Raw genomic sequence first — 115,343 nt, forward strand, 5'->3', positions numbered from 1 at the left:
CGGCCTCGCCCACGACGCGTTCAACGACGTGTGCACCCCCGGCAACCCCCGCCCCGCCACCGAAGAGGACATCCTCGCCATCTACACCAGCCTCATGTAACCCCGCACCGCCATCCCGAACGGAGCGAACGCGGAGTCGAGGGATCCCTCGACTCCGCGCCACACGCTCCGCTCGGGATGACGGTTATTCGTCATGCTGAGCGGAGCGCAGCGGAGTCGAAGCATCCCAGACAGGCAGATCCCTCGACTCCGCTCGTGATGACGAGAAAGAGTCCCTCGGCATGGCGAGAGAATCCCTCAGGATGAACAGCGGGTGGTCTTCAGGCGCGGCGACGGCGGATGATGAGGACCGCGGCGAGGAGAGTAAAGATGCTCATGGCCGCGAACGGGACGACCACGCCGCTACCGCCCTTGGACAGGAGCTTGGACTGGCCGTCATCACCGGACTGTTCGTCGCCAGACTCTTCGGGCTCAGGCGCAGGATCCGGTTCCGGCTCAGGCGCAGGCTCAGGCGCAGGTTCCGGTTCCGGTTCAGGCTCCGGTTCAGGTGCAGGATCTGGTTCCGGCTCGGGATCCGGATCAGGCTCAGGCTCGGACTCAACCGTGACCGATACCGTACCAAGCATCTCGCTCTCATAGTTCGAGGACTGCGGAGTGAAAGCCCACCACAGCGACACCGGCGAGTTATCTTCCGCGGCTTGCAGAACGTAGGAGGCATCCAGTGGCATCGTGCGTTCGGCGTCCGCATACCAGACCAACGTGCCAGGCACCGCTTCGACGGTGCCATCCGACAGCGTCACGCCCGAAGCTGATTGCGGCACCACAAGGTCGGCGAGCGTAGAGCCTTCCGCCACCGTCTGGTCCGCAATCACATACGAAGCTTTCGCCGATACGATGGAGAACTCGTAGGTCAGGTTGGACGCACCTTGCAAGGTGTAGTTGTCGTTGCCCACGGCGGTCACGGTGGCGGTATGCAATCCAGCGGACGATTGGGCTCCGGAAACCGTCAGAGTGCATTCGTCGCTCTCCACAAGATTCGCCACGGAAGCGACGGGCACCTGCTCGGCTCCGTTGTAGACGAACACCGCATCGGCCCATTCCACAGCAACAGGGCGCGGCTCCACCTTTAACTCGATTTCGACGCTCTTCGCATTAAAGTCATCGCTGGCTTGGGACTGCACGGTCAGAGTCGTGGAGCCAACACCGACGATATGCACTCGACCGCTGCCATCAATGGTGGCCACGTCCTCGTCGGAACTGGAATAGCTGATTGCTCCGGCTCCGCTGGACACGGACGGCGTCAACATGAAGTCCGAGTCACCATACATTGCGGTGAGGTCTCCCTCATCCAGATGGAAGGCGTCATCGCTTTTGGAAACCGTGAGCGTGCCGGGTTCAAACTGCACATCGTAGTTTGAGAGCTCTTTGGGGGCGACGCCGGAAGACCACTGTGGAGTGATTGCATAGCCAACCGCCGTGACAGGCGCTCCCTTTACGTAATCGCAATCGTAACTGAGCGCTTTAAGCAACGCATCGGATAGATTCTCATCTTCGCTGCCGACCCAGCCAGACACCGTAACCGAATACTTGGGTATATCCGCCTGATACGTAACCGCACCATCATTCGCTTTTACGGTCAATTTCTTTGGAGTGATGGCAAAACTCCCGGTTGTCCTTGCAGCGGCCCACTGCACTTTGTCGGTGCTTTCACCGGAGAAGAATGTGCTGGTCGAGACTTCGACCTCATACGAACCCACATCTGACGGCGGCACATCCGTCCATACGTTCTCGTCTGCGCCGGAGCTGTGATACCTCAACGACACCGACATAGCCGGCTCTACGGCAACCACATCATCGGGAGACAGCGGCGAACCGTCATACTCCGCCGAACCGCTCAACTTCAGAAGCGGATCACGACCGACCGCCAACGGATAAGCCTCGCTTAAATTCTCATCATCATTGGCATACAGATGTCCTTCAACGGGCGTCACCCCATACACCAGATTCTTCTCCACAGCATCAGCCGTCTTATCCGCGAAGAAACCGCCTGAAATGGAAACCTGAGTGGGGTCGTCAGACTTCCTGTCTTCACCGTCGCCTATGGCAGCCGCGTCGCCTTGCCCCTCAGCAGCAATCCAGCCACCAGAAATCACAATACCGTTCGTCTTATACGTAAAATCTCCGAAGCCAATACCGGCAGCACGTCTACCACCTGTCGCAGTGACCGTACCACCTGAAATCTCAACGCTAACCGAAACGGCGGTATATGAGCCGCCACCAACACCAGCACCTCGCTCACCGCCCGTCGCACTGATCATGCCACCTGAAATCTCAACACTAACCGAATCGCGACAGCCAAAGCCGCCACCAATACCGGCACCGCCCACGCCGCCCGTCGCAACAACCGTGCCGCCCGAGATCTCCACACTAACCGAACCGCCAGCAAAGAGTCCACCGCCAATGCCAGCACCCGCACCACCGCTCGACGCGATAACCGTACCGCCTGAAATCTCGACACTAACCGAATCTCTACCGTTTTCAGAGTATCCGCTGCCAATGCCGGCACCCTGAAAACCGCCCGTCGCGACGATCGTACCACCCGAAATAGTGATATTGGAACCCGCAGCATAGCGTCCGCCACCAATACCGGCACCGTCCTCGCCGCCCGTTGCGCTGAGGAAACCATCACCGGAAATGAATAACGACTGTGCGTCGTTCTGCAGACCAGCGATAAAAAGTCCGCTTTTAAGGACACTCGATCCTTTGAGTGTAAGCTCCAATGAGCCTGAAGACACCCGCACGGCGGCCGAATTATAGATGATGCTTCGATCGATGACCACGCTGTCAAAGGTCACGTGGGCGGTCTTGCCATCGCCTGCGGACACGACAAGCATGTCCGACTTGGTACCTCGATCGGTTTTCTGAGAATCGCCGTTGGCGTCCGTGTAGTCGATTGTTTCCGTCGCGCTCTCGGACATGCCCACCGTCACGGGCTTCTCCGACAGGATGGTCAGCGTAGTGCCCTCGTACTTGTAGTCGTCATTCTCAACCAGACCACTCCCGTCAGTGGCGGTCAACGTGAATGCACCCCTCGTCACACTCACATCCTGCGCCTGAGCCTGGGCCGGGAACAACCACAGCCCGAACGCCACAGCGAACGAAGCGAGCACCATCGACAACACGAACCACACGTCCTTCGCAGCGGGCTTCCTTAGCTCTCCCAACATCATCACACCTTTGTCTTTCCGTCACGCACAAATGCGCACACCATCATGCGACACAATCCGTCTCCCACGGTAACAACCCCCCCCCCCCCCCCCCCGGCAGGGATATGCGGCGCGTCGAAAGGCACGAAATGCCACGAAGTCAAAAACTCCGGCAAACGGACGATACCCCCTTTTGTATCCTAGATAGGGATTGGAGATCCGAGCTACCGGGTTATGCGATGGTCAGAGGCAGCCGCCGGGGACTTAGGTCGGAATAGCGGAGGGCAGCGGGAGATTAGCAGATTGGCGGGCGACGCGCCTTTGGCGTCATTGGTTGTGAGATCCTTGCGCCTCGGCCTTCGGCCTCCGCTCAGGATGACGGGGAAAAGAGAAACCGAGCCTCCGATTGGGGGGGGCTCGGTTGGGTTCTATGGAGTTACGCTTGGACAGCCCACAGGGCTGTCCAAGGCTCCACCGCCTCCGCGCTGGTTTTGTAATTGCGCTTTGCGCAATTACGCCAGCGCGCCCATTGGATCCCAGGCGGGGAGCATGGTGGCGGGCTCTTCTAGGGCGGCCTGGTATTCGGCCGGAAGCATGGACTTGGGGACGGCCACCTCGTAGACGTATTCGGTGAACCAGTCGTCGCTCATGGTGAAGTAGCCCTTGTCGGCGATCTTCGCGCCCCAGGAGTTCTCCACGCGCCAGCGGCGGGTGGTGGTGCCGTCCTCGTCCACATCCACACCGGCGAAAGCCATCGCGTGGTTCATGGCGGAGTCGGCGAAGCGCACGCGCTGCTCCTTGTCCAGATCGAAGTCCACATCGTAGACCTTGCCATACTCGAACAGGTCGGTGGCCCACGCGCCGTTCTCACGATCCATGAACGGGTGGCAGTCGGCGCCGAACCACACCGGGATGCCCTGTTCCACGAGGATCTTGCGCACGCAATCCTTCATGAACTGGTTGGGCACGTTGAGGTATTCGGTCGCGTCGCCGCCGGCCACGTTGCCCAGATGCTCGATGCCGATCTTCTTGCCCTTGGCGTGCTCGGCGCGCGGATCGTCCACCAGGCACACGTAGTCCTCGAGACCGGCGGAACCCACGTACTTGTTCCAGAACTCGACCGGCGTGATCTCGCCATCGCGGTGGAACTCGCCGTCCTTGTCGGTCCACTCCCAGTCGAAGGAGACCGGCGGCTCGCCCAAGTGGATGGTGAGGATGCGGTGGCCGGCGGCGCGGGCGTCGGCGATCGTCTCGTCGATCGCATTCTGATCGGCATACATGTGGGCCACGGCGGTGTGCAGCAGGCGACGCAGCTGCGTGTTCATATCGCCGGTGTTGATCGAGGAGGCGGTCTCCGGGTAGAGGTCCTTCGGCACGGCGCCGTACTTCTTGTAGATGTTCATGGCCATGGTCCACTGGCCGCCGTCGCCCATCACGTCGGCGAGCAGATGCTGGATCAGGCGGGAGTCGGAGGGCTCGCCGGCGCGCACGAGGGCGGCCACATCCTGCAGGAAGTAGTTGACGCGCTCGAGCTTGTCGTAGTACATCGCGTAATTCTGCGAGAACTCGAACTCCTTGAGGCCCATGTTCTTCTTGGCCACGAAACGGGCCACATTCAGGGAGCTGAACAGCCAGCAACGGCCGGAACGATCCTGATGGGTGGCCTCGCCATTGTCCACCGTGGTCGAGAAGCGGCGCTGCAGCAGGCGGGCGCGGTCATAGTTGCGGGCCACCTTGTCGATGCCGGCGGCGGTGACGGCGTTCATCGCCAGACGGTTCGTGCCGTCGGCCTGGAACTCGTCGCGCAGGACGCCCAGCGCCTCGCCGGTCAGTGGCGTCAATTCGCTCATATCTGCTCCTTTGTTGTTTTCGTGCGCTTGTGGCGCAAACATACGGACGGCATCTGGATGGCTTCATCCAGATGCCGCGCGTTCACCGTTGTGCAAGTCTAGTACACTTCCGCTCACCGGTCGACCGGGCGGAAGCAGACCGACTACTGCTGGGAGGATTCGTTGCCTTCGGATTCACCCTCCGGTACGAAATCCCACTCTTCGGAGTCGCCGGATTCACCGGACTCGCCGCCCGGTTCGCCAGACTCGCTCGATTCACCCGGCTCGCCCGACTCGTCTTCGGTGGATTCGGGAGTCTCATCCACCGCGTTCATCACCGGCAGGTCGGCGGCGGGCGACCCCGCGCCCTCACCTTCACCACCGAACGCGAAGCCGCTGAACGCGTTGGCGAACATGGCGCGCAGTTCGGACACGCGCTGGGTGATGGCGGCCTCACGCTGCTGCAGGTCGGCGATATGGCTGGTCAGCCCGTCCAACTCGCCCTGCGCGGCCTGGCGACGCTCCTCGATCTGCAAGTCGGCGTCCTCACCGGCCTTCTTGACGATGCTCGCGGCCTGCTCATCCGCGGACTGACGGCGCTCAGCCGCATAGGAGTCGGCCTCCTCACGCACGGTTTTGGCCTGCGAAATCAGCTCGTCGGCCTCGCGCTTGGCGGCCTCGCGACGCTCCTCAAGATTCGCCAGCAACTCGTTGACCTTCTGCGTGGCGTCATCCTGCTGGGCGGCGATGTCGGCGCGAATCTGCTCGACCTCGGCGTTCACCTGGCTCATCGTGGACGTGCGGCTCACCTCGGCATCATCGAGGATCTCCTGGGCCTTGGCCTTGGCGGAATCCACGATTTCGGAGGCCTTGCGCTGGGCGTCGGTGGTCATCTTCGCGACCTGCTCGCGCACGTCGGCGAGACGCTTGTTCGCCTCCGCGAGCGCGGCCTCGATCTGATCGTTCGCCTCGCTTTTCAGGTCGGAGATCTCCTGATTGGCGGTTTTGCGCATCTCCGCCACCTGCTGCGTGGCTTCGGCGCGCATATCGGACAGTTCGCGCTCGTGCGAGGCGCGTTCGGAGGCAAGACGCTTGTCATGCTCTTCGCGCAGGTTGTTCAGTTCCAGCTCGATGGTCTGGCGCTGCTCGGTGACGTTCCTATTGGTTTCCGACCGCAGCTGCTCCATCTCCTCACGCACGCTGGAGCTGAGCGTTTCGGCCTCGCTCTGCGCGGAGTCGAGCACGGTCGCGGCTTTGGCGTTCGCGTCCTCGATGATGTGCTGCGCGTCGAGACGGGCGTTGTTGATCAGCGTCTCAGCCTGGGCCTGGGCTGCGGTGCGTGTGGCGGAGGCGTCCTGCTTGGCGCGTTCGAGCAGTTCCGAACTGGTCTGCTCCGCGGACGCGAGCATCTTCTGGGCGTTGGCGCCGAGGGAGGCGAAGGATCCGCTTTGCGACTTGCGGTTCCTCTCCTCCTGCAGCTGCGCCTGCAACTGCAGCATGCGGTCGTCTCCGGCCTTGATCTGCTCGCGCATACGAGCCAACGTCTGCTGGGCCTGCTTGACGGATTCCTGCATCGAAGCAAACGCCTCGTCGACCCTGTCCTTGTCATATCCCCTCAACACGACCGGAAAACGATCCACCATTATTCGTCCTTTCGCACACGCACCCTCGTCTATCGGTGCCACCGCAATGCACTGTAGCGCATGGAAATCAACACACGCCCAATGAGTTGCGAATCCTCACCATGCATGCAAAAGGCATTGTCCCCAAAGGGGTCAGAGGACCGACGCCCTACGCGGCTAGTCGATGAGGATGTCGGACGAGGAGGGTTTGAGGTAGTAGGCGATCGTCTCGCGCACCACATCACGGCAGGCGTCGATCTGGCGTTCCAACGGCAGTCCATGCCGCCCCACGCCGGCCTCTCCGTTTTCGGTGACCAAAGGGAAGCTCACGAAGCCGGAGAGCACATGCTCCTGCGCGCTGGTCCAGTTGAGCAGGTTGTAGAACAGCGAGTTGCATACGAAGGTGCCCGCGTCCGAGCTCAAGGTGGAGGGGATGCCGTCGCGGGTGAAGTCGCGCATGATCGAGCGCAGCGGCAGACGAGTCCAGTACGCGGCCGGACCGTTCGGGTCGATGGGCTCGCGGGTGGGAGTCATGTTGTCGATGTCGGGTTTGGCGGCGTCCATCAGATTGGTGGCGCAGCGCTCGAGCATCACCCCGCGGGCGGCGTGCTTCAGGCCGGTGGCGATGATGATGTCCGCGTGCACGGCCTCGATGGATTCCAACAGCAGGGGCCAGGCGTTGGCGAAACTCACCGGCAGGCTCACCGTGTGGATCGCCACGCTGACGCCACCCAGCGCGTCGATGTCGCCCAGGCCTTGGTCGGCCAGCGCTTTGGGCACCTCATAGGAGGGGTTGACGCGCACGTCGTCGTAGTGGTCGAATCCGCAAATCACGACATTCAGCTGCTTCATAATCCTCCAGTCTAACCGTCGCTCAGGCGGCCGCTCACTGCTGGCCCGTCAGCAGCGCGTCGGCGAGCATCTCGCGCATACGGGCGTGCGCCCGCTCCTTGGAATCGGCGGCCGCGGCCTGTTCGGCGATGCGTTCCGCCGTGGGCATATCGGCCAGAGTGGTGATTTTGAGATTAGTTTCGGCGCCCGCGACGATGGCCACCGGCTCGTCGGGCAGATAGTCGACCACCACGCGCGTGTCGTCGGTGGGATGGAAGTCCGGGTCGGCGGCCGCCAGCTCGTAGGCGCGGCGGATGGTCGCATAGCGGAAGGATTGCGGGGTTTGCGCGCGGAACGTGTGGGGGCGGTCGGGCACGTTGCGCACCACCTTATGCCCGTTATGGTCGGCGGTGAGCAGCACGGTGTCGGTGGAGGGGATGGCCACGGTGGCGGCCGTGAAGCGGTCGAGCGCGTCAATCGAACCGTCGATGGCGGACTGTTCCACGAACGGACGCACCGCGTCGTGGATGAGGATTTTCGCCTCGCCGGGGATGCCGGCCTGTTCCAGCGTGTTCAGGGCGGCGGCGGTGCTGTCCGCGCGTTCTGCGCCGCCGTCGATCACCATACGCACTTTGCCGTAGCCGGAGCGGCCGATCAGCTGCTCCACCGTGGCGCGCACCTGCGGATTGACCACCACGATGATGTCGCTGACCCTGCGGTTGCGGTCGAAGGCCTCGATGCTCCAACAGATGATCGGCTTGCCGCCGACCGACACCAGCTGTTTGGGATTGGCCGGGTCGAAACGCGTGCCGAAGCCTGCCGCCAGCACCACCGCCACCACCGGCACGTTACGAATCTCATCATTCTCGCTCATAGCTACCCACCGTAGGTCGTGGCGCGCGCCGCACGGTCGCCGACGCGCGCATTCTGCACGGAATCGCCGCTCACTCCTGCACGATCAGCGCGAGCATGCGCCCCTCGTGGCGCTTGTTCGCCAACGCGGCGCGGCGGTGCGAGTACCACAGCGGATTCTCCAGCGTGCACATGCTGTGGCGGATCTCCTGCAGCCGGGTGGGCAGATCGCCGCCCTCGCCGTCGCCCTCGCACAATTCGACCAGTTCCGCGTCCTGCGAGAGGTATTGGGTCGCGGCGGCGACGCGCGGGCGCGAGATGATCACGCTGTCGCGCGGCACGCCGGCTTTCTCGAGCTCGGCGAGCGCGGCGGCGTTGATGTCGATACCGGGCTTGCCGAAGCGGCTGAGCGTGAAGGTGCCGGGGAACTGCGCGTCGAATTCGTCGGCCGTCTCATCGCCCACCTCATAGCAGTCGCCGCAGATGGCGGGGCCGAGCGTGGCGACGATGCGGCTCGGGTCGGCACCCTTGGCGCACATCATCTCGACGGTGGCAGCGACGACCCCCTGCTGCAGTCCGCGGCGGCCGCAATGGGCGGCGCCGATCACGCCGGCCACCGGGTCGGCGAGCAGCACGGGCAGGCAGTCGGCGGCGAACACGCCCAAGGCGATGCCGGTGCGGCTGGTCACTTGGGCGTCGGCCTCGATCACCGTGGGATGCAGGTCGGTGCCACGCGTGCCCGAAGCGTCGAAACCAAACGGCGCGTTGTCTGCGAAGGCCTCGTCGATGTCGACCACGCGACCGGAATGCACTTGGCTGACCAGCGAGAGGCGGGAACCCAACGATTCGGCGAGCGCGACGCGGTTGGCGAGCACATGGGCAGGGGAATCCTCGGATTTGCCGCCGAGATTGCAGTTGCCGAACCCGCCCGCGCTCACACCGCCAAGACGGGTGGTGTACACGGCCGTGATGCCGGGCGCGAGGGCGACCGGGATGGTCACGGGGATGGGTTGGCCCTGCTTGTCCACGGGACTGAGGGCAGTGCTGTTGAGAATCGCGTCGTCGTATTTCACCATGGCACCCAGTGTAGTGGGTGCCTTGTGCGGCGGGCGGGCATCCGCGGGGCGGCGCGGCGGAATCACCTATCAGGAGCGGCTGCGCACGCCTCAGGCGGCTTTGAGCGTGGGCTTTTTGGTGCGCGAGCGGATGGCCGCGTTCACCGGCACCTCGTGCGGGCAGGGCAGCGAGAACACGTGGGCCGGATTGTTGACGGCCGGCACGGGATCGCCGTTCTCGTCACGCAGACCGCTTTCGGGCACGGTGTAGACCAGCGGCGGCGCGCCGGGCAGCACGAATTCCACCAGCTGGCCGGGTTCGATTTTGTTGCGGCTCATGATGGTCACGCGCCCGCCTTCGCTCGCGCTCCACGACAGCACTTCGCCGACGACCAGCCATGCGCGGAAATACGCGGAACGGTCGGTGTTCTGGGTGACTTTCTGCTCGGGGTAATAGAAGCCGGTCGAGTAGTCGCGGTGGGCCACCTTGTCCGGTTCTTCGAGCAACCAGTCGGGCAGGTTGACGGGCGGGGAGGGCACGGCCGGAGCATGCTGCCAGCCGTCGGCCTCCGGGGACAAGCCTGCGATCTCACGCGCGTCGGCCGACGCGGCGTTGGCCTTGCGGCGGGTGCTGCGTGCGGCGGAATCAGCAGTGCCGACGGACCCGGCGGAACCAGCGGAATCAACTGCGCCAGCGGAATCAACAGGCCCAGCAGTACCGGCAGAGTCGGCAGAGTCGGCGGAATCGACGGAATCGACGGAACAGGAGCAGGAGCCATCGCCAACACCATCGCCATCGCCATCGCAACGGGCGGCGGCATCGGGCACGCCGGCGAACGCGGCGTCCGCCTGAGCCATAATCCCATCCGGCGAGGCGAGCATCGCGGCGAACCTGCGCTCATCCACGCCCTCGTCGGCCAGCCAGGACGGCATGGGGCGGTCGGGGCGGATCACGCGGTCATGGAAGGGCGTGAGCACGGTGCCATCCGCATCCTCGAACCCCCGCTGGACCATGTACTCGTTGACGGCGGTTTTGTAGGCGTTGGTCATCGCGGCGATGTAATACGCGCTTTTGGAACGGCCCTCGATTTTCAGGCTGGTCGCGCCCGAATCGATAAGCGCGTCGATATGCGCGAGCATGTTCATATCCTGCGAATTGAACAGGTACGCGCCTTCTTCGGTCTGCTCGATCGGATAGTACTTGCCGGGGCGCTTCTCCTCGACGATCGAGTATTTCCAGCGGCAGGGCTGGGCGCATTCGCCGTGGTTGCCGTCGCGGCCGGTCAGATAGTTGGAGAACAGGCAGCGGCCGGAGAAGGCCATGCACATCGCGCCATGCACGAAGCATTCCACATCCATGTCGTCGGGGATGCGCGCGCGGATGTCGCGCACGGCCTGCAGGTCCATCTCGCGGGCGAGCACCACGCGGCGCGCGCCCAGCTCATACAAGGCGTTGGCGGCCTGGTAATTCGTCACGCCGGCCTGTGTGGAGACGTGGAGTTCCAGATTCGGCGCGACCTGACGGGCCATCATCAGCACGCCGATGTCGGAGACGATCAGCGCGTCCACGCCGGTGTCCTTGAGCTGGCCCAGATAGGCGCGCAGGGCCTCGACCTCGTCGTTGCGCGGCAGCACATTGCAGGTCACATACACGCGCGAGCCGCGCTCATGGGCGTAGCGCGCGCCCTCCTCGAAGTCCTCCAAACTCAGGTTCTTCGGGGCGGAACGCATGCCGAAAGCCTTGCCGCCGCAGTAGACGGCGTCCGCACCGTAATCCACCGCGGTTTTCAATCCCCTGAGGTTGCCCGCAGGGGCGAGCACCTCGGGCTTGCGTCGCATATGCATATTGACCATCGAATTCATCACGCCCAACAGTGTATCGGTGGCAGTGGTCCCGCTACTGTAGTGCCTTATGAAGATCGATATCGTGAGCGTGTTCCCCGAATATTTCGAGGTGCTGAACCTGAGCCTGCTGGGTAAGGCGCAAGCCAAAGGACTGGTGGAGGTCACGGCGCACAACCTGCGCGACTGGACCCATGACGTGCATCATTCCGTGGACGACACCCCGGTCGGAGGCGGCGCGGGCATGGTGATGAAGCCCGAGGTGTGGGCCGAATGCCTGGACGAACTGCTGGGGCTCGACCCGCAATCGCAGGGCGAGGCGGTGGTTTCGGCCGATGGGACCAGTCCTGTTGAGCGGACCGATCAGGCTGACCAGACCGAACAGACCGACTTTGAGCAAAACGAGCAAGCCGACGCGAGTCGTCCGGTGCTGATTCTGCCGAATCCCTCCGCTCCCCTGTTCACCCAACGCGACGCGACCGAGCTGAGCCATGCCAAGCATCTGCTGTTCGGCTGCGGGCGCTATGAGGGGTATGACGCGCGTATTCCCGCCTACTATCGCGCGCAGGGCGTGGACGTGCGCGAATATTCGATCGGCGACTACGTGCTCAACGGCGGTGAGGTGGCGGTGTCGGTGATGCTGGAGGCGATCACCCGCCTGCTGCCCGGCTTCATGGGCAATCCGCAGTCCATCGTGACGGAGTCGTACACCGGCGAGGACGCTCTATTGGAGCACCGGCAGTACACCAAGCCGGCGGTGTGGCGCGGTGTGGCGGTTCCTGATGTGCTGCTGTCGGGCGACCATGCCAAAGTCGATCGATTCCGCCGTGACGAGGCGCTGACGCGCACCAACGAAATCCGCCCGGATCTGATCGAGGCGTTGGATTGCTCGGCGTTGAACAAGGCCGATCGCAAAACGTTGATGGCGCTTGGCTGGGAGGTTTCCGGCGAGCATCCGCGTCGCCTGGCGTAGGGTTTTACAACGATTTAGCCATCCGAAGTCCATACCCGGCCAAGAAATGGCGCAATTCCAACAAGACGGATTGAGGCGTGGCTAAATCGTTGTCAGCCCCTCACTCGTCGACCCGCTCGATATAGAACACGGCGGTCTCGCCATAATCACGACGCTCGCTAATCTCCCAGCCTTCGGGTGCCGTAGGTTCCTCGGAGCGGGTGGAGCGTTCAAGCATAATCAGCGCCCCGTCGGCAGCAAAACCATTCGCCGCGAGATCGGTCAACAGCCGGTCGCAGTCCTCGGTGGCGAAGGCGTACGGCGGGTCGATCATAATCACATCAAACGGCGCGGCGGCCGGCACGGCGACGTATTTTTCCGCTTTGGCCTTGACCACTTTGGCAGCCATATCGGATTCCCACGAACGATTGCGCTTTAACTCGCCCAAGGTTTTGGCGATCAGCGCGGCCGCGGGCGCGGCGGCTTCGACGGCCACCAATTCCCGTGCGCCACGACTTAACGCTTCGATGCCCAACGCGCCGGTGCCGGCGAACAGGTCGAGCACGCGGGCGTCGTCGAGCACGCCCCACGCATCAAGGCGGGAGAATATCGCCTCTTTGGTGCGGTCGGTGGTCGGTCTGGTGCCCGGCTTCGGCGTGGCCAGCGCCACGCCCTTGAATCGTCCTGAAATCACGCGCATATCGACCCACTGTAGGCCATGCGCCGCCTAACGTCCGGCAACCAGTTGGCACGTGGTCGCTCCAGTTGGCACCCGGGACGGGCCGTCCACCGATGCCGCCATTTCAAAATATTGGAAAATCAACGATTTGCGGGCGCTCGTTGGAGCAGGTGCCAAAAGCGGGGTGCCAACTGGAGCGCCCAAGTGCCAACGCGTTTACGAGCTGGTCAGGAAGGTCTCGTTGCCGCGGGTGAAATCGAGCACCGCTCCGGCCAGCTGCACTTCGTCGGCCAGTTCCGGATCCTCGGCAAGCAGACGTTCGGCACGGGCGCGCGCGTCGGTGATCAGATCCACATCCTTGACCACGCGCAACAGCTTCAATCCGGACTTGCCGCCGGATTGCGCATCACCCAACACGTCACCGGCACCACGGAATTCCAGATCGGCTTGCGCGATCTCGGCACCATCCAGAGTTCCGTGAATCACTTCGAGTCGTTGCTCGGCGGGAGAGGCGGCTTCGGCGCGTGAGATCAGGAAGGCCCAGCTCGGCGTGCCGCCGCGCCCCACCCGGCCTCGCAGCTGGTGCAGCTGGGACAGGCCGTATCGGTCGGCGTCGAAGATCACGATGCAGCTGGCCTGCTTCACATCCACACCGACCTCGATCACCGTGGTGGCCACCAGCACCGGCGTCGTGCCGTCCGCGAACTGGCTCATCACCTGGGTTTTGGTCTCATCCTTGTCTCGCCCGGTGAGCGTGGCGAAGGTGACGCCTTGGAATTGCGGCAGTTTCGACAAACGGTCGGCGATTTCGGCCACGGTATGCAACGGAGGGCGTGCGGGCGCGTCTTCGTTTTGCGCATCGGGAGCGTCATAGGGATCAATTTCGGCGAACGCCTGCCGTTCCGCACGACCGCCGTCGGCGTCGGCATGAGCCCGGGCTCGAGCGCCGCCCACTGTGGACTCCGTTCCGGCCGCGCCCATGTCACCGTCATCTTCCGCATTGTCGTCGATGCGCGCGCAGACGATATATGCCCGCTCCCCCGCGTCAATCCGCGACCGGATATGCGCGAACATGCGCCCCATGGTGGCGGCGTCCGCTTCGTTGACCACGACGGTGCGGATCGGCTTGCGCCCGCCGGGCAGTTCGGTGAGCCACGAGATGTCGAGGTCGCCGAACCAGGTCATCGCGGCGGTGCGCGGAATCGGCGTGGCCGTCATCACCAGCAGATGCGGCGCCAAATCGGCTTTGGCGTTCAGGCTTTCGCGCTGCTCCACTCCGAAGCGATGCTGCTCGTCGATCACCACCAGAGCCAGATTCGGCGCTTGGAAGGTTTTGGAGAACGCGGCATGCGTGGCCACCACGATGCACGGCTCGCCACTGGCCGCCTGGGCGAGCACCTTGCGTCGCGCGGCGAGTTTCATTCCGCCGGTGAGCAGCGTCACCGGCACATCCAGCCCGTCCACCATGCGTGTGATGGAATCGGCGTGCTGTTCGGCCAACACTTGCGTGGGCGCGACCAGCACCGCTTGGTACCCGGCCCCGACGGCCTGCAGCATGGCGGCGAGCGCCACCACGGTTTTGCCGGAGCCCACCTCGCCTTGCAGGAGGCGTTGCATGGGCCAGTCGCGCGCCATATCCACGGCGATATCGTCGATCACCTGACGTTGGCCGCCGGTAAGCGCGAACGGCAGCGAATCGATGAACCGGTCGCGTAGTGAGGTACCGGCATCCTCGGTGTTCTGCGTATCTTGCGACTCCAATGGCGACGTACCGTTGATGCATTCGCCCGCGCGGTCGCCCACGGCACCGTTTGCGGCACCGTCTGCGGCGATGGCTTTCGACGAGGGTTGCGCGCCTTGCGGGGCCTTTATGTCCTGCGCAACCAGCGGGCATGGGTGCGCCGCGGATTTGCGGGCATGGGCGCGCGCTTGCAGCAGCGAGGTCTGCGCGACGAAGGCCTCCTCGTAGCGCAGCGTATCGATGCCGGCGCGGAAGGCTTTGGTGGAGGCGGGATTATGGATGGCAAGGAACGCTTCGGCCCGATGCAGAAGTCTTCGTTCGGCGCGGATCGCTTCAGGCAAGACGTCAGGGATGGCTCCGGCGAGACGGTCGGCGGGAATATCCGACTCCATCTCGGGTGAATCCGCGGTTCCATGCGTCCCAGCCGAATCAATGGCCCCACCCATTTCGATGGATTCGATTGCCTCATCTCCCTCGATGCCACCCGTCAAGCCCGCAGAATCGGCGGCGCGCACGTGCACTTCGTCGGCGTTCATGACACCGGCGTCATTCGCATCGGCCAGCATCCGCAGCAGGTTCAGAATCGTCTCGTGGATATGTTCGGAGGAGATGCGCGAACTGGCATGGTAGACGGGCCTGGGGCGGGTCAGGCGACGCATCGCCTCGGCGGTCGTGTCCGCATCGTATTTCAGAGCAGAGGGTAGCGCCGGGGGAAGCGACGCGGGGAGGGTCTCTCCCGTAGCCGACGCTGCCTCGAAATCGGCAGCCCGGTTCGTTTGGGGCGCGACGGTGAGGATTTCAGGATGGGTGAACTGCGCCTGCCCCATGTATTCGGTTGGGGTTCCCGCGATGACGATCGATTCGCCCGCGCGCAGCCGCATGCTCAGCCAATCCACATAGGATTTCTTATAGGAGAAGAAGGTGAGCCGGGCCACCGAGCCGCCGACGTTGCGTGCGCGGGCGAAGTCGGAATCGTCGACCAGCGCCTCCAAACGGTAGCCTCGGCGTGTGTTCATCGGCACCACGCGCAACGATCGCACCACGACGGCGCAGGCCATCGGCCGGCCGGGCGAGGCTTCGCGGATGGCGCATTGGGGCACGGGTTCGGTGACGCGGAACGGATAATAGGTCAGCGCGTCGCCCACGGTGGTCACACCCAACGATTTGAGCGCGGACACGCGACGCTTGTTCGTCAGTAGCGACGAGAGTGCGGTGTCCAAGGTGATGCTCATAACGCACCATTGTATGGCGCGCGACGCCCGAACCGTCATCGCCGCCCCAGCGGCACGCCCTCGTCATCCTGAGCAAGACACAGCCACACCCCTCGTCATCCTGAGCGAAGCGCAGCGAAGTCGAAGGATCTCAACTTGATGGCAGGGGTGTGAGATCCTTCGACTCCGCCCATCGGGCTCCGCTCAGGATGACGGGGAGGAGGGTGGAGGACGCTCCGCTCAGGATGACGAGAGGAAAATGCAAGAAGCCCCACCGAGCGAACTCGATGGGGCTTCTTTAAGCGTTATTCGCGACTCAGGCGACCACGCGCTGAACCTTGCCGGCCTTGAGGCACTTGCCGCACACGCGAACGCGGGTGTTCTCGCCGTCGATCGTGGTGCGCACAGGCTGCAAGTTCGGGCGGAAGGTACGCTTGGTACGACGGTGCGAATGGGAAACGGTGAAACCGGTCTGCGGTCCCTTGCCGCACACTGCGCAACGAGCTGCCATGATGAACTCCCTTAAACCTTTGTGTTTTCAAGTCTTCCTGTATCCAGGGCACTGTCCTGAACACACAACTTCCCGAATATACCGCGAAATGCCGACATATGCAACATCAGCGTGTATCATAGCCGCCCATCTTGAGCGTTTTCGGCGGCAAATCACCAAAAACCGGCCCAATCACGCAGGTACGGAAAGCATGCCAACCATGCCACCCACACCCGACCACGCAACCCTGTGCCATGTTCGCCGCCAGCGTACCGGGCTAAGCACGACACAATCATCCCCGATGACTATTGCGGCTCCCAGCTGACGTTCATAAACTCGCGGTAAGACTACAACGAAGGGATGTAAGTCAAGGAGGACACAGCATGCTTGGATTGGATATCCCAGAAAACACCTGGCTCGGCAATCTGCTGGCAAAGCGCCGCAAGAAGGCCGACGGCACCGCGCAGGAGGCGAAGGCGACGGGCGTCGCGGCAACGAATACGACCGGCGCTGGCGGCATAATCACGGACGCCGCAAGCACGAACGCATCAGGCACCAGCACGGCAGTCACCGACGCACGGGCGGCGACCAACACAACTGCCAACACAACCCCCAAGCCAAACGCGGGCGCATCAGCCGCCGACTACACGTCTTCCAAACCTTCCGTGATCTCACTCGGGCAGGTCTGGGTCGACATCATGATGGACGTCGACACGCTGCCGACCTCTGGCGGATTCACCGTCGCCGGCGACACCACGCCAACGGTCGGCGGCAGCTACCGCGTGCTGCAAGCGGTCGGCGCGATGGGAGTCCCCGCCGCGCACGCCGGCATCATCGGCAGCGGAATCTGGGCCACCACTGTGCGCCGCGCCTTCGATGAGGCCGGCATCCGCCACATCGGACCGGACCGGCTCGACGCCGATTCGGGATTCCGTCTCGTATTCCACGACGGCACGGACCGTAAAACCTTCGTCGCCCGCTATGGCGCGGAGGCGCAGGGCAATGAGGCGACCTTCGCCGCACTCGATCCGGCCGCGGGCGATGTGGTGCACATCAGCGGCAACACGCTGCTCGACCACACCGCCGCCGGCATCGACGAATTCGTCCACCGCGCCGGCACCGACCCCAAACAGCGCGGATACCGGCTGGTGATCAACCCGACCAAAACGCTCAGCCTGGTCAACGACCACCTACTGGAGGATCTCGTGCTTGCCCGCCCTATCTGGTCATGCAACCGACAGGAGGCGCAGACTCTGGCCGATCGGCTCGGCGTGATGGTGGACGATTCCGCCACGCTCACCGTCGGCGGCGGATTCGACAAGTCGATGGAGGCGCTATGCGAGGCGCTCGGCGAAACGCTGCGCGCGCCATTGGTGGTTCGTGCCGGATCGCGCGGTGCATGGGTGCGCGAACCGGGCGGCGAGACCCGTCATATCGAGGGATTCCCCACCAAGGCCGTGCACACGCGTTCCGCGGGCGGCTGCCACACCGGCGCGATGTGCGCCATGCTGGCCAAAGGATGGGGTCTTGAAGACGCGACCCGCATCGCGAACGCCGCGGCGGCCCTCGCCATCCAGCGCAACGTCAACGGCGTGCCTGTGGCGCCCAGCTACGAGGAGGCGCTCGCCTTGGCCAACGGCGAGGAATCCGAAGAAGCAAGCGCGGACTAAGTATTTGTTCATCGTCTGTTCACCTAGTTGCGCCCGCCACGCTCCGGAGCATCTTCTACGATGGACGTATCGCATCAGGCAGGAGTATCGATGGCCGAACAGACGAACACCACAACCGCAGACCAAAACGAACCGGCCGGCACCGGCTTGAAGCTGACCGCCCGCGAGAAGAAGTGGATCGTCTACGATGTGGGCAATTCCGCGTTCGTGCTGCTCTCCACCGCCGTGGTGCCGATCTACGCGAACTCGCTGCTCGAGGCCGCCGGTCAAGACAATATCGTGTCCACGTGGGGCTATGCGCAAACGATCGCCTCGCTGGTGATCGCCGTGCTCATGCCGCTGCTCGGTTCGATCGCCGACGTACAGGGCATGAAGGTCCGCTTCTTCTGCGGCTTCTTCGGCACGGGCGTGGTGATGTGCTGCGCGATGGCGCTGCCGTTGACCTGGCTGCCGTTCCTTGTGTTCTACGTATTGGCGACCATCGGATTGAACGGATCGCTCACCTTCTACGACTCCATGCTGATCGACACGACCACGAACGAGCGTATGGACCGCGTCTCCTCGCACGGCTACGGCTGGGGCTATATCGGCTCGACCGTGCCATTCCTCGTGTGCATCGCGCTGATTTTCGGCGGGCCCGCGCTGCTCGGATTGGACACCGCGTTCTGCACGCGCATGTCGTTCCTCATCACGGCCGTCTGGTGGGTGGCCTTCACGATTCCGCTGCTCACCAGCTATCGGCAGAAGCACTACCGCGCCACACGCGACCAGTTGGGCACGGCGGTGCGCGGCACCTTCCGCGAGCTGGGCTCCACCTTCGGCAAGATTATGCATAACAAACCGTTGTGGATGTTCATGATCGCGTTCTTCTTCTATATCGACGCAGTGAACACTGTGATCACGATGAGCACCTCGTATGGCACGCAACTCGGACTGGATTCCACACAGCTGGTGATCGCGCTGTTGGTCACGCAGTTCGTCGCGTTCCCGTGCGCGATCGCATACGGCCGCCTGGCCGGACGTTTCGGCGCGAAAACGATGATTCTGATCGCCGTGGTGGCGTATATGTGCATCGTGTTCTTCGCCGCGTTCTTCCTACGTTCCGAAGTGCAGTTCTGGATTCTGGCGATTCTGGTCGGCATGTTCCAAGGCGGCATCCAGGCGCTGTCACGCTCCTACTACGGCAAGCTGATTCCGAAGAGCCATGCGAACGAGTACTACGGCTTCTACGATATCTTCGGCAAAACGGCCTCGATCATCGGCACGTTCCTGGTGGCCACCACCACGACGATCACCGGCAACGCCTCGATCGGCGTGCTTTCCATCGCCATTCTGTTGGTGCTCGCGCTCGTCTTCCTCCTGCTGCAGAAGGATCCGACGCGAGGCTGATATCATCCAGCGCCATTCACCCATTCCGGGCTTAAAGCGAGTTTGGTGTGCGTAATCGGAGAGTAGAGGCGAAAAAACCACACCAAACTCTCTGATCAAACGCTTTACTTGAGCTTCTTCTCGAATCCAAACACACCAAACTCGCAAACCCCTGTCGAATCAACGGGACACGCCGACTTACGAAGACTTGAAAAAATGTGTACGGTGAGTCCTGTTTCGAAAACCGCATGGCTGATGCCGTATCCCTTTGGGAAAGCAGCCATGCGGTTTTTCTTTGCCCCGCACAGCGGTCGCGCATCGCGCCGAATCGGCCATCCGCCGGTCGCATGCCATGCCGACCAACCGGCCTTACGGCCACGGCGCGCAACCATAGCGCGATCCGTTCATCTCGCGGGCACAAGTTGAGGTTGCAATCGGGAGAAGGTCTCCCGCACCATATTGAGAGAGGTACCATACGTGACTTCGTCTGAAACCACGTCAATCGACCATGCCGCCAGCGGCCCCGACACTGCGAACACCGCAAGCGCCGCAAACGCCGCAAACGCCGCAAACGCCGCCTACCCGAAGCATCCGCACCGCGTGATGCTCGGCCTGTACATCGGCGCGTTCCTCGGCATGCTGTCCGAAACGTCCATGAACATCGCCCTGCCCGACCTGATGGATTCCTTCGGCGTCTCCGCCGGCACCGTGCAGTGGATGGTCGTGGGCTATATGCTCGCCATCGGCATCGTGCTGCCGTTCGTTGGCCTGATGCTCAAGTGGGTCAACACCCGCACACTGGCTCTGTTCGCGCTCACCTGCTTCTTCGTGGGCGCGCTGATCTCCACCTTCGCCGTGAACTTCCCGATGCTGCTCACCGGCCGTATCATCCAAGGCGTGTGCACCGGCATCGCCCTTCCGACCATGTACGCCGTGATCATGCGTGTGTTCCCGATGAGCCAGATCGGCGCCGCGAACGGCGTGGCCGGCCTGGTCATCATGTTCGCGCCGGTAATCGGTCCGACCATCGCCGGCATGCTGATCGGCGCGTTCTCGTGGCGCGCGATCTTCGCCATGTTCGCCATCGTCGCCGTGGTCGCGCTCGTCTGCGCCGCCACCACGCTGACCAACCCGATCGAAGTGACCCGCCCGAAGATCGATCTGCCGTCCGTGATCGCCTCTGTGATCGGTTTCGGCGGTCTGGTCGCCGGCGTTTCCATGATCAGCGACATGGGCTTCTCCCCCACGGTGATCGTGCTGCTGGTCGTCGGCATCGTCGTGCTCGCGTTCTACGTCTGGCGCCAGCTGCACATGGAATCCCCGATTCTCGACCTGCGCGCGCTGGGCATCGCCGCATTCCGCACCCCGGCCATCATGGTCACGCTGTCGTTCACCTGCACGCTGGCGCTGATGTATCTGGTGCCGCAGGAGCTGCAGCGTGGTCTTGGCCTGAGCTCCACTCTCGCGGGTCTGCTCATGCTGCCCGGCGGCATCGTCAACGCCGCCTGCTCGCTGATGGCCGGCCGCCTGTACGACCGTAAGGGCGCGTCCATGCTGGTGCGCATCGGTGCGGTGATCGCGATTATCGGCGACGCGCTGCTGCTGGCGATGGGTGTGAGCACTTCGACCGCGTTCTTCGTGCTGGCCCACGTGGTGCTGATGATCGGCATTCCGCTGATGCAGCAGCCCGCCCAGTCCGCCGCGCTCAAGGGTCTGCCGCGTGAACTGGCCACCGACGGCAGCACGATCCTCAACACCATGCAGCAGGTCGTGGCCGCCATCGGCACCGCCATCGCCACCTGCCTGCTTGGCCTGGGCGAATCCAACTACACTGCCGCCGGCGGCACCAACGCCGCCCAGGGCTTTGTGGACGGCTCCCGCTACGGCTACGTGTTCGGCCTCGTGCTGGTCGTGATCGTGCTGGTTATGTCGTTCTTCCTGCGCGAACGCAAGAACTAGTTTCATCCCTCGCGTAATTACCGTAAACAAGCGGCGTTGGCGTCCTGTCAGCGCCGCTTTTTACATGAACGTTTCCACCACGGACTCCTATCGAGACTAGGATGGTGGCGAAGCCATTCGAGACAACCGACGGGAGGCGCGTGATGGGCAATATCTGCGACTATGTGCGCGGAGAGACGCGCCCGTTCAGCGAGGCGCCGTTCAACGCGGTTGATGCGCTTGTGCTGGCGCAGCTTTCCTATGAGAACATCCCCTCCTTGGTGCCGCGCCTCACCGATGAGATCGAATGCTATGGCACCGTCGCGAGGCGTTTGCGCCGCTTCTCATGGCGCGAGCCGCTGCGATCCGTGAAAGCCATTGTGCGGGCCCCGTTCTCGCCGGTCACGCTCGACCAGGTGAACACGGTGCTGCATGGCGATCTCGACGATGTGTGCACGCATCCCGTGCATCTGGTCGGATTGGCCGACACCAAGCAGATGCACAACTTCGTGCGAGACACGGCCTCCAATCCGCGTTTTGCCAACATGAACATGGGCGCGTTCGCCGAACAATTCGACCGCCGCGAGCAGACGCAGTTCGCCGCGGTGACGTTCCGCCTGCCCGACGGCACTCTGGTGCTGTCGTTCCGCGGCACCGACGATTCGCTGGTCGGATGGAAGGAAGACTTCAACATGGCCTTCCAATACCCCGTGCCCGCGCAGGAGGCCGCCGCCGAATATCTGCTTATGGTCGCGGGGATGTGGAAGGGTCCAATCGTGCTGACCGGCCATTCCAAAGGCGGCAATCTCGCGGTGTACGCCGCGATGAACGCGCCCGCGAAAATTCAGGACCGCATCACCACGGTGTATTCCCTCGACGGCCCCGGTTTCCCCCGCGATGTGGTCAAGGGCGACGCCTATGCCGCCGCTATGCCCAAAATCCGCAAAATCGTGCCCGATTCCTCGATTATCGGCATGGTGTTGGAGACGCCGGAACCCTGCACGGTGGTCAAGTCAGATGTGGAAGGCATGATGCAGCATTTTGCCTTCTCCTGGCAGGTGGAGGGCGGCCGTTTCGTTGAGGTCGACGATATGGCCGCCAGTTCGCACACGTTCAATGAATCGTTCAACCAATGGATGACCGAGCTGACTCCCGACGAGCGCGAGCACGCGGTGGACGCGCTGTTCCAAGTGCTGCATGCGAGCGGCGCCACCACATTCTCGGGGATGCTGTCCGCGATGCCACTGGCGCTGCCGGGCATGATCGGCACGATTGTGGGGCTCACGCCGGATGAACGCAAGCACATCCACGAGGCCATGCGCATGCTGGTCACGGCGGCCATAGCGCGCAATACCGCCGTTAAGCGGTAGACGAAAACGCCTCCTTATTGGTCAGATTGCCCAATATTTTATTGTACACTGGGCACAATTCGTTCCAGCGGGAACCGCCCCAAGGAGGCCACCATGCCACGTCCACGCCGAGACTCCGAGATCCTGCCCGCCACGGCCCGCATGGAGAACGCGTTCTGGGAGTTATTGCGATCCCAGGAATACCGCCGAATCACTGTCACCGACATCGTGCGTGAGGCCGGCGTGAACCGCAACTCCTTCTACTACCACTATTCGGGACTGCCGGAGCTGGCCGACGCCGCGATCCTGCATGAGGTGGAGCACACACCGCTCGTCGAGATCCCCGCACCCCACGAGGAGAACCTCAAGCACCAGTGGGGCACCCGCGCCAAAGAGCTGCTCGACACACCGGAGCAACGCCAACGCCTCGACCGTCTGGCCCTGTTGGCCGGCCCGCACAGCTCACCGGAGCTGTTGGATTCGCTCTGTGATTTCGGCCGGCTCACCCTGACCTCCATGCTGCAGCTCGACCCCGAACATCTCGACCTCAAAACCGACCTGATGCTCGACTTCGCCGTCGGCGGCCTGCTCGCCGTGCTGCGCCGCTGGCCGGAGCTGAGCGAAACCATCGCCGTGGAGGATCTGCTGAACGAAGACATCGCCGTGCTGTCCATGGGCATGTACTTAAGCATGTCGAAAGCGGATATGCTCGCCTACTGGAATCAGGTCTTCTCCGACACCATACTCACTCAGCGTTCAGAGCGCGAGAAGATGCCGTCCCTGTAGAAGCGCAGCATCTCGGGCCAATCGGTCTGGATAATATCGGCTCCGAACTCCATCAGGCGGCCCCATCCCGCATCGGGACCCTCCAATACGGCGGTGGCGTCGGAGATGCCTTGGAAGCCGTGGTTGTCGTTGCCGAGCCCCAGCGCGTTGACGAACGCATACATGCCACGCCGATGCAGCGATTCGCAGTCATCGCCGGTGAATCGCTCCACACCCACATGAGGTTCGATCAGTTCGGCGCCGACCACGTTGATATCGGGATCGTCGGCCACGGATTCCAGCTCCTGCATGGACCATATCATCGGCATATACATGTATTTCACTCCGTGGCCGCGCAAAGCGGACACGTATTCGTCATTCACCGGGCTTTTGAGAATCAGCCACCGCTCCAAGCCGAATCCGTCGAGCCAATCGAGGAATCCGCTGCTCCAATATCGCCAGGAGCGGTCCACATTGACGAGGATTTGCGGCAGATTGCCAAGGATGAAGCCGGCGCGCTCCACAAAGCCGTAATAGGTGTTCTGAAAATCGCTGTACCGGATCGCGGCCAATTCCTCAGCCGTCATCTCCAGCACACTGCGTTCGCAACGCAGATGCGAGTATTCAAATCCGTCATGAAAAGCGAAATACTCGCCGTCCGTTGTGCGGATGATGTCGATTTCCGCGATATCCGCTCCCACGAAGCGCGTGGCTTTCACACTATTCAGCGTGTTTTCGAGAATATCGCCTCTGGGGGCGCCTCGATGCGCCGCGATCAACGTTCCATGCGCGGAAAAGGCCTTGTTGAGTTCCGTGTTGATATCGGCAAAGCACGGCCGTCCGAAGGTCCCGTCTGCCGGAACGCTCCGCACAGGGCCTGTCTGCGGAGAGGAAAGCTTCATGATCCGTCCTTTCTTATGGTTGTAGGTCCGCCGTCATTGGCGGATTTCGTTTGGCACACCCTGTGGGCTCACTCCGCCCGCATCCCGCATCACCCGAGGCACCAAGGATTTGGACACCCCGCCAGCTCGGCGACGTCAAAGATGGCGGGCCGCTTCTTTGCGGGATTCTTTGCCATAGCCTTCATGGTAGCGTCCTCCCTTTCGGCGCACCAGTATGCACGAGATTTCTGTGCCGCTATTCGCAAGGTTTCCCCAATCACCAAGCGAACGAACAGCGAGGCGGACTACCATATTGCGAAGCGCATGTCTCCTACGACAATGCACGCGCGCCCGGCACAGGGCACGCGCGGTTCGCACCCGCCAGACGAACACGGTGGATAGACGTTAAGGAACACACAGATGAACGATGTGATGACCGCGGTGGGACTGTGGTTCGCCACCAACGCCGGCAAGCTGATCTGGCTGGCGATTGTGGTCGCGGCCGCAGCGGTGGCCACCAGAATCCTCAGCCGCCTGATGCGCCACGCGCTCGCCAAAACCGACATTCCCAGCGCATCGATTTTCATCAACCTTATGCGCGTGCTCATCTGGGTTCTCGCCGCGGCCATGGTGCTGCAGCCGGTGTTCGGCATCAACCCGACCACCATCATCACCGCGCTTGGCGTCGGCGGCGTGGCGCTTTCGCTCGGCCTGAAAGACACCATCGCGAACATCATCGGCGGATTCGGCATGATGTTCGGCAAGGTGATCCAGCCGGGCGACCTGGTCACCATCTCCGGCACCACGGGCACAGTCAAAGACATCACCTGGCGTCAGACGGTGATCGCGGAGCGGAACGGCAACGAAATGGTGATTCCGAATTCCGTACTCAACACCGCGCAGCTCGAGCGGCTGACCGCGTCCAACGAAAGCATCGCGCGCGTGCCGTTCACCGCCAAAGCCGACGCGGACATCGCCGAGGTGGAGCGCGACATCCTCACCCGCCTGCAGGGCGCGGTCGACGACTGCACCAACCCCGATAATCCTCCGCTGGTCAAGCTCACGGGATTCTCCCCCTACGGCATCACCGGTGAAGTACTGCTTTTCGCCGACGCGACCACATTGACTTCCACCGTGGCGGACCGCGCCTCACGAGCGCTGGTCGGTGCCGACTGGATGGCGACGGCCTTCTGACCCACCGGCTCCGCCCGCCCATCAGCGAGCGGACGAAAAGCTAGACAAGCAGCATCTGCCAAGCGGTGAGCGCCAAGGCGAAGATGATGTAGACCACCATGCCGGGGTTGCCGAACGCCGTGCGCGCGCCCAATCCGTTGGGAAGCTGCTCGGGAGTCGCGTAGAACTCGAGCTTCCTGCGGTTGGCGATCAACAGCGCCACACCGACGACCAGCAGCGCGATCAGCGCCAGACCATACACGCCGACGACAAACAGTCCGGACGACGGATCGGCGGCCAAGCGCATCATATCGGCTTCGCTCAGCTCGCCGGTCAGCAGGCGCGAATCCACCTGAGAAAGCACCCACGGGGCCAGAACTGAACCATTGAAATTGATGACCGCGTGCATGATCATCGAGTAGCGCACGCGGCTGGTGCGCATGTAGACGTACGCGAACACCAGTCCCAGGCCGAAGGCGTAGAAGAATTGGTAGAGGTTCAGGTGGAACAGCGCGAAGGTCAGCGCGGACAGCACGATGGCGGTTTTCTCGCCATAGCGGCGTGTGCGGTCGATGACCTGCTTGCGGAACAGCCATTCCTCGAAAATCGGCGCCAGTACCACGAAGAACACGAACACGGACACGGGGTCGCTGCTCAGCACCACCTCGGCCACCTGGTTGGTGGCTTGCCCGCCGGAGACCAGACCGGACAGCATGATGCCGATGATATTGCCCAGATACATCACGGGCAGGCAGATGACCAGCAACGTGAAGAAGCGCTTCGCGCCGAGGTTGAACCGCTTGGTCTCCAAGGGCGGCACATTGCCCATGGCCAGCACGCTCAGCGGCATCGCGACCGCGTATAGCGGGCCGGACGAGGCCAGCATTCCCACCCACGCCGGGTAGCCGTCGGGGAACAACGAGAGCAGGACGCCCGCGCATACGATGTTGAGGCCGATCCAGAAGGCGAGCATCACGCATAACGCGACGCCCACCGTCGAAAAGCGCCTGTGCGCTACGAACCACGGGTTGATCGACGATTGCTGCTGCGGCTGATATTCGCTCATGTGGGCCATTGTAATGTGTGGGTCGCACGGATGGCTTTTCACCATCCACCCGTGCGCACCCTATCACCACCCCAAATCACAACATAGACCCGTCCAGAATGGCGTGATTTCGCCCTTCCAAGGCTATGTGGGATTATGGGATTGCGTGTGACGCCCGTCTTCAGACCGCCAACGCCGCCACAGGACGCGGCGCGACCACCACATCACTGCCGACCTCCAGCCCCAAGGGCAGTTCGTTGGCCGGCAGCTGCACCGTGGCGCGCAGCTGGTCACCGTCGTTCCACCGCTGGTACTCACCCGAGGTGATCACCACATCGACGCGGGCCAACGCACCGAGGAAATGCACCGTCTCCACACGGCCGCGCTCCCCCACATGCAACGGGCCATCTTCAGCCATCTGAAGCGTCAACGACTCAGGGCGCACGAGCACGGTGACGTTGCCGCCCACGCGCGAGCCGTCGATCAGCGGCACGCGCTGGCCGAACACCACCGCCTCATCGCCGTTCGACGCGCCGGGCAGGCGGTTGGTCAGACCGATGAATGTGGCCACATATTCGGTTTCCGGGCGCTGGTAGAGCGTTTTGGGCGCGGCGATCTGTTCGATGCGCCCGTGGTTCATCACGCCGACGCGGTCGGCCACGGCCAGCGCCTCCTCCTGGTCGTGGGTCACGAACACGGTGGTGGTGCCGGTTTCGAGCTGGATGCGGCGGATTTCGTCGCGCAGCTGCACGCGCACCTTCGCATCCAACGCGCTCAGCGGCTCGTCGAGCAGCAGCACGCGCGGATGGACGGCGAGCGCGCGGGCCAACGCCACACGCTGCTGCTGCCCGCCCGACATCTGCTGCGTGTATTTGTTCGCTTGATCGGACAGGCCCACGAGTTCCAGCTTCTCGCCGGCGATGCGTCGGCGTTCCGCTTTGGACATGCCGCGCACCTCGAGCCCGAATTCCACGTTCTGCAGGGCGGTCATATGCGGGAACAGCGAGTAGGACTGGAACACCATGGCCATCTCGCGCTTGTTCACCGGCGTGGCGGTCACATCCTGCCCGCCGACCAGGATGCGCCCGGCCTGAATATCCTCAAGTCCGGCCAGCGAGCGCAGGGCGGTGGATTTGCCGCAGCCCGACCCGCCGAGCAGCACGACCATTTCGCCGGGTTTGATGTCGAGGTTGAATCCGTCGAGCGCTTTGACCGAGGATCCGGGGTAGATTTTGTCGACGTTCATCATCTGGATGCCGCCGCCGCGTTCGCTGGATTCCTTGAGCACGGCCTTGGCTGCTTTGGTCACGATGTCGCCGTCTGCCACGGCTGGTTCGAATACGTCGGCAGTGTGCGCGACGACGGCTTTTTGTTCTGCGAGAGACATGGGATTACCCTTCATTGTTCACTGTTCTTTGGAGCGGCGCATCGCTGCGGAGATGAGGTCGAGCGCCACAAGCAGGATCACGCCGAACACCAGGGCGAGCAGCGACATGGCGGTGGAGATCTGCGAGTTGGATTGGCCGAGCTGGTACAGCGCGACCTGCAGGTTCATGCGGCCGAGCAGCGAGGCGACGGTGTATTCGCCCAGCACGACGGCGATGGAGATGAACGAGGCGGAGAGGATGGACTGCCACAGGTTCGGGATGAGCACGCGCAGGAAGACGCGCGGCCATGAGGCACCGAGCGAGCGGGAGGCTTCGACCAGCGTTTTCACGTCGATGGAGTTGAGTCCCACGGCGAGCGCGCGGAAGGCGAACGGCATGACCAGAACCACGTAGGCGAAGCACAGCCAGATCGGTTTGGTGCTCAGCACATCCGCGGACAGCCAGCGGTAGATGGGGCCGAGTCCGACGACCAGCACGATGGCGGGGATGGTCAGCGGCAGGGTGGCGACCCATTCGATGGCGCGTTCCAGCCGGCGTGAGCGGATATGCACGATCACCATCGTCGGCACCATCAGCACCAGCATCAGCGCCACGGTTACGGCGCACAGTCCCAGCGAGGAGCCGAGTCCCTGCCACAGCACAGTCAGGTCGGCGCCGAGTGATTCGCCGTCGCCGGTGAAAATCGCCCGCCATGCGTCAAGACTCCACCGCCCGGAGAGCGGATGGTGCACGGTGAACAGGAACATGGCCGCCAGCGGGATGAACAGAAACAGCATGGTCAGAGAGAGCACAACCGTTTTGATGATGTTCTGCCGGCGGATGCGCGCGGCGCGCAGCTGCGGCGGTTTCGGCGCGTCTTGCGTCGCCGTCGCGGATCCCGTCGCGGATGGTGCGAATGATGAGGATGATGCGGGTGTCACTGCCATCGTCCGGCCCTCTTTTCCACGGCGTGGCTGAGCAGCATCGCGAGAGCCACGACCACGACCATCGCGAACGCCAGCACTTGGGCGAAGCCCTGCTGGTTCACGTCCATTTCGTTGCGCATCGCGCCTTGGATCATCAGCGGCACGAGGATCGAACGCTGCGAGAACAGCGCGGCCGCGGTGGCGTAGGCGGAGAAGGCGTTGGCGAACAGCAGCAGGAGGGCGGAGATGAAGCGGGGCGCCAGAATCGGCCCGGCCACACGCGTCCAATACTGCCAGGTGTTGCCGCCCAACGATTCGGCCGCCTCACGCCACTGGGGCAGCATCGAATCGACGGCGGGCAGGAAGATGATGATCATCAGCGGAATCTGGAAGTAGCTGTAGATCATCACCAGCCCGGGCATCGAGCTCAACCAGTTGGGGTTCACGGTCAGGCCGAACAGTTGTTGCAGCAGCATGGTGCCCACGCCGTTGATGCCGAGGGTGGCGATGAACGCGAAGGCGAGCATCACGCCGCCGAACTGCGCGAGCACTGACGAGATTGCGCCGATCAGCCGGCGGACCAGACCGTTCGGTCGCGAGCCGATCACCAGCGCGTAGGAGGCGAGCGCGCCCACCACCGAGCCGATCAGGGCGGAGATCACGGAGACGAGCACCGACGTGCCGAAGGCGGCGATGGTGTTGGGTTCGGCCAGTCGGCGGAAGTTGTCGAGCGTGAAGCTGCCGTCCGTGGACGAGAACGCGCCGACCACGACGATCAGCGTGGGCGCGAGCAGGAAGCAGGCCGTGTAGGCGAAGAACGGGATGGTCACCCCGAGGGTGCCGAGTTCCTTGCGGTGGCGCGCGATCACGGAGGTCAGGGAGCCGGAGGCGGGCCCTACGCGGTTCGCGCCGCGCAGTCCACTCGCCGCTCCCCCGCCGCGCGCGGAGAATGTCGTACTACTCATATCAGTCCTATCGTTGCGATTCCGTCAAGTCGCGGGCGAGGCCGGGACGTTCCGTCACTCGGAGCGTCCCGGCTCGCCTGATGCGGCGGGTTGCGGTGGATGCGAAGCCTTTTGGGAACCCTGGCTCAGTTGCCGATGGTGGAATCCCAGTTGTTCTGCAGCCACTCGGTGATGGTGGAGGCCTGATCGTTGGTGTAGGAGATCGGCTCGCCTTCGACGGTGGTGGAGGAGGCGAGCGCGTCGGAATCGACAGTGCCGTCCTGCTGCATCTGGTCGATCAGGACCGGGCTGGCGCCGCCGGCGAGCCATTCGTTCTGGGCTTCGGCGGTGTACAGGTATTCCATCCACAGGCGGGCGGCGGCCGGGTGCGGCGCGTCTTTGTTGATGGCCTGGTTGTAGTAGCTCACGACCTGGGCTTCGGGGAAGGTCTTGTACTCCCAGTTCACGCCCTTCTCCTTGAGGTCGGACTGGTAGGAGGCCTGGTTGTACGTCCAGTCGAACACGACGCCGGTCTGGCCGGAGTCGATGGTGCCGTTGGTCACGTCCACCTGGGTGAGGTTGCCGGCGTCCTTGAGCTTCTTGAAGAAGTCGAGGCCGGGCTGGGTGTTGTCAAGGTCGCCGCCGGAGAGGGCGTTGACCATCAGGAAGCCGTTGAACGCGGCGCCGGCCTCGGCGGGCTTGCCGTTCAGGGCCACGGTGCCGGCGAACTTCGGGTCGAGCAGGTCGTCGATGCTGTCGATCTCGCCGTACTTGTCTTTGTTCCAGCCGATCGACATGATGCCGGTGTAGTCGGCGTAATACAGGCCGTCGGCGTCCTTGGCGGAGTCGGGGATCGAATCCCAGGACTGCACCTTGTAGGCGGCGAAGTTGTCGGTGCTGGTGGAGGCGACGGACTGGCCGAGGTCGAACACGTCGGGGGCGGCGTCCGTGCCCTTGTTGGTGGTGGCGGCGTCGACCTCCTCCTTGGAGGAGGCGTTCGGGTTGAGTTCGGTGACGGTGATGTTCGGGTACTTCTTCTTGAAGTTCTCGATGATGTTGCCGTAGTTGGCCCAGTCGTGCGGCAGGGCGATGACGTTGAGCGCGCCTTCCTCTTCGGCGGCCTTCTCAAGGTCTTCCATAGTGCCGAAATCAGCGAGGGAGGTGGCGGAGGCGTACTGTTCGTTCACAGTAACGGCGTTGGCCTCGCCGCCGGCGGCGGTCGATCCGCAGGCGCCCATGGTGACGGCGAGCATGGCGGCGAGGGAGCCGGTGGCGATCTTACGCAGGGAATTCATTGCTATTCCTATCTCTATCTGTTCCGGACCGGCGGCGGGTTGCCGCCTTGGTCCGAGATAGAGACTAGGAGCGTAGGTTAACGCCACGGTGGCGTCATAGTGAATGGAAGACGGACTTTGAAGGAACTCCGTGCGTTACCGCAGCACGCCTTCGATCAACGTGGTGATGAGGTCGGCGTACTTCAAACCGTTCGCTTCCCAGGCCTTGGGATACAGCGAGATCGGCGTGAATCCGGGCAAGGTGTTGATTTCGTTGACCATCACCTCGCCGTCGGGGGTCACAAAGGTGTCCACGCGGCTCAGACCCGCGGCATCGACGGCGAGGAAGGCCTTGGCGGCCACCTCGCGCACCCGGAGCAGCATATCCTCGGGCAGATTGGCAGGCACTTCCACATGGCTTGCGGTGTCGTCCATATATTTGGAATCGAAGTCGTAGAACTGGTCGCTTCCTTCACGGTCGAGCACGATCTCGCCGGGCCAGGAGGTCATCGGCTCATCGCCGGGCTTGGGGCACAGCACCGCGCATTCGATCTCGCGCGCGTTGATTCCCTGCTCCACCAGCACCTTCCAGTCGTGACGGCCCGCCTCGATAACGGCGGCCGCCATCGCCTCGGCCTGGGGAGAGTCCACCTTGGTCACGCCGAAACTGGAGCCGGCGCGGGAGGGCTTGACGAACACCGGATAGCGCAGTCCGGCCTCCTCAACGCGGGCGAGCAGCTCGTCGGCGTTGGATTCGTCATAGGCGCGGGCGTCCACGGTGATGCCGGGGGCGACGGGAATGCCGGCCGCGGCGAGCAGAATCTTGGTGTAATGCTTGTCCATGCAGGCGGCCGACGCGAACACGCCGCAGCCCACGTACGGCACGTCCATCATCTCCAGCAGACCCTGCAGAGTGCCGTCCTCGCCGTACGGACCATGCAGCACGGGGAACACGGCATCGATGTGGCCGATCGGCATGAAACCATCCTGCCCACGCGTCACGTCGAGCGTCACCGGCTGGCAATCATCCGTCACCTCGACGGTCGGCAGGGCACCATCGCTCAAATCCCAACCGCGGGGATCCTCGCCGCCGACGATCCACTGCCCGGACTTGGTGATACCCACCGCAATCGGCTCGAAACGCTCGGTGTCGATCGCCTTCAGCACTCCGGCCGCGGAGATGCAGGAAATCGAGTGTTCGTCGGACCTGCCGCCGTACAACACCATCACGCGCTTCTTGGCCATATCGTTTTCCTCATTTCTACCGTGCGTTTACCAGTCTTTATTATGCACACCGCCATGTCCGCGGGGTTTCGCACGCGGACATGCACACAGAAAAACCGCCAGCGCCTTTCTCATGCGGCGATTCGATGCGGCGGTTCGGCCCATATGCGACCGCCCCGACCTAGGCTGGTCCGTAGGCCGGGGCGGTTGGCGACGCACGCGCGGATGATTATTCCTCGGTGATGTCGCGGCCGAACAGCAGGGTGAGCATCTCGGAGCACGAGATGCCCTCGCCCAGCACGCGGCTCATCGCGTAGGCGAGCGGGGTGGGCACGCCGAGCTCCTCGCCCAGGGCGACGACCGCGTCCGTGGTGGGCACGCCCTCGGCCACGCCGTTGCTGGCTTCGGTCGCCTCCTGAACGCTCATCCCCTTGCCGAGATTCGCACCGAAGGTGTAGTTGCGGCTGAGCGGGGAGCCGCAGGTGGCGATGAGATCGCCCACGCCGGCGAGTCCCGCGAAGGTTTTCGGATCGGCGCCGGCCGCCTGGCCCAAAGCGGTCAGTTCGGCGAGACCTCGCGTCTCAATCATCGCGGCGGTGTTCTCGCCGTAACTCGCGCCGCGCGCCATGCCGACGGCGAGCGCGATCACGTTCTTCAGAGAGCCGCACATCTCCAAACCGATCACGTCGGTGGTGACGAAGGCCTTGAAATAGTCGGTGGTGCAGGCTTCGGCGACCTTGCGCGCGTTGTCGATGTTCTCGCAGGCCACAACGGTGGCGGCGGGATGCCGCTGCGCGATCTCCTTGCTCAGATTCGGGCCGGAGACGGCGGCGAAACGGTCGGCCGGCAGGTCGAGCGTCTCGCGCACGACCTCATCCATACGCTTGTGGGTGCCGCGTTCGATGCCCTTCATCAGGCTGACGACGATGGCGTCGGCCGGGATGAGCCCCTTGAATTCGGTGAGCGCCACACGCGCGAACTGGGCGGCGATGGCGACGATGATGATCTGCGCGTCTTTCACGGCTTCGGCGCGATCGCCGGTGGCGGTCATATTGGCGGGCAGCTGCTCGACGACTGGCAGACGCGCCTCGTTACGGCGGCGGTCGCGGATGTCCTCCACAATGTCGGGCTCGATGGCCCACATGGTCACGTCATTGCCGGCGTCGGCCAGCACCTGGCCGAAAGAGGTACCCCATGCTCCGGCACCCAATACCGTAATCTTGCTCATCGCGTCACCTCCGCATGGGGTACTGCCATATTGCTTCGCGGCTGTCGCCGCTCAGCGTCGCCTACGAACAGCCCACCGGGCTGTTCGCTTAACGGCGCCGCCCATGCGCCCGCCCCTAATACCGTAATCTTGCTCATGCTTCTTACTCCTTGATTCGGGTCATCGTGCGGTAGTCCCAGACGCCGTCGGGGGCTTGCTCGCCGCGGATCTCGGCCATGATCTCGGTCATGCGCACGCGGATGCGGCGCGTGAGTTCGTCGGCGAGCTCGACCGGCGGCTCCTCGCCCCAGCCGTCCATGCCTTCCAGCAGGTCGGCGTAGTCAAGCGCCGCGTCATAGCACATCACCACGTTCTTGCGCGGCCACGGCCACCAATGGTTGATGCTGGCCGCGCCCCACGTCACCGCGCAGAACAACGGCACCTGATATCCCAGCCGACGCGACGATTCGAGCGCGATCACGCCCACGCCGTTCTTCATGCTCATCGGCCACTTCTGCGGATCCCTCGTCACCGTGCCTTCGGGCCATACGGTCAGCGGGCGGCCGGAGGTGACGATGTCGATCGACGTGTCCGTGATGTCTTTGGCTTTGCCGCTGCGCCGCTGCACCGGCTGCATACCCACCAGCTGGAACCATTTGCCAATCAGCGGCCACGTCGCCATCTCGGCCTTGGCCATATAACGAGGGCGGCGGCCCTGGTGGAACAGGCTCATCATCGGCACGAACACATCGAACATGGTCACATGCGTGGCCGCGGTGATGAACGTGCCGGTTTCGGGCACATGCTCCAATCCCCAGGCCTTGGTTTTGCAGCTCGCGCGGAACACCAGGGAGACTCCCGCCAGCAGACGTTTGGTGGCTTTGGGATTCTGCGCGTTGATCTCCGCCTCATTGGGCGTGCGCGGTCCGGTCGGATAGTACGCGGTGGGATCCACCAGACGATGCTTGGCGGCGAGCTTCGCGACCTGAGCGTCGGCAAGCGGCTTCACGGCCGAACGCGGCGACGGTTTTCCTTTCGATACCATGCCCTCCATTGTGCCTTATCCCACCGCCAATCGGCGGATTCGCGCCATAATATGGTTGCGCCGCGGCCAAACGGTATGTCGTTTGGCCGCGGCGCGAAACCTCTGTGGGCTCAGGCGATCACAGCACGGCGATGGCGTCGATCTCCACCAGCGCGCCCTTGGGGATGTCGTTGCCGCCGAAGGCGCAACGGGCCGGCTTCACGGAGCCGATGAACACCTCGGCGTAGCGGGCGTCCACCTCCTTGAAGTCCTCCACGTTCTTCAGGTAGATGGTGGCGCGGCACACATGCTCGATGCCGGTGCCGGCCGCGTCGAGAATATGCTTGATGTTCTTCAGAGCCTGCGCGGCCTGCTCGCCCGCGGTTTCGCCCGCCAGTTCGCCGGTGGCCGGGTCGATGCCCAGCTGGCCGGACACGAACACGAAGCCGTTCGCCTTAACCGCCTGGCTGTACGCGCCCAGCGCCGCCGGCGCCTCGGAGGTCGCCACCGCTTCCATCTTCTCGCTCATTGATCGCTCCTTAAGTCTTTTTCGCCGATTGCGTCAGTGTGCTCGCGTGCGAACGCGCCGACTACTGGCGATGATAATGAGCGCATGTCACGCCCGCCCAATCACTGCCCGCATTGCGGTCAGTCGTGCATGCCACGGACCGCGCGGCCGGAGGCGAAACGGTCGAGCGCGCCGGTGCGGGCGATGGCGAGGTACAGGAACCAGCTCATCGCGCCGGCGACCACCACACCACCGATCATCTCGCAGATGAGATGGGTGATGCCGCGCGGGCTGACGATCGCCACGCCCTGATAGCGGAAGAACAGCAGATAGAAACCGTATTCGACCGCCACCAACAGGCCGGAAAGCAGCGAGATGGGCAGGTTGAACACGCGGTAGCGGGTCGCCGCGAACGGAATCTCCGCGAACAGTCCCTGCAGAAGGGCCGAAGCGAACACGAAGCCCATGGAGAACTGGTTGCCGATCAGCATCTCGGCCGCGCAACCGACCACATTGACGAACATCGCCGCGCCGGGTTTGCGGATGATCAGCAGTCCCAGCGGGCCGGAGAAATACCAGAAGGCGTGCAGCAGGCTCGCCACGCCGGGCAGAATCGCGCCCAGGAACGGGGATATGGCGGCATAGGCGAAGTTGAAGCCCCAGAACACGATGCCGCAGGCGACGCCAAGCGCGGCGGCGACGGCGATGTCGGCCGGAGTCCAGCGCAGAACGCGCGTGGGGTGCGAAAGATTGTTGGATTGATTGGCTTGGTTGGCCTGATCGGCCTGATTTGAGGCATGGTTGCCCATGGGAAGCTCCTTATCCCACTCGGACTGCGCACAGTTTCGGACATGCCGATGCCGGCACGGGCGTTCCTTGACCTGCGCAGCTCGGGCGGAAACGCCGCTATGCACTTTAGCAGCTCCGCGCGGGCTCCATCTGCTTTGCCCATAAATAAATCAAAGGCCCGCATTCATACGAAAAAAGTCCGCCGACATCGTGGGATGCCGGCGGACTGAAAAATCACGCGATACGGGTCTTGGTCTTATCTCACTTCAGCGAAGCGTTCACCGCGTCGACGGCCTCCTGCAGGCTCGCAAGATGGGACTCGTACCATTCGGTCGCCTCGTTCAGCGTCTGAGTCACAGCCTCATAGCCGGCTGCGTCGTCGGCGGCGCAGCTCACATACGTGGGCGTCTCGGCGGCGAGCGCCTCATTGAGGGCATCCAGCGTGGAGGCGTCGGTCACATCGTCTTCGGTGTATTCGGCCGCGGTGGAGGCGTCGCCGTTCACCAGGCCGTTGTACTTATTCGTCGCCACGCGGGTCGCGTCGGAGGCTTCCACGCAGGCGGCCTTGGCGCTTTCGACCGAACCGCCGGACATCGAACGCCACACGAACACGCCGGCCACCACCAGCACCACCACGACGACAACCGCGATCACCGGGACCAGCCACTTATTGGTCTTCTTCTCTTCAGCCATAACACACACTCCTGTTTCTTCTTATGCCGCGCCTTCCTCGGGCGGCATCGCATAGGCCGCAGGTCATCCTATCGGAAAGCGCAATAAACGCAAATCGTCTCAAAATCACGTCCAAATTCGTGAGCTCCCATAACAAAAAGCTGCCCGTCGATACCGACGTGCGGCGCGCTGGTCCCACGACTCCGGGAAAACAAAAAGGCCGGAATCGTTATGATTCCAGCCATTGGTGGGCTTGATGGGATTCGAACCCACGGCCTTTTGCTCCGGAGGCAAACGCTCTATCCACTGAGCTACAAGCCCAAGACTTCATCACTGTACACCACGCGACGGTCAAAACGTGCCCAGCGGCGGCGCACGGCGCGAAATCCCGATTGGCCCGTGCGACCCCGCTCGGGCAGTAGACTAGGGTTATGTCTGAGCCAGTCAACGATTTCGAATACGAGCGCCGCTTCTTCTGCCGCGAGTTCCCCGACGAGATGGATGATGGGGACGCGCCCACGCTGATTGTGCAAAGCTATTACGTGCACGACGGCAACTATGCGCTTCGCGTGCGGCTTCAGGCGCACGGGCTGCGCTTCGATATGACGCCCGATTTCGACCCGCTGGCCGTCGTCGACCAATACCGCAACCGTTTCTCCGAGGCCTTCGTCACCGTTAAAGGCCCGTCCGTGGGCGGCACCCGCTATGAGGCCGAACGCGAGATCGACACCCGCATCGCCGCGGAGCTTATCAAACGTGGCGGCGAGGTGATCGTCAAAAACCGTTTCTCCGTGTGGATTGCGGAGGACGGCTGGAGCGTGGATGTGTTCGGCGGGGCCAACGCGCCGCTGATCATCGCGGAGGCGGAGCGTTCCGGCCCGGTCACCAATCTGACCATTCCGAAGTTCTGCACCACCGAAATCACCGATCAGGCGCGCTTCAGCAACGACGGCCTGGCCGCACGTCCATTCTCCCTGTGGGAAAGCGAATTCGAGGCGGAGCTCGCGCAGAACGGCCCGCAGTTCCAGCAATTCTTCGGCAAGAACCGCATGCAGTAGTCGCGGCCCGCCCAACGGAGCGCGACTAATACATCAGCGTGGCGAGACGGCGACGCGCGGCCGCCAGACGCGGGTCGGAGGGCTCGGGAATGGCGAAATACTCCAGCAGACGCTGACGTACCGGCTCGATGTCGGCCTTATGCCCGTTGGCGAGGAAGTCCAGCAAGCGGTCGAAGGCGTCCTGAATCTGCCCGCCGATCATATCGATGTCGGCGACGGCCAGCTGCGCCTCGACATCGTCGGGAGCGGCGGCGCCGGCGGCACGAACCTCACGCACATTCGCCTCACCGGAACGCATCAGCAGCAGCGCCTTGGCGCGTTCCCGCGCGGCCAGCGCATCCTTCGGGTCGGCTTCCAGCACACGGGCGTAGGCGTCGGCCGCACCGGCATAGTCGCCTTCGGCGGCCAGACGATAGGCCTCCATATGCTCGGGCGGCACGGCGGCACCCGCAGCGCCAGAACCATCAGCAGCACCATCGGCACCCGCGTCGGGATCGCCGGAGTACGGCGCGGTGCCGTCCACACCGGACTGGTGCGCCGCCTGGATGATCTTCGGCACCACCTGCTCGCACAGCTGCGTAAGTTCGTCGGCGCTCGGCAGCCCCTGCAGCAGCGGCATGGGACGTCCGCCGATCAGCGCGAACAGCGCGGGCGCGCCCTGCACCTGCAAGGCCTGCGCGATGGAGGGATTGGCGGCGATGTCGATGCGCGAAAGCTGGATCAGGCCGTTCTGCGCGTTCACCGCGTCGCCGAGCGCCCGGGCCATGTCGAACAGACGGTCGTCGGTCGGCACCCACAGCAGCAGCAGAATGGGGAAGGTGGCCGAGGTGGTCACCATCGCCTGGAAGGTGTTCTCGGAGGTGTCGATCACATAACCGCCGGCCGCGGGCGCTCCCCCGGCCTGCCCCGGCTCGGCCTTGACCTGGTGCTTAAGCGCCTCCAGATCGACCGCGCCCGCCAACGACACTCCCGGATTGAATCCTGCCTGCCCTGCCATACCACTCACCTTCCGAAAAAGAAACGATGCTGGAACTCATCATAGTTCCAGCATCGTATTGCGTATCGCGTTTTGAGCGCTGCGCTTACAGCGCTTCGACCTTCACGGGGTAGCGTTCGGCGCCCACCGCGGTGATCTGCTGTCCGGAGTCCTCGCCCGGCACATACAGCGCCACGACGTTCACATACGTCACCTTCATGGTGCTGGTGGCCGTGCCGTCGCCGAATAGCGCGCGCTCCTCATCGGAGGCCGGCTGGGATTCGCGTCCCTCGCCCGCCTGGCGCGTCCATTCGGAGGCGATGGTCGCCACCACCAGGTCGCCGCCTTCGGTGGACCGCATGATCCACATCTGCTGCGGGTCGGCGGTGAAGGTCTGCGTTTGGGTGCCGTTGTTGCGCTCCATGCCCTCCTGCACGGTGGTCGTCAGCTGGGTGAGCTGTTCACGGAAGTAGTCGTCCGCGAATTCGGAGGCGTATTCGCTGCTGGAGCCGTTCTGCAGCACGTCGGCGTAGCGTTCCACCGCTTCGGCGGGCGTGGCCACGAGGTTCTCGTCCTGCGCATCACCCATCTGCGAGCCGATTTCGGCGATGGCGAACTTCGGCAGCTGCGCGCCGGAGAACAGTCGCGCCACCGCGGTGAGCTTGTAGTTCTCACGCGCGGAGTTCTGGGTCATCACCAACAGACGCATGGACTGCTGGTCCTCGGTGGTGGTGGTGATGGTGAACACGGAGCGCGGCCAGCCATCGTTCGTGGGGATCACGGTTTGGGAGATATCCGTGGGGATGGTGGCTTCCTTGCGCAGGCTGCCGGTTTTCTGCGCGACGAGGATTTCGCTGGTGCGAATCTGCAGTTCCGGTCCGGAGAGGATCTGGTCGAGTCCGTCGGTGCTTTTCGCCTCGTTGGCCGCTTCCAGCGTCTCAAGGATCTGCGTGCGGATCTCCTGCTCCTGCGTTTCGGTCAGGTCCGGGGACGTGTTCTCGGAGGAGGGGGAGCTGACCGTGGGCACGCGGCCTTCGCACGCGCATAACGACGCCGTCATGGCCACGACGATCGCCGCCGCGGCGCACACCTTACTCAATCGTGTTGCGTTCACTGTTCCTCCTGAGATTCGGTGCCGTCCGACTCGTCCGTCGTCTCTTGCGATTCGCCCGCCGGTTCCTGCGATTCGTCAGACTCGACTTCCCCAGACGACTCGACTTCCTCGGATTCCTCCGGTTCGGTCTCACCGGACTCCTGCCCGTCGTCGTCGGCGACCGTCTGTTCGACGGTTTCGCCAGCGGATTCGTCGGCGGATTCGCTAGCAGAAGGCTCGGCCGTCTCCTCGCCTCCGCTCACCTCCTGGGCGAGACGGGCGAAGTACGCCTGCAGTTCGTCCGCGCTGATCACCGACGTGGCGGCATCGTCGACGGGAAGACTGTCGCTGCTGGACGGCGTCACGTCCTGAGCCGGCGTCTCGGCGCTGTTCTGCTGGTCGGCGACCAGATTGCGGGTCGAAGGATCGACGATGGTCGGTGTGGCCGGCGATTCGCTCACGGAAGTGGTGGAGCCACCATGGCGGGCGTGGCGACGGCGGCTCTTCTTGCCGCTGAACAACTTCGATGCCGATGAGGTGACGGTGGAGACGGTTCCGGCGACGGCCGCTCCGATGGTCACCTCTTCGGCCGTTGCGGCGGCTCCGGCGCCTTCCGCGGCACCCGCGACGGCACCGGTTGCGCCACCGACCACCTCGGCGGTCTTCTTCACCATTTTGCGTCGCTTGCTCGGATCCATCGCGAACACCGAAGCGGAAAGCACGGCGCATACCACGCACAGCCCGCCCACGAAGTAGAACGGCATGGCGAAATCAGGCACATTGCTGCGGGTCCACCCGAGCGATACCGTCGCGCTGGAGTCCTCACCCAAATCGATGAGGGCGACCTGCGTTTCGGTGGCGTCGGTCGCGCGAATGCCCACCGAACCCGTATCACATGAGACGTCGGTCCACATATCCGAGTCCTCGAAGGCGACGGACGAATCCGACTCGGAGGACGCATCCCCCTGAGCGTCGGCCCGCTGCGTCGACAGCTCGGTCCAGTCGGACAGTCCGGTCACCCGCACGTAATCGTTGCCGGAGACCCAGCCGACGACGTCTTTGGCGGACCCCAACGCCACGCATATCTCCTGCGTGGAATCCGAAGTCTCGACGTTCACCCGCGCATTGGCGTCCACCAGCGGCAGCACACCCGGATCGGTGACGATGTATCGGGTGCCCGAAACCCGCGCGGTGGCTTCGATTTGGGCGCTCGGCTTCCATACGGTGGCGTTCATAACACCCAGCACCACGGCCGCTACTGCGAGCAGACCGAAGATGGGAGTCACCACACCCCGCATGAACATGGCATGACGCGTGGGACGCTTGGCGTCCGCGCTTTCTTGTTCTTCAACACTCATAACGGCACCATTCTACAATCTTCACCTGTTGATTACCTAGACGCGGGGCAAAATCAGGGTTTACGGCTACTGTGGGGGACTATGCGCAATTCTGTATTCCGTGGCGCGGCCAAGACGATGGCCGCCATTGCCTCACTGGCTCTATGCCTTACCGTGTCCGCCTGCTCCAGCAGCTCAGATTCCAATGATTCCAACGATTCCACCTCATCGTCGGAAGCGAACCAGATCGCGGGCATCACCGCCACCGGCGAGCTCGGCGAGAAGCCGACCATCAAACTGCACACCCCCATGACCGTGGAAAACGGAGCGTACTCCGTACTGCAAAAGGGCAATGGCGAAACCGTCGAAGACGGCGACCGCGTCTGCGCCCAGGGCGTGGCCATCAACGTCGAGGACGGCTCCGAGCTGATGAGCACCTGGGAGGACGACACCCCGGACTGCTCGATCCTCGTCGATTCCGACTACCTCTCCTCCACCTATTACGACGTGCTTAAAGGCCAGCCGCTCAACACCACCGTGGCGTTCGGTATCAACGACACGTCAAGCTCCTCCAGCTCCTCGAGCTCCACCGTCTCCTCGTACATCATGGCGCTGACGCTGGTCTCCAAGTCTCGCGACCTTGAGAAGGCCACCGGCGAGGAAGTCACCGACGTGCCCTCCAACCTGCCGAAGGTGACGCGCGACGAGGACGGCAAGCCCTCCATCGATATGAACGGACAGGGCACGGTCGACGAGCTTATCGCGCAGACACTGATCAAGGGCGAGGGCGAAACCCTGACCGACTCCAGCACCGCCGTGGTCAAGTACACCGGCTGGCTGACCGACGGCACGCAGTTCGATTCCTCCTGGGACCGCGGCACCACCTTCAGCGCCGACCTCTCCTCCTCCGGCTCGATCATCCAGGGCTGGAAGGACGGCCTGATCGGCCAGACCGTCGGCTCGCAGGTGCTGCTGGTCATCCCCGCCGATCTGGCGTATGGCGACAGCGGCAGCGGCGACACCATCCCCGGCGGCGCCACGATCGTGTTCGTGGTCGATATCGTCGCGGCGTACTGATTCGTCTAGCTTCGCTGAACACTTAACACGACGAGGGCCCGGTCATCGGCGGTTCATCACCGCCCGATGGCCGGGCCCTCGCTGTATCCGTTCGGATTGGTCTTAGAACAGACGCAGGGAGTCGTCCTCGGTGCCCTTCATCTCGTCGTAGTCGAGCAGCAGGCAAGTGAAACCACGGTCCTTGGCCAGCACCTGCGCCTGCGGGGTGATGGTCTGCGCGGCGAAGATGCCGCGCACGGGCGCCAGCAGCGGGTCGCGGTTGAGCAGCTCGCAGTAGCGGGTGAGCTGCTCCACGCCGTCGATGCCGCCGTTGCGCTTGATTTCGATGGCCACATGCTCGCCGTTCGCGTCGATGGCCATGATGTCGACCGGTCCGATTGCGGTGGGGTATTCGCGGCGCACCAGTCGCGCGCCTTCGCCGATGCGTTCGATCTGCTCGGCCAGATAGCGTTGCAGATGGTCTTCGACGCCGTCCTTGATCAGACCCGGATCCTCGCCCAGGTCGTAGGTTTCGTCGGAGTAGATATGCTGCAGGGTCACTTCGAGCACATCGCTGGATTTGTCGGCGCAGACGCGCAGCACCTTCTCGGGGGCGGGCGTGTCCACGTCCGCATCGGCGTTGTCCGGCGTGATGTCCTTCAATGTGCAGGGCGCGCTCATCCAGTTGAGCGGCTTGTAGGAGCCCAGTTCGGAGAAGATCAGCAGACTGTTGTCGGCCTTGATCAGCAGCACGCGGCGCGCCAGAGGCAGCGAGGCGTTCAGTCGGCCGGTGTATTCCGCACGGCAATCAGCAACAAGTATTCGCACGGCCACCCACTGTACCCCATCCCCTGCCGCACGACGCGGAAACCCACGAGAATACGAAAGCGGGGCCCACTCGGTTGGAGTGAGGCCCCGCTTGGGAGATGGGATGGCGCGTTACTGCTGCTCGGTGGTGGTGTACACCACGTCGTGTCCGCGTTCGACGGCCACGGTGAGCTTGTTCGAGTCGAAGGAGATGAATCCGTCGGTCACGTCGAACATGTGCAGATCACCGTCGGGTTCCACCACGGTGACCCGGCCCTGCTTGATCAGCGTGAGCAGCGGCTCGTGGTTCGGCAGGATGCCCATGCCGCCTTCGGAGGCGGGAATGGTCACACTCACCGCCTCACCGCGCCACACGGGATGGTCGGCGGCGACGATGGTCACCATCATCGTGCTCTTGCCTGCGGTCTGTTCAGAACCTGTCATCACGCACCCAGTTCCTTCTGCATGTCATGCCACTTGCGCTCGAGATCGTCGATGCCGCCGATGCCGGAGAACGCCTGCTCCGGAACGTCGTCGTACACGCCGTCGCAGATGCGCGTGAAGGCTTCGATGGTCTCGTCGGCCGGCACATACGAGCCCGGACGACCGGTGAACTTCTCAGCCACGTAGAAGTTCTGGCCGAGGAACTGCTCGATGCGGCGGGCACGGGCGACGGTGGTCTTGTCCTCTTCGCTCAGCTCGTCGATACCGATCAGGGCGATGATGTCCTGCAGCTCCTTGTTACGCTGCAGAATCGCCTTGACGCGGTTCGCGCAGTCGTAGTGCGCCTGGCCCACGTAGCGCGGGTCGAGGATTCGCGAGGTGGAGCTCAGCGGGTCCACGGCCGGGTAGATGCCCTTGGACGCGATGTCACGGGAAAGCTCCGTGGTGGCGTCGAGGTGGGCGAAGGTCGTGGCCGGGGCCGGATCGGTGTAATCGTCGGCGGGCACGTAGATGGCCTGCAGCGAGGTGATCGAGTGGCCGCGGGTCGAGGTGATGCGCTCCTGCAGGGCGCCCATCTCGTCGGCCAGGGTCGGCTGGTAACCCACGGCGGAAGGCATACGGCCCAGCAGCGTGGACACCTCGGAACCGGCCTGCGTGAAGCGGAAGATGTTGTCGATGAACAACAGCACGTCCTGGTTCTGCACGTCGCGGAAGTACTCGGCCATGGTCAGCGCGGTCAGCGGCACGCGCAGACGGGTGCCTGGCTGCTCGTCCATCTGGCCGAAGACCAGGGCGGTCTTCTCCAGAACGCCGGCCTCCTCCATCTCGCCGATCAGATCGTTGCCCTCACGGGTACGCTCGCCCACGCCGGCGAACACGGAGACGCCGCCGTGGTTCTGGGCCACGCGCTGGATCATCTCCTGGATCAGCACGGTCTTGCCCACGCCCGCGCCGCCGAACAGACCGATCTTGCCGCCCTGCACGTACGGGGTGAGCAGATCGATCACCTTGATGCCGGTTTCGAACATCTGGGTTTTGGATTCCAGCTGGTCGAAGGCCGGCGGGTTGCGGTGGATGGACCAACGCTCGGTGACGGTGACGGTTTCGCCGTCCTTCTTGTTGAGGATGTTGCCCGACACGTCGAACACGTGGCCCTTGGTCACGTCTCCGACCGGCACCTGGATCGGGCCGCCGGTGTCGGTGACGACCGCGCCGCGCACCAGGCCGTCGGTGGGCTTCAGGGCGACGGCGCGCACGGTGGAGTCGCCGAGGTGCTGCTCGACCTCAAGGGTGATGCGCGTGGGCTCCTCGCCCTCCTCGCGAACGCCGGTATCGCCGAGCTCCACCGTCAGAGCGTTGTAGATGTCAGGCAGGTGGCCCACGGGGAACTCGACGTCGATCACCGAGCCCTGCACGCGGGTCACGCGGCCGGCGATGGCGACTTCGTTCTCCTGAGGCGCAGTGGTGAGATTCTCAGCCATATGCGTTCCTACTCTTCCTTTGTGTTCAGCGCGTCAGCGCTGCCGATGATTTCGGTAAGTTCCTGGGTGATCGAGGCCTGACGCGAGGCGTTGAGCTTGCGGGTCAGATCGTCGATCAGATTGCGGGCGTTCTCCGTGGCCGTATGCATGGCGTTCTGCCGGCTCGCGGTCTCGGATGCGGCCGCGGTGAGCAGACACTCGTGGATGCGCGACTGGATGTACTTCGGAAGAATCGCATCCAGCACCTCGTCGAGGCTCGGCTCGAAGGCGTACAGCGGCGAGACGTTCTCGGCGTCGTCCTCGGTCATGGGACCGTTGTCCGGCTGATCGGGGCGCACCAGCTCCACCGGCAGCATGCGCAGCACGCGCACCTTCTGCACCACCATGTTGATGAACTCGGTGTAGACGATGTAGAGTTCGGAGACTCCGCCTTGACTCGCCGGCTTCATATACGCTTCCATCAGCGCGTTGGAGATCGTCTCGGCGATTTCCACGCCGGGCTGGTCGGTGTTGCCCTCCCATGTGTCGGCGATCGCGCGGTTGCGGTACTTGTAGTACGTCGATCCGCGGCGACCGTACACGTACAGCTCCGGCTGCTTGCCCTCGGCGTCGAGCCGGGCAAGCAGCGATTCCGTCTCACGGATGATCGAGGAGGTGTACGGGCCGGCCATGCCGCGATCCGATGTGAGAGCAAGCACGGCAACGCGGGGGTTGTCCTCTTCCTTCTTCACGATCGGATGCGACACATGGGTGTGGGCCACCAGAGCCTGCACGGCATCGAAAATCGCATCGGTGTACGGCTTCGCGTTCAGCGCCACGTCACGGGCGCGGGCGATATGCGAAGACGCGATCATCTCCTGCGCGTTGAAGATCTTCTCCAACGACGACGTGGAGGCAATGCGGGATTTCAATGCGAGTTGCGAGCCCATAGGTTACCTCTCCCCCGCCACGATCGTTTCCTGGTCGACCGGGGTGTCCTGCTTGACCTCGGGCTTCTTGTCCACCAGCGGCTTGCCGGCGGTGGAGACGAAGGTCTCGCGGTAGGCGTCCACGGCCTTGGACAAGGCCGCCTCGGTCTCCGGGGTGAAGGCCTCGGTGTCGCGGATGGTCGTCAGGATGTCGGTGTTGTGCTCCAGATAGTCGAGCAGACCCTGCTCGAAGGGCAGCACGTCGGCCAGATCGAGGTCGTCGAGCTTGCCGTTCGTACCGGTCCACACCGAAACCACTTCCTGTTCCATGGAGTACGGGCTGAACTGCGGCTGCTTGAGCAGCTCGGTCAGATGCGCGCCACGGGTCAGCTGGGCCTTCGAAGCCGCGTCCAGATCGGAGGCGAACATGGCGAAGGATTCCAGCGAGCGGTACTGCGCCAGCGAGATCTTCAGCGTGCCGGAGACCTTCTTCAGTGCCTTGGTCTGCGCGGCGCCGCCGACTCGGGACACGGAGATGCCCACGTCCACGGCCGGGCGCTGGTTCGCGTTGAACAGGTCGGACTGCAGGAAGATCTGGCCGTCGGTGATGGAGATCACGTTGGTCGGGATGTAGGCGGACACGTCGTTCGCCTTGGTCTCGACGATCGGCAGACCGGTCATCGAACCGCCGCCGAGATCATCGGAGACCTTCGCGCAGCGTTCGAGCAGACGGGAGTGCAGGTAGAACACATCGCCCGGGTAGGCCTCACGTCCCGGCGGGCGGCGCAGCAGCAGCGAGATCGAACGGTAGGCCTCGGCCTGCTTCGACAGATCGTCGAAGACGATGAGCACGTGCTTGCCGTTGTACATCCAGTGCTGGCCGATGGCCGAACCGGTGTAGGGGGCGATGTACTTGAAGCCGGCGGAATCGGACGCCGGAGAGGCCACGATGGTGGTGTATTCCATGGCGCCGGAGTCGATCAGGCTCTGCTTGACCGAGGCGATGGTGGAACCCTTCTGGCCGACCGCCACGTAGATGCAGCGCACCTGCTTCTTCGGGTCGCCGGATTCCCAGTTGGCCTTCTGGTTGATGATGGTGTCGATCGCGATGGCGGTTTTGCCGGTCTGGCGGTCGCCGATGATGAGCTGGCGCTGTCCGCGGCCGATCGGGGTCATCGCGTCGATGGCCTTAAGGCCGGTCGACAGCGGCTCGTCCACCGGATGGCGGTGCATCACGTCCGGGGCCTGGGCCTCGAGGATGCGGCGGCCTTCGCTCTGAATCTCGCCCAGTCCGTCGATCGGGTTGCCCAGCGGGTCCACGACGCGGCCCAGATAGCCGTCGCCGACGGGCACGGAAAGCACTTCGCCGGTGCGGCGCACTTCCTGGCCCTCCTCGATGCCCGCGTAATCGCCGAGGATAACCACGCCGATCTCACGAGCGTCCAGGTTGAACGCCAGACCAAGCGTGCCGTCCTCGAAGGTCAGCAGCTCGTTGGCCATGCAACCAGGCAGACCCGTCACGTGCGCAATGCCGTCGCCTGCCGTGGCGACGTAGCCCACTTCCTGGGTGGGGGTGTCGCTCGGCTTGTACGACTCGACGAACTCGTCGAGCGCCTTGCGTATCGAGGCGGGATCGATGGTCAGTTCTGCCATGATCACTCCTTCTGATTGTGTTTCGTTAAGTAAGTCTTCAGTTCCGGTCAGGCCGCCACAGCCCTGTGCAGGTGCTGCAGCTGCGCGACCACGGTGTTGTCCGTGACCTCGTCGCCCACCTGGACGCGCATGCCGCCGATCACCGTGGGGTCCACCACCGAGTTGATGTGCACCGGGTGTCCGGTCTTCTCGGAGTAGACGGCGATCAGGCGCTGGATCTGGTCCTCGCTCAGTTCGACGGCCGTGGTCACGGTGACCATGGACTCGCCCATATGGCGCGAGAACTTGTTGATCAGCCACTGGATGGTCTCCAGATAGCGGCGGTTGCGCAGGTTGCAGGTGGCATGCTCGGCCAGACGCATCGTGACCTTGCTGAATCCCTGATTGTCGATCAGGGCGAACAGCAGTTTGATGCGCGCCTCGGCGGGCACGTTCGCGTCGTAAAGCTTCGAACGCACCACGGGCAGGTTGAGCAGCGCCGAATGCAGCTGCGCCAACTCGATCGACACCTGCAATGTGGCGTCGGTGGCGTCGGCGTAGTACATCATGCCGTCCACGGCGAAGTCCTCCACCGCGTTGGCGATGTCGGACACGCGGCTCCACTTGCGGCCGACCAGATCGTTCATGATCGTCATGGTCATCTCGTGCGCCTGGTCGCCCAGAATCGTCTTGAGCACGGCCTGCTTGTCGGCGACCGGTCGGGACGGATCGGTGAGCGCGCGCTCGAGATGGATGTCATGATCCAGCACGTTCGTGATGGTGAAGAGCTCGTTGCCAATGCGCCACGCCTCTTCACGGGTGTCGCGAAGACGCGGGGCCAGCGAGTCACGCGACTCGCGATCGGCGATACGTGATGCCTCTCCTCGCATGTCTCACCTCCCTTTCTTTGCGTTTGACTGTCGAGCCACTGTCACTTCTTGCTCATGCCGTCGATCATCGAATCGATCATCGAGCTTTGCACGGCGTCGTCCTCCAGCTTGGCGCCAAGGATCTTGCCGGCCAAAGCCGTGGCCAGCACGCCGACCTCGCCCTTAAGCGAGACCAGGGCCTGCTGCTGCTGCGATTCGATGGAACGCTGGGCGTTGGCCATGATCTGGGCCGCGTCGGCTTCGGCGCGGGACCGGGCGTCGGCGATGATGTGCGAGGCTTCGGCGCGGGCGTCGTCGCGGATCTTCGAGGCTTCGACGCGGGCGTTGCTCAGCTTGTTCTCGTACTGCTCCTTGGCGGCGTTGGCTTCGACCTGGGCCTGTTCGGCCTTCTCGATGCCGCCCTGGATCTTCTCGGCGCGCTCATCGAACACGGCCTGGAACTTCGGCATGAAGAACTTGTAGAAGAACACCGCGATGATCACCAGAATGATCAGCGACCACACGATGTCGTAGACCTTGGGGATGAACAGCGCGATGCCGCTCTCTTCCGCAAAAGTCATGTCGTTCTCCTTTCGTTGGCTTTCAAACTTCCCTTAGCTGCGCCGCATGCCGCCCACGGGTGTGGGTCTCGCGCACGCGGCGAAGGTCTCACTGGAAGATGAAGCCCGCGACCAGACCGAGCAGGGCCAGCACCTCGACGAAGGCGAGGCCGAGGAACATCAGCGTCTGCAGACGGCCGCCGACCTCAGGCTGGCGAGCGGTGCTCTCGATGGTCTTGCCGATGAGGATGCCAAGGCCGATGCCGGGGCCAAGAGTGGCCAGACCGTAGCCGATGACGTTGATGTTACCAGCGACCTCCGCGAGGGTGATGATATCCATGGTTTGTCCTTTCTGGTTTTTCTTCTGTTACGAAGGAAATCTTGATGGTTGTTGTCGGGCCCCGCGACGTTACTCGTCTTCGGGGAAGCTCATATTGATGTACGCCGTGGTCAGCATCGAGAAGATGAAGGCCTGCAGGGCGGCGACCAGCATCTCGAAGAGGGTCATCGCGAAGCCCGCGGCGAAGGTGCCGACGCCGAGGAAGGCGAGCATCTTGTCGGGGGATTCGATGAGGAACCACTGGGTCGCCGCGAGGCACAGCGCCACGATGATGTGGCCGGAGACCATGTTCGCGAACAGTCGGATCGTCAGCGAGAACGGACGGATGATCAGCAGCTCGAGCAGCTGGATCGGGGCGAGCAGCACGTAGATCGGCGCGGGCACGCCCTTGGGGAACATCTCGTCGCGCAGGAAGTGCAGCAGGCCCTTCTCACGGGCGGCGGCGATCCAGTACTGCACGAAGCACCAGCCGGCGAATACCAGCGGCATGGTGATGGTGGCGGTGGCGGCGATGTTCGCGCCGGGGATGATGCCGCACAGGTTGAACACGAGAATCGAGAGGAACATGGCGGTGATCATCGGCACGTAGCGCTTGCCGCGCTCCTCGCCCATCACCTGATAGACGATGTTGTAGCGCACGAAGTCCAGCACCCACTCGACGGCGGCCTGCCAGCGGCCGGGAATGAGCTTGACGCGCGACGCGGTGATGCCGAGCACCACCAGCAGCACCACGGTGGCGATGACGCGCACCAACATGATGCGGTCCAAAGCGAATGGTGTGCCCTGGAACAGAATCTCCGGCAGCAGGAAATCGCCGATGCCGGGAAGCTCCATCTCCTCCGCGGCCAGAGTGACTCCGGACCCCAAGGTTTCGATCATGCTCACGCCTCCTACTTCACACAACCCATGTCAGTTTAGCCCACTTCATGACGCGTATGTGACCCTTTGGTTACAAACTATCCATATTGGCGAGCCCATGTTCCGATGACGCCCGGCGGAGGCCGAAGTCCCCACGTGCGCCCCACCGGCGAATGACTGCGGTGTTATTGTTGTCCCGTCTCTAGACATCGTTCGCATCGTCGCTCGCCTCCTTACTGCCAAGCGGCCCGCACGGCGTTTCGCTTCGGGTTCGCGCGTTCGCCGCCGTTCGTCGTTATTGGTCGCATACGCTTCGTTGTGTATGGTTTTGCGTCCGGCGCGCGCCGCTCGTCGATGAGGGGCGAACCGCACAAAACCAAAGAATACGAGGTAATGAGGCAGGGCACAACTTGAATGCCAGGTTTTGCATGACGATGCCGTTCGAGGCACCACTTCATGTCTCGATATGTGGACCACGTCTTATGCGGGACCCGCACAGGACATACTTGAGGACTTACGCGAGGCTGCGTGGGGATTTACGCAGGACTGCGTGGGACCCACGTAAGACTTACTTGCGTAAGGACTGCTTGAACCTACGTGAACCTACGCCTGCGGGTCTTCGATCACGCCATATCCGTCGCGCAGGAAGGGCGCGAAGCCGTCCTCGCGGGGGCTTCCCGGCTCATGGCGGATGGAACGGTCGGTGCCCAGACGCTTTTCCGCGCGCAGGGCCGGCACTTCGGTCAGATCGTACGGTGTGGTCTGGTAGACCCAGTTCAGCCAGTTGCGCCACAGCAGGTTGCCGTGCGCGCGCCAGGAGAACAGCGGTTCCAGCGAGGGATCGTCGTGCGGGAAGTAGTTTTTGGGGAACGGCACGTTGGTCATGCCCTTGGCCATATCGCGCTCGTATTCCTCGGCGAGCGTGGTTTTGCCATACTCCCAATGCCCCAGCGCGAACACTTCGGAGAAGTCGCGCGCGGCGACGAGTCCCGGACCGGACTCCGGTCCCCAGGTGAGCACCTGCAGATCGGGGTGGGCGGCGATATCGTCTTCGTTCACGCCGGCGAGACGCGAATGCGGCTGCAGCGCGATCTCGTCGAATCCGTTGGTCAGGAAGCAGTACTCGTCCTGCAGATACTGCGGGAACACACCGAACAGCTTTTCCGGCAGGTCGATTTTGCCCACGTTATAGCGGTAATGCAGCGCGCCCATCGCGCCCCAGCACAGATACATGGTGGAGAACACGTGGGTCGAGGCCCAGTCGAGAATCGTCTCGAACTCGCGCCAATAGTCCACCTCCTCGAAGGCGAGGTGCTCCACCGGCGCTCCGGTGACCACGAAACCGTCGTAGTAGTTGTCTTGGAAGCGGTCCAACGTCTCGTAGAAGGTGACGAGATGGTCGGCGGAGACGTGCGTGCCCTCATGCGTGGAGGTTTTCATGAAGTCGATCTCGACCTGCAGCGGCGATTTGGAGATCAGACGCAGCAGCTGCGTTTCGGTTTCGATCTTCTTGGGCATGAGATTCAGAATCACCAGCTTGAGCGGGCGGACGCGCTGACGCTCCGCCTCGGGCTTCTCAAGCGCGAAGATACGCTCCGAGTCGAGGATGTCTCGGGCCGGCAGGCCGCTGGGGATTTTGATAGGCATGCCTCCCATTATGACGCAGCACGGGATATTCGCGACTCCGTTGCGCCATGGCTTTATCAGCCGGGCGGCGAGCAGGCACTTGGGGACGTCCTTACGGAATCCGGCTTTGGGGACCTGTATCCGCCCGGCATGCCGCAGGCGGCGTCGGACGGCGGCGCGCGAATGCGACACGCTGGATTGACGGATTGAAAAAACTGAGTAAGGTAGACAAAGCTGCCAAACGGCAAGCCGACGCGGGGTGGAGCAGCTCGGTAGCTCGCTGGGCTCATAACCCAGAGGTCATAGGTTCAAATCCTGTCCCCGCTACCAACGAAAGCTAGGAATCACAAGATTCCTAGCTTTTTTCGTTTTCCGCCTGCTATCCGCCGCCCGCCTGAGAAGACCGAATGCGCGCGTGACGGGCGGCGAGCGCGCGAAGCAGGCGATATTCCTCAAGGCTGATGAAGACCATCGCGCCGCAAAGCGCCAGCCATGATATGCCGCCGAGCATGAGAAGCACGATGTTGCTCAGGCGCGACGCGTCTCCCGCCGCCGCCCCGCCCGCGTCCGGGGATGGTTCGGCATTGTCGGATCGCGTCACGCGCGAGCCGGTGACCACCAGACGTTTCGTATTGCCCAATCCGACGCAGGTGAGCAGACTGACCCGATCCTCGCCGGCCTCCAATCCGAACAAATCGGTGCGGTTCGGTTCGACCACCGCGATGCCGTCGATGCGGTAGCGCATGGTCGCGCCCGCCACGTGCAGGGAGAATTCCTGCCCGTGGGTCAGCGCGTCCAAACGGGAGAACATCGTCGCGTCGGCCAATCCGGTGTGCGCGCTGAGCACCACATGACTGCCCGAGCACATGTCGCCCGCACCATCCACGGATTCCGGATCGCCCGAAGCACGCGCTTCTCCCGTGCCTTCCGCACCGTCAGCCCCATCCGCAACAGCCGCGGCATCAACCGCCATAGCTCTCACATCTTCCGCATCATCCGCAAGGCATGCGGAGGTGACCGGCAGGCTGGAGCCGTACAGGTGGCCGACTCCGCGCAGCAGGGTGGCAGCACCCGTGCCGTGGTAGATGGGCAGCCGCACACCGATCGCTTCGATGGTGATCGAGCCGATATAGCCGGTACCGTCCATGTCGAGCGCGTTGCGGTACGTGAGGTCCGCCACGCTGCGCGCGCTGTCGTCGCCATGCAGTGGATCGACCGCTTCGGCGCGCATCACCGTTCCGAAGGTCTCCACTGACCGGTTGTACGCCTGGGCCAACGCGACCTGCTCACGTACCAGGGCGTCGGCGCGCGTTGCGATATCCGCGTCCGTCGCCCGCACCACCGCGTGCAGACGCGCGTCCTCGCCGTCCCGCAACACCAGCGGTACGGCGATCGCCAATAGTCCCAGCAAGACGGCCGTCAATCCAAGGAACCGCGCCGCCCACGCGCGCGACATACGCGCGCGCAGACGTTCACGAAATATAAGGTCGGCCATTACCGACCGCCGACCTTGCGCGAGGCGCGCAGGATCAGCGCTCCCCCGCCCACCATCAGCGCGGTCGCGCCGATGGACATGATGGTCAGCATGGTGCTGCCCGTCATCGGCAGCTGGGTCATCGAGGTGAGGTTCACCACGTTGACCTGGTTGGCGTTCACGGCGTCGATGGAGGCGAGGCCATCGCCGTCCTTCTTGCTGATGCTCAGGGTGGTGCCCTGCGCGTCGGTGCCCACCGACACCCGGAATGTCGGCTTGAACACGGAGAGATACCCTTGCGGCGAGCTCACTTCGACGACCTCATATTCCCCGTCCATGCCGTTCAGCGTGGCTTTGCCGGCCGGAATCTCGCTCACGAGCCCGTTGCCCTGCTGGTCGCCCGCCAGCGTGTACACGCCCGAATCGGTGGCCGAGAATTTAAGCGCGTTTCCGGAGCGCGCGCCGTTCTCCACTGTATATATGTGGAATCGGGCGCCCAGCGAGGCATTGATAGTGGCACCCTGCCCGTCGATTTTGTTCAGACTGAACGCTCCGGTATATGCGGTGACGGTATTGCCCGGCACCTCGCGCATCACGCCTTTGTCACGCTGGTCGGCGGTGTGGCTGAGCGTGACGCTGTTCGGATTGCCCGCGGCCGCGATCACACCCCGCTCGTTGATGCTCGCACGATAGTCGATCTGGATGCTCGCGCCCGGCGTGAACACCGCGCGCAGCGCCTCCGTGGCGAGAATATCGTCGCCCGCGCCGCCCATCGTCCAAGTAACCGCCTGCCCAACGACCTTTTCCGCGAATTGCCCCTCCTGCAACGCCTTGCCGCCCACGGTGATGCCGATCAGTTCGCCGTAGCTCAGTCCTTCGCCCAAGGTGTCCACCACATGCAGCCGATAGCCGTCGTAGCCGGTCCAGTTCGGCACCTGTTGGGTGATGCGGTAGGTGATGGATTCGCCGATGGCGGCATGCGTCGCATCCACGGCTTTGGTGGAGCCCGCCTCTGTTTCCAGAATCTTCTTCACCGGCGCGGCGACGGAGGAGAGTTTGATCTGCGCCGTGCCCAAGGTCATCGTTGTGAAGCTTTTCCCTCCGGCCTTGGTGCTTACGATCATCGGCAGCGAGGCCGGCGTGCCCGCGGCCGTGGAGTCGAGGATGAGATACACGCCGGGAGTCAGGCCTGCGAATGTGGCCTCGGTGCCGGAGACCGTCGCGTTGATCGTCGCGGCCGAGGAGACCGTGGCGTTGCGCGCGAGCAGACCGGCCAATTCGCGCAGCTGGCCGGACCATTGCGGGCTCGGATTCTCGCTCAGATTCGTCGAAACCCATTTCATGGGATTCTTCGCGTCATAGGAGGGTTTCTGCACGCCTTCTCGAGTGGTGTCGGTGTCGATCCGGTCTAGCGCGGAGGCGATGGCCGACGTGAGTTTGCCGTTGGTGCTCATATCCACGCCGGTGAGCACGCTGCCGTCGGTTTGGGCGGCCGTGTATTCGGCCAGGTTCGCGGCGGTGAAGCTATGCCCGGCCAGCGCTCCTGCGGAACTGATGGAGATGCTTTCCTTGGCGGTGAGATCCACGGCGGAGTCCGCGGCGAGCGCGCCGGGTGCGATGCTTACGGCCGCGAGTATCGCGATGGCCGCCGTGGCGGCGAAGGAGGCGATGGAGCAGGTGCGGGTCATGATGGTGTCCTTTCCGATGGTGGTGATGGGTGTGCGTCTCGCGCAGACGGCGACGCAGCCGCCGGCCAATGCGAGGAACAGGAGGAGCGCGGCCGAGGCAGGGCCGCCCGCGAAGGGCAGCACGCCGATGGTCGGGCTGGTGACGATCACGCCGGCATCGACGTGTTCGCGGGTGGGAATGTCGGAACGTAGCGTGAGTATGCCGGCGTTGCCGTAGTCGATGGCACGGTCGCTGGCGTCGGAATCGTTGACGCCATTGCCTTGGCCGGGCAGGGTGAAGCCGTATCGGCCGTCACCCAACGCGAACCAGATGCGGTATTCCCCCAAAGCGAGCCGGTCGAACATATACCGTCCGTTCTCATCGGTGGCGGTTTCGTCGATTTTGCTTTCGTCGCCGGAGGCATCCACCCGCCATAAGGCGACGGTCACCGACCCGCCGAGCGGCCGTTCGTCGGCGTCGCGCAGGCCGTTCGCATTGTCGTCCAACCATGCCAGCCCGCTGATCGACCCGAGTATGGGTTCGCTGGAAACGGCGGGGATCATCGCGCCCACTTGGTCGCAGGAGTCCTCGTTGCCCGCGGCGAAGGAGTGTTCGAGTTCACCCGACGAGTAATCGCCGCCGCTGCGGCATGTGGTGTTGCCCACGACGTCATGGGTGGCGTTGTTCAGGCGCGAGGCGTCTGGGGCGGCGGGTTCACCCACTCCGGCTACCCGTGCATGAGGAGTGCCCGCATACGGCGTGTTCGGGGAGTCGAACCACGCCTGGTTGACGATGGGACTCCGCTGGCTGGACCGCATCACCGTGCCGCTGAAGTGGAACACCACCCGCTCTCCGGGCGCGATGGCGGACAGAAGGCGGTAGGCGCGTTCCACAAGGTCTCCCGTCTGGCTCACGCTGACGGGCGCGACCGGCACGGCGGTGCCGTCCGTCAGTTCGCCGGATTCCCGCATGTCGATCAATGCGGGCGTGGTCGTGGAGGTGACGGTTGAGCCGAGGCCGAGGGCGCCTCGTTTGCCGATGCCCGTGCTGCGAATGCACCCGTCCGCATCCAGGGCGAGGGTGGCCATGCCGTTCGCCGTCGCGGTGTACGCGCGGTCGTCGCGCACCAGCCGGGGCGTGCCGCTGGAGGTGGTGGTGCCGTCGCCGAAGACGCCGGAGGCGTTCGGTCCCCACATCCATACGTGCCCTTGCGCGTCGATGGCGGATTTCACGTCGCCGCCGGCGATGGCAGTCCATGTGCGATTCGCCATGATGGCGGTGGGCGTGTCCGCGGATTGCGCGTCGATGCCGAGCGTCCACGATGTCTGCTGCTGCACGTTGAGTCCCCAGACCCAGAGTTTGCCGGAGGCGTCCAAGGCGAGCACGGTGCAGTTGGTGCGGCTGCCGGAGGTGACGACGTCGCGCCAGGTGCGGTTGGTCATCACTTTGGCCGGCGAGGTGCGCCCGGCGGAGGTGCCGTCTCCCAGCGCGTGACAGCTGCCTTGCGCTCCGAAGCGGCAGTTGTCTCCCCAGCTCCACAGGTGGCCTTGCGTGTCGATGGCGAAGGCCGCGCTGCTGCCGGCCTGCACCACGGAAAAGGTCTGATCGAGAGCCAGACGGGTGGCCTCGACCCATGAGGACGCCACGGCTGAGGTTGCGGCCTTCCCCACGCCGAGGCCGTCGCTGAGCGCGCCCCAGCCCCACAGGTGACCTTGGGAGTCGATGGCGAGGGTCAGCTCGCCGGACACGCTGATGCTCGCCCACGTGCGCTCCGGCATCACCTCATGCAGGGTGGAGAAGCCGGTTTTGTCGTTCCAGGCGTAGTTGGCGGCGCTGTTCGCGTCTCCCAGCACATTGCGTTGGTTCTGCCCCGCCGCCCACAGGTGGCCTTGCGCGTCGAGGGCGAGCATGCCGTTGGAGGTCGTTTCGACCTGCGTGAAGGTGCGGTCGGTGGGCACTCTGGTGGGTGTATGGCGGTCGGCGGTGTCGCCGAGTCCCAACTGCCCGTATTCGTTGCGGCCCCAACCCCACAGGTGACCTTGGGAGTCGATGGCGAAGGCGAAGGTGCCACCGGAACGCACGGAGTCGAACACAATCTCGCTGTCGGGCGTGTGAGCGAGGGTGCCGGCCGTGGCGGCGAGCGCGGTGACGCTGCCGCTGGTGCGGTCCTTCAGTATGCCGTCGGCGTCGATGGTCTGGTCGCCCACGTTGTCGACGATCACATCCCAGGCGATCACGCATGTTTCGCTCTCATCCTCGGGGCAGTTGAGTCTGGTCTGGGTTTTGTCGACGGTGATTTTGGGGTCCGGCGCGTCGTATCCGAAGTTCACGCGCGTTTTCGTCTCGCCGACGCCTAGCGTGATGCGGTCGCTGGCGTCCGTGGCCTGCGTGCCGACTCGCGCGCTCCATGTGGCGGTGTTGCGCACCGTATGCGCCTGCCCGTAATAGTCGTCGCGTTGCCGGGGCACGCCGTGTTCGCCGTCGCGGGTGACGGTCACGAGGTAGTCGCCGTGCCGCAGTTGTTCGAAGCGATAGCCGCCGTCCGCCGTGGTGCGTGTGGTGGCGAGCGCGGCGCCGACGGGTTCGCCCTGCTCGCTCGCCCTCCACAGGCTGACGGTGATGGAGGGAATGCCGGATTCCGTGGAATCCATACGCCCGTCGCCGTTCTCGTCCCACCACAGGCGGCCTGCGATGGTGGCGTCGGATACGCGGATGAGGCCTGGCCAGGGCATGGTGGCGGTTATGGTTCCGGCGCTGAATCGGCTGCGGCCGATCCACAGCAGGTAGCGGTCGTCGGTCCGGTTGCTTTCGGCGGCCAACGTGACCTCTCCTTGCGCGCAGGCCATGCGGGTGGGGTCGCGTGTGAATGGCGAGGTGATGCGGATGGCGGTGACGCGCGCCCGTTCGTCTTGGGAGAGTTCGCTCCACGTGCGCCAGTGATACTCGTTTGGATCGTCGGAGTGCCGCTCGTCGGTCGTATAGGCCACGGCGGTGCCGCTGCTGGTGTTCTCCTCGTCCAATGCCACGGGTTCGGCGAGGGCGAGACTGCCGTGGAAGGCCGACGAGCCGAGCGTGTATTCCTTCCATGTGCCGTCGAGTCCGCTGCCGTTCGCGCCGGTCATGGCCGAATCCTGATTGGAGGGCAGGCGTAGCACCGTGGTGACTGTGCCTTCGCGTGTGGTGCCGCGGTCGACGATGTCGAATCGCCAACGCAGCGCATCCTCTGCTTCCACCTGTTCGTTCAGGGCGGTCACGCGGGCGGCGTGCATATCCGCCTGCGTGACGGCCACCTGCGTGGAGACCGTGTTCGAGACGACGGTCTCGCCGGCGGCGATCGCCCGCATGCCGCAGGCCGAGACGAGCGTGCCTTGCGCGAGGTTGGAGATGGTGGAGCTCCATCGGATGGCCGGCAGGGAGGCGTTGCCATCCGCGTCGTATGCCGGCGTATGCCCGACGAGGGTGAAGATCAGCGTGCGTCCGTCGCGGCGCATCTCCCATTGCGGGGTCAGGTTCTCCACGGAGGTCAGTCCTTCGGGCAGGCCGGCCGTCACGGTGGCGGTGAGCGTGGTCGAGGAGTCGGCGATGTTGGCGACGCTTGGCGTGATGGTGTAGGCGACGACATCCGACGGGCGCAGATCGAGCGGGTCGGCGGCCATCCCGTCGCTGGACGAGACCCGCACGTCCGCCGTCACCGTCGCCTCCGGGTCGCCCGGGGCCACCACCCAGTAGCTGGTGTCGATGGGTCGGATTGCCGACCGGTCGTTCATGCGCATGCTTGTCACGCCTTCCACCCGCACGTTGCCGTGGGCGGGATCGGCGATGGCGCGGCTGACGAAGCGCATCTCAATCGTGCCGCCAGAGGATACGGCGCCGCACCCCACGCCGTCGCGCAGACGCAGTCGTATGGCCTGGGCCGTGGCGTCGGGGGTTCCCGCATGCCATTCGCCGCCATCGTCGGATGCGTCGGCCGGCGGGTTCGCACTCCATTCCACCCACCACAAGCGCCCGTCCAATGGCTGCCCGTCGAGCAGCACTTGCAGGTCGCCGTCGTAGCGTTCCTGCGTGGCGTTCCACTGGTAGGAGAGCCGAACATCGCAGTCCCGCTCGCAGTCGGGCATATTGCCCGGCCAGAGCAGCAGCCGATGCAGCACTTGCGTGCCACGTGCCACGCCATGCTCGTCGATGGCCCGTGTGGCACCAGAGTCGGTGAATTCACGACCTTCGGGGTCGAAGCGCGTCGATCCGGAAGGGATGGCGGGTGCCAGCGGATAGTGCCGACCGAACTCATGGTCTCCTTCGCTGCTCCAACTGGAAGGCCGCTCGATGATCGCGCGGCTGTAGTCGTTGTTGGCGTACGGGTAGCCGGCGATCGCCCCGGTGCGTTCGTCGCGGGTGGATTCGTCACGCGCCATGCCGTCGCCCGGCTGCCCGCCGTCGCCGTTGTTGGCCAGGGCCGCCTCCTCTTGCGCTTGGAAACCGCCTTTGTCGGGAGAAACGTGAATGTCCAGGCTGATGACGCCGCCTTCGGCCATGTTGCGGATCATCGGATCCGAGGCGGGGATCGACCATTCGAGACGCCGGTCGCCTTTCGTGCCTTCGATGCGCAGCGTGCCATTCGATGCCGCGACTGGCACGCCTTCCACCGTCCATGTGGCGGAGTCGGGGAATGCGGAGACGTCGACGGTGGCGCTCCATTCGCCCGTGCCGCTGGCCCCATGGGTGGTCGTATACCCCGGATAGGTCAGCTGGCGGACGCGCAGGTCGAACCATCCGCTCACCTGCCCGGTTTGCGCCCATGCGCTGATGCGTTCCGTTTTGCCGTCCGCGCCGCCGAGGCCGCCGTTATCGACCACCAGATCAGCCCGGGGCGCGCTGACGATGGTCAACGCTTCCGGCTTGACGGTGTAGACGACCCCTCCCACTCGGGAGAAGGAGACCGTGGGACGCACGCCGCCGACCGCCACGCCGCCGGTGTCCTGCGCGACCAAGGTGACGATGCGTTCCAAGGATTCGACGACTCCGGCCGGCACATGGTACAGGCAGGCCGATTCGCCGTCGGCGGTGGCGGTGACGACGCGGCCCGCATAGCAGCCGATATCTTCGGCGGACAGCTCTTCCGGCAGATTCCATGCCACGCGCACGTCACGCTCGCCCGCCGCGGTGAAGGACAGCCGCAGCAGATAGGTGACGGTGTCTCCCGAGGCGACCACGCCGTCGTCGGAGGACTCGTCTCCCGGAGCGAAGCCGTTGGCCGAGTTGACGAAGGTTTGCGCGGCCGTGCCGTGACCGGTGCCGTCCGCCAGTTTTTCGACGGAGACGCTCGCATACGGCTGTCCGGCATTCGTTTCCTCCGCCGCGACCGGCATCGCGCACGCCATGGCGGCCAGCACAACCAACGCCGCCGCGGCCAGCAGGCGACGGCCGCCGCCGATTATGTTCCGTATCATCGTCCTGTTCCTTCATTCCTTGCTATACCGACGTGCAGTGCCCGGCACCGGTGGTGGTGAAGCCCAATCCGGTGCCGTTTCCTTGCCACGCCGGCACGCAGCACCCGGCTCACACGACTCGCGTCACCAACTGCGCCGTTTGATGACGGCGAACATCGCCACGCCGACCACGGCCGCCGCGGCCATCACGCCGACGCCCACGGCGAGCGCCTCGCCCACGCCGGTGACGGGCAGTCGTTCTTCCGGCTCCTGCGGCTCCTCGGGTTCTTCCGGCTCCCCAGGTTCCTGCGGCTCCTCGGGCTCCTCCGGTTCTTCCGGTTCTTCCGGCTCTTCGGGTTCTTCGGGCTCCCAGGGCTCGCCGACCCGGACCGTCTCCCACGCGTCGTCGTAGCGGCTGGCGTGGGGCGCCACCCGGTCGTCGCCGTCGAAACTCCAGACGAACACGTACCAGCCGTGGCCTTCCGCGGTGATGTACACCGCCTCGCCATGGGCGTCCGGCGCGCCCGCACCGACTTTGAACGTGCCGTTGGCCGCGCGATACTCCCATGTGCCGATCAACCGATGATGCTCGTCTTCAGCAGGAATCTCCGGCGAGGACGGGCGGTAGTCGTCGTCCTTCGAAGGGTCGTCCATATCTCCCGACCACCACACGCTCACCTGCGCGTACTGGCGATCCGCGCCCAATCCGAACGCCTCATCGCCGGCGAACGTGCCGTGGTCGTCGGGGAATCCACTGACGGTGATGATGTCGCTCAACTGCGCGCCCACATCCGCCGAATGCTCGGTGACGGTGGAGTCGACGGATACCTTGACGCGGTTGCTGTTCGTCTCCGAAGCCTCCCCGAACGCACTGGTCCAATCCTTGAGCACGTATTCCTGGGCTTCGAGACTTTGGTCATCGCGTTCGAACGCCCACACCCATGTGCCGAAGCCGCCCGACCCGTCGGTCAGATAGGGGTCGGATCCTCCCGGTTCGGTGACGGCCCGCACGTCGACGCTCTGGCCGGAATCGGTGAAGGAGGCGCTGCCGTACGCCACGGGTTTGAAGCCGTTCGAAGCCAGGCGGGAGAGGAACGCGGCCGCGCTCTCGCCCTCCTTGGGCTCGAACCGCACGCCGAGATGCGCGCGCGACAGACCGGCGAAATAATATCCCCGCGCACGCAATGCCAATCCCGGAACCCATACGCTGTTCTCCCCGACCACCACGGAGGTCACTTTGTCGACCACCTGTTCACCGACGTCCACCACCTTGCGGGAAGTGACCGTGGAAACCGCGGGGGAGAAATCCTTACGCGCCGTGAACGTCACCGCCTCGCCGCCGACGCTGCTGGAGAATCCGTAGGTGAGGAAGTCCTGCTTGCTGTCCATGCGGGTGAGCGTGTGGCGTTGGTATGAGGTGCGCACCGACACCGAACCCGCTCCCGTGGCCTGCCACGCATACGAGGTCTCCCGCGTTCCGGAGACGCCGGAAATGCTGGACTTGCCGTTGGCGAAGCGCGCCGGTCCCTCCAACGTCACGGTGTAGGGCACGCCCGCGATGAGCTTCCCCGCAGAGTTGGCCACACGGACGCGCACATTGCCGCCGCGCAGCGCCACCGCGTCCGTACGCTCCACCCTCAGCGAGGCGGGCGTATGCTCGGCCGACTCCTTCCACAATGCATCCGCCCGGGTCACCGCGCCGGGATATTTGGCTTTCACGGCGGCCAAATGGCGCTGCCAGTCCTGCGGCTGGGTGCCGAACAGGTTCTGCGTCAATATGCCGAGCGCCGCATGCGTCTGCGTATCGGCATTGCGGTAGGTGTCGTACAGCCATGCCAGACGCCTCGCGTTGTCGTCGTCGGAGACCTGCGACGTGGGGCCGATCTGGTAGTCGGCGAGCGTGCCCGCCTGAATGCAGTAATAATTGTTGCCCGCGGCGTCACGCGCGGCGACGCCCACCGCACGCTGCCCTTCGGCCACGTCGATGAGATAAAAGGTGTCTTCCGGCGCGGGATCGAGCAGTTGCGCCGCCCACGCCGCCGGCGCCGCGCCGACGATCACCACCAGTCCCACAAGCGCCGACAGCGCCCGTGCCATCATTCGTTGCCATGCGGTTGCCATCATGACTTCCTCCTTGAAATAAGTCCAAATAAGCCAACGGTTCGCGCTTATCCACGCGATTGGCACGAGCATGTCAGATTCGCTCCGGCGAGCGCGGGGATTTCGACCTATGTGGTTCCAGCCCCATACCCGTCGGCGAGTTGTGGATAAGTGCGCGGCATAGTTATCCACATTTCGGGCTTTGCGGCAGGTGGCGGTCCGAGTTATCCACCATCCCGACTGGTGGGCTACGTCAGTGTTGCGCCGAGAAGCCTCGTACAATAGGGCCTTATGGCAGTAGAAGACAGCGCGACATCGCGCACCAACGAAGTAAAGAAATCCACCGCGTCGAAAGCGGGCAAGACGGCAAAGAAGCCTTCCACCCGCAAGACCACGACCACGGCGAAGCGAGGCGCGGCAACCCGCGCCGCCGCCCCCGCCCCCGCACGGAGCATCGCAGGTGATGCCCCGGCCCCATCCATCGCGATCAACGAACCGTACGAATTCGGCCGCGTCAACGTGATGGACATCACCCCCAACGATGAGCAGGGCGTCTACCCCGCCCGCGTGGAGCTCGGCGAACCCTTCGAAGTCACCGCCCAGGTGTTCATCGAAGGCCGCACCAAAGTGGGCGCCACCGCGGTGGTGCGCAACCCGCGCGGCAAGGAGACCCTGCGCATGCCCATGACCTGCCTGAACGCCGGTCTGGACCGTTGGGCCGCGACCCTCATGTGCGGCGAGCACAGCGACGCCAAGCCGTGGGAGAAGGAATATGCCGCCGTCAAGCGTCAGCTGGGCGAGTGGACCGTCGTGATCGAGGGCTGGGAGGACGTCTACGTCTCCTGGCTGCGTGACGCGCGCATCAAGGTGGAAGTGGGCGACGACGTGGAGAACGCGCTCGCCGCCGGCGCAGCGCTGCTGGAGCGTTGGGCCGTGAGCGAGGACGCCAAGCTGGCCGCCCGCGACCGCAAGACGCTCACCCAGGCCGCCGCGACCATCGCCGACGCCTCGCTCACTCCCGAGCAGCGTCTGGCCGCCGCCGACAACGCCGACATCGCCGAGCTGCACGACACGAATCCGCTGCGCGACGGCGTCTCCCCCTCGCGCCCGCAGCGCTTCAAGGTGGAGCGCCCGAAGTCCAGCTTCGCCGCCTGGTACCAGTTCTTCCCGCGCTCCGAAGGCGCCTACTGGGATGCCGAGGCGGGCAAGATCGTGCAGGGCACGCTGAAGACCTCGATGACCGGCTTGGAGCGTGCGGCCGCGCAGGGATTCGACATCGTCTACCTGCCGCCGATCTTCCCCATCGGCGTGACCAACCGCAAGGGCCGCAACAACGCGCTGGTCGCCGGCCCGGACGATCCGGGTTCGCCCTTCGGTATCGGCTCCGAGCTGGGCGGCCACGACACGGTCGATCCGCTGCTGGGCGATATGGATGATTTCAAGGCGCTCACCGCCCGCGCACACGAGCTGGGACTGGAGATCGCGCTCGACTTCGCCCTGCAGTGCTCCCCCGACCATCCGTGGGTCAAGCAGCATCCGGAATGGTTCAAGCACAAGGCCGACGGCACCATCGCCTTCGCGGAGAACCCGCCGAAGAAGTATCAGGACATCTATCCGATCGATTTCAACGCCGACATGCCCGGCATCGAGAAGGAGGTCGAACGCATCCTCAATCTGTGGATCGAGGCGGGCGTGACGATCTTCCGCATCGACAACCCGCACACCAAGCCGGTGCGTTTCTGGCAGGATGTGATCGCCGCCGTCACCAAGAAGCACCCCGAGGTGCTGTTCCTGGCCGAGGCGTTCACCCGCCCGGGCATGATGCGCGCGCTGAGCTATGTGGGCTTCACCCAGTCGCACTGCTACTTCCCGTGGCGCAACACCAAGGAGGAGCTGGAGGAGTACCTGCTCACCACCAATGGCGACGCCGGCTACTACCAGCACAATTCCTTCTGGCCCACCACGCCGGACATCCTCACCGCTTACGTGCGCGACAACGGCATCGCCGGACACGCGGTGCGCGCGGTGCTTGCCGCGATGGGCTCGCCCAGCTGGGGCATCTACAACGGTTACGAGTTGATCGAGAACCGCCAGCGCCCCGGCTTCGAGGAGCAGATCGACAACGAGAAGTACGAGGTCAAGATCCGCGATTGGGACCGTGCCGGCGACTTCGGCATCGGCGCGCTGCTCGGCTCGCTCAACCGCATCCGCCGCGAGCATGTGGAGGCCTTCGGCTACCACAACGTGCGCCTGCTGGAGACGAGCGATCCGAACATCCTCGCCTTCGCCCGCCACACGCCCGCCGCGCTCACCTCGACCGGTAAGCCGGAGACGCTGGTCGTGGTGGTCAACCTCGACGGACACAACGCGCATCAGGCGTCGGTGCATTTCGAGATGACCGACTTCGAGGTCGATCCGCAGTGGGGCGCGCATATGCGCGACGAACTGACCGGCCGCGACTTCGCGTGGAGCTGGGACAACTTCGTCTCGCTGGCTCCGTGGGCCGACGTGGCGCACATCTTCCACGTCGTGCACAACTAACCGGTTGGTGCCATCGTTGGTGCCATCGGAAGCGTCGACGATGTGTCGATGATGCGCCGATGGCATCTCCATCAAGCACCGTCCATGCAGTGGGGCGTGCGGATTACATATCCGCACGCCCCACTGGCGTTTGAACGCCCGTCGGTACCGCCACGGCCTCGCCCCGCTGAGTCCTCTGACCGTTCGGGCGGCCCAGTCCACCCTCGGGCGGTTCGGTCAACCTTCGGGCGGTTAGATCATCGACATCCCACAGTTCATCCATTCCAAGAACGTTGGAATTTCAACGTTCTTGCATTACGCCACCAATAACGGCAACCGCCCAAGCAGTATGGGAACCGCCCGAACGCCTCAGAAAACCGCCTGAAGGTTAAGTAAAACCGCCCGAACAATAACAAAACGATGCCGCGCCGTAGCACCGAACCATGCAAACGCGGTATTGTGGTGTTCGACAACGCAACTGTCGACTTTCAAGGAGAAAACATGGCAGAGACCTTCAACGTCGTGGTGGAGATTCCGCGCGGTTCCAAGAACAAGTACGAAGTGGACCACGAGACCGGCCGCGTGTTCCTGGACCGCACGCTGTTCACCTCGATGGGCTACCCGGATGACTATGGCTACATCGACGGCACCCTGGGCGAGGACGGCGATCCGCTGGACGCCCTGATCATGCTGCCGAACTCCGTGTTCCCGGGCTGCATCGTGGAATGCCGCGCCGTGGGCCTGTACCACATGGTCGATGAGGCCGGCGGCGACGACAAGGTGCTGTGCGTGCCCGCCGACGTGCGCTTCGACGACATCAAGGACATCGACGACGTCTCCGAGTTCCACAAGGCCGAGATCAAGCACTTCTTCGAGCAGTACAAGGCTCTGGAGCCCGGCAAGGAAGTCATGCCCGGCGACTACTGGACCAATGCCGCGGAGGCGGAGAAGGAGATTGTCGCCGCCAAGGAGCGCCTCGCCAACGAAGGCAAGTGACGTAATCCCTTAGAGCGCAAGTGGCCCGTCCGCGACTTCATGTCGCGGACGGGCCACTTCGTTTGCGGCCACTTCGATTTATGAGGCGATATCGAGTTTGGTGTGTCGGGTTTGCCGAATAAGGCCGATTTTCCACACCAAACTCGAGAATCAATCGTTTTACCTGAGCCGGTCTCCGAGACACGACACACCAAACTGCATATACCCGCTTGAAGGCCCGTTCGGGAGAGGGAAAAAGCTATGGAACCGGACCTGACTGGTTATGAACGCGTCGCTCATCACGTTGATGACCCGTTCAGGAGAGGGAAAACCGCAATCACCACTTGTTATTCGCGCTGATCGGCAGGGTCAAGATATCGGATAACCTTCGCCGGAACACCGGCGACGACGGCATAATCAGGCACATCCTTGGTCACGACGGCTCCGGCGCCAACGACGGCGCACTCGCCGATCGTCACTCCCGGGCAAATGGTCACGTTCATACCGATCCACGCATTACGCCCGATAGTGACCTTGCCATACGTGTATATGGTGTGCCGCTCATTCATATCGTGGTTGATCGTGGCGATGCGCGCACCCGGCGCAACCATCACTCCGTCGCCAAATTCAATGCCGCCCGACGCCGACAGAATGGCGGAATGGTTGATGAACACGTGCTTGCCGAACGTCACACGGTTGCCGAAGTCGCAGATGAACGGGGTCAGGATGCGCACGTCGTCAAGCTCGCGGCCGAACAATTCCTCAAGATGGCGAACATACGACGGGTCGTCCGGCATCGCCGCGTTCGCTTTGGCGCACAGCGTCCGGGAACGCATCATCTCCTCCCCGGCCTCGTCGAAGTACGGCTCGCGCACATCCGTGGGCCCGCCCTGGTCCATCAGCTCGTATACATATCCTTTGTTGTATTCTGTTGCCATCGTATAGTTCACCTTTCCATCAATCATTGGATTCGTTGGCATCGTTTTGCCCATTACCGTCATTGTTGTCGTCATTGCCATCGTCACTGTTTCGCCGCGTCTGCCCGCCGTTCTCCGGGTTCTCTTCGTCCCATACCAGACGTCCGGTCCGCAAGGCCTGTTCGTAGCGGTCGATTTTGGAGGCAAGCCGCTCCATCGTGTCTTCGATATTCGCCAGTTGCGCCCGCAGAGTCTCCATCTGCTCGTTCAGCAGACTCAATCTCGCGGGGATGGTCTCGTCGCCCATGCGGAACAGCCGCACGTATTCGATCATCGCCTCCACGGGCAGGCCAGCGCTGCGCGTGCAGATGGCCAGTTCCACCCATCTGAGGTCCTCGTCCCCGTAGTCCCGGATGCCTCCAGGAGTTCGTGTGACCGGCGGAATCATGCCTACGCGTTCGTAGTAGCGCAGCGTGTCCTGACTCACGTGGTAACGCTCCGCCACTTCTTTGATGCTCGCCATGCATCCTCCTTTCGCGATGAATCCACCATATGACTTGGAGTTGGCTCCAAGTCAAGCCGCGACACGCCAGTCGCCTCATCACCACCCATCGCGCTCGAAACGCCAACCATGCGAAGTGTTACAATCGGTTTGGTAATTCGCGTTGACTGCTCGAACAGCATTCAACTGGATTCAAAGCCGTGCAACCCGGCAGTTTGAATGTCGACGCTCCCCGAGGCGTAGGCGGATGGTTAAGGGCATCCGTCGAGGCCCATCCCGAGGGGAGCTTCTCGTCGGGATGAACCCTTGAACCGACATGTTGCAGACACTGATTATCGCTATTTCCGTTTCCATGGACGCGTTCGCCGTCGCCGTCGGCAAAGGCCTGACCGTGCGCAGGCTCCGCGCCCAAGACGCACTGAAAACCGCACTGTGGTTCGGTGGATTCCAAGCGCTGTTTCCGATTCTCGGCTTCTTCGCCGCTTCCACGTTCAGCTCGTATGTGGAGGCCTTCGACCATTGGATTATCTTCGCGCTATTGCTGCTGATCGGCGGCAATATGGTGCGCGAGGCCTTCGGTGAGGATGACGAGAACGAAGGCGAGACCCCTGATTTCGATTGGCGTCATATGCTGCCGTTGGCTGTGGCCACCTCAATCGACGCCTTCGCCGTGGGGGTGAGTTTCGCTTTCATGGAGGTGAACATCTGGCTGTCCGTTGCCTGCATCGGCGTGACCACCGGTCTGCTTTCGGCCGTCGGACTGCATATCGGCCGCCTGTTCGGCTCCCGCTGGCAGAAGCCCGCGCAAATCGCCGGAGGCGTCGTGCTGATTGTGATTGGCTGCAAAGTGCTGCTGGAGCATATGGGCATACTCGCCCTGTAGCCGCACGCGGCCTTCGCAGGAACCGCTGTAAATCTACAGGCGCATCAGCACCAACGTGGCGAGCGCGACGGTCACGCCCATCAGCATCACCGGCAGCATGCCGACGCCGATCCACGGATGGCGCGCGGCCGGGTCGGGATCGACCTCACGCAGCCAGTACACGGAGGCGAAGGCGAGCGCAACCGCAAACGCCACAATCACCACAAGCGCGACAACCGCCGCCATATTCTCAGTTGCGGAGGCCAGCAGCGTGGGCAGGAATGCCCATCCGCCCACCGAAATGGCCGCAGTGCCGGAGGTTACGGAGTGCGAAAGCGAGCGGATCAGATGCGAGCGTTCCTCGCGCGCCATCTGCCGTCCGAAGGCGAAGACCACCAGCAGCACCAGCAGTCCGCCCGCGCCCAACGCCCATGCGTCGCATTGCGCGAATTTCGGCGAGCGCTCCAGCAGGCCCATCGTCCACACCAGAGGCGTGACGGCGAACGCCACGGAGGCCGCGCCGAACACCACGGACGCCACGCGGTCGGCGAGGGTGGCGCGCAGCGGCCAGCAGGCCACGAATACCAACAGCACCGCGGCGATGGCGATGAAGCCCGGAATCCGGCCCCACACGCCCAGTGCCGCGATGTCCGTCCAGCCTGCCGCGACCGACACCACTGCGGCCAACACCATCACCAGGTATGCGGCGGCCTGCACCAGCAGCATGGGTACGACTTTGCCGCGCGTGCGTTCTTCGGGGGTGCGGGTCATCTCTTGCCTCCTGCCTGCCGAAACATTCTCGTCACCATCCTACGACCCGCCTTGGGAAAACCGCACCGCCGAAGTGGAAAAACGGCGGTTTTCGCCCGTTTTCGTCATGTCGCGCACGTTAACGACGTGTGAACGGACGGGGAGCGATGGTGTCCATGACGGGCGCGTACAATGTGAACAGCCGCGCAGAACGGCTCAAACCCGTGCCCGCAGACGTATCATACGTGATTTCAGCAGGCGCGGCGGCAGGGAAACCCAACAAGTGGAGGGAGTCATCGTGACGGATCTGACGTTGATGACGTTCGCCAGCGATCCCGCCACCGTGTTGCCGTCGTTGGCGCTGCTCTCCCACCGCGTGCGCGTGCTGCCCATGGACGCGGACAGCCTGATCAAGATGCCGGAAAGCACGATTCTGTTTTTGGATGCGCGCGACGATCTGGCCACCGCCAAAACGCTATGCCGTCTGATCCACGCCTCCGGCCTGTCCACGCCGATTGTGCTGGTGCTGACCGAGGGTGGATTCACCGTGGTCAACTCGCAGTGGGGCATCGCCGATGTGGTGGTGTCCACCGCTTCCCCGGCCGAGGTCGAGGGACGCTTGCGTTTGGTGTCGGAGCGCGGCAATGCGCCCGCCGGCGCGATGCTTGGTGGGGTTGGTGAGCCGAACGCGGCCGTCGAGGATGGCCAGTTGCGTTCCGGCGATCTGATTGTGGACACCAACGGATACACCGCCTCCCTGCACGGCCGCCCCATCGACTTGGCTTATAAGGAATTCGAGCTGCTCAAATATCTGGTGCAGCATCCCGGCCGCGTGTTCACGCGCGCCCAGCTGCTGCAGGAGGTGTGGGGCTACGACTATTACGGCGGCACCCGCACGGTCGACGTGCATATCCGTCGCCTGCGCGCCAAACTCGGCGGCGAATACGAGCATCTCATCGGCACGGTTCGCAATGTGGGATACCGCTTCGACCCGCCCGAAGACGAGCAGGAGGACGACGCCGCCAAGGCCGCGGCCGCGCACAACAAGTAGCGCCAGCATCCGCGTCGCAAGCGCAGACATCATCAATGACGGCGAGGTGCGCCATGAATACCAAGGATTCTCGGCAAGGCCGCGAAAGCGCCGCCGCGAGGCGCGCCCGCATGCACGAGGAGTACGCCGTGCTGTGCGAGGTGATTCCCGAGCCGCGCTGCGCGTTGGATTTCCGCACTCCCCTGCAGCTGCTCATCGCCACGGTGCTGAGCGCGCAAACCACCGACAAACGCGTCAACACGGTCACGCCCGCCCTGTTCGCCGCCTACCCCACCGCCGCCGCGCTGGCCGCCGCGAATCCGCAGGATGTGGAAGACATCATCCACCCGCTGGGCTTCTACCGCGCCAAAACCAAGCATCTGTTGGGATTGGCCGCCGCGTTGGACGAGCGCTTCGGCGGCGAGGTGCCGCGCACGATGGAGGAGCTGACCAGCCTGCCGGGCGTGGGTCGCAAAACCGCGAACGTCGTGTTGGGCAACGCGTTCGACGTGCCGGGATTCCCTGTGGACACGCATGTGCTGCGGGTGACCGGACGCTTGCGTTGGCGCGCCGACTGGCGGCAGGCGCATCCTGATCCGGTGAAGGTCGAGAAGGAGATCACCGCCTGTTTCGACCCGTCCGACTGGACGGATCTGAGCCATCGGCTGATTCTGTTCGGCCGCGCCACCTGCCACGCGCGCAAACCCGACTGCGCCGACTGCCCGCTGAACGACACCTGCCCCAGCGCGCCCTGACAGACGCGAGAGGCGTCATATTCAGAAGTGCGCAACGCCCCACCTGCCAGCGCCCTGCCAACATCCTGATAGCACACCTGAAAGACGGCCCGCCCGCCAGACGCAACGTGCCCCACGAAAAACGCTGGGACGATGGCCCTGACTAGACTGGGGGCCATGCAGAAGCAGCGAGACAATGCGTTGACACGTTGGGGGATTTTCGTCGGGGTCGCCGTCGGTTTATTCGCACTGGTTTGGATCGGCTGGTCGCTGGTCACCCGCCATTACGTGGGCGGCGGCGACTTCATCCGCTCGGACACGTCGATTTCCGTGGGCCTGCGCGACGAGGCCACCTCGCTGGACCTGTTCGACGAGGATTCCGAGGCGGCCGAGGCCGCGGCCCGCGCGCTGATCGGCAACGTGTACGAGACGCTGGTGACGTGCGATCAGAACAACGCGCTGCAGGCCGGTTTAGCCAGCGACTGGACCGTCTCAAGCGACGGCCTGACCTACACCTTCACCATCCGCTCCGGCGTGGAATTCTCAAACGGGCATACGTTGGACGCCGCTGACGTCGTCTATTCGCTGCAGCGCGCGGTCAGCAGCAAGGCCAGCGACGTGGACCAGCTGGGCTCGCTCGCCTCGGTCGAAGCCCCCGACGACTCCACCGTTGTCATCACCCTCTCCTCGCCCAATCCCACGCTGCCGCGCACGCTGTCCGGCAGGTTGGGTGTGGTGTTCGACGAGCAGGCCTCCGTCGATTACGCGGACGAGGCGGTCGGCTCCGGCCCCTTCACCGTGGCCCGTTTCCGCGCGGGCGAGTCCATCACGCTCGACCGCAACGAATCCTATTGGGGAGAGGCTCCCGCGCCGGCTTCGGTGACGCTCACCTATTACGACGACGACGCAACCATGATCAGCGCGCTGCAGAACGACGACATCGACCTGGCCATCCCTGCCGACGCTTCCGCCGCCGACGCGGTGGCCGCGGATCCCACCATCACCGTCGCCACGGGAGCGAGCACCTCATCGGTGGTGCTCGCGTTCAATAACAGCGTCGACGCGATCTGCTCGGACGAGCAGGTGCGCAAGGCCGCACGCCACGCGCTCGACCTTGACTCCATCGTCGCCTCGCAGCCGGACGCGGCACAGGCCCTGGGCGGCCCGCTCACCCCGCTGGAACCGGGCTATGAGGATCTGACCGGACTCTACCCCTATGATGTGGCGCAAACGCAATCCATGCTCTCCTACTTCGCCTACGGCTATCTGGGCACGGTCCATCTGGTCGCGCCTCACGAATACGACGCGCTGGCCCAGACCATCGTCGAACAGCTGCAGGCGGGCGGATTCTCCGTGCGGCTGGAGGTGCTGGCCGAGGGCGAGGTGAGCGAACGCATCGCCGCCAACGACTACGACATGGTCATCATCGAGACGAGCGGCGGCGACAACGCGCGCGGCTTCTCCAGCTCGCAATCCCCCTACTTCTACGAGGACGACGCGGCCCAGCAGGCCTATGCGCAGGCGATGGCGGCCACGAACGACGCCGATTTCCAGGAGCGCATGCGCGCCTACGCCCGCGTGCTCGGCGAGGATGCGGCCAGCGGCTGGCTGTACGCGCGCCAGTGTACGGTGGTCGCGAAATCCACGGTTTCCGGCTACCCGACCGCCATGGTCGACCAGCGTCTGCCGCTCGCCTCGGTATCGACGCAATAGCGCGGCTTGCGCACCGGGCGGCTATGTCATGCAACGCGCATAAACTCAAGCCTATGACTGAAGGCACTACTATCAACGCACACCTCACCCCGCTGCCCGACAAAGTCGGCGTGGACGGGCTCGAGGACAAGTGGCGTGCCGTCTGGGATGAGGACGGCACCTACCAGTTCCGCAACACCCGCGACCGCAAGGCCGTCTATTCGATCGACACCCCGCCGCCCACCGTCTCCGGTTCGCTGCATGTGGGCCACGTGTTCAGCTACACGCACACCGACGTGGTCGCCCGCTTCAAGCGCATGCAGGGCTACGACGTGTTCTACCCGATGGGTTGGGACGACAACGGCCTGCCCACCGAACGCCGCGTGCAGAACTACTACGGCGTGCGCGTGGACACCTCCATGCCCTACGATCCCGACTTCCAGCCTCCGTTCGAAGGCACCGACGGCAAGAAGATCGACGCCAAGGACCAAGTGCCGGTGAGCCGCCAGAACTTCATCGAACTGTGCGAGAAGCTCACCGCGCAGGACGAGAAGCTGTTCGAGGCGCTGTGGCGCCGTTTGGGCCTGTCGGTCGACTGGTCGCAGACCTACCACACCATCGGCGAGCATCCGCGCCGCGTGGCCCAGAAGGCGTTCCTGCGCAATCTTGCGCGCGGCGAGGCCTACCAGCAGGACGCGCCCGGCCTGTGGGACGTGACCTTCCAGACCGCCGTGGCCCAGGCCGAGCTCGAAAGCCGCGAATACCCCGGCTTCTACCACAAGGTGGCCTTCCGCTTCGAAGACGGCACTCCGATCTACATCGAAACCACCCGCCCCGAACTGCTCGCGGCCTGCACCTCGCTGATCGCCCACCCGGACGACGAGCGCTACAAGCCGTACTTCGGCCAGGAGGTCTACTCCCCGCTGTTCCGCGTGAAGGTGCCGATTCTCGCGCATCCGGCCGCGGAGATGGACAAGGGCGCCGGCATCGCCATGTGCTGCACCTTCGGCGACGTGACCGACGTGCAGTGGTGGCGCGAGCTGAAGCTGCCCACCCGCTCCATCATCCAGCGCAACGGCCGCATCGTGATGGATACCCCGGAATGGATCGAAGACGAGGCCGGACAGGCCGTGTTCGCCGAAACCGCCGGCAAGACCACCTTCTCCGCCCGTAAGATCATCGTCGACAAGCTGCGCGAGTCCGGCGATCTGGACGGTGAGCCGACGCCCACCAAGCGTATGACGAACTTCTACGAGAAGGGTGACAAGCCGCTGGAGATCGTCACCTCGCGCCAGTGGTATCTGAAGAACGGCGGCACCGACAAGACGCTGAACGCCGAGCTGATCGCCCGCGGCAAGGAGCTGGAGTTCCACCCCGACTTCATGCGCGTGCGTTACGAGAACTGGGTGAACGGCCTCAACGGCGACTGGCTGATTTCGCGCCAGCGCTTCTTCGGTGTGCCGTTCCCGCTGTGGTATCCGCTGGATGAGGCGGGCGAGCCGGATTACGCGAACCCGATCATCCCGTCCGAGGATCTGCTGCCCATCGACCCCACCACCGACGTGCCGGCCGGCTACACCGCCGAGCAACGCGACGTGCCCGGTGGCTTCACCGCCGAGAACGATATTATGGACACGTGGGCCACCTCCTCGCTCACCCCGCAGATCGTGACCCATTGGGCCGAGCCGGACGAGGAGTCCCAGGCGCTGTTCAACGCCACCTTCCCGATGGATCTGCGCCCGCAGGGCCAAGACATCATCCGCACCTGGCTGTTCTCCACCGTGGATCGCGCGCATCTGGAGAACGGCTGCCTGCCGTGGGCGCATGCCGCGCTGTCCGGTTGGATTCTCGACCCCGACCATAAGAAGATGTCGAAGTCCAAGGGCAACGTCGTGGTGCCGAACGAGCCGATCGAGAAGTTCGGCGCGGACGCCGTGCGCTACTGGTCCGCCAACGCGCGCCTCGGCCTCGACGCCACCTACGACGAGGGCCAGATGAAGATCGGCCGCCGTTTGGCGATCAAGCTGCTCAACGCCACCAAGTTCGCGCTGGCGATCGGCCGCGAGGACGAGAACCATCACGTGGGCGAGGCCGCCGTGGCCTCTTGGAACCCGGCCGATGTGACCGAGCCGCTGGACCGCGCCGCGATGGCGAAGCTGGCGCTTGTGGTCACGCAGGCCACCGAGGCGCTCAACGCCTACGAGCATTCCAAGGCGGTTGAGGTGATCGAGAGCTTCTTCTGGCAGTTCTGCGACGACTATATCGAGCTGGTGAAGAACCGCGCCTACGGCACCGCCGACGAGCAGGGCAACGCGCCCAGCGAGGCCGCCGTGAAGTCCGCGCGCACCGCGCTGGGCTTGGGATTGGATGCCTTCGCGCGTCTGCTCGCCCCGTATCTGCCCTACGCCTCCGAAGAGGTGTGGAGCTGGATGCATGAGGGCGAAGGTTCCGTGCACCGCGCCGCCTGGCCGACCGCCGAACCGTACGCGCAGGCCGCCACGGGTGTTTCGCCCGAGGTGCTCGCGTGGGCCGGCAAGGCCGTGGAGCAGCTGCGTAAGATCAAGTCCGAGGCGAAGGTCTCCATGAAGACCCCGATCCTCTCCGTGGCGCTTTCCGCCGCGAAGGACGGTGTGGACGCGATCAAGTCCGCCATGGGCGACATCGCCCAGGCCGGCCGCGTGGTGGGCAAGTTCGATCTGGTGGAGAAGCACGCCGAGGAGGCCGCCGCCGCTGAGGCTGAGTCCGCCACCGAATCCGCCGCCGAGGTCTCCATCGAGGCCAGCGAGCTGGGCGAGCCCCCGGCCAAGAAGCCCAAGGCCTGATCGCCCCCGCGAATCGGTAGCGACGAATCGCAACCATCAAGTGCCGTGAGTCATGGAATCCCCATGCCTCACGGCACTTTTCATAGACGCCCAAAAGGTTGCCGATGTCAGGATTGGGGGTCTAGGAGCCACTGCCAGGCTGGAATTTGATGGATGGTGTGGCCGTCACGTTCGTAGACGGCTTCTTTTCCATGCTCGACGATGATGATGCCGGAGTCCAGTCCGGCTTCGTCCATCGCCTCCCATAGCGCGCGAGTCTCACGTTCGCGTGTGGCATCGTCATCCATATCGGCCGTGACCTGATACAGCTCATACGGACGCCCCTCGATTTCGTCGCCCACCACAAAATCGACTTCCCAACCGTGTGCGCGCGTATGGTACGAGCTGATCGAGCCACGGCGAGAACCGGCGACGCGACGCCGCAATTCCAAATACACGGCATTCTCCAACCGCTGCCCCTCATCGCGCACATTCGCATTGGCGTTGGCCAGTGCAAGACCGGGATCAATGGCATAGATCTTCGGCAATGCCGTGGTGGCTTCGCTTAACGCCTTGGAAAAGTCCCACACTTGAAACACGAGATATGCGTCTTCAAGGTAGGAGAGGATATCCGTTAACGTCTCACGACTGGTCTTCAATCCCATCGAACGCATCACATTCTCCGTTTTGCGCACGGAAAGCTGTTTGCCATTGGATCCCAGCACGCGACTGGTGAATACGGATGCCACGCGAGCGCGCGCGATGTCGTGACGTTCCACGACATCGCGCGCTACCACACGCTGCGCATAAGATTGGAGCAACGGTGTGGCCAAACCCTCCGGCAATCCTTGCGCTGCGGGAAATCCCCCTCTCTTCAGATAATCACCGAGCGCGTTGGATAGCAGAACACGACGTTCAGTCGTAAAATCCGTTGATTCACCGGCCTCGACAAGGCCCTTCGACTCGGCGATTTCACGAAAGGACATGGGCAGCAACTCGAAATCGAGAGCCCTGCCCCTGAATTCCGTGGCGATATCGCTGGACAACATCTTCGAGGAGGAGCCCGTCACATAAATCGTGGCTTTACGCGTGTCCACGATACGCCGCAGCCACGTGCCCCAATTCCGCATCTCCTGCACCTCGTCGAGGAACAGATACGCTCCCTCACTCAACGCCGTAGGATGCATCGCATAGAAGCACTCCAACACCTCGTCACCTGTTTCAGGCGTGACGGGCGACAATCGATCGTCTTCGAAATTGAAATAGCAAATATGTTCCGATGGAACGCCTCCCGCAATAAGCGCATCCATCTCCTGCAGCAAGCGGTAGCTTTTCCCGCTGCGCCGCATACCTGTGACGACCTTCACCAGATTGCCGATTTTAGGCGGTAACGGTTCTCCAAGATCAAGCGCTCGCGGCGTAATCGGACGGTAAGCATCAAGGGAAAAATCTCGCAACGTCTGCATGATGACCTGATTCATCGCGCCTCCTTTCGACTACCTTCCAACCACCTGACGCATAACTGGCAGTTTCATTTTACCAGCTACACAGAAACTGGCAAAATAAAACTGCCAGTTTTGGAAAAATTGGCAGTTTTACTTTGCCAGTTGGTAACAGACACCTATGAAATACGGGGTAGTACCCAAGGGTTTGACACTTTTCGGAATTTCGAACACCCTATTTTTGACACTTTTCAGAATTTCAAACCCCTTGTTTTTGACACTTTTCGGAATTTCGCTCTGCTGATGGGCTGACGAGGACGCCAAATGCGTGGGCCACTGTTGCCGGCTGAATTTGAGTCAGGAAGATAGGTTGCGGCCGGGTCAATTGGCCAGATGGCGGCATGGGCCGAGGGGGTTGCGCTTGGGTCGGCGAAGGTAGGTCGCGATGCGGATGGCGGTCCATCCAGCGGCGAGTACGGCGACGGCGATCCATAGGGCGATGGTGCGTGCGTCATGCAGGTCGGTGGGGTCGGGCGCGGGATCTGGGATGTCCACCCGATGAGCGGAGACGAGCAGACGGTGCGTGTTCACGCCGTATGGCGTGCATGTCATTAAGGTAAGACGGTCCTCACCGGACACGATACGCAGTTGCGAATCGTCATCCGGTTCGATCACGCTGATGCGGTCCACCTCATAGCCGAGCGTCTCCCCCATCACCTCAACGTAGACGAAGTCCCCTTCGACGAGTTCGTCGATGCGCGTGAACATCAACGCTTCCACCAGGCCACGATGCCCGGTGATCACACTATGCGTCGACTCTCCCCCCACGGGTAGCGACGTACCGTATAAATGCCCCACGCCACGGGCCAGCACGCTTTCGCTGGTGCCATGGTAGATCGGCAGTTCGATGGAGACTTTCGGAATGCGGATGGATCCCATCACGCCACTGCCCGCGTCAAGTAAAGACTGATATTCGGAGTCCTGCGCGGCGGCGGAATCCTCCTCGCCCGACGCGCGCGAACCGCCGGACACGCTCGAGAACGGGTCGGACGCCTCGCCCAACACCGATTGCCCTTGTTCGGCCAGACGCGCGTTGTACTCGCGCGCCGCGGCCAGCGTCTCTTCGGCTTGGGGGTACGGCCAGCCGGACACTTCGGCGGCTGCGTCGGAAGAAGTGGTGGCCAGCTCTCTCGCCGACCACCACTGCAACGCCAGCGGATACCCCGTCACCACAATGGCGGCCACCAGCAAAGTGATGACCACCGTGCGCATCACCAGCAACTGGCGGCGCAACGACCGGCGTCGTGCGGCGAGATCCGAGGTATCGAGGGCTTCTTCGAAGGTCATGCTAACGGCCCGACGAAGGCGCGCAGCCGGGCAAGCTCCTGTTCAAGTTCGTGAATATGCAATGACTGTTGATAGATCACCAGATCACGCAAATCGTAGCGCTTCGAGTTGGATAGCGAGATCACCGACTTGGTGACGTCGCTGGGAGACACCGCATCAACCTTGCCGTCGAACAGCGACGCGCCGTCGTTTTCGAGGGACATACGGGCTTCTCTCACCAGCTTGGAATCCTGCTTCCAGCGCGCGATGCACCGTTCGATGCGTTTGGCACCGATCAGTGCCGGCGGAAGTCCCGCCTGCCGGAAGAACGCCGACGGCGAGTGCCCGGAAATATAGTCGGCAAGACAAGCGACCTTAAATTCGTGCGCATAGGTGATGCGTGTGCCACTCACATTTATGACGGCCGGAAGCATGTTCAGATAAGCCGTCTCTTCGGGAGTGAACTCACGTTGAACCGCAGGCATGAAAACTCCTTCTTTTCTCTTCTCTTCTCTAAAAATCCTCTGATTAACCGAGGAATGGCCCGTGCGGACCGACAGAAGTCCGCCGCCCCGCACGAGCCGCTCGCGCATTACTGAAGGGTTGCACCGACGCGATACGCCGATGCAACACAATCAGGCGCGCGAGGCTTGCTTCACACCGCGCATCTTGACGTACACCGTGGCGGCCGCGCCCGCAAGCAGCAGACCGATCACGGAGAACAGGGCGATGCCCGCGCCACCGGTGAGCGGCAGCTGGGTGATGCTCTTGACGTTCTTGACTGTCGCGGTCGCGTCGGCGGTGCCGTTGTCGGTCGGGGTCACCAGATCCCAGACGGCGTCTTCGCCGAAGGTGATCGTATAGCCGGTCACTGCGCCGGTGCCGTCCTTGGTCTGGGTGATCGTCACGGTGAAGGTCGGCAGGGCGGACTGGAAGAATCCGTCCGCGGCCTTGGTTTCGACGACCGTGTACTCGCCGGCCGCCAGACCGGTGAAGCTCACCACACCTTTTGCGCCGGAGGTGAAGACCGTGGCATCGGCTTCGCTTGCGGCCTCGGTCCACGCCTTGCTGTCGGCGTTCTGCGTGAGGAAGGTGCCGGCGGAGTTCTTGATCTTGAACTCGGCACCTTCGATTCCAGTGCCGTCCGCATCGACCTTGGTGAACTGGAAGTTGTAGGTGTAGGTCTTGTCGCCGTCTTCGTTCGTGGATCCGTTGTTGTTCACCTCCACGTCGTTGACGATCTCGCCCACGGCCCCGCTGGAGGCGATGGCGGCGGAGTTGATCGTGGCCTTATAGGTCAGCACGAAGGTCTTGCCGACCAAAGACGAGTTGGTGCTCTTCAGTCCCATCAGCCAATCGTTGGAGACGGTGACCACGAAGGTCGTCGATCCGTTAGCCTCGTATCCGGTGGTGTCTTCGCCTTCGCTCTTCACCGTGAAGTCGGTGCCGTAGTTCAACGTGGCCAACGTGCCGGTGGATTCCTTGCTTTCCTTGACGGTCAGGGAAAGGCTACTCGCATCCAGCTTCACATCCTGGCCCACGCCCGGGGTATCGGTGAGGGTGTAGGTGTAGGTGTCGTAGCCGGTCACGTTCGGCACCTTGCCGGTTACGGTCCAGGTCACATCCTTGCCCACGGACTGCGACGACTCGTCCACGGTCTTCTCGACCGGAGTCGGCTCGTTCTTGACCTGGATGATGCCGAGATCGCTCTGGTTCGCCAGATCAAGACCGGTGACGTCGCCCTGCGGGTAGATCTTGGTGCCGAGCAGCATCGGGATCGACGTGGTGAACTTGGCGACATCGGCCGAGGCGGCAGACAGATCGGTGGTATCGACCACCGCGTACACGCCCTGCGGAAGGTTCGTGAACTCGGCCTTGCCGTTGGCGCCCGTGGCGGTGTAAGTGCCCTTGGTGACCTCACTCTGGAACGTCGCTTTACCGGCGAGCGCGGTCACGAAATCGCGCAGCGCGCCCGCATACGGCGAGTCCTTCGAAGTCTCGTCCCGGTTGACGGTGTTGCCCGCAACCTTGTAGCCGAGCATGTACTTGGCCACATAACCCATCGGGTTGTCGGTGAACTCGCTGTTCTCATAGGTCGGCGTGATACTGTCGGCGATCACGTCATTCAGAACCGTCTCGATGTCGGAAACCAATGCGGATTCCGTCAGCAAGGACACGCTTTTGGCGGTCGCATCATTGGCACCGTACACCGCGTCGTCATATGAGGCCAACCGAATCGCCACGAACGTGTGTCCGTTCAACGATGCGTTCTCATCGACGTCCGTTGTGCTCTGGTCATCCGCCGGGGCGTTCACGGTGATGGTGGCCGGAGTGCCGGTATCCAACGTGATCGGATCATCCTCGGCCGCGTTGGCGGTGGTCACACCGATCGTCAGACCGGCGAGCATCGTTGCTGCGGCGGCGACGCCGGCGAATAGTTTCCTCATCTTCATGGGAATCCCTACTTCCTGTTATTTGTTTTTTCTCTCACGGACAGCGTGGAGGATTTTCACACTCGAGTTCGAGCCAGACGCGGCGCGGGAACGACCATCGTTCGAGCGCCGAGCGCCTCTGCGTATCCGTAAATCTTCTGTTATCGGGGATTGTGTGGCATCACACAACCGTGTTGGACAAGCCGTTGCGACGGCGCCATGCGCGATAGGCCAACCACGCCAGCACCGAAACTCCGATCAGGCTCAAGCCCAGAACCAGCCACTGGCGGGCGGTCGAACCGCCCGTGGACGGCAGCCCCAGGAGCGGACCACGATCGAAGGAATTCGTGAACTCGGCGCTGGGCGTCACATGGTCGGCATCTTCGGTGCCTTGCCCCCACTCGGATGTGTTCACCAGCTGAACGCTTGCGGAACCGTTATCCGCGGTATCTCGCGTCAGCGTCACTTCGGCCTTCAAATCGTTTCCAGCACCAAACCGGATCACCGTCACGGAGAGCGTGTAGCTGGCCTTCGAATAGGTCAGCTCCTTGACCGCGCTGTCCGCCGATGGCGTGACCTCGCTGATCGTGTAGGTGAAGGTCAACGAATCAGTACTCCATTGCACACCCGACGGCGAGAACAGCCGCAATGTGTAGGTGAGCTCACCCAACGACACCGTGTTCGTATTACCCGATTCCGGCTTCGACACCGTTACCGTGCAGCTCCCGGCATCCGAGTCACACACCACACCATCACCCACAGGCAATGGCACATCGATACGAGAGTTGGGCGTCTCCCCCGCCTCCAGTTTGAACGTGAACGTCGCATCATCCGGCCAGTCGTCACCCGTGACGGTTTTCACCGCCTCAAGCGGCACCGACACACTCTGCGCGTTCGGATGGTTCCTCACCTGGATGGTGGTGAGACCGGAGAACAGGTTGTCCAGATCGCGATCGCCGAGATTCTGTTTGTGCTCGCTCGAAACGCCGGCACCATCGTAGTTCTGCGTGATCTTCAGATTCGACCAACCCTCGTCGACCATCAGGAACACATCCTCGAACGAGGCCCCCGGTCTGCCCGCCTCAACACCAGTCAAACCATACTGCAGTACCGCGCCGCCCGAACCATAGGTCAGGTTATGCGACTGCTCGGGCTCCACGTCGATCCAGTCGTACTGCCAACCCAGAGACTGGTCATACGTGGGCTCCGTACCCGTCTGCAACGTGGCCGTGATGTCCCGCAGCGTGCTGTCGAACTCATCATCGGACGCAAGCGCACCAACGAACCCACGCCCTTCCACACACGCACGTCGTCGTCGCTCTCGCCGGCATCGGCGTACACGCCGTCCGTCGTCACCACCACCTTGGTGGCCTGGTCGGTCAGCTTGTAACCGTACGAGGCTTGTTTCGTCTCCACGAGGTAATACACGCCCGTCTTGAGCACATTGCTTCCTGTGGGGAACATCGCGGCGCTATGCATCAGCATCTTGCCGTTGTCGCTGCCCGCGTCGTTGGTGACAAACTCCGGTGTAGTGGTCACCCGGTCGTAATACGTGTCCTTGTCCTTCGCGGTAACGGTTCCGTCGTCGGCGACATTGACCTGATCCTCGGAGTACAGCGTGAACTCCACCGTCAGATTCTCGTCGATGTCGGTCAGCGGATTCCACTTCTCATCCGTCTTCTGCACAAGCAGCCGGTTCTTGATATTCGGCACCTTCAGTCTCGCGGAGAACTGACGCTGCCACGTCGTGTTCGGCTCCTCGCCCGCGATATACAGACGGGTGGTGTTCTCGCCGGTCGCATCCGCCAGCGAACTCGCCGACGTGTGGTAATACGAAACCGTGTATTTGAGGTTCTTGTAGGCTTCGATATTCTCCGCCGAAGGAGTGCCGTTCTCGGACTCGATCAGGTTGTAGTACGTGCTGATGTCGCCCGGAAGCTCGTCGATCGTGGCCTGAAGACCACCCTTGACCTGCATGACGAAACGATACGTGGATTCGGGATGTTCGGCCGCCACGGAGGCGATCTGGCCGATGTTGTCTGCGTCATAGTACGTGTACCCGTTCAGGGAATCACCCACCACAACCTTCCAATTGCCCTGATGGGCCAGATCAGACGGATCGGTCGGCTCCTCGCCCTGGTACGCCAGCACCACGGCGAACAGGGTGCCGGTGGTCTGGTCGATCAGATCGCCCGCCTCACCGGGATTGTTGGGGTCCCTCAGAGCGTAGATATCCTCCGGAGCCTGGATCAGCACGCCCGTATTCGTATACGCGCCCGTCTCCCACATGCTCTCCGTGTTCGCGGTGACGTAGCCGCTGAACTGTTGCGTGCCGTCGTCGTCCGGCGGATGGTAGTCCAGCTTCACATCCCCGGATATTCGGTACCCCTCGGGTGCCGAGACCTCATGCAACACATAATGCGTGTACCCGCCGTTCTGGCCCTCCCCACGGGCGTATATCTCATCGAAGGAGATGGGCATGCCGCTTTCGGGATCGGTGAGCACCAGCTGGCCCGCGCTGTCGGTGGTGCCTTCGGCGACCTGATCCCTACCCCAGACATAGCTGTAATCATCCTCCGCGCCGTACAGCTCGAAGGACACTCCGGCGACCGGATTGCCGGACTGGTCGACCTTGATGATCGAGCTCTCCGGGATGTTCACCAGGTTGAAGCTCAGACGCAGGTTGGATGCCTGGTTGCCGCGCTCCATATAGAACATCTTGATGGTGTGGTTGCCGCCATCCGCGAAGATCTTGGTGCCGTCGGCCAAGGTCGTCCAGTCGACGGTGCCTTCCTTGCCGGCCGCCACGAACGCGTCATGGATGGTGGTGGTGTATTCGATTTCCGTCAGCGTGCCGTCCTCGTTCATGCTGCCGAACGTGATCACGCCGGTCGCGAAGTTGATGCTCGTGCCCACCGGGTCGTGGATGCCGCCCAGATCGGCCACCAACACGTCATCGATATAGATCCACACGTCGTCGTCGCCGGCGAAGTTGTACTGCATATCATGCTCTTTGCCGTCATAGCCGGTCACCTTGCCGTTGTTCTGCGTGGTGAAGCGCGTGGACATCGTCAGACCGAAATAATGGTTCAACACGCCTTGCTGACCCGATTTGATGTCGTTCGGCTTCAGCGTGCCGTCGTCATTCAGACTGTTGGCGTCGAACACATCCTCCGCGGTGTTGAACGGGAAGAACTGCGTGCCGCTGTTCTTCGACGATGTGGTGCCGCCGCCATCAACCGCGCCGCTGTCGTACAGCGTGAACTTCCTATTCGCGCTGTCGTAGGAGGCGAAATTCTCACTGCTGTCGTAGTAGTAATAGCCTTCATCGTCGATCTGCAGCAGATTGCTCACCGCGGCATACGATTGCTTGCCCTCATGGTTCACGGACGGATCGAACAGATACTGCAACGACTCGGTCGAGTCCGATGTGGTGCCGTCGGCGTTCTTGAACATCACGGAATCATCCGAGTTGTTGGCTTCGCCGGACAGCTGCGGATAACCGTTCTCATCCAATGTGTTCTGCACGATGCCGGTACGGCGGAGATCCTTCTCCACACCACCGGAACTGTTTCGCGCGCCCGTCCAGAAGTTCGCCTCACCGCGGTCCTGGACCGAGCATTGCTGCATGATTTGCTCCGGCGTTTTGCCTTTCAGATTATCCGGGAGGTCCTTATGCTGAGGATCCTCTTCGGCAAGAGCGGCCTGCTGCTCACATTTCTCATAGTCGGCGGGATTCGCGTTGCGTAGGAACTTCAACGCATGATCCTCGTTGATCATGCTCTCGAAATTGTTGTCCTCATTGGTTGGATTACTTGAATTCACCCAGTAATCGAACAGATTGATCGTGGTGTTGCTCGGCGTCACACCTGTGACGGTGTGTTCGGAGAAGTCGACCGTGCCCTCCGAATCCGAATCCGAATCCGAATCTGAATCTGCCTGCGCATCGATGGAATCGGACTCGTCGGATTCGTCGGACTCGTTTGCGTCGCCATTGGCATCTGTGGAGTCATTGGCGTTGTTGCCGTCACCGGTGCTGCCGGAGTCATTAGTGTTATCAGAGTTATTGGTGTTGGCGGAGTCATTGCTATTGGTGGAGTCATTGGCATCGCCGGCATCACCGGCATCGCCAGCACCACTCGCGCCACCGGCATCGCTGGCACCATCGCCGTCCCCGCTACTGCTGCCGCCAGACACGTCACCGTTGGTGCCATCACCGCCGGAGGTATTCGCGTCGCCGGACGCCCCGGAACCATCCGTGCCATTCCCCGAGCCACCGGTGGCATCACCGGCGTCGCCCGAGCCAGAGTCACCCGACCCTTCATCTACGACGTTGATGGCATTCGTGTCATCGCTCTGGCCGCTTCCATCAGTCGTGTCGGTTGACGTGATCAGGGTCTGGGTTTGTTCGCCGCTGTTCCCCTCACCGGGATTGGCCAAAGCGACGGCCGCGCTCGAACACAGCGCGACGGCAACCACAGCCGCTGCCAGTGATGCAAGATGACGTTTGCCCCCTACCCTCGTAAACAGCTTCCCCCGAAGCCAACCATGGTGATGATTATTGGAATTCAGCGATATTCTGCACTTCATCGCGCCCCCTATCTATGCGTCCTTACATCATCAGACCCCCATCATACCCCTCTCACATACACCTATAGACACCCTACAGTACGTTTGCAGCCCCCTATATGCGCACAAAACACGCACCAGCACTGCAATCCCACCAAAGAACAAACACCCCCGCTTATCGGGTGCATTTCACACACAGAGGATTTCAGTGTCTAATTTCACCGGCGTTTCCCGCCATTCAGAACCCATCAACCCTCCACGACAGCCCACCAAAATCACCCCAGCAATCGTGACATCGTGGCATTACGGGCGCCACGCGACGCAGCGGCGCAATCAGGCGAAAACGTCAAGCACGCCGGGATCACCGCCGGCAGCGGCGATGCGCGCATGGCGCTTCTTGGCTTCGGTGACCACGAATTCGCGGTACATCTCCGCGATATCCGGATCCAATCCCGCATCAACGGCGATGCGGTGCAGACGTTCGATCTGATAATCCTCGCGCTTCATATCCTCGGGAGCGAACCCCGCCTGCGCCTTGAGCACACCCACGCGCGACGTGGCCTTGAAGCGCTCCGCCAGCAGCGAGATGATCGCGGAATCCACATTATCGATGGTCTGCCGCAACGCGGTGATCGCCGCCACGGCCGCCGCGGTTTCAGGATGCTCCGCCGCCTGCGCCTCATCAATAGTGGAATTCTGCCAGTCGCTACCAGTCGTTTCACTCATACCCACCAGCCTACTCCCTGCCGCCCCCGCACCACCGCATCCGTCATGCCGTGGAGATGCTTGCGCCTCGCTGCGCTCCGCTCACATGACGAACAACCATCATCCCCGTCACGCCAAGCGCAACCGCACCCCACCCTCGTCACGCTATGGAGATGCTTCGACTCCGCTGCGCTCCGCTCAGCATGACGAACAACCATCATCCCCGTCACGCCAAGCGCAATACCCCACCCTCGTCATGCCGAACGCAATACCCCACCCTCGTCATGCCGAGCGGAGCCGAGGCATCTCCATACGCCATCGCATCGCACACTGCAATACGCGACGTGCGAAACGTCACAATGCTCGGACCGAGTCCCTATGCACCGTGGGGCATTCCACCAAGGTCCTCAACTGGTCGCTTTCCTCTTCGGATGTTCCCGCATCCATGGCGAGCAGCCGACGCACGCCTAGCACGCCCAGTTCGTAATGCGGTAATCCAACCGTGGTCAATGAGGGATGCAGGTGGGCGGAAATCACCTCTTGGTTATCGAATCCAACCACTGATACTTCATCGGGAATCGATATGCCACGTTCCTTTAAACCGTCGTAAAGACCCATCGCCACACGATCGTTATGGCAAAACACCGCGGCAACACCGCTTTCCGCCACCATTCGCGCAGCCTCGTATCCGCCCTCTTGATCCGGACGAACCGACATCACCAAAGCATCGTCAAATGCGATACCCCATTCGCCCAACGCCCGGCGATACCCTTCCAATCGACCGGTCTGCGCCGGCGAAGGCGTTGTAGTGTTCAAGAACATCACACGTCGATGCCCGGCTTTCAACAGTTCGACAGTGGCCGCGTAGCCGCCCTGCTCCTCATCAGGCACCACGGCCACATGACTGCCGTCCTCGTCGAAGCAGTTAACCAGCACCGTGGGAATCTCCTCCAGCCCCTTGGGGAACGCGACCGACCGGTGATACCACGTCGAATAAATCACTCCCTGCACCTGATGCTCACGCAACAACGTCAGTGCAGATTCCTCCAACGCGGTCTCACCATTAGTGTTGACCACCAACAGCAGCTTGCCGTGCGCCCACGCCTCCTCCTGCGCGCCAGCGATCATCTGGCCGGCGAACGGGGTGCTTGCCACACCATCCGCGACAAAACCAATCAAAGTCGATGCCCCCTGCGCCAATCCTTTGGCTAAAGCATTAGGTCGATACCCCAAACGGTCAGCCACCTTACGCACTTTGATACGCGTCGCTTCGGGAATACGGACTTTCTTATTGTCATTAATCGCCCAGGATGCCGTGGCAGTGGATACTCCAGCCGCCCTCGCCACGTCGCTTAAAGTCACCTTACCCATTGTCCCCACAATACTCCTTCGCCATAGGATTGCATCCGATTCAGCCAAGCCCTTCCACCAAGCAAACCTGTAACGTCATCCTGAGCGGAGTTCGCAGAACGGAGTCGAAGGATCTCGCACGCTATATGTCGCGAGATCCTTCGACTCCGTTCACTCCACTCAGGATGACGTTACCTTAGGGACGCCTTGCAGCACTCACTTAACCCGCTTGATTCCGACCACGGAAAGCGCGGCGACCACGGCGATGGCGATGGCGACTGGGAACACGGGGTTGTACGAGCCGGTCATCGTCACTAGCGTGGAGGTGATGCCGGAGCCGATGGCTTGCCCCGCGCAGCTTGCCACGTTCAAGAAGCCAAGATCCTTGCCGGCGTTCTTCTTATCCGGCAGCACATCCACATTCAGCGCCTGATCCACCGCCATGTACATGCCATAACCAAATCCTGCGATGCCGGCGAACAGATACATGCCTAACGTGCTGGGAATCAGCCATGGCATAGCGATGCCGATGGCATACAGTCCGCAGGCGAAAATCACCGGAGGCTTGCGGCGGCCGATGAGGTCCGAGACCGGCCCTGACGTAACCGAGGCGATGAACGCCACCACCATCGTGATGATGGACATCGTGGAGATTACGCCAGCGGCCTGAGTTTTGCTCTGTCCCAGATGATTCTGCAGAATGTACAGCTGGTAGGAGGCAATCATCTGATAGGCCACAATTAAGCAGGTGCGGCACACAAAAGCCTTCCAGAAATCACCCGCGCCCTTGACCGGCGGGGTGAACGCGCGGATGATGATCCTCCACAGGCTTTCTTGCTGCTGCGGCTTGGGATCAAGATCATTGCGGGGCTCGCGCGGCATCAACAGGAAAGCCATGGCTCCAGCGAAGATGTACATCGCGCCGGCGCATACGAAACCGATATGGGTCTGCGAGATGAACAGTGAGGCGAGGAACGTGCCCATAGCCTGGCCCACGGTGATTCCTCCACCATACGCAGCAGAGATTGTGCCGCGGCTCTTTTCGGGAACCCTGTCGGAAAGCGTGGCCACAATGGGTGCGGTCATCATGTTCTGACCGATATTGGCGAAGCAGTAGGCCAGCAGCACTCCGGTGCCCGTGGTGGGAACTCCGATGGCATAGAACGAGACCGCCGCGATGACGGCACCGGCGAGGTACCACGGAGTGCGACGGCCGAAGCGGCTGCGCGTGCGGTCCGACATAGCACCCACGAACACGTTGACGAATAGGGAGAGCATGGCGCCCGCACCATTGATCACACCGAGCAACGCGTCGGGATTGTCGATGCCGATATCCTTAAGACGCTGCGGCATAAGCACCGCAGCGATCATATAAAAGCCCATGTTCTGCAGAATCGCGTAGATTCCGAATCCGGAGAGGAAGCGATACCCGCTGACGCCGAGCTTAGTCTTAGCTGTTGGTTGATTGTCCGTCGTTGACATATGCATTTCCTTACGATCATATCGTCGCCCACGGCGCGGGCCCGTCACCTAGACCACGCGCCGCGACGACTTGCGCACCATCATGGCTTATCGAGTGCGCGCTTCCAGCGAGACGATGGCAGCAGCTCCATCGCTCACGAAATATCCCACACGTCCGTCGAGCTTGTCGTACATGCGTGTGCTGAGGGAGACCTGACCATCAAGGACGACCACGGCGATGGAGTCCTCCATGATGATTTCCAACGTGTGTTCGCCGGCGGGCAGGTCGCAGGGACGTTCCAATTCCACATAGAACGGCACATCGCCGGAAATCTGCCACTGCTCGCCACCGGTCGTCTTGCGCGGCCAACGGTCAAACACCATACGAGAGCGGTGCGGCTCCAAACGAATCGCATACGATGAGTCACCATCCTCGGATGAACGAAGCAACAATCCACACTCATGTGTGCCTTCCGCAATATCGAGCGTGGCCTTGATATAGGTGGCCTCACGCGGAGCCTCCTGCTCGGAGACACTGCATACATAGCTGTCAGGAGCACTCAAGGTCGTTTCGGGGATATTCAGCTCCACAGGTTTGACGAAGTCGCCTACCAGTGCATCAGGGAAGCGGAAGCCAAGCGTGCCGTCCTCGTTCTGCACTGCTTCGAGCGTAGACATCGTGCCCGCCCATTGCCATTCGCCATCGTCAACCTCGTCTTTCTTGGTGGAAATCCAGCCGGTGAAATAACGTTTGCCGTTGAGGAATGCGCTTTTGGCGGCATAGAAGGCACGACCGTCGATGGTGTCTTTATCGGGAGCGATCCAGGGGCCTTCCAAGCTCTTGGCCATGCGATATTTGGTGGTGAACGCGTCGGTGAACTCAGAGTAGACGAAATACCACCAATCGCCCCACTGGAACACCTCGGGGCACTCCATCGCCACGAAGCGATTTGGGGCCCAGAACGGATCGGTGGGAGTCCAGTGGTAGAGGTCCTCGGAAATGTACTGCATGGTCACACCGCGACGGCGGTCGGCGCCTTGGTCCGCCCGCGCGGCGAAAAGCATGCGCCACACGCCTTTCTCTTCATCGCGGAACACGAACGGATCGCGCCAGTCGTAGGCCTCATAGCCTTCGCAAGGACCGAACGACAGTTCGTCATGACGTTCCCAGGTGAGCATGCCGTCGTCGCTAGTGGCGTGCATAACCAGCTGAATGGAGCGGCCGGACTCATCAGTGGTTTTGGGATTGTTGCCCGTATAGAAGAGATGATGGCGCCCATCAGCATCCTTCAGCACACTGCCGGTATAGCAGTTGAAGTCTTTGGCGTTTTCACCGCCTGAGGCAAGAGCAATGCCGTGATCCTCATAATGTGCGTAGTCCTTGGTGGTCACCAGCGCCCACGGCATGCCGGGCTTCGGCTCGGTGCGCTCGTCAAGCAGAAAGAACAGGTATGCGGTGCCGTCTTCCACAAAGGGGATGGCGTCGCCGACATAGGCGTTCTTGGGACGGTAGAAAACAGGGGTGTTCATTATGCCTCCTTGCATGGCAGACGTTCTGCCCGTTTTGCTTAAGCGCTTAAATGTTTAAGCGATTAAGCATTGAGTATAGGGAGGATTGGAGCCGCTGTCAACATGGCGACACGCCGAGGAATTCCATAAGAAGAGTCGCCCCCAATCTCATCAGGTTCAGATGAGACAGATGCGAGAACGGACGTCTCATCAACCATCGACCACATAACAGCGGGCGACTTCTTGCACCGCCGTGTGGTTAGGATTAACCCCAGACGGTTCCACGTGCCTCCGGGCGGTTCCACACGCCTTCGGGCGGCTCCACACACCTCCGGGCGGTTCCACGTGCCTTCGGGCGGTTCCACACGCCTTCGGGCGGCTACCGGATTCGCCGATCTCTTCAATCAACCACTTCAACGAAATCAAGAATGGCGGAATTCCAACGTTCTTAATCCTTCCGAAGCCTCTCCAACAGCCCACAGGCCAAAACCCTAACCGCCCGTACCCCATACCAACCGCCCGAGAGGATAAAGAAACCGCCCGAAGCCCACGCCAACCGCCCGTGTCCCATAATCAACCGCCCAAAGGGGTAACGAAACCGCCCGAAGAGGTGCGGCTCCACGCCTTCGTCATGCCGAGCGCAATACCCCACGCTCGTCACGCCATGGAGATGCTTCGACTCCGCTGCGCTCCGCTCAGCATGACGAACAACCATCATCCCCGTCACGCCAAGCGCAACCGCACCCCACCCTCGTCATGCCGAGCGCAATACCCCACCCTCGTCATGCCGAGCGCAGTCGAGGCATCTCCATACGCAAAGTGGGCACTTGGGGAGAGTCCCAAGTGCCCACTTAAGTCAGCTGTTACGCGACGGAAGAAACCAGTCGCGACCAACCGGTCAGTTGCCGTTGATGGCACCGCCGCCTTGCTGCTGCACGATGGCGGCGAGGAAGTCGCGGTTGCTGGCGGTCTTCTTCAGGCGCGGCACCAGAGTCTGGTAGGCCTGCTCCGGCTCCATGCCGCCCATCAGGCGACGCAGACGGTAGACGACCGGCAGCTCGTCCGGCGCGGTGATGAGCTCCTCGCGGCGGGTGCCGGAGGCGTTGATGTCGATGGCCGGGAACAGGCGCTTGTCGGCCAGTTCGCGGCTCAGACGCAGCTCCATATTGCCGGTGCCCTTGAACTCCTCGAAGATCACCTCGTCCATCTTCGAGCCGGTTTCCACCAGCGCGGACGAGATGATGGTCAGCGAGCCGCCGTTCTCGATGTTGCGGGCCGCGCCGAAGAACTTCTTCGGCGGGTACAGCGCCTGCGCGTCCACACCGCCGGACAGGATGCGTCCGGAGGCAGGGGCCGCGATGTTGTAGGCGCGGGCCAAGCGGGTCATGGAGTCAAGCAGCACCACCACATCCTGGCCGAGCTCCACCAGTCGCTTCGCGCGCTCGATGGCGAGTTCGGCGACCGTGGTGTGGTCGGAGGCGGGGCGGTCGAAGGTCGAGGAGATGACCTCGCCGGCCACGGTGCGCTCCATGTCGGTGACCTCTTCGGGGCGCTCGTCCACCAGCACCACCATCAGATGCACTTCAGGGTTGTTGGCGGTGATCGCGTTGGCGATGTTCTGCAGGGTGATGGTCTTGCCGGCCTTCGGCGGGGAGACGATCAAGCCGCGCTGGCCCTTGCCGATCGGCGAGACGATGTCCATGATGCGGCCGGTGAGCTTGTTGGCCGTGGTCTCCTGCTTGAGGCGCTCCTGCGGGTAGAGCGGGGTGAGCTTGGCGAACTGCGGACGGTTCGCCGCCTCCTCGACGCTCATGCCGTTGATCGAGTCGATGGCCTGCAGCGGCACGAACTTCTGGCGCTGGTTGCGGCGGTCGCCCTCACGCGGGGCGCGAATCGTGCCATGCACGGCGTCACCCTTGCGCAGGCCGTACTTCTTGACCTGGCCCATGGAGACGTACACGTCGTTGGGGCCGGGCAGGTAGCCGGAGGTGCGCACGAAGGCGTAGGAGTCGAGCACGTCGACGATGCCGGCCACGGGGACCATGTCCTCGGCCGGTTCCTCGCGGCGGCGGTCCTCGCGCACCACACGCTCCTCGCCGCGCTGGTCTTCCATGTCGCGGTCGCGGCCACGCAGGCGGCGGCCACGGCGGTCGACGTTACGGTCGGCATTGCGGTCGGCATTGCGGTCGTTACGCTCGGCACGATCTCCACGCTCGATGCGTTCGCCGCGATCGGCGCGCTCGGAGCGATCAGCATGGTCGTCGGCGTTGCGGTCGCGACGGGCGCGACGCGGACGCTCGGTCTCGCCGGCGTCACGAAGGTCATGCTTCTGCGTGGGCAGGGTGGCGAGGATGTCGTCGAGATCGCGCACTCCCTCTTCGGGTTCGGGCGCGAGCACGGGTTCGGGGCGGCGACGGCGGCGCACATTGGCCACGATCACTTCATCGCCGTTCTCATCAAGTTGCGGGGCGCGGTCGCGCTTCTTGGTATCGCGGGCGGCACGCGGCTCGTCCTGGGCGATGGGCGCGTCGATGCCCAGCTCGTCGAAGAGGTTGGCGGCGTCGGCCGGCACGTCCTGCTGGGCGTCCTTGGCGCGGCCGGCGGCGCGGTTGGCGGTGCGATTGGTACGGCTGGTACGGCGGTCGCCGTTGTCGCGAGCCGGCTTCTTTGGCCGGTCATCGGCGTCCGGCGTCGCTTCATGCTCTGCGGCCTGCGCGGCCTGCGCGGCGGCCGGCTCGACCGCCGGTTCGGCCGCGGGCTCAGCGGCCTTGGGAGCGGCCTTGGGCGCACGCACGGTCACACCGGCCGGCGCCTCGCCGCCGGAACGGGCGGCCTGCAGGGTGGCAAGCAGGTCGGGCTTGCGCATGGTGGAAGTGCCACGAAGACCCATCTGCTTGGCGAGCTCCTTGAGCTCGGAGAGCTTCATATCTTCAAGATTCTGGCTTGTTGCCACTGGTAATGCCTTTCCTTGGCCCAATCGGCACGGCCGAACAGGGCTCATAAGAATGATTTGCGGTTAATCCGCTGTTGAACGTCCGCGGCAAAACTGTGCTCGCGAACTGCATCCAACCTTACAACGCCCGCCCGACCAAAGCAAAACGCCTTGCCGTATGGCAATACGCATACGGCAAGGCCCCTCACGAATCGCGGACGATCGGTCACATACGCGCGGTCACATGTGCGCAATCACACACACGCAATCACACATGCGCAATCACACATGCGCAATCACACATGCGCAATCACACATGCGATCACACATGCGTGCGGTCACACGCACTGTTTGCGCAGGCGCTCCACTTCGGCTTCCAACTCTTTGATGCGCTGGTCGCGCTCGCCCAGCAGCGTCTCCAACCGAGTCAGACGCCAGGTCTCATCCGGATACAGGTGGGAGCGAATCTCATCCAGCTCCTCCTCGCTGGTGTCATCATGGCCCTGCAGCCACTCCGGCTTCCAGCGGGCCACGCAGCGTTCGATGCGCTTGCGTCCGATCAGCTCCGGAGGCATTCCCGCCTGGCGGAAGACCATGCTCGCGGACTCCCCAGCCATATACCGGCGCATGCATTCGTCCCGGAACGCCTGGGAGTACTGGATGCGGCTCTCGCTGACGCACTCCACGGCTCCGAGCTGTTGCAGGTAGGTGAGTTCGGTCAGGGTGAATCGTTTGGTGGTCATGTCATCGCCTTTGCACGAAGATGTCGTCGGTCACGGTTTGATATGTCGCAAGTCCGGTCGCAACGCACGCCGACGCCATTGCTCCGTCTTATCCGCGTTGTGTCGCCCTGTCATATCGGTGCCGAACGTTCCGTGGAGGACCGTTCGACGCTGGCGGTATGTTGTCAGACGACTTGCGCTTTGACAGTATATACCCCCACACAGCACTTTTTCAGGAACCTAACCCCCGTTCATCATTATTTCGTTTCGCAAAGGGCATGGCAGCGGGCGAAATCGCCGTTTTTCCACCGGCCGCCACGAAAAATCACCCATACAAAAAACAACCAAGCCGACCCTCCCCAATGGGTGGATCGGCTTGGCGAAATGGCTGTCAGCGCGCGGCTATCTGTACGAGATACCGCTACTTCTGCTCATGGTAGGACTTGTCGGTGTTGACGCTCCACACGTTGCGCTTCGAGGTTTTGCCGGACTTGATGTTGCCGACGGCCTCGATGGCGGTGGCCATGGAGTGGTCCATGTTGTTGTAGCGGTGCTGTCCGTTGCGGCCCACGCAGTAGAGGTTGCCGAAACCGTCGAGGTATTCCACGAGTTCGGACATACGGTCGTAGGTGTCGAAGTAGGCGGGGTACGCCTTCTTGACGCGTTCGCGATGGGAATCGAGCACGTCCTGCGGGCCGTTGATCACACGCATGCGGGTGAGTTCGGAGATGGCGAACTTGACGACGTCCTCCTCGCTCATGGACCAGAAGGAGTCGCCCTCCTCGCAGAAGTACTCGAGGCCGACCCACACGGTGTCGTCCACATCGTTGACCAGATACGGGCTCCAGTTGTTGAAGATCTGCAGGCGGCCCAGCTTGTAGCCCGGATCCTGCACGTAGATCCAACAGTCGGGCACGATCGGCGGGTTGCCGAGGGTGGGGATGTCGGTGGTGTTCTTCAGGCGCAGATGCTTGACGAGCAGACCGACGGTCACGAAGTCGCGATAGGGCAGGCCGTTGGCCACCTCCACCATGTCGGCGGGCGCGGGCTTGGCATGCTCCTCACCATTGGCCGCGGGCGCGGCGATGGCATTGACCAGATCCTTCACCGGCATCGAGGAGATGAACTGGTCGGCGGCGAGCTCGGTGCGGTTGCCTTCGGAATCCTCGTACACCACGGCGGCGATGGCGCCGTCCACCTGCTTGAGCTCCACCACCTTGGCGTCGGTGAGCACCTTGACGCCGGCGGCGGCGCAGTTCTCCTCAACGGTTTCCCACAGCTGGCCGGGGCCGTACTTGGGGTACCAGAACTCTTCGATCAGCGAGGTCTCGACCTCGGAATTGTCGCGCTTCTTGGGGCTCAGCTTGGCGAAGGCGTTCTTCAGCACGCCCATGATGCTCAGGCCCTTGACGCGCTGGGCACCCCAGTCGGCGGAGATCTGCGAGGGATGGCGGCCCCACAGCTTCTCGGTGTAGCCCTCGAAGAACATGGAGTAAAGCTTGCGGCCGAAGCGGTTGATGTAGAAGTTCTCCAGATTGTCTTCGGGCAGCTTGTGCACCATGGAGGCGAGGTAGGAGAAGCCCGCCTGCATGGTCAGCTTGAAGCCCATCGCACGGAAGGTGTTGGCGCTCAGCGAGATGGGATAGTCGAAGAAGCGGCGGTTCCAGAAGATGCGGGAGACGCGGTGGCGCTTGAGCATCACCTTGTCTTCCAGCTCCGGATCGGGGCCGCCCGGCTCCATATCGTGTTCGCGACCGAGCTTGCGGTCGTCGTATGAAAGCGCGCCCTGCAGCGGAAGCGTGTCCTTCCACCACTGCATGATGCGCTCGTCCTTCGAGAAGAAGCGATGGCCGCCGATATCCATACGGTTGCCGTTATGGCGCACGGTGCGCGAAATGCCGCCGAACTCTCGGGTCTCCTCGAGCACGGTCACGTCATACGATTCGGCGCCGCCGTCCTTGATCAGTTCCCAAGCGGCGGTCAGACCGGCGGGGCCGCCGCCGATGATCACCACAGATTGCTTTTCGGTCACGATCTCTCCTTGTTCATCAAAATCAGGGACAGTCTACCCGACCCCATAGCAAACGCACGCGTCGGATGTGCGAATGCACACAGAATCATTCCCAGCGTAGTGCGCGAAAAGCCCGCCATTACGCCTGTTATCGTTCACATCACCCTTAAGAGGGGTGATCGCGCGGCTGGCTGACAATCAGTCAATCAGGCAAACCGGCCGATTGGTCACTCACCCAACCGGCCAGCCAACCGGACAACCCATCAATCAGCCAGCCAACCGATCAGTGAATATCGTCGGGGATGTCGATGTCGGTTTTCTGCACTTCCTCGACGTTCACATCCTTGAAGGTCACGATGCGCACGGATTTGACGAAGCGGCTGGAACGGTAGACATCCCACACCCACGCGTCGGTGAGCTGCACGTCGAAGTAGACGTCCTGCCCGGCGGAACGCACGTTGAAATCGACCTTGTTCGCCAGGTAGAACCGGCGTTCGGTCTCCACCACATAGGTGAACAGTTTGATGACGTCGCGATACTCCCGATACAGGGCGAGCTCGGCGTCGGTTTCGTAGTTATCGAGATCCTCAGCGCTCATAGCTGTGCGTTCACTTACCTTCCGTGTCGCGCTTGCGGCCACGACCCAGCGTGCGCCACCACGCGTCCTTCGATGTCTTGCGTTCGGACTGACCGTAGGGCCAGTTGCTCTCCGACTCCGACTCACCCGAGGTGCCGGTGTTGGTTGGGCGCGGCTTGGCGGCGGATTCGGCCGCCTCAGGCTCATGCTCGGCCACACGCTCCTCGCGCTGCGGCTCGACGGCGGGCTGTTCGTCGGCGTGATCGGATTCGCTCGGAACGGTCCCGCCCAAGCCGAGGAAGCTTGTTTTCTGGATGGCGAGGGAATGCTCGCGCGCGCTCAGGGCCTCCTTGACGCCGGGATTGTCTTCGAACACATGCATGCCGAAGGCGTCGAGGGAGCGGATCGGATCGTATTCGTCGACCAGCGTGTCCATCACGATCAGGTCTTGGTACTTGTTGTTCTCCGTATCCCACAGGGCGTCGCGCGAGACGCCGGAGGGCACGAAGCCCAGCGAGCGGTAGACGGAGTTCGAGCGGGAGTTCTTCTCGGGCACACCCACCCAGATGCGGTGCATACCCAGGCCGACGGGCTGCGGCGCGAATCCGAAGGTCATCACGCGGGGCATCGCGTCTCGCGAATAGCCGCGGCCGCGGTAGTCGCGTCCCAGAATCACCTGGATGCGCGCGGAACGCGACCAGCCGTCGACGTCGATCAGGAAGATCATGCCGATCACATTGTCGGTTTCGGGAGCGTCGGTTTCGCCGTCGTCGTCATGGTCGGCGTCGGTGAGGATGGCCCAGGCCACGGTACGGCGGGATTCGGGATCGCCCACGCCGGATTCGGCCGGCTGCTGCCCGTTCGTCCACGCCACGGAACGGCGAACCCACGCATGCACCAGCGCGCGCTCGGCGGCCGCGTCCTTGCCGGTGATTTTGGACGCGCCATAGAAGGCGTCCAGCTCGTCGAGCCGGGGCAGATCCTCCACGGTGGCGGGCCTCAGATGCACCATCTCGCCACGAATCGGCGGAATGACGATGCGTGCGGGCAACTCGCGGGACGACTCCCCCGTTTTCTGCGCGGTGTTCTCGATCATGGTTCCTAACATTCCTCATGATTGGCCAACAATCAATGCCGAACATATCTTACTCGTCTGTATGAACGCTGGAAGAAGCCGGAGCGCGATATGCCCCACACCTCCCCAAGCCCCACGGCGTGTTCCATGTTCGCCCGGGGACGAAAAAGGGCGGTCTTTCGCTCGGAAACGAGGAAAGACCGCCCTTTCAAATAGGTAATGGAGACTACTTGATCTTGCTCATCACAACCTTGGTGACGGCCTTCGCGTCGGCCTGGCCGCGCGTGGCCTTCATCACGGCGCCGATGATCACGCCCATCGGCTTCATGTTGCCGCTCTTGAGCTTCTCGGCAACATCCGGGTTGGCGGCGAGCGCCTCGTCCACGGCCTTGTCGATCAGGCCGTCGTCGGAGACAATCTTGTAGCCGTGCTTCTCAACGACCTCGGCGGGCGTGCCTTCGCCGGCGAGCACGCCGACGACGGTCTGCTTGGCCAGCTTGTCGTTGAGCTTGCCTTCGGCGATGAGCTTCTCAACCTCGGCCACGTCGGCGGCGCTGATCGGCAGCTCCTCCAGCGAGATGCCCTTGGCGTTGGCCTCGCGGCTGAGCTCGCCCAGCCACCACTTGCGCGCGCCGGCCGCGGTGGCGCCGGCGGCGACGGTGGCTTCGATCAGGTCGAGCGCGTCCGCGTTGAGCACGTCGCGCATCTGCAGGTCGCTCAGGCCCCATTCGGCCTTCAGTCGGTTGCGACGCTCGCGCGGCATCTCCGGCATTTCGGCCTCAAGACGGGCGATATGCTCCTTGGTGATGTGCAACATCACCAGATCGGGGTCGGGGAAGTAGCGGTAATCGTCGGCGTCGGACTTGACGCGGCCGCCGGCGGTGGACTGCGAGGACTCGTCCCAGTGGCGGGTCTCCTGCAGAATCTCGCCGCCTTCGGAGAGGATCTGCGCCTGACGGCGGATCTCGTACTGCACGGTTTTCTCGATGGCGCGGAACGAGTTCACGTTCTTCGTCTCGGAACGGGTGCCGAAGGGGTCGGAGGCCGAGCGGCGCAGCGACACGTTCACGTCGGCGCGCATATTGCCCTGCTCCATGCGGGCGTGGCTGATGTTCAGCGCGCGCACGATGTCGCGGATGGCGCGCATGTACGCGGCCGCGATCTCCGGCGCGCGTTCGCCCGCGCCCTCGATGGGCTTGGTGACGATCTCGATCAGCGGCACGCCGGCGCGGTTGTAGTCGACCAGCGAGTGATCGGCGCCTTCGATGCGGCCGTCGGAGCCGCCGACGTGGGTGTTCTTGCCGGCGTCGTCCTCGATGTGGGCGCGTTCGATCGGCACACGGAAGACGGTGCCGTCCTCCAGCTCCACATCCAGATAGCCGTTGCCGTTGGTGGGCTTGTCGTACTGCGAGATCTGGTAGTCGCGCGGCATATCCGGGTAGAAGTAGTTCTTACGGGAGAACTGGCTCCATTCGGCGATTTCGCAGTGCAGGGCGAGACCCAGCTTGATCGCGTAGTCCACGGCGGTCTCGTTGAGCACCGGCAGCGAACCGGGCAGGCCGAGCGAGACCGGGGTGAGCTGGCTGTTCGGCTCGCCGCCGAAGGCGACTTCGGCCGGGCAGAACAGCTTGGTGGTGGTGCTGAGCTCCACGTGGGTTTCCAGACCGAGGACCGGGTCGAATTGCTTGACGGCCTCGGAGTACTTCATCAGTTTGTCAGCCATGATGCTTCCTTTGGTTCCTTTCCGATTCCGCGCGTCTTACTCGCCCAGCCACGGGGTCTTGAGGGACTGCCAGATCGGGCCGCCCCACTGCTCTTCCAGTGCGGCTTCAAGCGCCGCGGCCGGCTTGTACATCACCTCGTCGCGCTGCTGGGGCGCGATGAGCTGGAAGCCGACCGGCAGACCGTCGTCGGACAGGCCCGCGGGGATCGACATGGCGGGCATGCCGGCGAGGTTCGCGGGGATGGTGGCGATGTCGTTCATGTACATGGCCAGCGGATCGTCCATCTTCTCACCGAACTTGAACGCGGTGGAGGGGCTCGTCGGGGAGACGAGCACATCGCACTGCTCGAAGGCCTTGTTGAAGTCGTCGATGATCAGCGTGCGCACCTTCTGCGCGGAGCCGTACCAAGCGTCGTAGTAGCCGGCGGAAAGCGCGTAGGTGCCCAGGATGATGCGGCGCTTGACCTCGTCGCCGAAGCCGGCCTCACGGGTATAGGCCATCATGTTGGCGGCGGTGGAGGGAACGCCGGCAGGCGGCATCACACGCATGCCGTAGCGCATGCCGTCGTAGCGGGCGAGATTCGAGCTCACCTCGGAAGGCATGATGATGTAGTAGGCGCCCAGCGCGTACGGGAAGTGCGGGCAGCTCACCTCGGTGACCTCCGCGCCCATCTCCTGCAGCAGAGCGACGGCCTCGTTGAAGCGGGCCTCGACGCCGGGCTGGAAGCCTTCGCCGCCGAGTTCCTTGACCAGGCCGACCTTAAGGCCCTTCAGGTCGCGCTTCACGCCCTCGCGTGCGGCAGCGGCCATCGGGCGCGGGCCCTCGGGGATGGAGGTGGAGTCGCGCTTGTCATGGCCGCCGATGATCTCCTGCAGCAGCGCGGAATCCAGCACCGTGCGGGTGACGGGGCCGATCTGGTCGAGCGAGGAGGCCATGGCGATCGCGCCGAAACGGCTCACGCCGCCGTAGGTGGGCTTGACGCCGACGGTGCCGGTCAGAGCGCCGGGCTGGCGGATCGAGCCGCCGGTGTCGGTGCCGAGAGCCAGCGGCGCCTCGAACGCGGCCACCGCGGAGGCGGAACCGCCGCCGGAGCCGCCGGGCACGCGCTCGGTATCCCACGGATTGTGGGTGGGGCCATAGGCGGAATGCTCGGTGGACGAGCCCTGCGCGAACTCGTCGAGGTTGGTTTTGCCCAGGATCGGCATACCCGCGGCCTTGAGCTTCTCGATCACGGTGGCGTCATACGGCGGCACCCAGCCTTCGAGGATCTTCGAGGCGGCGGTGGTCGCGATGCCCTTGGTGACGATCATGTCTTTGATCGCGATCGGCACACCGGCCAGCTCGGGCAGCGTGGCCTTCTCGTCCGCGGACTTCGCGTCGAAGGCGTCGGCCTGCTCGCGGGCCACGTCGGCGGAGACCTGCAGGAAGGCGTTGATGCTCGGCTCGGCGGCTTCGATCACCTCAAGATGGGCGTCGACCAGCTCACGGCTGGTCACTTCGCCGGCCTTGACCTTGGCGGCCATCTCGGCGGCGGACAGTTTGACGATGTCGTTGGTGTTCACGGTCATCTCACTCCTCCCCCAGAATGCGCGGTGCGACGAACATGCCGGCCTCGGTCTTCGGACCGCCGGCGGTGGCCTCCTCCTGCGTGAGCGGAGTCTCGGGCACGTCGGGGCGCAGATAGGCCTCGAGCGGCACGGGGTTCGCGGTGGGGGCCACGTCCGCGGACGCGACCTCCTGCACCTTGTTGATGGAGTCGGCGATGACGTTTAGCTCGCCTTGCAGACGGGTGATTTCCTCGTCAGTGAGCGCGATGCGGGCGAGATCGCCCAAGTGCTCGATTTCTTCACGTGTGAATGTAGGCATGCGCCCTACTATACGTGCGGTTTGTGACACGCGCATAAGCCCGTCCGCATGCCATCGCGTTCGCCGAGCGTCACACGAATCACGCAATCAATCCGCATGGATCAGACCACACGTCTATCGAAGGAACGAGCTTCACGGCACATTCTGACCAACGGCATCAGTTTGTGTCGTGAAACAACGCAAATCGCAATGTTTCACGGTACATTCTGACTACCCGCATCAGTTTGTGCCGCATAGGACTGGAACGTCGAATACCGTCAGGAGCGAGGCGGCGCGTTATTTGATGTCCGCGCGCTTGGTGACGAGCAGGCCGGCGATCCAGGCGACCACGGTCCAAGCGAGCAGAATCAGACCGGACTGCCACCATTGCGGAATCCAATAGTCATGCGGCAAGGCGGCGCTCACCGAATCCTGGATGCCGGCGGTCAGGAAGTTGTTCAGCGCAGAATCGGGCAGGCAGTAGGCCACCGAACCCAGCCAGGAGAAGCGGCTGGAGGCCAGCGAGACGATGGAGACCACGGAGGAGAGGATCATCAGCAATCCCACCACCGCGCACACGCCGCCTATGGTGGAGCGGGTCAGTCCGCCGAGGCCTTGGGCCAGCAGGGCGACCAGCATCATCGCCACGGGGAATCCGACCAGCACGACCGGCACGATGCGGCGTTCGTCGGCGGTGAGCGCGGTGATTTCGTATCCGCCGGCCATCGCCGTCATCACACCCCATGCGAGCAGGATGCCCACCACGGAGGTGAGCATGGTGAACAGCGCCACGGCCAGCGATTTGGAGGTGTAGAACATGCCGCGGCGCGGATTGGCAACCAGCGACGACTGCACGCTGGAGGTGGTGTATTCGCTGGTGATGGCCATCACGCCGAAGATGGCGACGACCAGAGCGGACGCCGAGCCGGACGAGGCGAGCATCGACCACATGTCGGAGGCGGCGATCGGCTGGGAGGCGGTCGAGAATTCGCCGGTAGAGGGGTCGATGGAGGCGAGCAGGGTCACGGCCCACACGCTGAGCGCGGCCATCGAGACCGTAACCGCGACGGTGATGCCGAGCAGCCACTTGGTGGAGTTCAGCGACCAGAGTTTGAGTAGTTCGGATTTGAGGCTGCCGCCGAAGGTGAGGCGGGCGTGGCGGTTCACGCTGCGGCTTGCGGCGTAGGTGTTGCGCTGGTTCATCGGGCTCCTCGTGTTCGCCGTGTTCATCGTGCTTGGCGCGTTCATCGTGCGGCCTCCGAATCCGTTGCGGTTATTGGGCTTGCGGGGTCGGCGCCCTGTGCGGGTTCCTGCGGAGCATTCCGTGAAACATCCTGTGAAACACTGCGTGAAACATCTTGTGAAACACTTTGCGAAACATGTCTCGGACCATGTTGCGAACCGCTTGGCAGCCCGCCTTGTGAATCACTCTGTGACCCACTCTGCTGTCCGTTTTGCAACCCACTTTGCAGACCGTTTTTCTGTCCATTTTGTTGTCCGTTTTGCAGACCAGCGATATCGTCCGGACCGCCCGCGAAACCGGGCACATCCGCGGAGAGGTATTCCGCGTGGCTGTGGGTCAGCGACATATAGGCGTCCTCAAGCGAGGCACGCTCCTCGAACAGTTCGTAGGTCACCAGCTGTGCCTGCGCGAAGGTGTGGGCCGCGGCCTTCAAATCGGCGCCGACGATGCGGAGCACCTCACCCTCCGCGGGATCGGTGGAAAGGCGGGCGACGGGCGCGAGCTCCACTTGGGGAGCGTTGGCGAAGATGGCGTGCAGTCTGGCCGGATCGGGCGTGCACACGCGGATCGCCCGGCGCGAATGCTCGGCCACGAAGCGCGCCACCGTGGTGGTTTCCAGAATCCGCCCTTGGCCGATGATCACCAGATTGTCGGCCGTAAGCGCCACCTCGCTCATCAGATGTGAGCTGAGCAGCACGGCGCGGCCTTCGGAGGCGTAGTAGCGGCACAGGTCACGCACCCATTTGACGCCTTCGGGGTCGAGGCCGTTGATCGGCTCGTCGAGCACGAGGTTCTTCGGGTCGCCGAGCAGCGCGGCCGCGATGGACAGACGCTGGCTCATACCCAGAGAGAACTGCCCGGCCTTGCGGTTCTTCACGGCGGTGAGGCCGGTCATGTCGATCACCTCGTCGACGCGGCGTTTGGGGATGCCGTTGGTGCAGGCGAGCGCGCGCAGATGGTCGTAGGCGGTGCGCGAGCGGTGGGCGGATTTGGCGTCGAGCACCGCGCCGACCTCGCGCAGTGGCGCGGGCGATTTGGCGAATGGATGACCGTCGATAAGCGCACGTCCTGCGTCCGGCGTGATCAGTCCGAGCGCGGCGCGCATGGTGGTGGATTTGCCCGCGCCGTTGGGTCCGAGGAACCCGGTGACGACGCCGTCTTCGGCGGTGAAGCTCACATCGTTCAGCGCCTGCTTGGAGCCGAACCGCTTGGAAAGCCCAGTTATCTCAATCATGGCTCCACCCTAACGGCATTCAATCCCCCTCGCGACTTTCATCCCCCACCAGTCATCACATGTGTACCGACCTCCCCACCTCACCTTCGCCGCTCCGCTAGACCTCCGCCAAAACGAAACCTCATTCCCACCATCCCAAAAACATCCCGCACCTTGATCCCGCACTTTGGATTTCTCAGCCCCCTCGATGCTGGCGGTTTGATGAGGCATCATCGTACGGGGAGAAAGCGAAAAGCCGGTGTCCGAAGACACCGGCTAACGCTGTATAAGAAAGGAGGTGCATCCAGAAGCACCTACCGTTGCGAACCGTTCCCTCTGAAGTCAGTTTGTCCGCCTTGAGGTGGGAAACGCTAGCAGTGTCCGCTCCGGCGGTACCCATCATAGCCAATAGAATCGCGTATGTCGAAAACGTCTCCTAGCAGGGGCGGATTAGACCGTCCGGCAATCGCCGGACGACCTTGCCGCGTCCCACGCGGCGCGGCTGTGTAAGAAAGGTTATGCAATATGCATAATCCAGATGAGGAGCCGCGCGGCGGCTCAATAATCTGGCTCATGGCGGTGCTCGTCATCGCCCTTTCGGTCAAGGTGGACTCCACCGCAGCCGATGTCGCGATACTGGCGTTGACCATATATGCGATCAGAGCCGGAAGCAGCCGCCAGTAGCGGCACCCTCAGCTCGCCACGGGGCGACCCGTGGCGGGTCATCCAACCCACGGCAAGGATGCCCGGAAACAAAGAAGAGCAGAAGCTAATACCCATCACAGACTGATCGACTTGGACGGACAAGGACGTTATGTGCGATGCCGGGATGCATAAGTCACACATATTCGCACGCAGTACGGGTGGAGAGCCACTGCAGCGCAACCAAAGCCAACTGCACTGATGAAATATAGCCAACTACTGTAATGAAAAATGGCCAACTACCGTAGTGAAAAATGGCCAACTACTGTAGTGGAACCTTGATGCGGTGTGTGAGTTGGCGTAAGCGCAGGCGCTCCGTGGGCATAGGGGAGCCGCTATACGGCGTGTTGGGCGATCCAGCTGTGCATGGCCACTGCGGCGGCGGCACCGGCGTTGATGGAACGCACCGAACCGAATTGGGAGATGTACACCACATCGTCGGCCAACTCGAGGGCCTTCTCGCTCAGGCCCGGGCCTTCCGCGCCGAACAGCAGCAGGCAGCGCTTGGGGAACCGGTAGGTCTCCATGGGCACCGCGCCGGGAATGATGTCCATGGCGATGACACGGGCCGATTCCAACTCGCGGATGCGCGCGTCCGCGGCGGCGATACGCGCGGTGGCGGCATCGAGCCGCGCGACCGAATCATCCGCATACGAACCGGAGGCGATGTCGTGCGCATGCAATGCCGAGGCGGCCGCCTGCGAGCGCGCGAAGGCGATTTCGCCGGCGATGCGGTTGCGCCAGCATTCCACAAGTTCGGCGATGGAGGGATGATGCTCGACGTGCTGGTACAGCTCGGTCATCAACGCGCCTTTGCGGTTCCACTTGTGCGGGCCGACGATGTGCACGCGGCGCGCCTGGAAGGCGTTGGCGGTGCGCACCATGGAGCCAATGTTGAAGTCGTGCGTCCAGTTCTCCACAGCGACTTCGAAATCATGGCGTCCGCGGGCGTCGAGGTCGGCCTTGATGGCAGCCACGCTCCAATAACGGTAGCGGTCGAGCACGTTGCGGCGGTCGCCTTCGTCGAGCAGGGCCGTGTCATACCGCTCGTCGAACGAGGGGGATGCCGGATCGTCGGGACGGGGCTCGCCGGGGTGGGTTTCGCTCCACGGGCCCAATCCCACCTCGCGGAAGGTCGGTTCGCCGGAGGCTTTGGCGGCTAGGGAGATGGCGTTGGGAGTGTGCATAGGCGTGTGACGTTCTTCCCGAAAGATGGCGTATGGAAAATGACGTATGGAACAGGTGCCGCGATGCGGGCGGATTGACGACGCAGCGCGAGGGCGCGGCCGCGAGGCCTTGCGCGCGTTATGCGGCGCTATGCGGCGTTATGCGCTGAGTTCGCTCTCGCGGAACACGGGCACGAACGGCAGGGAACGCTGTTCGTCGGTGGCGGGGTTGATCACCTCGATGGCGGTTTCGCTGCCGGCGCTTTCGCCCACGCCGCCAACCAGCGAGGTGATGGCCACCACTTGGGCGCCTTGGGCTTCGACCACGCCGAAGTCAAGGCTGAGTTCGTTGCCGTTGCGCAGGGTGACCAGCGAGCTGGTCTGCACATAGGATTTCTCGGACAGCCAAGCATCCACCAACACCACGCGACGGCCTTCGATCGAAGGGCCTTTGATGGAGGGGTAGACGAAGTCCATCACGAAGCCGTCGAGGTCCTCGCCTCGGGAGGCGGCCGCCTGAATCATGGCGGAGACCAGCGGCACCGCGGCGGCGGTGAGCGCGCCGACGGCGTCGAAGTCGTCCACCGAATATCCGGCGTCCTCCAACGCATCCAGCATCACATGGCCCATCACGGCAGCCGCGCGATGGTCGAAGGTGACGGCGTTCAATTCGCTGAACGGCTTGCCCACCACATGGTCGCGCAGCATCACGCGCAACTGCTCACGCGGGTCAAGCATGGCGAAATCGACGGCGGCGGAACGCACGTCGGGCGTGCCGGTGGGGCGGAATCCTGTGGTCTGCTTCTCGGTCATAGGGTTCACCTTAGCGTCAGATATGGTCGGACTTAGGCTCGGCACTATCGGATGGAGTCATTGGGCACGCGGTATCACCAGCTGGCATCATCGAACGGCATCACTAACCGGCATCACCAGCACCAGCCAGCGTTACCGGCCAGTGACACCGGCTGGCACAATCTCACTCGGACTCAGCATCTTCGGGGGATTCGGTGACTTCGGGGGCCGAGAGCTCATGGACGTCGTTTTTCTCCGAATCGAGTAGCCCCACTTCGCCGATCACCTTGGAGGCGTCGAGTTTCTGCAGCTTGCGAGCCGTGGGCAGCACGCGCCGCTCCAAACTGGAGGCGAACTGGTTGTAGGCGGTCACGGTTTTGGTGATCTGGGCGCCCAGTTTGGTGGCGCGATCCCCCAACACGGCGAAGCGGTCGTACAGTTCGCGCGACAGGTCGAACAGCATCTTGGCGTCATCGGTCAGGCTCTGCTGCTGCCAGGCGTAGGCCACCGACTTGAGCACGGCCCACAGCGTGACCGGCGAGGTCAGAGCCACTTTTTTGGCGAAGGCGTCGTCCATCAGCGTGGGATCGGCCTCCAGAGCGGCCTGCAGCAACGCCTCGTTGGGGATGAAAGCCACCACGAAATCCGGTGCCGTGGGGAAGGCGTTCCAATAGGCCCGCTCCCCCAACACGCGCACATGCTCGCGCAACGCCTTCGCATGGGCGCGCAGCAGGTCGGCGCGGCGGTCGAGCTCTTCGGCGCTGGCCGTCTGCGGAATCTCACAGGCGCGCTGGTAGTCGGAATATGGCACCTTCGCGTCGATCGGAATGGTTTTGCCGCCGGGCAGATGCACGATCATGTCGGGCCGCTGGATGCGCCCGTCCTCGCCGGCCACCACCACCTGGGTGTCAAAGTCGACATGCTCCAAAAGTCCGGCGGATTCCACGATATTGCGCAACTGGGCCTCACCCCACGCGCCACGCACCTTGTTGTCGCGCAACGCCGCCGAAAGCGAACTGGTCTCCTTGTCGAGGCGCGCCTGCTGCTCGCCGAGGCCTTTGAGCTGCTCCCCCAACGCGCCCATCTCGCGTTTGCGCCCCTCTTCGATCTGCGTGACCTTGTTCTGCAAGGCGTCGAGGTTCTTGGCCACGGGAGCGAGCGCCTCCAGCACCTTGCTCTGCTCGGCCATCGCCTTCGCTTGCTCGATGCGGCGTTCCTCTGCCGCTTTGGCATCCTGTTCCCGCTTGGCCTGCGCCTCGGCCTGGGCGCGTTCGCGTTCATGCTGGATGCGGATCTGCTCGGCCTGCTGGGCCTGCGCCAACTGCGATTTGACGAAGGCGAGCTGCTGGTTCATGCCCTCCAGCTGCGCATGCAATCCCGCCGCCTGCGTCTCATGTTCGACGATGTTCGCACGAGCAGAGTCAAGCGCGGCCTTCAGCTCATCCATCTCTTCGCTCCGGGCGGCGCGCGCCGACTCCTGGCCCTTGCTCCGGCCAACCAGGAATCCGGAAAGCAAACCCAACGCGGCGCCGACCAGCAGCGCCACAACAATCATCACCACAGCAACAGTATCCATACATTCCAGTAAAGCAGCCCTTGCGAACAGCAGTACTTTCAACCGGATCCACGGCGGCCACCACTTCAATGCTCATAGCGAACGCGCGAACGGCTTCCGGGGGTGATAATGGTCGTCAGGAGAGTCGGCGCATCACGTGACGAACTTTGAGGAAGGCGGCAACACTATGGGAGGCAACCCAATGGCATCCGCGATCATACTGTTTATCGCGGCGGCCTTCACCGCAGGCATCCTGTGGTTCTTCTTCGCCAAACAGCGGGGCACGGCCGGCGAGCTCGCCGACGACGGGGGCAGCCAGAGCGCGACAATCACCGTGAAGGGCGGCTATTCCCCGGCCGTGGTGACTATGCGGGCTGGTGTGCCCACCACGCTGCGCTTCGACCGGCAGGAGACCGGCGAATGCACCTCGCATGTGGTGTTCGCCGACTTGGGATTGGACGCGATGCTGCCCGGCAACGCCGTCACCGAAGTACGGCTGCCCGCACTTGCGGCGGGCGAATATCCCTTCGCCTGCGGCATGAACATGGTGCACGGACTGCTGCGCGTCGAGGGAGATGCCCCGGGAACATCGGGCAAGACGGTCGCGGCAGTCGAATCGGGCGACTCAGCATCAAACATCACGATGCCGGATGACGCGGAACCGAACGCTTCCGGCACACATTCGTCTCATCGGTCTCCAAGCGAATCAGGCGCGCCTGCCCAGACGTGTTCTTCCTGTGCGGGCGAATCGCGCGATGCTGAGCCGACCCCCGCTTCCACCGCTTCCGCCGCCTCCACCGACTACGCCGAGGCGGAACGACGCGAGGCCAGCGAACGCCGCCGTGAGATCACGCATCTGACCCGACTCGTGGTGGTGGGCGCCGTGTTCACCGCGCCTGTGTTTGTGGTGATGATGCTGCATATGGTCAACCACATGTGGGTGCCCGAATGGCTGATGAACCCGTGGTGGCAGGCCGCGCTGATAACGCCGGTGATGTTCTACTGCGGAGCGCCGATCCACCGTGTGGGATTCCCCGCGCTGGCGCATCGCGCGCCCGACATGAATTCGCTCGTTTCGCTCGGCACCTCGGCCGCGTATCTGTACAGCCTGGTGGTGTGCGTGGCGCCCGGTCTGCTGCCGGAGGGCTCGCGCGAACCGTATTTCGAATCGGTGGGCGTGGTGATCACGCTCGTGCTGCTCGGCCGCCTGATGGAGACCAAGGCGCGCGAGGGCACCGGCAAGGCCGTGCAGGCGCTGATCACGCTGCGCCCGCGCGTGGCGCACCGGCTCAATACGCCCCACACGCTCTCCGACACGACATGGATGAATCCCGCCAATGCCACGGATGTCGACATCGACGAGGTGCGGGCCGACGATCTGATTGTGGTGCGTGCCGGCGAGCGCGTGCCGACCGACGGCGTGATCGTCGCGGGCGAGGTGCGCGTGGACGAGTCGATGATCACCGGCGAATCCGAGGCGGTGAACAAATCCGCGACTTCGCCGGCCGCTTCATCGCTGACCGGCGCGACCGTGCTGCTGTCGGGCAATGTGCTGATGCGCGCCACGCGCGTGGGCGGCGACACCGTGCTCTCGCAGATCATCGCGATGGTGGCCCGCGCGCAGGCGACGAAAGCGCCGGTGCAGCGGCTGGCCGACCGTATCGCGCGGGTGTTCGTGCCCGCGGTGATGGTGGTGGCCGTATGGACCTTCGCCATCTGGTTCGCGTTCGGCCCCGACCCGGCGCTGGCCCACGCGCTGGTCACTGCGGTGAGCGTGCTGATCATCGCCTGCCCATGCGCGTTGGGGTTGGCCACGCCGCTCTCGGTGACGGCGGCGACTGGTTTGGGCGCGCTGCATGGTGTGCTGGTCACCAGCGCGAAGGCTTTGGAGCAGGCGCGCGATATCGGCACGGTGGTGTTCGACAAAACCGGCACCATCACGCGCGGTATCACCGATGAGACTTCGTCGTGGGATAGGCCGAGCTATGAGTTCGACCCGATTAAGGACGGTTCGCGCGAGGCGGTGGCCGCCTTGCGCGCGGCCGGTATCCGCACGGTGATGCTGTCGGGAGACAAGGCCGAAGTGGCCGAACGCATCGCCCGCGAGGTCGGCATCGACACGGTGATCGCCCAGGTCAAGCCGGACGGCAAAGCCTATTGGATCGGCCAATTGCAGAACGAACGCGATGGCAAACCCAACGCATTCGAGACGGTTGGCGAGGACGCTCCATCCGATCCGGGTAGCTTGGGAGCACGGGATGCCTCGACTCCGCTCGGCATGACGAAAGAGCATCCCATGCGCACGCACGACATGATGGAGGAGCATTCCGCACGCACGCATGGCACGCAGTCCCGAAGGCCTCGGCTTATCGCCATGGTGGGTGACGGCATCAATGACGCACCGGCGTTGGCGCAGGCCGATTTGGGTATCGCCATCGGCACCGGTACGGATGTGGCGATGCAGTCCGCCGATGTGACGCTGATGAACGGCGATCTGCGCGGCGTGCTCACCACCATCGAACTGTCGAAGGCGACGATGCGCAATATCCGAGAGAATCTGTGCTGGGCGTTCGGCTACAACCTTATCGGCATTCCGGTCGCGGCCGGTGTTCTGTACCCGATTACCGGCTGGCTGCTCAGTCCGATGATCGCCGGATTGGCCATGGCGTTAAGTTCGGTGTGTCTGGTACTTAATGCAAACCGCTTGCACAAAGTGAAGATTGGCGGAAAATCAACGTTTTCACACAGTGTCAATAACGACTCTCGAGCAAAAACCGAGATTTCGACACACCAAACTCGAAATACGGGTTTTGAGAGCGTTCCACGGGTCATTATCGACGAGCGGAGCGCGCTTGCATCCACCACAACAACCAAGGAGAACCATATGAATATGCATATGCACGAGGCGGATCCGGCCGCCACCGAAACCGCCACCGATCCGGTCTGCGGCATGACCGTCGCCGTGAGCGGCGAGGCCATCACCCGCGAGCACGACGGCAACACCTATTACTTCTGCGGCGAGCGTTGCGCCGTCAACTTCGCCAAAGCCCCCGCCATGTTCCTCGAGTAGGCAAATCGCCTAAAAACAACGCGAAGCGCCCCTCCCATCGAGTGATGTGGAGGGGCGCATCGTTTTAGTTGTTTAGTTTTAGGCGAAGGCGTTGCGGATTTGCGCGGCGGTGCCGTAGGAGGCCTGCGCGCCATATCCGGTGGCCGCATAAGCGGACACATACGAGGCCAGCTGCGCGGAGTCGCGCAGGGTGAAGCCCGACGCGAGGCCCGCCAGCACGGTGCCCATGAACGAGTCGCCGCATCCGGTGGTGTCGACGGCGTCGACCTTGACCGGGCAGATCCGGGTCACGGGCTCGTCCGAGGTGGCGTCCAGCACCACCGAACCGTCGCCGCCCAGCGTGATGATCGCCTGTTCGAAGCCGTACTCGCGCATACGTTCCAGCGCGAAATTCCAGTCGAAGCCGTCCCAGTCATCGTTCTCCGGCTCGGCCACGCCCAACAGCTGCGCCATCTCATGCTCGTTGACGAGCAGCACGTCGGACGCCGCGATGAGTTCGGCGGGAATCGTCGGCGTGAACGGGGAGTTGTTAAGCAGCACCTTCACACCGGCGTCGTGGCACATGCGCGCGGTCGCGGTGACGGTTTCGATCGGGCTTTCCAGGCACAATCCCAGCACGGAGGACGCAGTCAGCGTCTCGCGCATCGATTCGGCGTATTCGACCGTGACCTGAGCGTTGGAGCCGGGCGAATACACGATGGTGTTCTCGCCGGCGGAATCCACGGTGATCACCGTGGTGCCGCTGGGGCCGAGCACGCGGCGCACATTCGACACGTCGACGCCCGCGTCGGTGAGCTGGCTGAGCAGAAAGTCTGCGTTGGTGTCGGAGCCGACCGCGCCGAACATGCGCACGGTGGCGCCGATGCGGGCGGCCGCGGCGGCCTGGTTGCCGGACTTGCCTCCGGGGAGGATCTGCAGCGGCCCGCCGTTAACGGTTTCGCCCGGGCCGGGCAGACGCTCGGTGGTGACGGTGTAGTCGGCGTTCATCGATCCGATGACGCTGATCACGCCATGGATATCGTCGAGCAGGGCGAGAGGGCTGTCGTCCATGGGATTTCCTTTCAAAAGATCATCGGACGAGAGGATGCGGGGAGCAAAAGGCCGACCGGCGAACCGGCCGGCCTAGTTCGATCACTTGGCGGCGTAGATCTTCTTGCGGAAGACCAGGTAGACCGCCAGGCCGAGCAGGATCACCGCGCCGCAGATGAGCAGCAGGTTCGAGTAGCCCGCGGCCGCACCGGTGGCGCCGACGACGCTGCCGCCCTGCAGGGAGGTGGCGCCAATCAGACCGCCGATGATCGAGATGCCGATGGAGGCGGTCACGTTCATCACGAGATCGTTCATGCCCACGCCACGGCCGGACTCGTCGGTCGGCAGGGTGCCGAGCACGGTGGAGACCACCGGCGAGTACATGAGGCCGACGCCGGCGTAGAACAGGCAGGCGCACAGGGTGAGCGCCAGGAATCCGGCGTTGATGAGGAGGGCCGCTCCGAGGAAGCCGCACATCATCAGGCAGGAGGCGGTGATCACCGCGGCCTGGGTGCCGATCTTGCCGACGATCAGACCGGAGGTGGTGCCGAAGATCGCGGCGCAGATGAACGCCCACACCAGGTAGGCGGAGACGGCGGAGGTCTCCATGCCGTACAGGTCGCGGCCGATCGCGTTGAAGATCGGGGAGATGCAGTAGTTCACGAAGTAGAACACGGCGATCAGCGAGATGGCCATGAGCCAGCGGGTGTTCTTGAAGAACGCCGGGGTGATGAACGGGTTCTTGGCCTTGGTGATGTAGATGCCGAAGGCGATGAACAGCACCGCGGCCACGAGCAGCAGCCACCAGTTCATGTAGGAGAAGAACAGGGTGAGGAACATGGTGGCGATGCCGAAGATCGCGAAGCCGAGGCCGTCGACCTTATCGCCGTTGCCGTTCTGGTCGGGCAGGTTCTTGAGCAGCAGCGGCAGGAACACGATGGTCACGGCCGGGATGAGGAACAGGAACTGCCAGGCGATGGAGCTGAGCAGGCCGGCGGCGAACACGCCGATGGACGCGGAGAGCTGGTAGCCGGCGGTGAACAGACCGAAGAAGATCACCTTCAGCGAGTTCTTCAGATACTTCGTGGCCACCACCAGGTAGGCGGAGCCAGCCACCTGCTCGCCTGCGGTCTGCAGCACACGGGCGATGATCACGGTCCACAGGTTCGGCTCGAACAGGTAGTTGGCCACGAAGCCGAAGATCGAACCGACCAGCAGGGTGATCAGACCCACGACGACGAGCTTCTTCAGGGAGACGAAGTCGCCCAGCGAGCCGTAGATGAAGCAGACGATGCCGAGCACGATGCTCGGGAACGCGGTGATCAGCGAGGCCTGGGCGGGCGCGCCCACGTCGGCGCCGACCTGCTGGAACACAAGGTTGAAGCCCTGCAGGCACAGGGTGCCGAGGATGAAGGTGATCAGCAGCGGAATCAGCGCGCGGATGGCCATCTTGTTGGTGGCGTCGTCCACATCGGCCGGGACGGCCTGGGCAACTGCGTTGTTGTCGGACATGGTTGTTCCTTTCTTGAAATCTTCTGTTCTCTCGAACGGCGTCTTCGCTTTGGTCCGCGAAGACGCCGCTTCCTATGTCGGTCGCGCTCAGCCGGCGTTCTTCGCCAGGCCGGTGATGCGGGTCATGAACTCGTCGAGGAAGCGCGGCACGTCGACGCCGACGGCCACCTCCATGGTCTTGTTCGGGTCGTTGAGGCGCTCGTTGTCGCCGATGGTGCGGCCGCGGGTCGCGCCTTCGACGTCCACCTGCATGTTGATGGCCAGCGTGTCGACCAGCGTGGGGTCCACGGCCACGCCGACGGCCAGCGGGTCATGCAGGCCGCAGCCGCCCAGATGCGGCGAGGTGGTCTCGTAGGCCTTGATGTAGAAGTCGGTCATGTCGGCGAGGAAGGTGCCGGCGGTGGTGCCGAGGTCGCGCCAGCGCTGGGTCTCTTTGTAGGTGAGCAGCGTCTGCAGGGTCACGTCGAGGCCGATCATGGTGGCCGGAGCGCCCGAACGGAACAGGTAGTCGGCGGCTTCGGGATCCTGCGAGATGTTCGCCTCGGTCCAGGCGTTCACGTTGCCGCCCACGGTCAGCGCGCCACCCATCAGCACGATGCGGCCGATCTGGTCCTTGATTTCCGGCGCCTTCTTGAGGGCGGCGGCGATGTTGGTCATCGGGCCGGTGGGCACGTAGACGAGGTCCTCGCCGTAGGTCTTGGCTGCGTCGATGATGAAGTCGACGGCCGATTCGGTTTCCGGCTCACGCGAGGAGTCGGGGATGTCGACGTCGCCGATGCCGTTCTTGCCATGGATGAAGGCGGAGATGTCGAGCACCTCGAAGGAGTCGGTGGTGCTGGAGTGCGGCAGACCCTTGTAGACCTTGACCTCGGGGTGGCCGAGCAGGTCGGTGATGGCCAGCGCGTTGCGCACGCCCTGGTCGAGCAGAACGTTGCCATAGGTGCCGGTGATGCCGATGAGTTCGACCTCCGGGCTGCCCAGCGCGTAGGAGATTGCCAGAGCGTCGTCGACGCCGGTATCGAGGTCGAGAATAAGCTTCGTCATGATGGGGCCTTCCTGGTAGCCGGCATTCGTGGTGATCCATCGTCGCAGGTCGATCTGCCATGATCGCGTCGGTGGAGGGCGGCGTCGCCATGCCGGTGGTTGTGGGTTTATGTTCTGTGAATGCCTGCGTTGCATATCATGTTGATTTAACGTTTTAGCATCCTCGGTGAGTTCAATGATAAAACGTTAAAGCAACAAAGTCAAATCCCGCGAAACGCCTCAAATTTCAACGAAATCACGGGGTGAATGTGCCCACTGTGCCGCCCTCCACCAGACGAGGCGTCACCAACTCGCGCTTCGGGGCGTCGAGCCAGGGCTTGCCGTTGCGTCCACGCGCGGCGATTCTCGCCATGATGGCGGCATGGCACGCCTCGGCCAGCGCCGGCACGTTCTGGTCCACCGTGGTCAGTTCGGGCATGCCGAAGCGACCGGCGATATTGTCGTAGCCGACCACCGAGCAATCGTCGGGGGCGCGCAGTCCACGCTCGCGCATCCGGCTGAGGAATCCCATGGCCATCAGGTCGTTGCAGCAGAACACCGCCGTGGCACCGGCGTCGATGATGCCGTCCGCGGCTTCATATCCCCCAAGAAAACGGTACTGGCCATTGACGTTCAGCTCCGACGCCAACGAGATGCCATGCTCGGCCAGCTCGTCGACGAAACCGGAGAACCTCACCTTCACATCCCCCGGGCGCTCGTCGCCGGCGACGCACGCCACACGACGATGCCCCGCCTCCACCAGCAGTCTGGCGGCCATACGCCCACCCTGATAATGGTCGGCACCCACCGCATCGCACCATTGGTCGCCGGTCAGTCGGTCGGCCAACACCACCGGGCAATCCAGACGCTCCACATCCTCGCGCAGCTGCGTGTCATCTTCCATCGACTCGCGCGCGGGAATCAGCAGAATGCCGTCGACGCCTCTGGCCTCCAACGTGCGCAGCAGCCCCCGCTCGGTTTCGCGCGAATCGTCCGAATTCGCCACGATCAGCGAGTATCCGTCGGAACTGCAGACATCCTCGATCGCCTTGGCCAGCGAGGCGAAGAACAGGTTTTCGATATCGGGAATCAGCAGGGCCAGCAGCATGGACTGGCTGGTCACCAGACTGCGCGCCATATGGTTGGGCACGTAGTTCATGCGCGCCGCGACCTCGCGGATGCGTTCGCGCGTCGCATCACTCATCCGCGCGGGCCGGCCGTTCAGCGCCTGCGATACCGCCGTCGCCGAAACGCCGGCCTCAGCCGCAACGTCCTTTAGGGTGACTCTACGCCCCATCGTCACCACGCTCCCTTCCAGCAGCCTGACGCACATGATACGTCATTTGCTTTCACTGTAGCCGCCGCCCCACCGCAACGCGCGGCCATGCCTCCCACCGGATGGTCGGGTTTGCCCATCGGGAGGGCGGG

General features: G+C 63.3%; 83 protein-coding genes, 2 tRNA genes and 6 pseudogenes. 21 read left to right on the top strand and 70 right to left on the bottom strand.

Going from position 1 to position 115,343, the window contains the following annotated elements; genetic code table 11:
• Positions 1-320: 320 nt before the first annotated feature.
• The 7 genes from AC1AV0_RS02880 to AC1AV0_RS02910 form a co-directional block, all read right to left on the bottom strand.
• Positions 321-3,230, bottom strand: a complete 2,910-nt coding sequence (locus AC1AV0_RS02880) for an MBG domain-containing protein (protein ID WP_476570960.1) — start codon at positions 3,228-3,230, stop codon at positions 321-323.
• Between the two features lie 488 nt (positions 3,231-3,718).
• Complete coding sequence (locus tag AC1AV0_RS02885) at positions 3,719-5,056, bottom strand: C1 family peptidase (RefSeq protein ID WP_476570961.1); 1,338 nt, start codon at positions 5,054-5,056, stop codon at positions 3,719-3,721.
• A gap of 143 nt (positions 5,057-5,199) precedes the next feature.
• Entirely contained in the window at positions 5,200-6,678 is a 1,479-nt protein-coding gene (locus AC1AV0_RS02890; RefSeq protein ID WP_476570963.1) for a cell division protein, read from the bottom strand.
• 156 nt (positions 6,679-6,834) lie between these two features.
• Positions 6,835-7,509, bottom strand: a complete 675-nt coding sequence (locus tag AC1AV0_RS02895; protein ID WP_476570965.1) for a pyroglutamyl-peptidase I — start codon at positions 7,507-7,509, stop codon at positions 6,835-6,837.
• 34 nt (positions 7,510-7,543) lie between these two features.
• Positions 7,544-8,362: an IspD/TarI family cytidylyltransferase gene (locus AC1AV0_RS02900; RefSeq protein WP_476570967.1), complete on the bottom strand. Its 819-nt coding sequence runs from the start codon at positions 8,360-8,362 to the stop codon at positions 7,544-7,546.
• Between the two features lie 70 nt (positions 8,363-8,432).
• Positions 8,433-9,416, bottom strand: coding sequence for a purine nucleoside phosphorylase YfiH/LACC1 family protein (locus tag AC1AV0_RS02905; protein WP_476570968.1), 984 nt, complete (start codon positions 9,414-9,416; stop codon positions 8,433-8,435).
• A gap of 90 nt (positions 9,417-9,506) precedes the next feature.
• On the bottom strand, positions 9,507-11,258 hold the full coding sequence (locus tag AC1AV0_RS02910) for a peptidase U32 family protein (protein WP_476570969.1): 1,752 nt from the start codon (positions 11,256-11,258) through the stop codon (positions 9,507-9,509).
• Positions 11,259-11,307: 49 nt separating this feature from the next.
• Between AC1AV0_RS02910 and trmD the strand changes: the two genes are divergently transcribed.
• On the top strand, positions 11,308-12,210 hold the full coding sequence (gene trmD, locus AC1AV0_RS02915) for a tRNA (guanosine(37)-N1)-methyltransferase TrmD (protein ID WP_476570970.1): 903 nt from the start codon (positions 11,308-11,310) through the stop codon (positions 12,208-12,210).
• Positions 12,211-12,310: 100 nt separating this feature from the next.
• On the opposite strand, the gene rsmD is transcribed toward trmD, so the two are convergent.
• The 3 genes from rsmD to rpmB all read right to left on the bottom strand — a co-directional run bounded on the left by rsmD (position 12,311) and on the right by rpmB (position 16,331).
• Entirely contained in the window at positions 12,311-12,889 is a 579-nt protein-coding gene (rsmD, locus tag AC1AV0_RS02920; protein WP_476570972.1) for a 16S rRNA (guanine(966)-N(2))-methyltransferase RsmD, read from the bottom strand.
• A 195-nt stretch (positions 12,890-13,084) separates the two neighbouring features.
• Positions 13,085-15,841: an ATP-dependent DNA helicase RecG gene (locus AC1AV0_RS02925; RefSeq protein ID WP_476570974.1), complete on the bottom strand. Its 2,757-nt coding sequence runs from the start codon at positions 15,839-15,841 to the stop codon at positions 13,085-13,087.
• 295 nt (positions 15,842-16,136) lie between these two features.
• Positions 16,137-16,331, bottom strand: a complete 195-nt coding sequence (gene rpmB / locus AC1AV0_RS02930) for a 50S ribosomal protein L28 (protein WP_072724715.1) — start codon at positions 16,329-16,331, stop codon at positions 16,137-16,139.
• Positions 16,332-16,693: 362 nt separating this feature from the next.
• Here rpmB and AC1AV0_RS02935 point away from each other — a divergent pair, with 362 nt between their 5' ends.
• From AC1AV0_RS02935 to AC1AV0_RS02955, 5 genes are all read left to right on the top strand, one after another.
• Positions 16,694-17,980, top strand: a complete 1,287-nt coding sequence (locus tag AC1AV0_RS02935) for a PfkB family carbohydrate kinase (protein ID WP_476570976.1) — start codon at positions 16,694-16,696, stop codon at positions 17,978-17,980.
• Positions 17,981-18,070: 90 nt separating this feature from the next.
• Positions 18,071-19,369: an MFS transporter gene (locus AC1AV0_RS02940; RefSeq protein WP_476570978.1), complete on the top strand. Its 1,299-nt coding sequence runs from the start codon at positions 18,071-18,073 to the stop codon at positions 19,367-19,369.
• Positions 19,370-19,825: 456 nt separating this feature from the next.
• Positions 19,826-21,307: a DHA2 family efflux MFS transporter permease subunit gene (locus AC1AV0_RS02945; RefSeq protein WP_476570980.1), complete on the top strand. Its 1,482-nt coding sequence runs from the start codon at positions 19,826-19,828 to the stop codon at positions 21,305-21,307.
• Positions 21,308-21,450: 143 nt separating this feature from the next.
• Complete coding sequence (locus AC1AV0_RS02950) at positions 21,451-22,656, top strand: DUF2974 domain-containing protein (protein ID WP_476570982.1); 1,206 nt, start codon at positions 21,451-21,453, stop codon at positions 22,654-22,656.
• A gap of 93 nt (positions 22,657-22,749) precedes the next feature.
• Complete coding sequence (locus tag AC1AV0_RS02955; RefSeq protein WP_476570984.1) at positions 22,750-23,421, top strand: TetR/AcrR family transcriptional regulator; 672 nt, start codon at positions 22,750-22,752, stop codon at positions 23,419-23,421.
• Here AC1AV0_RS02955 and AC1AV0_RS02960 read toward each other — a convergent pair.
• Positions 23,385-24,302 carry a glycerophosphodiester phosphodiesterase family protein gene (locus AC1AV0_RS02960; RefSeq protein ID WP_476570986.1) on the bottom strand — a complete coding sequence of 306 codons (918 nt, stop codon included), beginning with the start codon at positions 24,300-24,302 and terminating at the stop codon, positions 23,385-23,387. The genes AC1AV0_RS02955 and AC1AV0_RS02960 overlap by 37 nt on opposite strands.
• Positions 24,303-24,701: 399 nt before the next feature.
• On the opposite strand from AC1AV0_RS02960, the gene AC1AV0_RS02965 reads away from it, so the two are divergent.
• Positions 24,702-25,475 carry a mechanosensitive ion channel family protein gene (locus AC1AV0_RS02965; RefSeq protein ID WP_476570988.1) on the top strand — a complete coding sequence of 258 codons (774 nt, stop codon included), beginning with the start codon at positions 24,702-24,704 and terminating at the stop codon, positions 25,473-25,475.
• 40 nt (positions 25,476-25,515) lie between these two features.
• Here the strand turns inward: AC1AV0_RS02965 and AC1AV0_RS02970 are convergent, their stop codons facing one another.
• From AC1AV0_RS02970 to AC1AV0_RS03030, 13 genes are all read right to left on the bottom strand, one after another.
• Positions 25,516-26,520 carry a lysostaphin resistance A-like protein gene (locus AC1AV0_RS02970; RefSeq protein WP_476570990.1) on the bottom strand — a complete coding sequence of 335 codons (1,005 nt, stop codon included), beginning with the start codon at positions 26,518-26,520 and terminating at the stop codon, positions 25,516-25,518.
• A gap of 160 nt (positions 26,521-26,680) precedes the next feature.
• Positions 26,681-27,886 carry an ABC transporter ATP-binding protein gene (locus tag AC1AV0_RS02975; RefSeq protein WP_476570992.1) on the bottom strand — a complete coding sequence of 402 codons (1,206 nt, stop codon included), beginning with the start codon at positions 27,884-27,886 and terminating at the stop codon, positions 26,681-26,683.
• An 18-nt stretch (positions 27,887-27,904) separates the two neighbouring features.
• A complete protein-coding gene (locus AC1AV0_RS02980) occupies positions 27,905-28,813 on the bottom strand; it encodes an ABC transporter permease (RefSeq protein ID WP_476570994.1) in 909 nt (302 codons plus the stop codon).
• A complete protein-coding gene (locus tag AC1AV0_RS02985; RefSeq protein ID WP_476570996.1) occupies positions 28,804-29,757 on the bottom strand; it encodes an ABC transporter permease in 954 nt (317 codons plus the stop codon). The genes AC1AV0_RS02980 and AC1AV0_RS02985 overlap by 10 nt, the downstream gene beginning before the upstream one ends.
• A gap of 125 nt (positions 29,758-29,882) precedes the next feature.
• Complete coding sequence (locus tag AC1AV0_RS02990; protein ID WP_476570998.1) at positions 29,883-31,031, bottom strand: ABC transporter substrate-binding protein; 1,149 nt, start codon at positions 31,029-31,031, stop codon at positions 29,883-29,885.
• A gap of 135 nt (positions 31,032-31,166) precedes the next feature.
• A complete protein-coding gene (locus AC1AV0_RS02995) occupies positions 31,167-32,255 on the bottom strand; it encodes a D-alanine--D-alanine ligase family protein (RefSeq protein ID WP_476571000.1) in 1,089 nt (362 codons plus the stop codon).
• Between the two features lie 208 nt (positions 32,256-32,463).
• Entirely contained in the window at positions 32,464-33,462 is a 999-nt protein-coding gene (locus tag AC1AV0_RS03000) for an NAD(P)H-dependent glycerol-3-phosphate dehydrogenase (protein ID WP_476571002.1), read from the bottom strand.
• A complete protein-coding gene (locus AC1AV0_RS03005; RefSeq protein ID WP_476571004.1) occupies positions 33,459-33,599 on the bottom strand; it encodes a hypothetical protein in 141 nt (46 codons plus the stop codon). The genes AC1AV0_RS03000 and AC1AV0_RS03005 overlap by 4 nt, the downstream gene beginning before the upstream one ends.
• 5 nt (positions 33,600-33,604) lie before the next feature.
• Positions 33,605-34,486 carry a lysophospholipid acyltransferase family protein gene (locus AC1AV0_RS03010; RefSeq protein ID WP_476571006.1) on the bottom strand — a complete coding sequence of 294 codons (882 nt, stop codon included), beginning with the start codon at positions 34,484-34,486 and terminating at the stop codon, positions 33,605-33,607.
• A gap of 118 nt (positions 34,487-34,604) precedes the next feature.
• The gene (locus AC1AV0_RS03015) at positions 34,605-34,994 is read right to left on the bottom strand and encodes a Rid family detoxifying hydrolase (protein WP_072724702.1); all 390 of its coding nucleotides are present in this window, start codon (positions 34,992-34,994) and stop codon (positions 34,605-34,607) included.
• Between the two features lie 119 nt (positions 34,995-35,113).
• Complete coding sequence (locus AC1AV0_RS03020) at positions 35,114-35,782, bottom strand: ECF transporter S component (protein ID WP_476571008.1); 669 nt, start codon at positions 35,780-35,782, stop codon at positions 35,114-35,116.
• 241 nt (positions 35,783-36,023) lie between these two features.
• Positions 36,024-36,455, bottom strand: a complete 432-nt coding sequence (locus AC1AV0_RS03025; protein WP_476571010.1) for a hypothetical protein — start codon at positions 36,453-36,455, stop codon at positions 36,024-36,026.
• 224 nt (positions 36,456-36,679) lie between these two features.
• Positions 36,680-36,755, bottom strand: a tRNA-Arg gene (locus AC1AV0_RS03030).
• Positions 36,756-36,865: 110 nt separating this feature from the next.
• Between AC1AV0_RS03030 and AC1AV0_RS03035 the strand changes: the two genes are divergently transcribed.
• Positions 36,866-37,492, top strand: a complete 627-nt coding sequence (locus tag AC1AV0_RS03035) for a CYTH domain-containing protein (RefSeq protein WP_476571012.1) — start codon at positions 36,866-36,868, stop codon at positions 37,490-37,492.
• Positions 37,493-37,517: 25 nt separating this feature from the next.
• On the opposite strand, the gene AC1AV0_RS03040 is transcribed toward AC1AV0_RS03035, so the two are convergent.
• The 3 genes and pseudogenes from AC1AV0_RS03040 to AC1AV0_RS03050 form a co-directional block, all read right to left on the bottom strand.
• Complete coding sequence (locus AC1AV0_RS03040) at positions 37,518-38,489, bottom strand: tetratricopeptide repeat protein (protein ID WP_476571014.1); 972 nt, start codon at positions 38,487-38,489, stop codon at positions 37,518-37,520.
• A gap of 85 nt (positions 38,490-38,574) precedes the next feature.
• Positions 38,575-39,528, bottom strand: a complete 954-nt coding sequence (locus AC1AV0_RS03045) for a DUF8094 domain-containing protein (RefSeq protein ID WP_476571606.1) — start codon at positions 39,526-39,528, stop codon at positions 38,575-38,577.
• Between the two features lie 251 nt (positions 39,529-39,779).
• Positions 39,780-40,919 (bottom strand): annotated as a pseudogene (locus AC1AV0_RS03050) (hypothetical protein); the annotation flags it as partial.
• A gap of 81 nt (positions 40,920-41,000) precedes the next feature.
• Between AC1AV0_RS03050 and AC1AV0_RS03055 the strand changes: the two are divergent.
• Positions 41,001-41,975 (top strand): FKBP-type peptidyl-prolyl cis-trans isomerase, encoded by a 975-nt coding sequence (locus AC1AV0_RS03055; RefSeq protein WP_476571016.1) that lies wholly within the window; start codon positions 41,001-41,003, stop codon positions 41,973-41,975.
• A 102-nt stretch (positions 41,976-42,077) separates the two neighbouring features.
• Here the strand turns inward: AC1AV0_RS03055 and nucS are convergent, their stop codons facing one another.
• From nucS to AC1AV0_RS03105, 10 genes are all read right to left on the bottom strand, one after another.
• Positions 42,078-42,782 carry an endonuclease NucS gene (gene nucS, locus AC1AV0_RS03060; RefSeq protein ID WP_094637434.1) on the bottom strand — a complete coding sequence of 235 codons (705 nt, stop codon included), beginning with the start codon at positions 42,780-42,782 and terminating at the stop codon, positions 42,078-42,080.
• A gap of 111 nt (positions 42,783-42,893) precedes the next feature.
• Complete coding sequence (locus AC1AV0_RS03065) at positions 42,894-43,205, bottom strand: F0F1 ATP synthase subunit epsilon (RefSeq protein ID WP_476571018.1); 312 nt, start codon at positions 43,203-43,205, stop codon at positions 42,894-42,896.
• A complete protein-coding gene (atpD, locus tag AC1AV0_RS03070; protein ID WP_476571020.1) occupies positions 43,205-44,686 on the bottom strand; it encodes a F0F1 ATP synthase subunit beta in 1,482 nt (493 codons plus the stop codon). The genes AC1AV0_RS03065 and atpD overlap by 1 nt, the downstream gene beginning before the upstream one ends.
• Positions 44,687-44,694: 8 nt before the next feature.
• Positions 44,695-45,615: a F0F1 ATP synthase subunit gamma gene (locus AC1AV0_RS03075; protein ID WP_476571022.1), complete on the bottom strand. Its 921-nt coding sequence runs from the start codon at positions 45,613-45,615 to the stop codon at positions 44,695-44,697.
• A gap of 3 nt (positions 45,616-45,618) precedes the next feature.
• Complete coding sequence (gene atpA / locus AC1AV0_RS03080) at positions 45,619-47,247, bottom strand: F0F1 ATP synthase subunit alpha (protein ID WP_476571024.1); 1,629 nt, start codon at positions 47,245-47,247, stop codon at positions 45,619-45,621.
• 47 nt (positions 47,248-47,294) lie between these two features.
• Entirely contained in the window at positions 47,295-48,116 is an 822-nt protein-coding gene (locus tag AC1AV0_RS03085; RefSeq protein ID WP_476571026.1) for a F0F1 ATP synthase subunit delta, read from the bottom strand.
• Positions 48,117-48,157: 41 nt separating this feature from the next.
• Positions 48,158-48,676: a F0F1 ATP synthase subunit B gene (locus AC1AV0_RS03090; RefSeq protein WP_476571028.1), complete on the bottom strand. Its 519-nt coding sequence runs from the start codon at positions 48,674-48,676 to the stop codon at positions 48,158-48,160.
• 88 nt (positions 48,677-48,764) lie between these two features.
• Entirely contained in the window at positions 48,765-48,995 is a 231-nt protein-coding gene (gene atpE / locus AC1AV0_RS03095) for an ATP synthase F0 subunit C (protein WP_072724687.1), read from the bottom strand.
• A 69-nt stretch (positions 48,996-49,064) separates the two neighbouring features.
• The gene (atpB, locus tag AC1AV0_RS03100) at positions 49,065-49,874 is read right to left on the bottom strand and encodes a F0F1 ATP synthase subunit A (protein ID WP_476571031.1); all 810 of its coding nucleotides are present in this window, start codon (positions 49,872-49,874) and stop codon (positions 49,065-49,067) included.
• 582 nt (positions 49,875-50,456) lie between these two features.
• Positions 50,457-51,500: a homoserine O-succinyltransferase gene (locus AC1AV0_RS03105; protein WP_476571033.1), complete on the bottom strand. Its 1,044-nt coding sequence runs from the start codon at positions 51,498-51,500 to the stop codon at positions 50,457-50,459.
• A 232-nt stretch (positions 51,501-51,732) separates the two neighbouring features.
• On the opposite strand from AC1AV0_RS03105, the gene AC1AV0_RS03110 reads away from it, so the two are divergent.
• Positions 51,733-51,809 (top strand) — tRNA-Met (locus AC1AV0_RS03110).
• Between the two features lie 49 nt (positions 51,810-51,858).
• On the opposite strand, the gene AC1AV0_RS03115 is transcribed toward AC1AV0_RS03110, so the two are convergent.
• The 3 genes from AC1AV0_RS03115 to AC1AV0_RS03125 form a co-directional block, all read right to left on the bottom strand.
• Positions 51,859-52,974 (bottom strand): class C sortase, encoded by a 1,116-nt coding sequence (locus AC1AV0_RS03115; RefSeq protein WP_476571035.1) that lies wholly within the window; start codon positions 52,972-52,974, stop codon positions 51,859-51,861.
• Positions 52,974-60,068 carry an SdrD B-like domain-containing protein gene (locus tag AC1AV0_RS03120; RefSeq protein WP_476571037.1) on the bottom strand — a complete coding sequence of 2,365 codons (7,095 nt, stop codon included), beginning with the start codon at positions 60,066-60,068 and terminating at the stop codon, positions 52,974-52,976. The genes AC1AV0_RS03115 and AC1AV0_RS03120 overlap by 1 nt, the downstream gene beginning before the upstream one ends.
• Before the next feature lie 123 nt (positions 60,069-60,191).
• Positions 60,192-62,168, bottom strand: coding sequence for a cell surface protein (locus AC1AV0_RS03125; protein WP_476571608.1), 1,977 nt, complete (start codon positions 62,166-62,168; stop codon positions 60,192-60,194).
• Positions 62,169-62,438: 270 nt separating this feature from the next.
• Between AC1AV0_RS03125 and AC1AV0_RS03130 the strand changes: the two genes are divergently transcribed.
• The gene (locus tag AC1AV0_RS03130) at positions 62,439-64,688 is read left to right on the top strand and encodes an alpha-1,4-glucan--maltose-1-phosphate maltosyltransferase (RefSeq protein ID WP_476571039.1); all 2,250 of its coding nucleotides are present in this window, start codon (positions 62,439-62,441) and stop codon (positions 64,686-64,688) included.
• A 480-nt stretch (positions 64,689-65,168) separates the two neighbouring features.
• Entirely contained in the window at positions 65,169-65,663 is a 495-nt protein-coding gene (locus AC1AV0_RS03135) for an inorganic diphosphatase (RefSeq protein WP_476571041.1), read from the top strand.
• Between the two features lie 326 nt (positions 65,664-65,989).
• On the opposite strand, the gene AC1AV0_RS03140 is transcribed toward AC1AV0_RS03135, so the two are convergent.
• Positions 65,990-66,580: a sugar O-acetyltransferase gene (locus AC1AV0_RS03140; protein WP_476571043.1), complete on the bottom strand. Its 591-nt coding sequence runs from the start codon at positions 66,578-66,580 to the stop codon at positions 65,990-65,992.
• A gap of 19 nt (positions 66,581-66,599) precedes the next feature.
• Entirely contained in the window at positions 66,600-67,082 is a 483-nt protein-coding gene (locus AC1AV0_RS03145; RefSeq protein WP_476571045.1) for a MerR family transcriptional regulator, read from the bottom strand.
• Between the two features lie 295 nt (positions 67,083-67,377).
• Here AC1AV0_RS03145 and AC1AV0_RS03150 point away from each other — a divergent pair, with 295 nt between their 5' ends.
• Positions 67,378-67,944 carry a manganese efflux pump MntP gene (locus AC1AV0_RS03150; protein ID WP_476571047.1) on the top strand — a complete coding sequence of 189 codons (567 nt, stop codon included), beginning with the start codon at positions 67,378-67,380 and terminating at the stop codon, positions 67,942-67,944.
• Between the two features lie 33 nt (positions 67,945-67,977).
• On the opposite strand, the gene AC1AV0_RS03155 is transcribed toward AC1AV0_RS03150, so the two are convergent.
• Positions 67,978-68,694, bottom strand: a complete 717-nt coding sequence (locus tag AC1AV0_RS03155; protein ID WP_476571049.1) for a hypothetical protein — start codon at positions 68,692-68,694, stop codon at positions 67,978-67,980.
• 295 nt (positions 68,695-68,989) lie between these two features.
• On the opposite strand from AC1AV0_RS03155, the gene AC1AV0_RS03160 reads away from it, so the two are divergent.
• The 4 genes from AC1AV0_RS03160 to valS all read left to right on the top strand — a co-directional run bounded on the left by AC1AV0_RS03160 (position 68,990) and on the right by valS (position 74,951).
• Positions 68,990-69,724, top strand: a complete 735-nt coding sequence (locus AC1AV0_RS03160) for a winged helix-turn-helix transcriptional regulator (RefSeq protein ID WP_476571610.1) — start codon at positions 68,990-68,992, stop codon at positions 69,722-69,724.
• A 110-nt stretch (positions 69,725-69,834) separates the two neighbouring features.
• On the top strand, positions 69,835-70,458 hold the full coding sequence (gene nth, locus AC1AV0_RS03165) for an endonuclease III (RefSeq protein WP_476571612.1): 624 nt from the start codon (positions 69,835-69,837) through the stop codon (positions 70,456-70,458).
• A 156-nt stretch (positions 70,459-70,614) separates the two neighbouring features.
• Positions 70,615-72,150: an ABC transporter substrate-binding protein gene (locus AC1AV0_RS03170; protein WP_476571051.1), complete on the top strand. Its 1,536-nt coding sequence runs from the start codon at positions 70,615-70,617 to the stop codon at positions 72,148-72,150.
• A 53-nt stretch (positions 72,151-72,203) separates the two neighbouring features.
• Positions 72,204-74,951 carry a valine--tRNA ligase gene (gene valS, locus AC1AV0_RS03175; RefSeq protein ID WP_476571053.1) on the top strand — a complete coding sequence of 916 codons (2,748 nt, stop codon included), beginning with the start codon at positions 72,204-72,206 and terminating at the stop codon, positions 74,949-74,951.
• A gap of 107 nt (positions 74,952-75,058) precedes the next feature.
• Here valS and AC1AV0_RS03180 read toward each other — a convergent pair whose 3' ends face one another.
• The 20 genes and pseudogenes from AC1AV0_RS03180 to AC1AV0_RS03275 form a co-directional block, all read right to left on the bottom strand.
• Positions 75,059-76,411, bottom strand: coding sequence for an ATP-binding protein (locus AC1AV0_RS03180; protein WP_476571055.1), 1,353 nt, complete (start codon positions 76,409-76,411; stop codon positions 75,059-75,061).
• A 212-nt stretch (positions 76,412-76,623) separates the two neighbouring features.
• Positions 76,624-77,719, bottom strand: a pseudogene (locus tag AC1AV0_RS03185) (class C sortase).
• Positions 77,716-78,183: an HTH domain-containing protein gene (locus tag AC1AV0_RS03190; RefSeq protein WP_476571057.1), complete on the bottom strand. Its 468-nt coding sequence runs from the start codon at positions 78,181-78,183 to the stop codon at positions 77,716-77,718. Before AC1AV0_RS03190 ends, AC1AV0_RS03185 begins: the two are co-directional and overlap by 4 nt.
• A gap of 150 nt (positions 78,184-78,333) precedes the next feature.
• Entirely contained in the window at positions 78,334-80,151 is a 1,818-nt protein-coding gene (locus tag AC1AV0_RS03195; RefSeq protein WP_476571059.1) for a SpaH/EbpB family LPXTG-anchored major pilin, read from the bottom strand.
• Between the two features lie 160 nt (positions 80,152-80,311).
• A complete protein-coding gene (locus AC1AV0_RS03200; protein ID WP_476571061.1) occupies positions 80,312-81,352 on the bottom strand; it encodes a Spy0128 family protein in 1,041 nt (346 codons plus the stop codon).
• Entirely contained in the window at positions 81,262-84,609 is a 3,348-nt protein-coding gene (locus tag AC1AV0_RS03205; protein ID WP_476571063.1) for a SpaA isopeptide-forming pilin-related protein, read from the bottom strand. The genes AC1AV0_RS03200 and AC1AV0_RS03205 overlap by 91 nt, the downstream gene beginning before the upstream one ends.
• A 423-nt stretch (positions 84,610-85,032) precedes the next feature.
• Positions 85,033-85,425: a chorismate mutase gene (locus tag AC1AV0_RS03210; protein WP_476571065.1), complete on the bottom strand. Its 393-nt coding sequence runs from the start codon at positions 85,423-85,425 to the stop codon at positions 85,033-85,035.
• Between the two features lie 333 nt (positions 85,426-85,758).
• Positions 85,759-86,775, bottom strand: coding sequence for a LacI family DNA-binding transcriptional regulator (locus AC1AV0_RS03215; protein ID WP_476571067.1), 1,017 nt, complete (start codon positions 86,773-86,775; stop codon positions 85,759-85,761).
• Between the two features lie 195 nt (positions 86,776-86,970).
• Positions 86,971-88,236 carry an MFS transporter gene (locus AC1AV0_RS03220; RefSeq protein ID WP_476571069.1) on the bottom strand — a complete coding sequence of 422 codons (1,266 nt, stop codon included), beginning with the start codon at positions 88,234-88,236 and terminating at the stop codon, positions 86,971-86,973.
• 87 nt (positions 88,237-88,323) lie between these two features.
• On the bottom strand, positions 88,324-89,745 hold the full coding sequence (locus AC1AV0_RS03225; protein WP_476571071.1) for a hypothetical protein: 1,422 nt from the start codon (positions 89,743-89,745) through the stop codon (positions 88,324-88,326).
• A gap of 877 nt (positions 89,746-90,622) precedes the next feature.
• A complete protein-coding gene (gene rho, locus AC1AV0_RS03230) occupies positions 90,623-92,677 on the bottom strand; it encodes a transcription termination factor Rho (RefSeq protein ID WP_476571072.1) in 2,055 nt (684 codons plus the stop codon).
• A gap of 317 nt (positions 92,678-92,994) precedes the next feature.
• On the bottom strand, positions 92,995-93,399 hold the full coding sequence (locus tag AC1AV0_RS03235) for an HTH domain-containing protein (protein ID WP_476571074.1): 405 nt from the start codon (positions 93,397-93,399) through the stop codon (positions 92,995-92,997).
• Between the two features lie 400 nt (positions 93,400-93,799).
• Positions 93,800-95,410, bottom strand: a complete 1,611-nt coding sequence (locus tag AC1AV0_RS03240; protein ID WP_476571076.1) for an NAD(P)/FAD-dependent oxidoreductase — start codon at positions 95,408-95,410, stop codon at positions 93,800-93,802.
• 262 nt (positions 95,411-95,672) lie between these two features.
• Positions 95,673-95,987, bottom strand: a complete 315-nt coding sequence (locus AC1AV0_RS03245; RefSeq protein WP_003828150.1) for a DUF2469 domain-containing protein — start codon at positions 95,985-95,987, stop codon at positions 95,673-95,675.
• Positions 95,988-95,997: 10 nt separating this feature from the next.
• The gene (locus AC1AV0_RS03250; RefSeq protein ID WP_476571079.1) at positions 95,998-97,062 is read right to left on the bottom strand and encodes a GNAT family N-acetyltransferase; all 1,065 of its coding nucleotides are present in this window, start codon (positions 97,060-97,062) and stop codon (positions 95,998-96,000) included.
• 205 nt (positions 97,063-97,267) lie between these two features.
• On the bottom strand, positions 97,268-98,764 hold the full coding sequence (gatB, locus tag AC1AV0_RS03255) for an Asp-tRNA(Asn)/Glu-tRNA(Gln) amidotransferase subunit GatB (protein WP_476571081.1): 1,497 nt from the start codon (positions 98,762-98,764) through the stop codon (positions 97,268-97,270).
• Between the two features lie 36 nt (positions 98,765-98,800).
• The gene (gene gatA, locus AC1AV0_RS03260; RefSeq protein WP_476571083.1) at positions 98,801-100,333 is read right to left on the bottom strand and encodes an Asp-tRNA(Asn)/Glu-tRNA(Gln) amidotransferase subunit GatA; all 1,533 of its coding nucleotides are present in this window, start codon (positions 100,331-100,333) and stop codon (positions 98,801-98,803) included.
• 1 nt (position 100,334) lies between these two features.
• Positions 100,335-100,631, bottom strand: a complete 297-nt coding sequence (gene gatC, locus AC1AV0_RS03265) for an Asp-tRNA(Asn)/Glu-tRNA(Gln) amidotransferase subunit GatC (protein ID WP_094635862.1) — start codon at positions 100,629-100,631, stop codon at positions 100,335-100,337.
• A 276-nt stretch (positions 100,632-100,907) separates the two neighbouring features.
• Positions 100,908-101,813 (bottom strand): permease of ABC transporter system, encoded by a 906-nt coding sequence (locus AC1AV0_RS03270; RefSeq protein WP_476571085.1) that lies wholly within the window; start codon positions 101,811-101,813, stop codon positions 100,908-100,910.
• Positions 101,814-102,154: 341 nt separating this feature from the next.
• Positions 102,155-103,087, bottom strand: a pseudogene (locus AC1AV0_RS03275) (ATP-binding cassette domain-containing protein); the annotation flags it as partial.
• Between the two features lie 504 nt (positions 103,088-103,591).
• Between AC1AV0_RS03275 and AC1AV0_RS03280 the strand changes: the two are divergent.
• Positions 103,592-103,750 (top strand): hypothetical protein, encoded by a 159-nt coding sequence (locus tag AC1AV0_RS03280; protein WP_476571087.1) that lies wholly within the window; start codon positions 103,592-103,594, stop codon positions 103,748-103,750.
• A gap of 353 nt (positions 103,751-104,103) precedes the next feature.
• Here the strand turns inward: AC1AV0_RS03280 and AC1AV0_RS03285 are convergent, their stop codons facing one another.
• The 3 genes from AC1AV0_RS03285 to AC1AV0_RS03295 form a co-directional block, all read right to left on the bottom strand.
• Positions 104,104-104,955, bottom strand: coding sequence for a TrmH family RNA methyltransferase (locus tag AC1AV0_RS03285; protein ID WP_476571089.1), 852 nt, complete (start codon positions 104,953-104,955; stop codon positions 104,104-104,106).
• Between the two features lie 138 nt (positions 104,956-105,093).
• On the bottom strand, positions 105,094-105,747 hold the full coding sequence (locus AC1AV0_RS03290) for a type I phosphoribosyltransferase (RefSeq protein ID WP_476571091.1): 654 nt from the start codon (positions 105,745-105,747) through the stop codon (positions 105,094-105,096).
• A 163-nt stretch (positions 105,748-105,910) separates the two neighbouring features.
• Positions 105,911-107,302: a DNA recombination protein RmuC gene (locus AC1AV0_RS03295; protein ID WP_476571093.1), complete on the bottom strand. Its 1,392-nt coding sequence runs from the start codon at positions 107,300-107,302 to the stop codon at positions 105,911-105,913.
• A 181-nt stretch (positions 107,303-107,483) separates the two neighbouring features.
• Here AC1AV0_RS03295 and AC1AV0_RS03300 point away from each other — a divergent pair.
• The 3 pseudogenes from AC1AV0_RS03300 to AC1AV0_RS03310 all read left to right on the top strand — a co-directional run.
• A pseudogene (locus AC1AV0_RS03300) lies at positions 107,484-107,831 on the top strand (cupredoxin domain-containing protein); the annotation flags it as partial.
• A 255-nt stretch (positions 107,832-108,086) separates the two neighbouring features.
• Positions 108,087-109,998 (top strand): annotated as a pseudogene (locus AC1AV0_RS03305) (copper-translocating P-type ATPase); the annotation flags it as partial.
• A gap of 104 nt (positions 109,999-110,102) precedes the next feature.
• Positions 110,103-110,351, top strand: a pseudogene (locus AC1AV0_RS03310) (YHS domain-containing protein); the annotation flags it as partial.
• Between the two features lie 78 nt (positions 110,352-110,429).
• Here AC1AV0_RS03310 and AC1AV0_RS03315 read toward each other — a convergent pair.
• The 4 genes from AC1AV0_RS03315 to AC1AV0_RS03330 all read right to left on the bottom strand — a co-directional run bounded on the left by AC1AV0_RS03315 (position 110,430) and on the right by AC1AV0_RS03330 (position 115,248).
• Positions 110,430-111,401: a ribokinase gene (locus AC1AV0_RS03315; RefSeq protein ID WP_476571095.1), complete on the bottom strand. Its 972-nt coding sequence runs from the start codon at positions 111,399-111,401 to the stop codon at positions 110,430-110,432.
• A gap of 81 nt (positions 111,402-111,482) precedes the next feature.
• Positions 111,483-112,892, bottom strand: coding sequence for an MFS transporter (locus tag AC1AV0_RS03320; protein ID WP_476571097.1), 1,410 nt, complete (start codon positions 112,890-112,892; stop codon positions 111,483-111,485).
• An 87-nt stretch (positions 112,893-112,979) separates the two neighbouring features.
• Complete coding sequence (locus AC1AV0_RS03325) at positions 112,980-113,936, bottom strand: nucleoside hydrolase (RefSeq protein WP_476571099.1); 957 nt, start codon at positions 113,934-113,936, stop codon at positions 112,980-112,982.
• Between the two features lie 235 nt (positions 113,937-114,171).
• Complete coding sequence (locus tag AC1AV0_RS03330; protein ID WP_476571101.1) at positions 114,172-115,248, bottom strand: LacI family DNA-binding transcriptional regulator; 1,077 nt, start codon at positions 115,246-115,248, stop codon at positions 114,172-114,174.
• Positions 115,249-115,343 lie beyond the last annotated feature (95 nt).

This window comes from Bifidobacterium sp. LH_558, from assembly GCF_056356295.1.

What these genes read in the sequence shown, in the direction of transcription:
- AC1AV0_RS02985 (WP_476570996.1), bottom strand. Translation starts at nt 29,757, where the DNA reads ATGAGTAGTACGACATTCTCCGCGCGCGGCGGGGGAGCGGCGAGTGGA.
- AC1AV0_RS03215 (WP_476571067.1), bottom strand. Translation starts at nt 86,775, where the DNA reads ATGGGTAAGGTGACTTTAAGCGACGTGGCGAGGGCGGCTGGAGTATCC.
- AC1AV0_RS03225 (WP_476571071.1), bottom strand. Translation starts at nt 89,745, where the DNA reads ATGAACACCCCTGTTTTCTACCGTCCCAAGAACGCCTATGTCGGCGAC.
- AC1AV0_RS02885 (WP_476570961.1), bottom strand. Translation starts at nt 5,056, where the DNA reads ATGAGCGAATTGACGCCACTGACCGGCGAGGCGCTGGGCGTCCTGCGC.
- AC1AV0_RS03010 (WP_476571006.1), bottom strand. Translation starts at nt 34,486, where the DNA reads ATGGTATCGAAAGGAAAACCGTCGCCGCGTTCGGCCGTGAAGCCGCTT.
- AC1AV0_RS02965 (WP_476570988.1), top strand. Translation starts at nt 24,702, where the DNA reads ATGAACGATGTGATGACCGCGGTGGGACTGTGGTTCGCCACCAACGCC.
- AC1AV0_RS03015 (WP_072724702.1), bottom strand. Translation starts at nt 34,994, where the DNA reads ATGAGCGAGAAGATGGAAGCGGTGGCGACCTCCGAGGCGCCGGCGGCG.
- AC1AV0_RS03285 (WP_476571089.1), bottom strand. Translation starts at nt 104,955, where the DNA reads ATGCACACTCCCAACGCCATCTCCCTAGCCGCCAAAGCCTCCGGCGAA.
- AC1AV0_RS02895 (WP_476570965.1), bottom strand. Translation starts at nt 7,509, where the DNA reads ATGAAGCAGCTGAATGTCGTGATTTGCGGATTCGACCACTACGACGAC.
- gatB (WP_476571081.1), bottom strand. Translation starts at nt 98,764, where the DNA reads ATGGCTGACAAACTGATGAAGTACTCCGAGGCCGTCAAGCAATTCGAC.
- AC1AV0_RS03065 (WP_476571018.1), bottom strand. Translation starts at nt 43,205, where the DNA reads ATGACAGGTTCTGAACAGACCGCAGGCAAGAGCACGATGATGGTGACC.
- AC1AV0_RS02960 (WP_476570986.1), bottom strand. Translation starts at nt 24,302, where the DNA reads ATGAAGCTTTCCTCTCCGCAGACAGGCCCTGTGCGGAGCGTTCCGGCA.
- AC1AV0_RS03330 (WP_476571101.1), bottom strand. Translation starts at nt 115,248, where the DNA reads ATGTGCGTCAGGCTGCTGGAAGGGAGCGTGGTGACGATGGGGCGTAGA.
- AC1AV0_RS03055 (WP_476571016.1), top strand. Translation starts at nt 41,001, where the DNA reads ATGCGCAATTCTGTATTCCGTGGCGCGGCCAAGACGATGGCCGCCATT.
- AC1AV0_RS02970 (WP_476570990.1), bottom strand. Translation starts at nt 26,520, where the DNA reads ATGAGCGAATATCAGCCGCAGCAGCAATCGTCGATCAACCCGTGGTTC.
- AC1AV0_RS03220 (WP_476571069.1), bottom strand. Translation starts at nt 88,236, where the DNA reads ATGTCAACGACGGACAATCAACCAACAGCTAAGACTAAGCTCGGCGTC.
- AC1AV0_RS03045 (WP_476571606.1), bottom strand. Translation starts at nt 39,528, where the DNA reads ATGACGGCGTCGTTATGCGCGTGCGAAGGCCGCGTGCCCACGGTCAGC.
- AC1AV0_RS02900 (WP_476570967.1), bottom strand. Translation starts at nt 8,362, where the DNA reads ATGAGCGAGAATGATGAGATTCGTAACGTGCCGGTGGTGGCGGTGGTG.
- AC1AV0_RS03130 (WP_476571039.1), top strand. Translation starts at nt 62,439, where the DNA reads ATGGCAGTAGAAGACAGCGCGACATCGCGCACCAACGAAGTAAAGAAA.
- AC1AV0_RS03320 (WP_476571097.1), bottom strand. Translation starts at nt 112,892, where the DNA reads ATGTCCGACAACAACGCAGTTGCCCAGGCCGTCCCGGCCGATGTGGAC.
- AC1AV0_RS02990 (WP_476570998.1), bottom strand. Translation starts at nt 31,031, where the DNA reads ATGAATTCCCTGCGTAAGATCGCCACCGGCTCCCTCGCCGCCATGCTC.
- AC1AV0_RS03280 (WP_476571087.1), top strand. Translation starts at nt 103,592, where the DNA reads ATGCATAATCCAGATGAGGAGCCGCGCGGCGGCTCAATAATCTGGCTC.
- AC1AV0_RS03295 (WP_476571093.1), bottom strand. Translation starts at nt 107,302, where the DNA reads ATGGATACTGTTGCTGTGGTGATGATTGTTGTGGCGCTGCTGGTCGGC.
- AC1AV0_RS03170 (WP_476571051.1), top strand. Translation starts at nt 70,615, where the DNA reads ATGCAGAAGCAGCGAGACAATGCGTTGACACGTTGGGGGATTTTCGTC.
- AC1AV0_RS03085 (WP_476571026.1), bottom strand. Translation starts at nt 48,116, where the DNA reads ATGCGAGGAGAGGCATCACGTATCGCCGATCGCGAGTCGCGTGACTCG.
- AC1AV0_RS03195 (WP_476571059.1), bottom strand. Translation starts at nt 80,151, where the DNA reads ATGAAGATGAGGAAACTATTCGCCGGCGTCGCCGCCGCAGCAACGATG.
- atpD (WP_476571020.1), bottom strand. Translation starts at nt 44,686, where the DNA reads ATGGCTGAGAATCTCACCACTGCGCCTCAGGAGAACGAAGTCGCCATC.
- AC1AV0_RS03125 (WP_476571608.1), bottom strand. Translation starts at nt 62,168, where the DNA reads ATGGCAACCGCATGGCAACGAATGATGGCACGGGCGCTGTCGGCGCTT.
- AC1AV0_RS03040 (WP_476571014.1), bottom strand. Translation starts at nt 38,489, where the DNA reads ATGGCAGGGCAGGCAGGATTCAATCCGGGAGTGTCGTTGGCGGGCGCG.
- AC1AV0_RS03190 (WP_476571057.1), bottom strand. Translation starts at nt 78,183, where the DNA reads ATGCCTGCGGTTCAACGTGAGTTCACTCCCGAAGAGACGGCTTATCTG.
- atpE (WP_072724687.1), bottom strand. Translation starts at nt 48,995, where the DNA reads ATGGATATCATCACCCTCGCGGAGGTCGCTGGTAACATCAACGTCATC.
- AC1AV0_RS03160 (WP_476571610.1), top strand. Translation starts at nt 68,990, where the DNA reads ATGACGTTCGCCAGCGATCCCGCCACCGTGTTGCCGTCGTTGGCGCTG.
- atpB (WP_476571031.1), bottom strand. Translation starts at nt 49,874, where the DNA reads ATGATCGAAACCTTGGGGTCCGGAGTCACTCTGGCCGCGGAGGAGATG.
- valS (WP_476571053.1), top strand. Translation starts at nt 72,204, where the DNA reads ATGACTGAAGGCACTACTATCAACGCACACCTCACCCCGCTGCCCGAC.
- AC1AV0_RS02935 (WP_476570976.1), top strand. Translation starts at nt 16,694, where the DNA reads ATGCTTGGATTGGATATCCCAGAAAACACCTGGCTCGGCAATCTGCTG.
- gatA (WP_476571083.1), bottom strand. Translation starts at nt 100,333, where the DNA reads ATGACCGTGAACACCAACGACATCGTCAAACTGTCCGCCGCCGAGATG.
- AC1AV0_RS03020 (WP_476571008.1), bottom strand. Translation starts at nt 35,782, where the DNA reads ATGGGCAACCATGCCTCAAATCAGGCCGATCAGGCCAACCAAGCCAAT.
- atpA (WP_476571024.1), bottom strand. Translation starts at nt 47,247, where the DNA reads ATGGCAGAACTGACCATCGATCCCGCCTCGATACGCAAGGCGCTCGAC.
- AC1AV0_RS02890 (WP_476570963.1), bottom strand. Translation starts at nt 6,678, where the DNA reads ATGGTGGATCGTTTTCCGGTCGTGTTGAGGGGATATGACAAGGACAGG.
- AC1AV0_RS03245 (WP_003828150.1), bottom strand. Translation starts at nt 95,987, where the DNA reads ATGAGCGCTGAGGATCTCGATAACTACGAAACCGACGCCGAGCTCGCC.
- AC1AV0_RS03150 (WP_476571047.1), top strand. Translation starts at nt 67,378, where the DNA reads ATGTTGCAGACACTGATTATCGCTATTTCCGTTTCCATGGACGCGTTC.
- AC1AV0_RS03005 (WP_476571004.1), bottom strand. Translation starts at nt 33,599, where the DNA reads ATGAGCAAGATTACGGTATTAGGGGCGGGCGCATGGGCGGCGCCGTTA.
- AC1AV0_RS03270 (WP_476571085.1), bottom strand. Translation starts at nt 101,813, where the DNA reads ATGAACCAGCGCAACACCTACGCCGCAAGCCGCAGCGTGAACCGCCAC.
- AC1AV0_RS03115 (WP_476571035.1), bottom strand. Translation starts at nt 52,974, where the DNA reads ATGGCCGACCTTATATTTCGTGAACGTCTGCGCGCGCGTATGTCGCGC.
- AC1AV0_RS03210 (WP_476571065.1), bottom strand. Translation starts at nt 85,425, where the DNA reads ATGAGTGAAACGACTGGTAGCGACTGGCAGAATTCCACTATTGATGAG.
- AC1AV0_RS02925 (WP_476570974.1), bottom strand. Translation starts at nt 15,841, where the DNA reads ATGAGCATCACCTTGGACACCGCACTCTCGTCGCTACTGACGAACAAG.
- rpmB (WP_072724715.1), bottom strand. Translation starts at nt 16,331, where the DNA reads ATGGCAGCTCGTTGCGCAGTGTGCGGCAAGGGACCGCAGACCGGTTTC.
- AC1AV0_RS02910 (WP_476570969.1), bottom strand. Translation starts at nt 11,258, where the DNA reads ATGAATTCGATGGTCAATATGCATATGCGACGCAAGCCCGAGGTGCTC.
- AC1AV0_RS03325 (WP_476571099.1), bottom strand. Translation starts at nt 113,936, where the DNA reads ATGACGAAGCTTATTCTCGACCTCGATACCGGCGTCGACGACGCTCTG.
- nth (WP_476571612.1), top strand. Translation starts at nt 69,835, where the DNA reads ATGCACGAGGAGTACGCCGTGCTGTGCGAGGTGATTCCCGAGCCGCGC.
- rsmD (WP_476570972.1), bottom strand. Translation starts at nt 12,889, where the DNA reads ATGCGCGTGATTTCAGGACGATTCAAGGGCGTGGCGCTGGCCACGCCG.
- AC1AV0_RS02880 (WP_476570960.1), bottom strand. Translation starts at nt 3,230, where the DNA reads ATGATGTTGGGAGAGCTAAGGAAGCCCGCTGCGAAGGACGTGTGGTTC.
- AC1AV0_RS03290 (WP_476571091.1), bottom strand. Translation starts at nt 105,747, where the DNA reads ATGACCGAGAAGCAGACCACAGGATTCCGCCCCACCGGCACGCCCGAC.
- AC1AV0_RS02980 (WP_476570994.1), bottom strand. Translation starts at nt 28,813, where the DNA reads ATGGCAGTGACACCCGCATCATCCTCATCATTCGCACCATCCGCGACG.
- AC1AV0_RS03135 (WP_476571041.1), top strand. Translation starts at nt 65,169, where the DNA reads ATGGCAGAGACCTTCAACGTCGTGGTGGAGATTCCGCGCGGTTCCAAG.
- AC1AV0_RS02995 (WP_476571000.1), bottom strand. Translation starts at nt 32,255, where the DNA reads ATGGCCAAGAAGCGCGTGATGGTGTTGTACGGCGGCAGGTCCGACGAA.
- gatC (WP_094635862.1), bottom strand. Translation starts at nt 100,631, where the DNA reads ATGCCTACATTCACACGTGAAGAAATCGAGCACTTGGGCGATCTCGCC.
- AC1AV0_RS03180 (WP_476571055.1), bottom strand. Translation starts at nt 76,411, where the DNA reads ATGAATCAGGTCATCATGCAGACGTTGCGAGATTTTTCCCTTGATGCT.
- AC1AV0_RS03235 (WP_476571074.1), bottom strand. Translation starts at nt 93,399, where the DNA reads ATGACCACCAAACGATTCACCCTGACCGAACTCACCTACCTGCAACAG.
- AC1AV0_RS03075 (WP_476571022.1), bottom strand. Translation starts at nt 45,615, where the DNA reads ATGGGCTCGCAACTCGCATTGAAATCCCGCATTGCCTCCACGTCGTCG.
- AC1AV0_RS02955 (WP_476570984.1), top strand. Translation starts at nt 22,750, where the DNA reads ATGCCACGTCCACGCCGAGACTCCGAGATCCTGCCCGCCACGGCCCGC.
- AC1AV0_RS02940 (WP_476570978.1), top strand. Translation starts at nt 18,071, where the DNA reads ATGGCCGAACAGACGAACACCACAACCGCAGACCAAAACGAACCGGCC.
- AC1AV0_RS03250 (WP_476571079.1), bottom strand. Translation starts at nt 97,062, where the DNA reads ATGATCGAGAACACCGCGCAGAAAACGGGGGAGTCGTCCCGCGAGTTG.
- trmD (WP_476570970.1), top strand. Translation starts at nt 11,308, where the DNA reads ATGAAGATCGATATCGTGAGCGTGTTCCCCGAATATTTCGAGGTGCTG.
- AC1AV0_RS03025 (WP_476571010.1), bottom strand. Translation starts at nt 36,455, where the DNA reads ATGGCTGAAGAGAAGAAGACCAATAAGTGGCTGGTCCCGGTGATCGCG.
- AC1AV0_RS03000 (WP_476571002.1), bottom strand. Translation starts at nt 33,462, where the DNA reads ATGAGCAAGATTACGGTATTGGGTGCCGGAGCATGGGGTACCTCTTTC.
- AC1AV0_RS03120 (WP_476571037.1), bottom strand. Translation starts at nt 60,068, where the DNA reads ATGATACGGAACATAATCGGCGGCGGCCGTCGCCTGCTGGCCGCGGCG.
- AC1AV0_RS02975 (WP_476570992.1), bottom strand. Translation starts at nt 27,886, where the DNA reads ATGTCTCTCGCAGAACAAAAAGCCGTCGTCGCGCACACTGCCGACGTA.
- AC1AV0_RS03155 (WP_476571049.1), bottom strand. Translation starts at nt 68,694, where the DNA reads ATGACCCGCACCCCCGAAGAACGCACGCGCGGCAAAGTCGTACCCATG.
- AC1AV0_RS03140 (WP_476571043.1), bottom strand. Translation starts at nt 66,580, where the DNA reads ATGGCAACAGAATACAACAAAGGATATGTATACGAGCTGATGGACCAG.
- AC1AV0_RS03145 (WP_476571045.1), bottom strand. Translation starts at nt 67,082, where the DNA reads ATGGCGAGCATCAAAGAAGTGGCGGAGCGTTACCACGTGAGTCAGGAC.
- AC1AV0_RS03090 (WP_476571028.1), bottom strand. Translation starts at nt 48,676, where the DNA reads ATGACTTTTGCGGAAGAGAGCGGCATCGCGCTGTTCATCCCCAAGGTC.
- AC1AV0_RS03105 (WP_476571033.1), bottom strand. Translation starts at nt 51,500, where the DNA reads ATGCCTATCAAAATCCCCAGCGGCCTGCCGGCCCGAGACATCCTCGAC.
- AC1AV0_RS02905 (WP_476570968.1), bottom strand. Translation starts at nt 9,416, where the DNA reads ATGGTGAAATACGACGACGCGATTCTCAACAGCACTGCCCTCAGTCCC.
- AC1AV0_RS02950 (WP_476570982.1), top strand. Translation starts at nt 21,451, where the DNA reads ATGGGCAATATCTGCGACTATGTGCGCGGAGAGACGCGCCCGTTCAGC.
- AC1AV0_RS03035 (WP_476571012.1), top strand. Translation starts at nt 36,866, where the DNA reads ATGTCTGAGCCAGTCAACGATTTCGAATACGAGCGCCGCTTCTTCTGC.
- AC1AV0_RS03315 (WP_476571095.1), bottom strand. Translation starts at nt 111,401, where the DNA reads ATGGACGACAGCCCTCTCGCCCTGCTCGACGATATCCATGGCGTGATC.